Annotated in this window: 106 protein-coding genes (1 of these 106 only partly in view); 60 read left to right on the top strand and 46 right to left on the bottom strand. The window is 69.4% G+C overall.

The window, feature by feature from the left end; translation table 11 throughout:
• Nucleotides 1-208 carry the 5' portion of an HpcH/HpaI aldolase/citrate lyase family protein gene (locus tag IEY69_RS15925; protein ID WP_189074132.1) on the bottom strand. 638 nt of this gene lie to the left of the window's left edge, so only the first 208 of its 846 coding nucleotides appear in the window; its start codon is at nt 206-208; the stop codon falls past the left edge of the window.
• Nucleotides 209-270: 62 nt separating this feature from the next.
• Here IEY69_RS15925 and IEY69_RS15920 point away from each other — a divergent pair, with 62 nt between their 5' ends.
• Entirely contained in the window at nt 271-1,617 is a 1,347-nt protein-coding gene (locus IEY69_RS15920) for a glycoside hydrolase family 32 protein (protein ID WP_189074131.1), read from the top strand.
• A 12-nt stretch (nt 1,618-1,629) separates the two neighbouring features.
• Here the strand turns inward: IEY69_RS15920 and IEY69_RS15915 are convergent, their stop codons facing one another.
• From IEY69_RS15915 to IEY69_RS15905, 3 genes are all read right to left on the bottom strand, one after another.
• Nucleotides 1,630-2,013, bottom strand: coding sequence for a VOC family protein (locus IEY69_RS15915; RefSeq protein WP_189074130.1), 384 nt, complete (start codon nt 2,011-2,013; stop codon nt 1,630-1,632).
• Between the two features lie 286 nt (nt 2,014-2,299).
• On the bottom strand, nt 2,300-3,208 hold the full coding sequence (locus IEY69_RS15910; RefSeq protein WP_189074129.1) for an RIO1 family regulatory kinase/ATPase domain-containing protein: 909 nt from the start codon (nt 3,206-3,208) through the stop codon (nt 2,300-2,302).
• Between the two features lie 313 nt (nt 3,209-3,521).
• Nucleotides 3,522-4,469, bottom strand: a complete 948-nt coding sequence (locus IEY69_RS15905; protein ID WP_189074128.1) for an ABC transporter substrate-binding protein — start codon at nt 4,467-4,469, stop codon at nt 3,522-3,524.
• Nucleotides 4,470-4,616: 147 nt separating this feature from the next.
• Between IEY69_RS15905 and IEY69_RS15900 the strand changes: the two genes are divergently transcribed.
• On the top strand, nt 4,617-4,820 hold the full coding sequence (locus IEY69_RS15900) for a hypothetical protein (protein ID WP_189074127.1): 204 nt from the start codon (nt 4,617-4,619) through the stop codon (nt 4,818-4,820).
• 174 nt (nt 4,821-4,994) lie between these two features.
• Entirely contained in the window at nt 4,995-5,741 is a 747-nt protein-coding gene (locus IEY69_RS15895) for a hypothetical protein (protein WP_189074126.1), read from the top strand.
• Between the two features lie 97 nt (nt 5,742-5,838).
• Here the strand turns inward: IEY69_RS15895 and IEY69_RS15890 are convergent, their stop codons facing one another.
• Entirely contained in the window at nt 5,839-7,833 is a 1,995-nt protein-coding gene (locus IEY69_RS15890; protein ID WP_189074125.1) for a S9 family peptidase, read from the bottom strand.
• Nucleotides 7,834-8,231: 398 nt separating this feature from the next.
• Here IEY69_RS15890 and IEY69_RS15885 point away from each other — a divergent pair, with 398 nt between their 5' ends.
• Together IEY69_RS15885 and IEY69_RS15880 are read left to right on the top strand one after the other, a co-directional pair.
• Nucleotides 8,232-8,423 (top strand): hypothetical protein, encoded by a 192-nt coding sequence (locus tag IEY69_RS15885; RefSeq protein WP_189074124.1) that lies wholly within the window; start codon nt 8,232-8,234, stop codon nt 8,421-8,423.
• Between the two features lie 89 nt (nt 8,424-8,512).
• Nucleotides 8,513-9,628 (top strand): M20 family metallopeptidase, encoded by a 1,116-nt coding sequence (locus IEY69_RS15880; protein WP_189074123.1) that lies wholly within the window; start codon nt 8,513-8,515, stop codon nt 9,626-9,628.
• A 24-nt stretch (nt 9,629-9,652) separates the two neighbouring features.
• Here the strand turns inward: IEY69_RS15880 and IEY69_RS15875 are convergent, their stop codons facing one another.
• Complete coding sequence (locus tag IEY69_RS15875) at nt 9,653-11,557, bottom strand: putative bifunctional diguanylate cyclase/phosphodiesterase (RefSeq protein ID WP_189074122.1); 1,905 nt, start codon at nt 11,555-11,557, stop codon at nt 9,653-9,655.
• 164 nt (nt 11,558-11,721) lie between these two features.
• On the opposite strand from IEY69_RS15875, the gene IEY69_RS15870 reads away from it, so the two are divergent.
• A complete protein-coding gene (locus IEY69_RS15870; RefSeq protein WP_189074121.1) occupies nt 11,722-12,018 on the top strand; it encodes a hypothetical protein in 297 nt (98 codons plus the stop codon).
• Nucleotides 12,019-12,249: 231 nt separating this feature from the next.
• Here IEY69_RS15870 and IEY69_RS15865 read toward each other — a convergent pair whose 3' ends face one another.
• The gene (locus tag IEY69_RS15865) at nt 12,250-12,927 is read right to left on the bottom strand and encodes a PIG-L deacetylase family protein (protein ID WP_189074120.1); all 678 of its coding nucleotides are present in this window, start codon (nt 12,925-12,927) and stop codon (nt 12,250-12,252) included.
• Between the two features lie 81 nt (nt 12,928-13,008).
• On the opposite strand from IEY69_RS15865, the gene IEY69_RS15860 reads away from it, so the two are divergent.
• The 6 genes from IEY69_RS15860 to IEY69_RS15835 all read left to right on the top strand — a co-directional run bounded on the left by IEY69_RS15860 (nt 13,009) and on the right by IEY69_RS15835 (nt 18,288).
• Nucleotides 13,009-14,043, top strand: coding sequence for a GNAT family N-acetyltransferase (locus IEY69_RS15860; RefSeq protein WP_189074119.1), 1,035 nt, complete (start codon nt 13,009-13,011; stop codon nt 14,041-14,043).
• Complete coding sequence (locus tag IEY69_RS15855; protein WP_189074118.1) at nt 14,040-15,026, top strand: GNAT family N-acetyltransferase; 987 nt, start codon at nt 14,040-14,042, stop codon at nt 15,024-15,026. Before IEY69_RS15860 ends, IEY69_RS15855 begins: the two co-directional genes overlap by 4 nt.
• Nucleotides 15,023-15,982, top strand: coding sequence for a GNAT family N-acetyltransferase (locus IEY69_RS15850; protein ID WP_189074117.1), 960 nt, complete (start codon nt 15,023-15,025; stop codon nt 15,980-15,982). Before IEY69_RS15855 ends, IEY69_RS15850 begins: the two co-directional genes overlap by 4 nt.
• Nucleotides 15,983-16,093: 111 nt before the next feature.
• Complete coding sequence (locus tag IEY69_RS15845; RefSeq protein ID WP_189074116.1) at nt 16,094-16,780, top strand: arginase; 687 nt, start codon at nt 16,094-16,096, stop codon at nt 16,778-16,780.
• Between the two features lie 427 nt (nt 16,781-17,207).
• Nucleotides 17,208-17,711 carry a hypothetical protein gene (locus tag IEY69_RS15840; protein ID WP_189074115.1) on the top strand — a complete coding sequence of 168 codons (504 nt, stop codon included), beginning with the start codon at nt 17,208-17,210 and terminating at the stop codon, nt 17,709-17,711.
• 19 nt (nt 17,712-17,730) lie between these two features.
• Nucleotides 17,731-18,288 (top strand): VUT family protein, encoded by a 558-nt coding sequence (locus IEY69_RS15835; protein ID WP_189074114.1) that lies wholly within the window; start codon nt 17,731-17,733, stop codon nt 18,286-18,288.
• Between the two features lie 59 nt (nt 18,289-18,347).
• On the opposite strand, the gene IEY69_RS15830 is transcribed toward IEY69_RS15835, so the two are convergent.
• The 3 genes from IEY69_RS15830 to IEY69_RS15820 all read right to left on the bottom strand — a co-directional run bounded on the left by IEY69_RS15830 (nt 18,348) and on the right by IEY69_RS15820 (nt 21,973).
• Nucleotides 18,348-20,753: a glycoside hydrolase family 31 protein gene (locus IEY69_RS15830; RefSeq protein WP_189074113.1), complete on the bottom strand. Its 2,406-nt coding sequence runs from the start codon at nt 20,751-20,753 to the stop codon at nt 18,348-18,350.
• A gap of 99 nt (nt 20,754-20,852) precedes the next feature.
• A complete protein-coding gene (locus IEY69_RS15825) occupies nt 20,853-21,605 on the bottom strand; it encodes a ribonuclease H family protein (RefSeq protein WP_189074112.1) in 753 nt (250 codons plus the stop codon).
• A 164-nt stretch (nt 21,606-21,769) separates the two neighbouring features.
• The gene (locus IEY69_RS15820; RefSeq protein ID WP_189074111.1) at nt 21,770-21,973 is read right to left on the bottom strand and encodes an XRE family transcriptional regulator; all 204 of its coding nucleotides are present in this window, start codon (nt 21,971-21,973) and stop codon (nt 21,770-21,772) included.
• Nucleotides 21,974-22,020: 47 nt separating this feature from the next.
• On the opposite strand from IEY69_RS15820, the gene pyrE reads away from it, so the two are divergent.
• Complete coding sequence (gene pyrE / locus IEY69_RS15815; RefSeq protein WP_189074110.1) at nt 22,021-22,605, top strand: orotate phosphoribosyltransferase; 585 nt, start codon at nt 22,021-22,023, stop codon at nt 22,603-22,605.
• Nucleotides 22,606-22,962: 357 nt separating this feature from the next.
• On the opposite strand, the gene IEY69_RS15810 is transcribed toward pyrE, so the two are convergent.
• On the bottom strand, nt 22,963-25,218 hold the full coding sequence (locus tag IEY69_RS15810; RefSeq protein ID WP_189074109.1) for a sensor domain-containing diguanylate cyclase/phosphohydrolase: 2,256 nt from the start codon (nt 25,216-25,218) through the stop codon (nt 22,963-22,965).
• Between the two features lie 42 nt (nt 25,219-25,260).
• Complete coding sequence (locus tag IEY69_RS15805; RefSeq protein WP_189074108.1) at nt 25,261-26,193, bottom strand: RluA family pseudouridine synthase; 933 nt, start codon at nt 26,191-26,193, stop codon at nt 25,261-25,263.
• Between the two features lie 101 nt (nt 26,194-26,294).
• On the opposite strand from IEY69_RS15805, the gene IEY69_RS15800 reads away from it, so the two are divergent.
• From IEY69_RS15800 to IEY69_RS15790, 3 genes are read left to right on the top strand one after another with little or no spacing between them, the layout of a single operon-like run.
• Nucleotides 26,295-27,050, top strand: coding sequence for an FAD-dependent oxidoreductase (locus IEY69_RS15800; RefSeq protein WP_189074107.1), 756 nt, complete (start codon nt 26,295-26,297; stop codon nt 27,048-27,050).
• Nucleotides 27,047-28,042, top strand: coding sequence for a tRNA (guanine(46)-N(7))-methyltransferase TrmB (gene trmB / locus IEY69_RS15795; RefSeq protein WP_189074106.1), 996 nt, complete (start codon nt 27,047-27,049; stop codon nt 28,040-28,042). Before IEY69_RS15800 ends, trmB begins: the two co-directional genes overlap by 4 nt.
• A 28-nt stretch (nt 28,043-28,070) precedes the next feature.
• Nucleotides 28,071-28,955, top strand: a complete 885-nt coding sequence (locus tag IEY69_RS15790; RefSeq protein ID WP_189074105.1) for a class I SAM-dependent methyltransferase — start codon at nt 28,071-28,073, stop codon at nt 28,953-28,955.
• A gap of 54 nt (nt 28,956-29,009) precedes the next feature.
• Here IEY69_RS15790 and IEY69_RS15785 read toward each other — a convergent pair whose 3' ends face one another.
• On the bottom strand, nt 29,010-29,783 hold the full coding sequence (locus IEY69_RS15785; RefSeq protein WP_189074104.1) for a peptidylprolyl isomerase: 774 nt from the start codon (nt 29,781-29,783) through the stop codon (nt 29,010-29,012).
• A gap of 96 nt (nt 29,784-29,879) precedes the next feature.
• On the opposite strand from IEY69_RS15785, the gene cmk reads away from it, so the two are divergent.
• A complete protein-coding gene (cmk, locus tag IEY69_RS15780) occupies nt 29,880-30,491 on the top strand; it encodes a (d)CMP kinase (RefSeq protein ID WP_189074103.1) in 612 nt (203 codons plus the stop codon).
• Nucleotides 30,492-30,578: 87 nt separating this feature from the next.
• Here cmk and IEY69_RS15775 read toward each other — a convergent pair whose 3' ends face one another.
• Nucleotides 30,579-32,627 carry a S8 family serine peptidase gene (locus tag IEY69_RS15775; protein ID WP_229784033.1) on the bottom strand — a complete coding sequence of 683 codons (2,049 nt, stop codon included), beginning with the start codon at nt 32,625-32,627 and terminating at the stop codon, nt 30,579-30,581.
• A gap of 87 nt (nt 32,628-32,714) precedes the next feature.
• Nucleotides 32,715-35,285, bottom strand: coding sequence for an Ig-like domain-containing protein (locus tag IEY69_RS15770; protein WP_189074101.1), 2,571 nt, complete (start codon nt 35,283-35,285; stop codon nt 32,715-32,717).
• Nucleotides 35,286-35,659: 374 nt separating this feature from the next.
• Between IEY69_RS15770 and IEY69_RS15765 the strand changes: the two genes are divergently transcribed.
• Together IEY69_RS15765 and IEY69_RS15760 are read left to right on the top strand one after the other, a co-directional pair.
• Nucleotides 35,660-36,652, top strand: a complete 993-nt coding sequence (locus IEY69_RS15765; protein WP_373291069.1) for an alpha/beta hydrolase family protein — start codon at nt 35,660-35,662, stop codon at nt 36,650-36,652.
• A complete protein-coding gene (locus IEY69_RS15760) occupies nt 36,652-37,695 on the top strand; it encodes an alpha/beta hydrolase family protein (protein WP_189074100.1) in 1,044 nt (347 codons plus the stop codon). The genes IEY69_RS15765 and IEY69_RS15760 overlap by 1 nt, the downstream gene beginning before the upstream one ends.
• 15 nt (nt 37,696-37,710) lie before the next feature.
• Here the strand turns inward: IEY69_RS15760 and IEY69_RS15755 are convergent, their stop codons facing one another.
• From IEY69_RS15755 to IEY69_RS15720, 8 genes are read right to left on the bottom strand one after another with little or no spacing between them, the layout of a single operon-like run.
• A complete protein-coding gene (locus IEY69_RS15755; protein ID WP_189074099.1) occupies nt 37,711-38,307 on the bottom strand; it encodes a nitroreductase family protein in 597 nt (198 codons plus the stop codon).
• Nucleotides 38,308-38,325: 18 nt separating this feature from the next.
• Nucleotides 38,326-39,006 (bottom strand): hypothetical protein, encoded by a 681-nt coding sequence (locus tag IEY69_RS15750; protein ID WP_189074098.1) that lies wholly within the window; start codon nt 39,004-39,006, stop codon nt 38,326-38,328.
• Nucleotides 39,003-39,578, bottom strand: a complete 576-nt coding sequence (locus tag IEY69_RS15745; RefSeq protein WP_189074097.1) for an HAAS signaling domain-containing protein — start codon at nt 39,576-39,578, stop codon at nt 39,003-39,005. The genes IEY69_RS15750 and IEY69_RS15745 overlap by 4 nt, the downstream gene beginning before the upstream one ends.
• On the bottom strand, nt 39,575-40,183 hold the full coding sequence (locus IEY69_RS15740) for an HAAS signaling domain-containing protein (protein ID WP_189074096.1): 609 nt from the start codon (nt 40,181-40,183) through the stop codon (nt 39,575-39,577). Before IEY69_RS15740 ends, IEY69_RS15745 begins: the two co-directional genes overlap by 4 nt.
• Nucleotides 40,180-40,752 carry a hypothetical protein gene (locus IEY69_RS15735; RefSeq protein WP_189074095.1) on the bottom strand — a complete coding sequence of 191 codons (573 nt, stop codon included), beginning with the start codon at nt 40,750-40,752 and terminating at the stop codon, nt 40,180-40,182. Before IEY69_RS15735 ends, IEY69_RS15740 begins: the two co-directional genes overlap by 4 nt.
• Nucleotides 40,749-41,429 (bottom strand): hypothetical protein, encoded by a 681-nt coding sequence (locus tag IEY69_RS15730; RefSeq protein ID WP_189074094.1) that lies wholly within the window; start codon nt 41,427-41,429, stop codon nt 40,749-40,751. The genes IEY69_RS15735 and IEY69_RS15730 overlap by 4 nt, the downstream gene beginning before the upstream one ends.
• The gene (locus IEY69_RS15725; RefSeq protein ID WP_189074093.1) at nt 41,426-41,740 is read right to left on the bottom strand and encodes a PadR family transcriptional regulator; all 315 of its coding nucleotides are present in this window, start codon (nt 41,738-41,740) and stop codon (nt 41,426-41,428) included. Before IEY69_RS15725 ends, IEY69_RS15730 begins: the two co-directional genes overlap by 4 nt.
• Before the next feature lie 57 nt (nt 41,741-41,797).
• Nucleotides 41,798-42,568 carry a TatD family hydrolase gene (locus IEY69_RS15720; RefSeq protein ID WP_189074092.1) on the bottom strand — a complete coding sequence of 257 codons (771 nt, stop codon included), beginning with the start codon at nt 42,566-42,568 and terminating at the stop codon, nt 41,798-41,800.
• 84 nt (nt 42,569-42,652) lie between these two features.
• On the opposite strand from IEY69_RS15720, the gene IEY69_RS15715 reads away from it, so the two are divergent.
• Genes IEY69_RS15715 through IEY69_RS15705 form a run of 3 tightly spaced genes read left to right on the top strand, consistent with a single transcriptional unit; the run spans nt 42,653 to nt 45,242 of the window.
• Nucleotides 42,653-43,261: a hypothetical protein gene (locus IEY69_RS15715; protein WP_189074091.1), complete on the top strand. Its 609-nt coding sequence runs from the start codon at nt 42,653-42,655 to the stop codon at nt 43,259-43,261.
• A gap of 19 nt (nt 43,262-43,280) precedes the next feature.
• A complete protein-coding gene (locus IEY69_RS15710; protein WP_189074090.1) occupies nt 43,281-44,168 on the top strand; it encodes an LptA/OstA family protein in 888 nt (295 codons plus the stop codon).
• A 9-nt stretch (nt 44,169-44,177) separates the two neighbouring features.
• A complete protein-coding gene (locus tag IEY69_RS15705; RefSeq protein ID WP_229784031.1) occupies nt 44,178-45,242 on the top strand; it encodes an LptA/OstA family protein in 1,065 nt (354 codons plus the stop codon).
• 73 nt (nt 45,243-45,315) lie between these two features.
• Here the strand turns inward: IEY69_RS15705 and IEY69_RS15700 are convergent, their stop codons facing one another.
• The 3 genes from IEY69_RS15700 to IEY69_RS15690 all read right to left on the bottom strand — a co-directional run bounded on the left by IEY69_RS15700 (nt 45,316) and on the right by IEY69_RS15690 (nt 47,801).
• Entirely contained in the window at nt 45,316-46,230 is a 915-nt protein-coding gene (locus tag IEY69_RS15700) for a lactate/malate family dehydrogenase (RefSeq protein ID WP_189074089.1), read from the bottom strand.
• The gene (locus IEY69_RS15695) at nt 46,227-46,691 is read right to left on the bottom strand and encodes a universal stress protein (RefSeq protein ID WP_189074088.1); all 465 of its coding nucleotides are present in this window, start codon (nt 46,689-46,691) and stop codon (nt 46,227-46,229) included. The genes IEY69_RS15700 and IEY69_RS15695 overlap by 4 nt, the downstream gene beginning before the upstream one ends.
• A 63-nt stretch (nt 46,692-46,754) precedes the next feature.
• Nucleotides 46,755-47,801, bottom strand: coding sequence for a GGDEF domain-containing protein (locus IEY69_RS15690; protein WP_189074087.1), 1,047 nt, complete (start codon nt 47,799-47,801; stop codon nt 46,755-46,757).
• Nucleotides 47,802-47,925: 124 nt separating this feature from the next.
• On the opposite strand from IEY69_RS15690, the gene IEY69_RS15685 reads away from it, so the two are divergent.
• Together IEY69_RS15685 and IEY69_RS15680 are read left to right on the top strand one after the other, a co-directional pair.
• On the top strand, nt 47,926-49,386 hold the full coding sequence (locus IEY69_RS15685; RefSeq protein WP_189074086.1) for an MBL fold metallo-hydrolase RNA specificity domain-containing protein: 1,461 nt from the start codon (nt 47,926-47,928) through the stop codon (nt 49,384-49,386).
• A 43-nt stretch (nt 49,387-49,429) separates the two neighbouring features.
• Nucleotides 49,430-49,921: a thioredoxin-like domain-containing protein gene (locus IEY69_RS15680; protein ID WP_189074085.1), complete on the top strand. Its 492-nt coding sequence runs from the start codon at nt 49,430-49,432 to the stop codon at nt 49,919-49,921.
• Between the two features lie 67 nt (nt 49,922-49,988).
• On the opposite strand, the gene obgE is transcribed toward IEY69_RS15680, so the two are convergent.
• The 3 genes from obgE to rplU form a co-directional block, all read right to left on the bottom strand.
• Nucleotides 49,989-51,326, bottom strand: a complete 1,338-nt coding sequence (gene obgE, locus IEY69_RS15675; RefSeq protein WP_189074084.1) for a GTPase ObgE — start codon at nt 51,324-51,326, stop codon at nt 49,989-49,991.
• 159 nt (nt 51,327-51,485) lie between these two features.
• Complete coding sequence (gene rpmA, locus IEY69_RS15670; RefSeq protein ID WP_046843460.1) at nt 51,486-51,758, bottom strand: 50S ribosomal protein L27; 273 nt, start codon at nt 51,756-51,758, stop codon at nt 51,486-51,488.
• A gap of 14 nt (nt 51,759-51,772) precedes the next feature.
• On the bottom strand, nt 51,773-52,075 hold the full coding sequence (gene rplU / locus IEY69_RS15665; protein WP_189074083.1) for a 50S ribosomal protein L21: 303 nt from the start codon (nt 52,073-52,075) through the stop codon (nt 51,773-51,775).
• A gap of 365 nt (nt 52,076-52,440) precedes the next feature.
• Here rplU and IEY69_RS15660 point away from each other — a divergent pair, with 365 nt between their 5' ends.
• From IEY69_RS15660 to IEY69_RS15630, 7 genes are all read left to right on the top strand, one after another.
• Nucleotides 52,441-52,803, top strand: coding sequence for a YkvA family protein (locus tag IEY69_RS15660; RefSeq protein ID WP_189074082.1), 363 nt, complete (start codon nt 52,441-52,443; stop codon nt 52,801-52,803).
• 56 nt (nt 52,804-52,859) lie between these two features.
• Entirely contained in the window at nt 52,860-53,585 is a 726-nt protein-coding gene (locus IEY69_RS15655; RefSeq protein WP_189074081.1) for a hypothetical protein, read from the top strand.
• A gap of 81 nt (nt 53,586-53,666) precedes the next feature.
• On the top strand, nt 53,667-54,329 hold the full coding sequence (locus tag IEY69_RS15650) for a response regulator transcription factor (protein ID WP_189074080.1): 663 nt from the start codon (nt 53,667-53,669) through the stop codon (nt 54,327-54,329).
• A 183-nt stretch (nt 54,330-54,512) separates the two neighbouring features.
• On the top strand, nt 54,513-55,886 hold the full coding sequence (locus IEY69_RS15645; protein WP_189074079.1) for a sensor histidine kinase: 1,374 nt from the start codon (nt 54,513-54,515) through the stop codon (nt 55,884-55,886).
• 53 nt (nt 55,887-55,939) lie between these two features.
• Nucleotides 55,940-56,713, top strand: coding sequence for an NTP transferase domain-containing protein (locus IEY69_RS15640; protein ID WP_189074078.1), 774 nt, complete (start codon nt 55,940-55,942; stop codon nt 56,711-56,713).
• Between the two features lie 109 nt (nt 56,714-56,822).
• On the top strand, nt 56,823-57,059 hold the full coding sequence (locus IEY69_RS15635) for a ferredoxin (protein ID WP_046843451.1): 237 nt from the start codon (nt 56,823-56,825) through the stop codon (nt 57,057-57,059).
• Nucleotides 57,060-57,337: 278 nt separating this feature from the next.
• A complete protein-coding gene (locus tag IEY69_RS15630; RefSeq protein WP_189074077.1) occupies nt 57,338-58,273 on the top strand; it encodes a magnesium transporter CorA family protein in 936 nt (311 codons plus the stop codon).
• A gap of 69 nt (nt 58,274-58,342) precedes the next feature.
• On the opposite strand, the gene IEY69_RS15625 is transcribed toward IEY69_RS15630, so the two are convergent.
• The 4 genes from IEY69_RS15625 to IEY69_RS15610 form a co-directional block, all read right to left on the bottom strand.
• Entirely contained in the window at nt 58,343-58,699 is a 357-nt protein-coding gene (locus IEY69_RS15625) for a DoxX family protein (protein ID WP_189074076.1), read from the bottom strand.
• 98 nt (nt 58,700-58,797) lie between these two features.
• Complete coding sequence (rph, locus tag IEY69_RS15620; RefSeq protein ID WP_189074075.1) at nt 58,798-59,529, bottom strand: ribonuclease PH; 732 nt, start codon at nt 59,527-59,529, stop codon at nt 58,798-58,800.
• Nucleotides 59,526-60,371, bottom strand: coding sequence for a glutamate racemase (gene murI / locus IEY69_RS15615; protein ID WP_189074074.1), 846 nt, complete (start codon nt 60,369-60,371; stop codon nt 59,526-59,528). The genes rph and murI overlap by 4 nt, the downstream gene beginning before the upstream one ends.
• Before the next feature lie 22 nt (nt 60,372-60,393).
• Entirely contained in the window at nt 60,394-61,620 is a 1,227-nt protein-coding gene (locus IEY69_RS15610) for an aminotransferase-like domain-containing protein (RefSeq protein ID WP_229784030.1), read from the bottom strand.
• Nucleotides 61,621-61,730: 110 nt separating this feature from the next.
• On the opposite strand from IEY69_RS15610, the gene fba reads away from it, so the two are divergent.
• From fba to IEY69_RS15585, 5 genes are all read left to right on the top strand, one after another.
• Nucleotides 61,731-62,648 (top strand): class II fructose-1,6-bisphosphate aldolase, encoded by a 918-nt coding sequence (gene fba / locus IEY69_RS15605; RefSeq protein WP_189074073.1) that lies wholly within the window; start codon nt 61,731-61,733, stop codon nt 62,646-62,648.
• A gap of 168 nt (nt 62,649-62,816) precedes the next feature.
• Nucleotides 62,817-63,542, top strand: a complete 726-nt coding sequence (locus IEY69_RS15600; RefSeq protein ID WP_189074072.1) for a hypothetical protein — start codon at nt 62,817-62,819, stop codon at nt 63,540-63,542.
• A 96-nt stretch (nt 63,543-63,638) separates the two neighbouring features.
• Nucleotides 63,639-66,206: a S8 family peptidase gene (locus tag IEY69_RS15595; protein ID WP_189074071.1), complete on the top strand. Its 2,568-nt coding sequence runs from the start codon at nt 63,639-63,641 to the stop codon at nt 66,204-66,206.
• A gap of 122 nt (nt 66,207-66,328) precedes the next feature.
• Nucleotides 66,329-66,745, top strand: a complete 417-nt coding sequence (locus tag IEY69_RS15590) for a CBS domain-containing protein (RefSeq protein ID WP_189074070.1) — start codon at nt 66,329-66,331, stop codon at nt 66,743-66,745.
• A 114-nt stretch (nt 66,746-66,859) separates the two neighbouring features.
• Nucleotides 66,860-67,828, top strand: a complete 969-nt coding sequence (locus IEY69_RS15585; RefSeq protein WP_189074069.1) for an oxidoreductase — start codon at nt 66,860-66,862, stop codon at nt 67,826-67,828.
• Nucleotides 67,829-67,882: 54 nt separating this feature from the next.
• Here IEY69_RS15585 and IEY69_RS15580 read toward each other — a convergent pair whose 3' ends face one another.
• The 8 genes from IEY69_RS15580 to IEY69_RS15545 all read right to left on the bottom strand — a co-directional run bounded on the left by IEY69_RS15580 (nt 67,883) and on the right by IEY69_RS15545 (nt 78,620).
• Nucleotides 67,883-68,785, bottom strand: coding sequence for a DnaJ C-terminal domain-containing protein (locus IEY69_RS15580; RefSeq protein WP_189074068.1), 903 nt, complete (start codon nt 68,783-68,785; stop codon nt 67,883-67,885).
• Nucleotides 68,786-68,827: 42 nt separating this feature from the next.
• Entirely contained in the window at nt 68,828-69,562 is a 735-nt protein-coding gene (locus IEY69_RS15575; protein ID WP_189074067.1) for a VF530 family DNA-binding protein, read from the bottom strand.
• Between the two features lie 12 nt (nt 69,563-69,574).
• Entirely contained in the window at nt 69,575-70,228 is a 654-nt protein-coding gene (locus tag IEY69_RS15570; RefSeq protein ID WP_373291068.1) for a nucleotide exchange factor GrpE, read from the bottom strand.
• Nucleotides 70,229-70,372: 144 nt separating this feature from the next.
• Entirely contained in the window at nt 70,373-72,259 is a 1,887-nt protein-coding gene (dnaK, locus tag IEY69_RS15565) for a molecular chaperone DnaK (RefSeq protein ID WP_189074066.1), read from the bottom strand.
• A 184-nt stretch (nt 72,260-72,443) separates the two neighbouring features.
• Nucleotides 72,444-74,396, bottom strand: a complete 1,953-nt coding sequence (locus tag IEY69_RS15560; RefSeq protein ID WP_189074065.1) for an APC family permease — start codon at nt 74,394-74,396, stop codon at nt 72,444-72,446.
• 143 nt (nt 74,397-74,539) lie between these two features.
• The gene (locus tag IEY69_RS15555; protein ID WP_189074064.1) at nt 74,540-75,862 is read right to left on the bottom strand and encodes a Glu/Leu/Phe/Val family dehydrogenase; all 1,323 of its coding nucleotides are present in this window, start codon (nt 75,860-75,862) and stop codon (nt 74,540-74,542) included.
• Between the two features lie 106 nt (nt 75,863-75,968).
• Nucleotides 75,969-77,213 (bottom strand): Glu/Leu/Phe/Val family dehydrogenase, encoded by a 1,245-nt coding sequence (locus tag IEY69_RS15550; protein ID WP_189074063.1) that lies wholly within the window; start codon nt 77,211-77,213, stop codon nt 75,969-75,971.
• A gap of 432 nt (nt 77,214-77,645) precedes the next feature.
• Nucleotides 77,646-78,620 (bottom strand): polyprenyl synthetase family protein, encoded by a 975-nt coding sequence (locus tag IEY69_RS15545; protein ID WP_189074062.1) that lies wholly within the window; start codon nt 78,618-78,620, stop codon nt 77,646-77,648.
• Between the two features lie 136 nt (nt 78,621-78,756).
• On the opposite strand from IEY69_RS15545, the gene IEY69_RS15540 reads away from it, so the two are divergent.
• Both IEY69_RS15540 and IEY69_RS15535 read left to right on the top strand, forming a co-directional pair.
• Nucleotides 78,757-79,341 carry a general stress protein gene (locus IEY69_RS15540; RefSeq protein ID WP_189074061.1) on the top strand — a complete coding sequence of 195 codons (585 nt, stop codon included), beginning with the start codon at nt 78,757-78,759 and terminating at the stop codon, nt 79,339-79,341.
• 128 nt (nt 79,342-79,469) lie between these two features.
• Nucleotides 79,470-79,706 (top strand): hypothetical protein, encoded by a 237-nt coding sequence (locus IEY69_RS15535; RefSeq protein ID WP_189074060.1) that lies wholly within the window; start codon nt 79,470-79,472, stop codon nt 79,704-79,706.
• On the opposite strand, the gene IEY69_RS15530 is transcribed toward IEY69_RS15535, so the two are convergent.
• Nucleotides 79,699-80,298 carry a GNAT family N-acetyltransferase gene (locus IEY69_RS15530; protein WP_189074059.1) on the bottom strand — a complete coding sequence of 200 codons (600 nt, stop codon included), beginning with the start codon at nt 80,296-80,298 and terminating at the stop codon, nt 79,699-79,701. The genes IEY69_RS15535 and IEY69_RS15530 overlap by 8 nt on opposite strands.
• Nucleotides 80,295-80,702, bottom strand: a complete 408-nt coding sequence (locus IEY69_RS15525) for a ketosteroid isomerase-related protein (protein ID WP_189074058.1) — start codon at nt 80,700-80,702, stop codon at nt 80,295-80,297. The genes IEY69_RS15530 and IEY69_RS15525 overlap by 4 nt, the downstream gene beginning before the upstream one ends.
• A gap of 311 nt (nt 80,703-81,013) precedes the next feature.
• On the opposite strand from IEY69_RS15525, the gene IEY69_RS15520 reads away from it, so the two are divergent.
• From IEY69_RS15520 to IEY69_RS15480, 9 genes are all read left to right on the top strand, one after another.
• Entirely contained in the window at nt 81,014-82,366 is a 1,353-nt protein-coding gene (locus tag IEY69_RS15520; RefSeq protein ID WP_308425468.1) for a hypothetical protein, read from the top strand.
• A gap of 65 nt (nt 82,367-82,431) precedes the next feature.
• Nucleotides 82,432-83,493, top strand: coding sequence for an A/G-specific adenine glycosylase (mutY, locus tag IEY69_RS15515; protein ID WP_189074057.1), 1,062 nt, complete (start codon nt 82,432-82,434; stop codon nt 83,491-83,493).
• A 118-nt stretch (nt 83,494-83,611) separates the two neighbouring features.
• The gene (locus tag IEY69_RS15510) at nt 83,612-84,445 is read left to right on the top strand and encodes an isoprenyl transferase (RefSeq protein WP_189074056.1); all 834 of its coding nucleotides are present in this window, start codon (nt 83,612-83,614) and stop codon (nt 84,443-84,445) included.
• Nucleotides 84,446-84,757: 312 nt separating this feature from the next.
• On the top strand, nt 84,758-85,249 hold the full coding sequence (locus tag IEY69_RS15505; RefSeq protein WP_189074055.1) for a hypothetical protein: 492 nt from the start codon (nt 84,758-84,760) through the stop codon (nt 85,247-85,249).
• An 80-nt stretch (nt 85,250-85,329) separates the two neighbouring features.
• The gene (locus tag IEY69_RS15500) at nt 85,330-87,585 is read left to right on the top strand and encodes a hypothetical protein (protein WP_189074054.1); all 2,256 of its coding nucleotides are present in this window, start codon (nt 85,330-85,332) and stop codon (nt 87,583-87,585) included.
• Between the two features lie 136 nt (nt 87,586-87,721).
• On the top strand, nt 87,722-90,484 hold the full coding sequence (locus IEY69_RS15495; RefSeq protein ID WP_229784029.1) for a DUF11 domain-containing protein: 2,763 nt from the start codon (nt 87,722-87,724) through the stop codon (nt 90,482-90,484).
• Between the two features lie 3 nt (nt 90,485-90,487).
• The gene (locus IEY69_RS21985; protein ID WP_189074053.1) at nt 90,488-95,236 is read left to right on the top strand and encodes a DUF11 domain-containing protein; all 4,749 of its coding nucleotides are present in this window, start codon (nt 90,488-90,490) and stop codon (nt 95,234-95,236) included.
• A gap of 159 nt (nt 95,237-95,395) precedes the next feature.
• On the top strand, nt 95,396-98,701 hold the full coding sequence (locus IEY69_RS15485) for a DUF6923 family protein (protein WP_189074052.1): 3,306 nt from the start codon (nt 95,396-95,398) through the stop codon (nt 98,699-98,701).
• A gap of 128 nt (nt 98,702-98,829) precedes the next feature.
• The gene (locus IEY69_RS15480; protein ID WP_189074051.1) at nt 98,830-99,750 is read left to right on the top strand and encodes a DMT family transporter; all 921 of its coding nucleotides are present in this window, start codon (nt 98,830-98,832) and stop codon (nt 99,748-99,750) included.
• Between the two features lie 260 nt (nt 99,751-100,010).
• Here the strand turns inward: IEY69_RS15480 and IEY69_RS15475 are convergent, their stop codons facing one another.
• Complete coding sequence (locus tag IEY69_RS15475; RefSeq protein WP_229784028.1) at nt 100,011-100,490, bottom strand: hypothetical protein; 480 nt, start codon at nt 100,488-100,490, stop codon at nt 100,011-100,013.
• Nucleotides 100,491-100,586: 96 nt separating this feature from the next.
• On the opposite strand from IEY69_RS15475, the gene IEY69_RS15470 reads away from it, so the two are divergent.
• The 7 genes from IEY69_RS15470 (at nt 100,587) to IEY69_RS15440 (ending at nt 105,625) form a co-directional block, all read left to right on the top strand.
• Nucleotides 100,587-101,231, top strand: coding sequence for a response regulator (locus IEY69_RS15470; protein ID WP_046844034.1), 645 nt, complete (start codon nt 100,587-100,589; stop codon nt 101,229-101,231).
• Between the two features lie 37 nt (nt 101,232-101,268).
• Nucleotides 101,269-101,472 (top strand): hypothetical protein, encoded by a 204-nt coding sequence (locus IEY69_RS15465; RefSeq protein WP_371810056.1) that lies wholly within the window; start codon nt 101,269-101,271, stop codon nt 101,470-101,472.
• On the top strand, nt 101,469-102,335 hold the full coding sequence (locus IEY69_RS15460; protein ID WP_505705610.1) for a serine hydrolase: 867 nt from the start codon (nt 101,469-101,471) through the stop codon (nt 102,333-102,335). The genes IEY69_RS15465 and IEY69_RS15460 overlap by 4 nt, the downstream gene beginning before the upstream one ends.
• Nucleotides 102,336-102,533: 198 nt before the next feature.
• Nucleotides 102,534-103,367, top strand: a complete 834-nt coding sequence (locus IEY69_RS15455) for a c-type cytochrome (protein WP_229784025.1) — start codon at nt 102,534-102,536, stop codon at nt 103,365-103,367.
• A gap of 16 nt (nt 103,368-103,383) precedes the next feature.
• Nucleotides 103,384-104,043, top strand: a complete 660-nt coding sequence (locus tag IEY69_RS15450) for a QcrA and Rieske domain-containing protein (protein ID WP_189059018.1) — start codon at nt 103,384-103,386, stop codon at nt 104,041-104,043.
• Nucleotides 104,040-105,353, top strand: a complete 1,314-nt coding sequence (locus tag IEY69_RS15445; RefSeq protein WP_189074047.1) for a cytochrome b — start codon at nt 104,040-104,042, stop codon at nt 105,351-105,353. Before IEY69_RS15450 ends, IEY69_RS15445 begins: the two co-directional genes overlap by 4 nt.
• 74 nt (nt 105,354-105,427) lie before the next feature.
• On the top strand, nt 105,428-105,625 hold the full coding sequence (locus IEY69_RS15440; RefSeq protein WP_189074046.1) for a hypothetical protein: 198 nt from the start codon (nt 105,428-105,430) through the stop codon (nt 105,623-105,625).
• A 52-nt stretch (nt 105,626-105,677) separates the two neighbouring features.
• On the opposite strand, the gene IEY69_RS15435 is transcribed toward IEY69_RS15440, so the two are convergent.
• The gene (locus tag IEY69_RS15435) at nt 105,678-105,926 is read right to left on the bottom strand and encodes a DdrH (RefSeq protein WP_189074045.1); all 249 of its coding nucleotides are present in this window, start codon (nt 105,924-105,926) and stop codon (nt 105,678-105,680) included.
• A 128-nt stretch (nt 105,927-106,054) separates the two neighbouring features.
• Between IEY69_RS15435 and IEY69_RS15430 the strand changes: the two genes are divergently transcribed.
• From IEY69_RS15430 to IEY69_RS15405, 6 genes are all read left to right on the top strand, one after another.
• Nucleotides 106,055-106,477 carry a HesB/IscA family protein gene (locus IEY69_RS15430; protein WP_189074044.1) on the top strand — a complete coding sequence of 141 codons (423 nt, stop codon included), beginning with the start codon at nt 106,055-106,057 and terminating at the stop codon, nt 106,475-106,477.
• 307 nt (nt 106,478-106,784) lie between these two features.
• Nucleotides 106,785-108,542 carry a peptide ABC transporter substrate-binding protein gene (locus IEY69_RS15425; RefSeq protein ID WP_189074043.1) on the top strand — a complete coding sequence of 586 codons (1,758 nt, stop codon included), beginning with the start codon at nt 106,785-106,787 and terminating at the stop codon, nt 108,540-108,542.
• Between the two features lie 96 nt (nt 108,543-108,638).
• Entirely contained in the window at nt 108,639-109,634 is a 996-nt protein-coding gene (locus IEY69_RS15420; protein WP_189074042.1) for an ABC transporter permease, read from the top strand.
• Nucleotides 109,634-110,557, top strand: coding sequence for an ABC transporter permease (locus tag IEY69_RS15415; RefSeq protein WP_189074041.1), 924 nt, complete (start codon nt 109,634-109,636; stop codon nt 110,555-110,557). Before IEY69_RS15420 ends, IEY69_RS15415 begins: the two co-directional genes overlap by 1 nt.
• Nucleotides 110,558-110,771: 214 nt before the next feature.
• Nucleotides 110,772-111,272, top strand: coding sequence for a crossover junction endodeoxyribonuclease RuvC (ruvC, locus tag IEY69_RS15410; protein WP_058978195.1), 501 nt, complete (start codon nt 110,772-110,774; stop codon nt 111,270-111,272).
• 4 nt (nt 111,273-111,276) lie between these two features.
• Entirely contained in the window at nt 111,277-111,978 is a 702-nt protein-coding gene (locus tag IEY69_RS15405; RefSeq protein ID WP_189074040.1) for a PrsW family intramembrane metalloprotease, read from the top strand.
• A 147-nt stretch (nt 111,979-112,125) separates the two neighbouring features.
• Here the strand turns inward: IEY69_RS15405 and moaD are convergent, their stop codons facing one another.
• Entirely contained in the window at nt 112,126-112,812 is a 687-nt protein-coding gene (gene moaD / locus IEY69_RS15400) for a molybdopterin converting factor subunit 1 (protein ID WP_189074039.1), read from the bottom strand.
• Nucleotides 112,813-112,944 lie beyond the last annotated feature (132 nt).

Here is a 112,944-nt window from a genome sequence, read left to right as displayed (position 1 = left end):
CGTTGACGCGGATGAGGACGGGGATGGGCCAGGGGGTCTGGAGGGCGTGGCGGATGTGGTCGCGGGCGGCGGGTTTGTGTTCGGGGGCGACGGCGTCTTCGAGGTCGAGGATGATGGCGTCGGCGCTGAGGGTGCGGGCTTTGTCGATGGCGCGGGGTTTGTCGCCGGGGACGTACAGGACGGAGCGGAGGGGGTGGGTTGGGGGCATGTGTTCAGTATCGGGCTGTGCGGTGGGTGGTGGGGTGCGGTGACGGGGTGCATAGTGGCGGTATGGCTGTCCTGCGTCCGCGTGTGCATTTCACCGCCCGGCGGTTCTGGCTGAATGACCCGAACGGTCTGGTGTTCGTGGGGGGGCGGTATCACGTGTTCTTCCAGCACAATCCGCGCGCGGGGAATCACGGGTACATGAGCTGGGGGCACGCGTCGAGCGTGGACCTGCTGCGCTGGGTGGAGCATGAGGTGGCGCTGCCGTGGCGGGAGGGGCTGGACGTGTTCTCGGGGAGCGCGGTGGTGGACTGGCGGAACACGTCGGGCCTGGGGGAGGGGGGGCCGCCGGTGGTGGCGATGTTCACGGGGAACGGCTTCTACCATCAGGCGCAGTACCTCGCGGTCAGCCGGGATGGTGGGGAGAGCTGGGCGTTCGGGCCGCCGGAGCCGGTGCTGGATGAGGGGAAGCAGGATTTCCGGGATCCGAAGGTGTTCTGGCACGAGCCGTCGGGGGGGTGGGTGAGTGTGGTGGTGCACCCGGACGAGCGGCAGGTGGGGGTGTACACGTCGCCGGACCTGCGGGTGTGGTCGCGGGTGAGTGTGTTCGGTCCGGCGGGTGGCGTGGCGGGTATCTGGGAGGTGCCGGACCTGTTCCCGCTGGTGGTGGCGGGGCAGAAGCGGTGGGTGCTGAAGGTGGACGTGTTCGAGGGTGGGCCGCAGGGTGGGACGGGCGCGCAGTACTGGGTGGGGGACTTCGACGGGCGTGCGTTCACGCCGTCGCAGGGGGCGCGCTGGGCGGACGCGGGGAAGGACTTCTACGCGGCGATCACGTTCAGTGACCTGCCTCAGCCGGGGCGGCGGGTGTGGCTGGGGTGGCTGAACAACTGGGTGTACGCCAACCACCTGCCGACTCAGCCGTGGCAGGGCGTGCTGACCGTCCCGCGCGAACTGACGCTCGTCCCGGACGGCGCGGGGTGGGTGCTGGCGCAGGTGCCGGTGCGGGAACTGGACGCCCTGCGGCACGTGGCGCTGCGCCTGCCGGACGGGGAGGTGCTGAAGGTCGGGCCGGGCGTTCCGCTGGACCTGCGGCTGCCCGCGGCCCCCTGGACGCTGGAATTGCGGTCGAGTGGGGGAGAGGAGGCGCGCCTGTGGCTGGACGGCGCGGGCCTGCACCTGACGCGCGGGGCGCCGGAGGGCCTGGACGGGTTCGCCGGAACGTTCACGGCGGCCCTCCCGGACGCGGCGGGGGAAGTGCGGGTGCTGCTGGACGCCTGCACGCTGGAGGTGTTCGCGGCGGGTGGGCGCGTGGCGTTCACGCAGCTGCTGCTCCCGCTGGAGCCGATCTCGGCGCTGCGGCTGAGCGGGGCGGACGGGCGCGGCTGGACCCTGCGGGCCACCCAGGACCCCTAGGGTCTGTCTGGCTCAGCTCAGGCCCCAGATGCGCGGCGGGGCGAGTTCCAGCACGTTCCCGGCCGGGTCATGGAAGTACAGGCTCTCGCCCCGGTCACCCCACGCGTACCGGGTGACGGTCAGTCCGGCGGCGCGCAGCCTCGCCGCCCACTCGTCGGTCCGGGCGGGGTCGAGGGTCAGGCAGGCGTGCCCGCCGGGCCTCCCGGCGTGCGGGGGCACGTCGCCGGGCTGGGCGCTGGCGCGCGGGTCGAAGATCAGCAGCATGCTGCCGTCCAGCCGGTAGAACAGGTGCCGCCCGGCGACCTTCCCGTGCAGGGTCAGGCCCAACGTTCCGCTGTAGAACGCCTCGGCGCGGTCCAGATCATCGACGTACAGGCAGGTTTCCAGGACGCGCATGCCGTTCAGGGTACGGCAGTGCAGCGGCGCGCGCCCCGGCCGGAGCGGGGGCGCGCGTCGAGTGACGTTATTTCAGGCGGCAGATCTCGCCGGGGTGACAGGTCTGGATGGCGCCTCCCCCGGCGTTGGCGGTGCTGGCGAGGGTCAGGAGGGCGGCGGCGGTCACGAGCAGTCGTTTCATGGGAACTCCTTGCAGCGGTGCGCTGGGCCCGGTGGTCCGGGCGTTCCCCAGTTGTACGGCGTGGCTCGTGCGGGTGCCCCTCTTGTTTTGGTGGGGCGGGCATGGTTAGGGCAGCAGCAGGCGCGGTTCGGGTGCGGGGCCCTGCGCGCGGCGCTGCACGTCGCGCAGGACGCCGGGGCCGTCGGCGTGGATGCCGTGTTTGCGGAAGCTGGTGGCGAGGCTCTGGGCGTCCCGGGCGAGCAGGTCGCGGAAGTGCGGGTTCTGACGGGTTGAAAGTTGCGGGAAATCGATGATGGTCACGGTGTCCTCCCACCAGAGCAGGTTGTAGGTGCTGTAGTCGCCGTGCGCGTACCCGAGCCGGAGCAGGTCGGCCATGCCGTCCAGGCTCTGGTTCCAGGCGCTGCGGGCCTGTTCGGGGGTCAGGTGCGCGTCGCTGAGGCGCGGGGCGACGTGGTCTTCGGTGCCGATCAGGCGCATCAGGACGGCGGGGTACGTGGCGGTGTAGTCGTAGGGGTGCGGGCCGACGAGGGGTTCGGGGACGTTCAGTCCGGCGGTCCACAGTTCCCAGAGGTGGGCGTACTCGGCGGCGACCCAGCCCTGCTGGAGCATGTCCAGGCCGGCGCGGGTTCGGCCCTCTATGGCGCGGCGGTCGCGGTCTTTGATGATGACCTGCCCGGCGCGGTACAGGTGATCGTCCTTGAAGGAGCGGGCCTGCAGGTCGCGGTAGAGCTTCACGAGGACGCTGCCGCGCGGGCCGCGGGCGACGTACGCGGTGGCTTCCTTGCCGCTCTTGAGTTCCGCGACGATCTCGGTGACGTGCCCGAGGTCGCGCAGGCGGCGGATCACGTCGTCCTGTTCGCTGTCCTCGTCGGCGGTCAGCTGGGCCAGCTGTCGCCGTCCGACGGGTTTCTTCCTGCCGCGCCGCCGGGGTTCGGCAGCGTCGGTCCAGGGGTCATCCAGCCAGTCCTGGTCCGTCCAGTCGTGTTCGGATGGGTCGTGGGTGCGGGCGCTCATGGGCGCCGCCGATGGTCAGTGCAGGGTGTGGAGCCCGAAGGCAGAGGCGGCCAGTGGTGTTGCGTCAAAATCACTCCAGGTTGCATTGGCGAGGACTCCGTGTGCGGCGGTCTGGACTTCAGTGATGTTGGTCATAGCTGGCACCTCCTTTCGGTGATGGGGTCAGCGTAGCAGGGCCGCGCGGCGCCTGTCACGAGAACATGACGCTGCTAGGCCATCACGCCTAGCGCATCCGGCGGGTCCGGGCGGGTGGACGCAGCAGAGGCGGCACCCCCGTCCTGCTGCGCGCCGCCCCTGGTGTGCTGTCCCGCCGTTACTTCAGGGTTCTGCTGATGAACGCGTTCGTGTAGTAGTCGGTGGCTTTCGCCCCGGCGGGCAGTTTGCCCTGCTTCACGAGGGCCGCGACCGCTTTCGTCCACGCGCTGGGGTTCATGGCGCCCAGTCCGTTGGCCTGCGCGTAGGGGCCGGTCATCAGGGGCACGCTGGCCTTCAGGACGTCCAGGCTGCCGCTCGCGCCGAACACGGGCTGCGCCAGCTTGAACGCGCGGGCCGGGTCGGTGACCGTGAATTTCAGGCCGCGCTGGCTGGCGCGCACGACCTTGCGGGCCAGGTCGCCCGTGAGGCTCTTACCGGTGCCGATCAGGCCCACGCCAACCATCGGGTAGGCGTCCGTGACGTCCAGCGTGTACACCTTCTTCCCGCTGGTGCGGGCCAGCTGCAGCACGTCGTTGTTCGCGTAGCCCACGGCGGCGTCCACGCGTCCGGCGCGCACGGCGTCCACCTGCGTGAACCCGATGCTGTTCAGGCGCACGTCGCGCCCCTCGGTGAGGTTCGCGCTGTCCAGCACCGCCTGAATCGCGTGGTACGAACTGCCGAACGGCCCCGGGATGCCCACCGACTTGCCCTTCAGGCTCTCGGGGCTGTTCAGGGGCGAGAAGCTGAACACCGTCACCGGGTTCTTCTGGTACATCGTCATCACGTACCGCACGTCCGCGCCCTGATTGCGCGCGAAGATCGCGTCCTCCGGGTCGCCCACCACGAAGTCCAGCTTGCCCTGCAGCAGCAGCGGCAGCAGCTGCGACACGTACCCGTGCTGGTACTTCACGCTCAGGCCCTCGGCGCGGAAGTACCCGAGCTTGTCCGCCACGTAGAACGGCGTGAACTGCACGTCCGGGTTGTACCCCAGCCCGATGTTCACGGTGCGCTGCGCGGACGCGGTGGTGGCCAGCAGGCCCAGCAGGAGGAGAGCGGCACGCTTCATGAGAGGCAGTATAGGCGGGGCAGCTGACCGCGCCGTGACCTGCCTTCCCCTTGCCCGCCCCATCAGCCCGGCGGATGCCCCGCATTCAGAAGTCCGATAGTCGCGTGTGGGACACGAAGCGCGGGCCGCGCGTGTCACGCTGCGCGCATGGACCTGAACTCCTGGACGCCGGACGACAACGCCCGCCGCTTCGCCACGCTGATCGCCACGGCGTCTGCCGTGTTCACCTTCCTGGCCCTGTGGCTCGGTGCGGCATGGAACCCGCTGCTGGCCCTGCTGCTGGCGGCCGTGGACGCCGTGATCGTGTGGCTGGTGGTCCGCGCGGGCCTGCGCGCGTACTTCCGCCGCTGAGCGCCGCCCACCGGACGCCAGCAGCATGAACGCCCGCGCAACGCCCGGCCCGCGCTGACGGGTGGTACACTCGGGGGCACGCCCGCACACGCCCCGGCCTCCGGGAGCCCGTGCCCCGGCCGCGCAAACGCGCGCGCACAGGTGGCGGCGGCAGGAATCAAAGGAGAAAAACCCATGACTGACAACAACGAGCTGCGCCCCGGTGAGCAGACGCCAGAAGAACTGCGTGACCTGATCCCCCAGCTGGAAGGCGAACCCGACGAGGACCCCGTGCTTGACGCCGAGGAAGCCGCCGCTGAAACCAGCGTCAGTGCCGACGGCGCCGAAGGTGAGGACTTCGAGGAAGAATTCATCGACGCCGACGAACTGATGGCCGTCCTGGCCGAACTGAAGGAACTGCTCGAAGCGCAGGGCAAGGAAATCCGTGGCCTGCGCCGCGAGATGCGCGAAATGCGCGAAAGCCAGGGTCAGGGCGGCTTCCGCCCCCGCGAGGACCGTGGCGCCGAGCGCGGCGGCTTCCAGGGTGGCGACCGCGGCGGTGACCGTGGCGGCTTCCGTCCCCGTGAAGACCGCGGTGGCGACCGTGGTGGCTTCCGCCCCCGCGAGGACCGCGGCGGGTACCAGGGTGGCGGTGACCGTGGCGGCTTCCGTCCCCGTGAAGACCGTGGCGGCGAGCGCGGCGGCTTCCAGGGTGGCGACCGTGGTGGCTTCCGTCCCCGTGAAGACCGTGGCGGCGAGCGCGGCGGCTTCCAGGGTGGCGACCGCGGCGGTGACCGTGGCGGCTTCCGCCCCCGCGAGGACCGTGGCGGCGACCGCCCCGCGTTCCGTCCCCGCGAGGACCGTCCCGCCGAGCAGGGCGGCGAGTTCCGACCCCGCGCCCGCGCGGACCGCGGCTGGAACAACCGTCGCGACGACGAGTAACACCCGCTGAACGAGGGGCCGGACCACGTGTCCGGCCCCTTCTCGTCGGGCGGGGCGGAGGTTCACGGCGAACCTCCGCCCCGCTCTGCTGCCTGGGTCAGGCGGTGATGGTTTCGGCGGGTGCGGTGCTGGGCACGAGGTACCGGTCGAGCCAGTTCAGGTATTCGGTCAGGCGGGTGAGGCGGCGATCCGGTCGGCCGGAGCGGCTCAGTTCGTGGTCCTCGCCGGGGAAGCGCACGAAGCGCACCGGCACGCCGTGGAGGGTGAGGGCGGCGTACCACTGTTCGGCCTGTTCGATGGGGCAGCGGTGGTCGAGGACCGAGTGGACGATCAGGGTGGGCGTCCGGACGTTCTCGACGTACTGCAGGGGGCTCATGTCCCAGAGCTTGAGGGCGTCTGCGCGGCGGTGGAAGTTCAGACCGAGTTCGTCGTCCCAGAAGCGCAGGCCGATGTCGCTGGTCCCGCCGAAACTCAGGAGGTTGCAGATGCTGCGGTCGGTGATGGCCGCCTGGAAGCGGGTGGTGTGCGCGGTGATCCAGTTGGTCATGAAGCCGCCGTAACTGCCGCCCATCACGGCGGTGCGCGTGCGGTCCAGGCGGGGCTGGGTGTCCAGGCAGGCGTCGAAGAAGGTCAGGAGGTCGTCGGCGTCGACGGTGCCCCAGCGGCCGTGGATGGCGTCCACCCAGGCCTGTCCGTAGCCGAGGCTGCCGCGGGGGTTGCTGTAGCAGATGGCCTGTCCGCGCGCGGCGTACAGCTGGAATTCGTGCGTGAAGGCGTGCCCGTAGTCGGTGTGGGGGCCGCCGTGAATGCTGAGCAGGGCGGGGACGGGGTGGGTGCCGTCGGGGAGGATGATCCAGCCTTCGCCCTCGCCGAGTTCGGTGGGGAAGGGCACGCGCACGGGGGTGCGGGGCGGGAAGGGGAGGTTCGCGTGCAGGTCCGTGACCGGCTGACCGTTCAGGATGACTTCGGGGAACCGGTCGGCCCGTTCACGGATCAGGGCGAGGCCACCGCCGCGCGCCGTGAAGGCCGGGATGACGCCCTGCGGGTCGTGGGTGTGGGGCTGCACGGAGCCGGACTGGCCGTCGGCGGCCAGGGTGGCGGTGAACAGGCCGCAGCTGCCGCGCACGGTGCTGCTGAACAGCAGGGTGCGGTCGTCCAGCCATGCGGGTTTCTCGGGCATGGCGCCCACGTGGCAGTCGCCGCCCACGCCGTTCCCGACCGGGTGGTCGTGCCCGGCGTCCAGCCGCACCGGGGCGGCGTCGCCGGTCAGGGGCAGGAGGTACAGGTGGGTGTGCTCGGTGTTGCCCTGCCCGGCGGGGCGGCCCACCAGCGCGAACCGCTGCCCGTCCGGGTGGGGGATGACGGCGGTCACGGCGGACGCCCAGCGCGTGACCTGCCGGGGCGTGCCGTGCAGGGACAGGTGCCAGACCTCCTGCTGCCAGTGAGCGCCGCTCAGTTCGTCGGTCGCGGCGACGAACAGCACGCCGCTGCTGTCGGGCAGCCAGGTGACGCCGCCCAGCTCGACCTCCGGCGCGTGCCACTCGCGCAGCTCGCCGCTGGGAACGTGCAGGCGGTACAGACGCGCGGCGCGTTCCGGCAGCCAGTCGCGGCCGTTGAAGCGGTAGCGGGGTTTGGTGATGATGCGGGCCTCGCCGCGCTCGTCACGCTTGTCCTCGTCGTCGGCGGTCGTCATGAACGCCACGTACTGCCCGTCGGGGCTCCACTGCAGGTCCTGCACGCCGCCCCGGAAGCGGGTCATGACCTGCGCCTCGCCGCCTGCGAGGGGCAGCAGGTGCAGCTGCGCGCCGTCCCCGACCTTGCGGGTGAAGGCCAGGGTCTGACCGTCCGGGGACCAGCGGGGGCTGCCGTCACGGCCCTCACCGCGCGTCAGGACGCGGGCGCCCTGCGCGTCCGCGAGCCAGATCTGGGATTTGTAGCGGGGCTTCGCGAAGGCCGCGTCGGGCTTGTGGGGGTCTTCTTCCTCGGTGCGGGTGAGGACGAACGCGGCGCGCGTGCCGTCCGGGCTGACCTGAGGGTCGGACGGGAACACCAGCGCGAGCAGGCTCTCCGGGCCGGGGGTGGGTTGAGTCATGCTCTCCAGTCAAGCACAGGAGGGCCGGGCGCCGGTGGTCGCCGGACCGCAACCGTGGACGGAACAGTCAGGGAGCGCACGTGTCGGCGCTGACCAGCCCGCGTGACTGGACCGAAGCAGGAATTGGAATCGCTTCCGTCTGGATCGCTGAAAACCGCCACCCAGCCGCGCGGCCGGGTTCATGATCTCTCGCTAAAGGGAAAGTGGAACGGGTCTTTCTATTTCCAAACAGGGCTGGCTTACCCTGATCTTACCGGCCCATCCGGCTCTCCCTCCCTGACGCCAGCGGACGCTCCGCTGACGTCACCCACCTACCCTCACGCTGTTCACCCTCAGTCCTGCTGGGGCCGCCCAGGCGGTTCCTGGCCCTCAGCATCTCTTCTTTCCGGAGGTCTGTCATGCACGAACTGTCCTGCTCCTGGGTCCCCGGTACCTTCGACGTCGTCCGCCTCAAGGTCGCCGGCCGAACCATCGAAATGACCAGCGCTCACCTCGCACGCCTGTTCGGCAAGCAGGCCCTGCACGACCTGTACCTCAAGGGCAGCGCCAAACTGAAAATCGACGCCCAGCAGGTCGCCCTGCTCAGCTGAACCCCGCCCCTCACCGGCGCCGGCTCCACTTCACAGGGGTCGGCGCCATTTCTCGGCGGACCTTCACGCCCGAGCGGTAGCATCCACCCATGACCCACACCACCCCCAGCGTGGACCTGCAGGCGCTGATGGCCGACCTGAAGGTCCTGACCGACCTCGAATCGCCGTCCACCGACCCGGCCGCCATTCAGCACGTCATGGACGTCGTGGAGGGTTGGGCCCGCGACCTCGGCGCCGAAACGCACGCGCTGGGCGGCGGCACCCGCGTCTTCCACTTCGGCGTGCAGCCCGGCGCGACCGAGCGGCCCATCCTGGTCCTCACGCATGCCGACACCGTCTGGCCGCGCGGCACGCTGGACAGCATGCCCTGGCGCGTGGACGGGCAGCGGCTGCACGGTCCCGGCACGTACGACATGAAGGCCGGGATTGTCGGGCTGTTCCACGCGCTGCGCGCCCTGCAGGGCCAGTGGCCGCGCGGTGGCGTGACCGTGCTGCTGTCCCCCGACGAGGAGATCGGCAGCCCCAGCAGCCGCGACCACATCGAACGCGCCGCGCACGAGGCCCGCGTCGCCCTGGTCGTCGAGCCGCCCGTCGCGGACACCCACGCCCTCAAGACCGGCCGTAAGGGCACCGGGAGCTACCTGCTGACCTTCACGGGCGTCGCCAGCCACGCCGGGAACAAACCCGGCGAAGGGGCGAGCGCCATCACGGCCGCCGCGCACGCCACCCTGGAACTCCAGGCCCTCGCGCGGCCCGACGAGGGCACCACCGTCAGTGTCGGCCTGATTCGCGGCGGCAGCGCCGTGAACGTCATTCCCGCGCACGCCACCCTGGAGATCGACCTGCGCGTCAGCACCCTCGCGGAGGCCGACCGGGTGGACGCCGCCGTACGCGCCTGGACGCCCCGCGACCCCCGCGTGACCGTGCAGGTCGCCGGCGGCCTGAACCGACCCCCCTTCGAACAGGGAGCCGGCACCCTGGCCCTCTTCGAGCAGGCGCGCGAGGTGGCCCGGGAACTGGGCTTCGACCTGACCCACACCGTCGTGGGCGGCGGCAGCGACGGGAACTTCACTGCGCCCATCATTCCCACCCTGGACGGCCTCGGGGCTCCCGGCGACGGCGCGCACGCCCAGCACGAACACGTGCGCCTCGACCGCTGGCCGGACCACGTGCGGCTGCTGACCGAACTGCTCCGCCGCGTCTGACTTCCCGGCGCGACCCGGCCCCAGTCAGCTGGCGGCCGCGCCCACCGGCACCGCCGAGCGGGGCGGAGCCTGCAGCAGCGCCACGAAATCAGCAGGACTCAGCGGCCGGGACAGGCCGTGCCCCTGCCCCAGCGGGCAGTTCAGTTCACGCAGCACCGCCAGGTGCGCGGCGGATTCCACGCCCTCGGCCGTCAGGTCCAGCGGCAGGTGCTGCGTCAACCCCAGCACCGCACTGAGCAGCGCCCGCGAGAACGGACTGGACGGTCCCTCCGGCAGATCCACCGTACACGACCGGTCCAGCTTCACGCCCGTGATCGGCAGCGACCGCAGCCGCGCCAGATTCGAGTAGCCACTCCCGAAATCGTCAATGCTCAGGGACACCCCCAGGTCCCGCAGCAGCTGCATGGTCTGCGCCGCCCGGTCATCCTCGTACAGGGCGGCCGTCTCCGTCAGTTCCAGTTCCAGCCGCTGCGCCGGCAGGCCACTGTCCCGCAGGGCCTGCTGCACCACCTGCGGGAACTCGACCTGCAGCAGCTGCACAGCGCTGACATTCACACTGACCGTCACCTGCCCCCACGGCAGGGCCGCGCGGCACGCCTCACCCAGCACCCACGCGCCGATCGGAGCAATCAGCCCCACCCGCTCCGCCACCGGGATGAACTCGCCGGGCGATACGGCCCCCAGTTGCGGATGCGTCCAGCGCAGCAGCGCCTCAGCCTTCACGGGCTGCAGGTCCTCCAGGCGGAACACCGGCTGGAACTGCAGGCTGAGTTCCTGCCGGGCCAGCGCGAGGCTCAGGTCCCGCGCCAGCAGCTGAAAGCGCTCGGTGGCGGCGTCCTGCTGCGGCTGGTAGCGGCGCACCTGCCGCCGCCCGGCGCGTTTCACGGCCGCCATGGCGCTATCGGCGTGCCGCAGCAGTTCCTCCGCGTCCGTGGCGTCGTCCGGGTAGACGCTCACGCCGATGCTGAGCGTCACGTCCATCCCCACCCGCAGGCTGGGATGGGTGGGCGCCAGCTGCAGCAGCCGCCGCGCCTCCCACTGCGCTGCCTGATCGTCCGCGTCGGGCAGCAGTACCACGAACTCGTCGCCGCTCAGGCGGTACACGCCGCTGCCCTGCGGCGCAAGACGCTGCAACTCCCCCGCCACGCCGCGCAGCAGCTCATCCCCCACGTCGTGACCCAGCGTGTCGTTCACGACCTTGAAGGCGTCCACATCCACGACCAGCACCGCGAACGTCCCGCCCCGCCCGGTCAGGGCGCGCAGCTGCTCGGTCAGTCGCACCCGGCCCGGCAGGCCCGTCAGCAGGTCGGTGTACACCAGTTCCCGCCGCACCCGCCGTTCGCCCTGCGCGCGCCCCAGCAGGTCGTTGCGCCGCAGGAAATACGACGCGCCGTACAGGCTGACGACCGCCGCCAGGTTGATCTGCACCAGGGCGCGCAGCACCTCCACGTTCAGCGGGCGGCCCAGCAGCAGTGGCCACAGCACCAGCAGGGCACTCAGCGTGGCAATGCCGGCCACGCTGCAGTTCAGGAGACGCTGCACCACCCGGGACAGGTCAGTCAGCATCGTCCAGGTGATGATGGCCGGCAGCCACACCAGCGTCTCGAGCAGTTCCGGCAGCAGCGCCGGCGAGTCACTGAGCAGCAGACCGATCAGCAGCAGTTTCAGGCTCAGGAACAGCACGCTGCCCGCCGTGAGCAGCAGCGTCACCTGATCCAGGCGGCCCCAGCGGCGCAGCACCGCCACCCAGCTGAGCACCAGCACGCCACTCATCGCGAAGTACAGCCACGGATCGACCAGCCGGTCCCAGGGGTCAGGCCGCGCGAGCAGCAGCGCCACCCCGATCGACGCCAGCACCAGCGGCAGGCCGCACAGCAGCATGCGCCGCCAGGCAGTCAGCAGCTCACGTTGTTCGGCCCCGTCCCCCATGTCCTCCCGAGAGTAGTGAGGAATTCCACACAAATTTCATACCGGTGGGTCGGCCTTCCCCCAGCTGCGGCCCTCCAGTCGCGTTCCCTGCGTGCTGGACAGAAAAGACGACCCACGGACCCCCCTGTGGGGGGGCGCTATGCTGACGGCCGGAGGCCCACCCCGTGTTCAACCTGTTCCGCAAGAAAGCGCCCGCCAACCCGAACGTGAAGCAGGACGACGTGCAGACCTACCGCGTGCGTGTCCGCACCCGCCCGCACGGCGAGGTGGTCGAGTTCCGGTTCACCAAGGGCGCGCACATCGGCGTCGACGACGATGGCACGTACCTGTTCCGCAAGCCGGTCGTCAGCCCGCAGCACTTCGACCGCGGGGAACTCACCGTGCGGTTCGACCGCAGCTACCGCGTCACCAGCACCGACGGGGACAACGTGGAGTTCATTCCCGTCAGCGACTGGGACTGACAGCGGTGTTCAGGGAGACTGAGAAACCCCCTCAGTCTCCCTGAAACGAGCAGCGCGAGGACCCGCCGATATCAGCGGTTGGACGTGAAGTTGAAGGGCGTGCTGTTGGCCCTTCAATGGAACTGGAAACTGCTGTGACACGGACTCCGGCCTGAACGGCCCACAGAAACCCTTCAGGCCGGGCTGGCCCGCCGCAGAACGGGCGGGAAGCGAAACGCCCCACCGGCCCGCTCACCTCAGTTCGTGGAATGTCTCCTCGGTGATGCGCTGCGGGAACTTCCGGATGAAATCCACGGTACTCAGCGCCTGCGAGCGGTGACACGCGATCGCCTGCAGTTTGCGCTCGATGAACCGCGTCACGTCATGCCGCACGTTCGGCGGCAGCCACTCCGCGCGCAGCGCCTCGTTCTCCGGCGGCACGTCCGACGCGTAGTACCACAGCCGGGGCCTCTCCCCGTCCGGCAGCGCGTCCCACGCGGCCTTCACGGCCCGGTGCGTGGTCACGTGATCCGGGTGGCCGTTGCTGCCGTTCGGCGGGAACGTCAGCACCACCTCCGGCCGCAGGCGCACCATCGCCTCGCGCGCCACCTCCGTCAGCGCCGAGAGCGGCTGATCCTTCAGGTACTTGTCCGGGAAGCGGTGATGCTCGAACACGTTCCGGCCCGCCGGGCCCTCCGGGGTGGTCAGGCCGATCACCTGCAGGCACGCCGCGAGTTCCACCTCCCGCATCCGCGCCAGTTCCTCCGGCCCGTCGCACAGCCCCAGGGTGCGCCCCGCCTCACCGCGCGTCAGCGTCACCAGTCCGCAGGCCTCCCCGGCCTCCAGGTGGCCCATCAGCGTTCCGGACGCGCCGTACACCTCGTCGTCCGGGTGCGGCACGATCAAAAGAAGTTTCAGTCCGTCACTCATCCGCCCAGCATAGGCCCACCCGCCGCCGCGTAGGCGTGCTGGCGGATGCGATCAGGTGCGCGCGGCCCGCATGATGGGCGCATGACCACTGAACCCTTCACGCTGCGCGACATGCGGAAACCCGACGATTTCGCGGAGGTCGCGGCGTTGCTGAGCGCCGCCGATCCCGAGTGGCCCCTGACGGCCGAGATGCTCGCCACCTGGGACGAGGCGCACGACCCGAAGCTGTACCGCCGCGAGCGCGTGGCGGAGCAGGGCGGGCGGATCGTGGGCGTCAGTCACGTCGGGCATGACGACTTCGCGTTCGAGGAGTGGCGCTACTTCGGGCGGGTGGTCGTGCACCCGGACGCCCGGCGGCGCGGCGTGGGCACGGCCCTGTACGACGACGCGTTCGCCGCGCTGCGCGGGCTGAGCGCGCAGGATCTCCGCACCATGCTCAGCGATCAGGACGAGGACGCGCCGGGCCGGGCGTTCCTGGCCGCGCGGGGCTACGTGCGCACCTGGGACCGCTTCGAGTCCCGCATCCACACCGGGGACGTGGACCTGGGCGCCTTCGACGACCTGATGGCGGCCGTTGAGGCGGACGGCGTGCAGCTGCGGTCCGTCGCGGACCTCGCCGGGGACCCGGAGAGGGACCGGCGCCTGTGGGAACTCGACTGGCGCCTCTTCCAGGACGTCCCGATGGGGCAGGCGCTGACCCGCCGCTCCTTCGAGTCGTGGGTGAAGCAGGAACTGGACGACCCGACCTTCAGCCACGAGCTGTCCTTCGTGGCGGTCCGGCCGGGCGTGAACGACCCGGAGACCGGCCCGTACGTGGGGTACAGCACCCTGATGAGCAACCCGGCCGGTTTCTACATCATCGGGATGACCGGCGTGCGCCGCGAGGACCGCGGGCGCGGCGTCGCGAAGGCCCTGAAGGTCGCCGCGATGCGCGCCCTGGCGGCCGCCGGGGGCGGCGAGATCCGCACGTTCAACGACCCGCCCAACAAGGCCATGCTGGGCATGAACCGCGCGCTGGGCTTCCGGCGCGGCCCCACCCGCAGCCGCTACGAACTGCACCTGGACCCCGTGACCGGCGAGCACCGGCCCGTCGAACTGCCTGCGGAGATGGCGTGACCGTGCCCTCCGCCCTCACGGTGCGGCCCGCTACGGACGCCGACCTGGGCGAGCTGGCGGACCTGCTGACGGCCGTGAATCCCCGCCACCCCTGGACGGCCGAGTCCCTGGCGCACGACCTGCACTCGCTGCGGTCGCACCCGCTGGGGCTGCACGTCGAGCAGTGGGTGGCGCACGGGCCGGACGGGGCGCTGCTGGGGGCGGCGTCCGCGTTGCAGTTCGGCGGGATGTACCACCCGGACCGCTACCACGCCGAGGTGTCGGTGCACCCCGGCGCGCGCGGGCGGGGCGTGGGCACCCGGCTGGCGCAGCTGCTGGACGCGCACCTGCGCGAGCGGGGCGCCCGTGAGGTCCTGGCGGGCGCGTACGAGGACGAACCGCGCAGCCTGCACTTCCTGCACGCCCGCGGCTTCGAGGAGGTCATGCGCTTCTTCGACAACGTGCTGACGGTCGCGGACTTCGACCCGGACGCCTGGACGGATCAGGCGGCGCTGCCCGGCGGCCTGCGCGCCGTGTCCCTGGCCGACCTGAGTGCCGAACTGGGCGAGGACGCGGCCCGGCGCGCGTACTACGAGGGCTGGCTGGCCGCTCGCGAGGACGTGCCCCGCACCGGCGCGGCCACCCCGGTGGCCTACGAGGACTTCCTGACGCGCCTGGACCGCCCGGAGCACCTGCCCCACGGGACCCTGCTGGCCGTGACCCCGGCGGGTGAGGTGGCGGCCCTGTCGGAACTGTACCGGGACCTGCACGACCCGCAGCGGCTGAACACCGGCCTGACCGGCACCACCCGCGCGTGGCGCCGCCAGGGGCTGGCCCTGGCGCTGAAGGTCGCCGCGCTGAGACTCGCGCGGAACCTGGGTGCCCGCGAGGTCTGGACCGGGAACGCCACCACCAACGCGCCCATGCTGGCCCTGAACGACCGCCTGGGCTTCCGCCCGCGCGTCGCGTGGGTCGAACACTGCTGGGGAGGGCTGGACGCATGACGGTTCCCGTCCGCCCCATTGCCGAGCACGAGTGGGACGCCGCCGCCGCGATCCTCACGGCCACCAACCCGAACGACCCCCTGACCGGCGAGGAACTGCGCCGACAGATGCGTGAACAGCAGGACTGGGGTTACGGCTGGGCTGTGCTCGTCGCCCACGACGCCACCGATGTGGTGGGCGTGGCCCTGCACTACCAGAATCCCGGCGCGTTTCACCCGGACCGCTACACGCTGGACCTCGCCGTCGCGCCCGCCGCGCAGGGCCGCGGGGTGGGCGCGGCCCTGTGGACGGCGCTGGACGCGGCCCTGCGCGCCCGGAACGCCGAATCCGCCCGCATCCTGGCCCGCGAGGACCACCCGGTCGCCCCGGGCTTCCTGGCCCGACGGGGTTTCAGCGGCGACAAGCGGTACTTCATGTCCGCCCTGCACGTCCCGGGCTTCGACCCCGCGCCGTACGCCGCGCTGGAAGACCGCCTGCACGCCCGGGGCGTCCGCTTCCGCAGCCTCGCCCAGTTGCGCGCCGCAGGTACACCGGACCTCACGCGGCGGCTGCACGCCCTGATGAGCGACGTGCGCCAGGACGTGCCGCGCGCCGAACCCGCCACGCCCCTGAGCTTCGAGGTGTTCGAGGACGCCATCCTCGGCGACCCTGGACTCCTCCCGGACGCGTACCTGGTCGCCGAGGTGGACGGGCAGTGGGTGGGGCAGACCTCGCTCTTCCGCAGCGACGCCAGCCCCGACCTGCTGACCGGCCTGACCGGCGTCACCCGCGACTGGCGCGGCCAGGGGATCGCCACCGGCCTGAAACTCGCCGCGATCCGCGCCGCGCGCGCCCTGGACGCCACCACCATCCGCACCGACAACGCCAGCGACAACGCCCCCATGCTGGCCATCAACGACCGCCTCGGCTTCGTGCGCGACCCCGCCAGCGTGTCCCACGTGATCCAATTCAGGTGAGGGGGAGTGGGGTGTGGGCCGTGGGGAGTGGGTCGGTTTGACCTGGGCGGGCACGCCGCGCACACGCTGTTGACCATCACCCATCACCCATCACCCGCGTAAGCTGGACCTGTGCTGCTGAGTATCGACTGGGACGCCTTCTCCGGCACGCGGGAACTGGTGTTCGACGCGCCCATCTGGGGCACCCGCGACCGCGACGAGGACCGCCTGGACGCCTGGATGGCGCGGGTCCACAAACGCGGCGGGGACTCCTGGGCGGCGCTGGACGGGGATTTTCCGCTGTACCCCGGCTGGGAGGCCCTGCGCGTCTACACCGGCGTTCCGGCGTTCGTGACGCTCAGCCACGCCGACGCGTGGACCTGGCTGCACCGGTACCCGGGGCTGGACGTCCTGAACCTCGACTCGCACCATGACCTCGCCAGCCGCAGCGGCGACCCCACCCGCGTCCGCCCCGGGAACTGGGCCGGGCTGGGCGTGGCGCGCGGCCTGATCCGCACCGTCACCACCCTGTACCCCGACTGGCACGCCGCGCTGCCCGTCGCCGAGGGCTTCGACCTGGGCCGCACCCGCGCCGAGGTCTGGCCCCTGCTCTCCCCGGACGTGCAGGCCCGCGTGACCCTGACCCGGCAGGCCCACCCGGGAGACGGCCTGCCCGACCCGGCAGGGGTGACGTCCCTGCTGCTGGTGCAGTCCCCCGCCTGGACGAACCCTGCCCACGACGAGGCGTTCCAGGCGCTGGCCGACGCGCTGCGCGCGCACCCCATCGTGCCGCCCCACCCCAGAATCCAGAGGGCTTGAGGGACCTCTTCCTTCCCTCCGGATTCTGGGGACTCGAAGAGCCGCGCCGCAGAGCGAGCACCTGACAGCGTTTTCCAGTTCCACCCTGAGACCAACAGCACGCCCTTCAACTCCACTTCCAATCGCTGATGTCGGCGGGTCCTCGCGTTGCCCGTTTCGGGGAGACTGAGGGGTTTCTCGGTCTTCCTGAAAACCGCTGTGAGAAGGACAGCGGCTGGAAGCAGAGCCCCGGGGCGTGCGGTTGGTGCCAGGGTAGAACTGCATACCGCTGTCGGGCGCTGGTCTTCACCGCACCTGGGCCGGACCTGCCCGGTCAGGCGACAGGGAGACCACCAGTCGGGTGGGGTCCAACGTGGTCAGCGGGTCACGGGCGCCCCGCGTAGACTGAAGCTGAAAGCCCTTTCTGAAAAGGAGTGTTCCCTGACTCATGCCGCATACTGACGCCCCCCAGCCCATGACCTATCAGGTCGGCGCCTTCGCGCTGATCCAGCATCAGGGCGCGTACCTGATCACCCGGCCCCGCCAGCCCCTGCAGCCGGGCGCGCAGGGCCTGCCCGGCCTGATCCTGAACGCCGACCCCGGCCTGAATCCCGTGGAGGTCAACCTGAGACGCGTGGTCCGTGAACAGGTGAAGCTGGTCGTCAGTGACCTGCGGCTGGTCGGGTCGTACGTGGCGCGCGGCACGTCGGCTGGCCCCGCTGCCGCGCGGCTGCACCTGATCTTCGGCACGGAGTACAGCGCCGGGATTCTGGAACCCGACGCGGCGCAGATCACGGCCGCCGAGTGGATTCCCAGCGCGGAACTGCTCGCCCAGGGCGGCGCCCCCGAATGGCTTCAGGGTGCGGTCCGCGAGTACGAACTGGCCGTGCCGCCCACCCCCCCGACTCCCGACGCGCCCCGCCCCCGGCTGGGCTTCATGCGCCGCCGCTGACCCTCACCCCCGGAGCCCCATGACCCCCACCTCCCCCACACCCGCGCCCCGGCGGCTGGCCCTGCCCGCGCTGCTGATCGCCCTGTACGCCCTGAGCATCCTGCTGGCGAACCTGACGCTGAACACCTTCATTCCGCTGCCGGTGTACGGCCTGCTGAGCGTCGGCACGATCTTCTTCGCGGCCGTGTTCACGCTGCGCGACCGCATTCACCGCGCGGGCGGCCTGAACGCCGTGTACATCGCCATCGCGGCGGCGCTGATCGTGAACACCGCCGTCGCCCTGCTGACCGGCACGCCCTGGCGGTTCATCGGCGCGAGCTTCCTGGCGATCCTGGCCGGGGAACTCGCGGACACCGCCGTGTACCAGCGTCTCATCCAGCGCAGCTGGTGGACGCGGGTGCTGGCCAGCAACGCCGTGAGCGTCCCGCTGGACAGCGTGCTGTTCAACCTGCTGGCCTTCTGGGGCGACATGCCGCCCGCGCAGATCGCGCAGATCATCTTCGCGGACATCCTGATCAAGTACCTGATCGCCGCGCTGTTCGCCATCCGCGTCCGGCACGCCGCCCGCGCCACCTGACCGCCACACGACTGGGCCGCGCCAGGAGTTCTCCCGGCGCGGCTCAGTGCGGACCAGGGTCAGGGAGTCGTCCCGGCTCCGCCTAGGTGCAGCGTGACCGGCTGTCCATCTGCGGGCAGGGTCAGGCGCAGAGCGCTCCCGGCCCGGCCCAGCTCCGCGCCCTGCGCGTCCCGCGCGCCCTCCAGACCCAGGAGGTGCAGCGTGACCTCCCGCCCGGCCTCGCCCGCGTCGCCCGGCGCGCCCTGGCGGATGGTCAGGCGCGTGCCGTCCCGCTCGCCGGTCAGGCGGGTCAGGCGGCCCCCCACCGGACCGTCCCCGTCATCCTCGAACACCTCACCGGTGAAGCCCTGCGGACCCACGTGCACCAGCCACGACAGCGCCGCCCAGCGGGCCGAGGTGGTGTGTGGCGCGGCCTCCGTGACCGGCACGGCCGTCCCGGCCCGCAGGTACAGCGGCAGGGTGTCCAGCGGCGCGTCCGCCACGACGTGCTGCCCACCCGCCACCACCGGCCCCGACGGGGACAGGTTGAACACCGGCGCCCAGTCCCCCGCCGGGAGGTACACCAGCCGCCGCCGGTGCCCGGCCCGCAGGACCGGCGCGACCATCAGGCCCTCGCCCAGCAGGTACTGGGTGTCCTCGCGCGCGGCGTCCTCGTCGGCGGGCCAGTGTAGCGCCAGCGGGCGCATGACGGGCAGCGCCGTGCGGGTCGCCCCCTGCGACAGGGTGTACAGGTGCGGCAGCAGCCGGTAGCGCAGCTCCAGCGCGGCGCGGATCACGTCCGTGACGGCCTCCCCGAAGCGCCAGGGTTCCTGATCGGCGGTGCCCAGCGCGGCGTGGTTGCGCAGGAAGGCGTACCCGACCGCCGCCTGGTACCAGCGGGCCAGTAGCTCCCCGGTCGTGTCGCCCGCGAAGCCGCCCACGTCCGCCGCCGCGAACGGAATGCCGCTCAGGCCCAGACCCTGGATCATCGGGAGGCTCAGGGCCAGGTGCGACCACGTGGCGGTGTTGTCCCCGGTCCACACGGTCGCGTGCCGCTGGATGCCGGCGTACCCGGCGCGGGTCAGCACCCACGGGCGGATCTGCGGACTGAACTTCGCGTAGCCCAGGCGGCTGGCCTCGCTCATGCCGTTCGCATACGCGTTGTGGACCTCCAGGTGCGTGCGGGTGCCGTGCCGCGCGTCGTACGGCAGGGTCTTGCCTTCCGTCTCGCGCGGCTGGCGCAGGCTGAAGCACGCGGGTTCGTTCATGTCGTTCCACTGCCCCTGAATCCCGGCGTCCGCGAAGAACCTGTGCCGATCAGCCCACCACGCGACCACCTCGGGCCGCGTGAAGTCCGGGAACACCGCCGGGTCCGGCCAGACCTCCCCGACCAGCACGTCCCCGCGCGCCGTGCGGACCAGATGATCCCCCCGTGTGGCCTCCTCGTACACGTCGTACCCGGCCTCCAGCTTCACGCCGGGGTCCACGATCGGCACGAGCTTCACGCCCTGCGCGCCCGCCTCCTTCACGAACGCCCGCAGATCCGGGAAGTTTGCACCGCTGACCGTCCAGACCTTGTACGCGTCCATGTAGTCGATATCCACGTACACGCTGTCCAGCGGCAAATTCCGGTCCCGGTAGCCCTGGATGACGGCGCGCAGGTCGTCCGCCGTGCGGTACCCCCAGCGGCTCTGCGCGGAGCCCAGCGCCCACAGCGGCGGCATGGGCGCGTACCCGGTCAGGTCCGCGTAACGGCGCAGCACGTCCGCCGGGCCCGGCCCCGCCAGCACGAACACGTCCAGTTCCGGCCCGGACGACGCCCAGCGCAGCTCGTGCGGGTGGGCGCGCGCCACGTCCACCTCCATCCGCCAGGACTCGTCCACGAACACCCCGTGCGCCCGGCCCCCGCGCAGCACCGTCGTGAACGGCACCGACACGTACAGCGGGTCCGTCTCCGTGTGATGCGGGAAGCAGTCCGTATTCCAGAACGTCAGGTGCATCCCGCGCTTGTCCAGCGGCCCCACCCGCTCCCCGAAACCCAGGTACAGCGCGCCGTCCGGAGCGTCCAGATTCAGGCGGGTGCGGCGCAGATTGAACCGCTCCGCGTCCAGCGCGGGCCGCTGCGTGGGCGCCTCACCCGACCACGCCAGCGCCCGCTCCAGCACCTCACCCGCGGCGCCGAGCACCTCCCACGCGCCGGTCACGCGGTCCAGCCGCAGCGTCACCCCGTCCCCCTGCACCCGCAGGTCTGCGCCCTCCTCGGTCACCGTCAGGTCCAGACCCGCCGGGAGGTCCGGCCGCAGCGCGAAACTCCGCTTGACCCCCAGGCGCGGGAAGCCCAGCGAGTTCGCCCGCGCCTCCGGGAACAGCCGCACCCGCAGCACCCCCGGCAGCGGCGCGGACACCACCAGCGCGTCCGACTCGCCCCACACGCGCACCTCTGGCCCCAGCCCACCCGACTCCACCGCGAACGAAGAAAACCTCATGTGCCCACCAGCGTACCGCCCGTGGGGTCGATAGTTGAAGGTTGATAGTTGAAAGAGGCTGGGCTCCATCACCCATCAACTTTCGACCATCAACCCTCTTCACCCGGTGCCGAGGAATTCCACCTGCACGCCGTTCTCGTCCGCGGCGCGGCGGGCGCCCTGCAGCCGGGCCTGCGCGGCGGGCCGCAGGGCACGGTCGGGGCGCTGCCACAGGGCCTGCGCGACGCGGCTGGCGCGGCGGATCAGCAGCGCCTCGCCGGGCAGCGCGAGGCCCACGGCGGCCAGCAGGGCCTGCGCGCTGGGCGGCACGTCGGAACTCAGGTCCAGCGGGACGTGCGCGGTGATGCGCTCGCCGGGGCGGCGCAGGCTGACGCGCGCCTCGGGCTGCGCGGGCCGCTGCTCGATCAGCACGTCCGACTGCACGCCCAGCAGCCCGGCCGCGCCGGTGCCGCGTCGCGCGTCGTTCGCCAGATCGTGGGCGCTCTGCATGTGGCGGCGCGTGCGGGGCGCGTACACGACCCGCAGGGTCACGCCGCGCGCCAGGGCCTCGGCGTGCACCTCGCGGGCGTCCTCGTCCAGCAGGGCCGGGCCGCGCCCCCGACCGACCGACGCGATCACCGCCTGATTGTCCGTGTGCACGGTCAGTGCCTCCCCGGCGGGCGCGGCCCGCACGGCCTCCAGCACCGCGCGGACCTCGGCGGCGTTGTTGTCCGGCGCGAGCAGCTGCCCCTGGAAGCGCGCGGGGAGCGTGCCGGGGCGCAGCAGCACCAGCCCCCAGCCGCCCACGCCGCGCGCAAGCCCGTCGGGACCGGATTGTTCCTGCCAGCTGGCATCCACGAACGCCTGATTCACGCGGGGGTCCTCCGGGGGTGGGGGAGAGGTCGGGGGGCGGGCCTTCAGTCTGACCCGCCCGGCCGGGCGGCAGGGTGAGGGTTCCCTCAGAGGGACCCTGGGCAGAGTCAGCATGCCGCGCGGGCCGCGCCGGGCGGATCAGCCACCCGGCCTACGCGCACGGGTCAGTCCAGGGTGGTGTCCAGCGTGCGCGACAGCACCCGCCGCGCCAGGCGGTGCAGACTGCGCGGATCGAACTCCCCGGCCTCCAGGCGGCGCAGCAGCTCGGGCTGCAACGCGGCGTCCCGCGCCAGCTGCGCCAGCGGAATGCCCAGCAGGCGGCGGCGCACTCCCAGCTTCACTCCTCCCGGAAAGGTCACGGTGTCCATGCGCCATGATGCCCGGCCCCGCGCGCGAAGAATGGGATACTGACACCATGACCCACGCCGACCCCGCCGCACTCGACATTCTCGACCTGTACCGCCAGGCCGGCGCGTACCACGAGGGGCACTTCCTGCTCGCCTCGGGCCGCCACAGCCCCAAGTTCCTGCAGAGCACCACCGTCCTCCAGCACCCGCAGTACACCGAGCAGATCGGCCGCGCACTGGCCGGGGCGCTGCGCGGCGCGGGCATCGACGCGCAACTCGTGATCGGCCCGGCCATGGGCGGCGTCGTCCTCGCGTACGAAACGGCGCGGCACTACGGCACCCGCGCGATCTTCGCCGAGAAGGACGGCCACGGCGGCATGAAGATCCGCGAGGCCTTCACCCTCGCCCCCGGCGAGACCTTCGTCGCGGTCGAGGACGTCCTCACGACCGGCGGGAGCGTCCTGAAGGCCGTGCGCGCCGCCGAGGCCGCCGGGGCCCGCTGCGTGGGCATCGCCTGCATCGTGGACCGCCGCGCCGACGGCGGCGACCTCCAGGGCTACCCCCTCGTGTCCCTGACGCGACTGGTGTTCGACACCTACCCCCCGGACGAGGTCCCCGAATGGCTGGCCGCGCTGCCCCTGCAGGAGATCTGACCGCAGAGCTGCGCCGCAGAGTGCTCACGGCACGGGAAGAGGGGTAGAGCACTTACCGTAAAGATCTGCTCCCCAGGGCCGAACGGAGCGAGTGAATGTGGTTGAGCAGGACAGACTGGGACAGCTGCGAGGCAGAGAATGGAGGCATCGGACGTCTGTTGGTCTGACCGCGGTGTTCAGGGAGACTGAGGGGTTTTCTCAGTCTCCCTGAAACGAGCAGCGCAAGGACCCGCCGCCATCAGCGGTTGAAAGTGGAGTTGAAGGGCGTGCTGTTGGCCCTTCACTGGAGCTGGACACCGCTGTGATGCCTCCATTCGGAGAACTGCGCTGGGCGTGGACCGCCGGGACGGCGTGCCGTCAGGAGCGCAGGGCTCCCGATGGTGCGCCTGTCCGCTGAAGCCGCGCCACGCTGCCCGAATCCACCAGGGCGAGGAAGGCCTCCACGACCCGCGGGTCGAAATGCGATCCGCAGCGCGCCCGGATTTCCTCGATCGCCTGCTCGTGCGTCCACGCGGCCTTGTACGGTCGCGGGTGAGTCAGGGCGTCGTACACGTCACAGACCGCGAAGATCCGCGCCGCCAGCGGAATCTGCTCGCCGCTCAGGCCGTCCGGATAGCCGCTCCCGTCCCAGTGCTCGTGGTGGTGCCGGATCACGTTCAGCGTGGCCGGCATCAGCCCCTGCAGGCGGTGCGCGATCTCGAAACCGCGCGCCGCATGGTCCTGCATCACCGACCACTCGTGCTCATCCAGCGGACCCGGCTTGAGCAGGATCGCGTCCGGAATGGCCAGCTTTCCAATGTCATGCAGCGACGCGCCCTGCTGCAGCGCGTGCAGGTCCGTCTCCGCCAGCCCCAGGCGCGTGCCGAGCATCTCGGCGAGCGCCACCACCCGCTCGGTGTGCCCCGCCGTCTCCAAGTCGCGTTCCTCCAGCGCCGCGCCCAGCGCCAGCAGGCCCCCCTGCACCGCGCGCCGCAACTGCTCCAGCGCCGCCTGCTGCTCGAAGGTGTGCCCCAGCCGGGACGCCAGCGCCTCCGTCAGGCGCCGGGCCTGCGGGGTGATCACCCGCCACGTCCCGAAGTGCAGCAGGCTGATCACGCCCATCACCCGCCCCCCGTAACGCACCGGGACCAGCAGCACGCTCTTCAGGCCGGCTTCCAGCCAGCTGGTCAGCACGTACGGCTCCGCAGGGTAGTCGTTGCTCCAGCGGGTCACGCTGTGCGTCAGCACGTCAGTCATCAGGCCGCGCTCCCCCTGGACCGGCTGGTCACGCCGGACCAGCATCTCGGCCGGAATCTCGCCCTCCAGGCGGACCACCATGAACTGCTCGCCGCGCCGCTCCACGTAGGTGCTGCCGTGAAAGCCCAGCATGTCCCGCGCGAGCCGCAGCCCCTCGTCCAGCACGGCCTGCGGGGTTTCCAGCTGCTCGAGGCGACTGGTGAACTCCTCCACGCTGGGGCCCAGTCGGGTGCTGCCCAGATCCGCGCGCTGCTGCTCCTTGTGCTCGTACATGGCCGCGTCCGCCAGGGCCAGCACCCGGTCCAGCGACGTGACAGCCGTCACCTGCGTCACCCCGAACGCGAAGGGCGGCAGCGTGTCCCCGGACTGCTGCAGGTCCAGGGACAGCTGCTCCAGCAGGTGCAGGGCCTGCGCGTCACTGGACGCCGGCAGCAGCAGCGCGAACTCGTCACCCCCCACCCGCGCGGCCGTGCCGCCCTGCGCGGTCACGCCATGCAGGGCCCGCGCGACCCGCTGCAGGTACGCGTCGCCCGCCCCGTGCCCGCCCAGGTCATTGATGGCCTTCAGGCGGTTGAGATCCAGGACCGCCACGCTGAGCGGCCCGGCGGCCTGCGCCAGCGTGAAGCGGCGCTGCAGCCCCTGGCGGTTCCACAGGCCGGTCATGGAGTCGCGTTCCTCCCGTTCCCGCTGCCGCTGTGCCTCGGCGTGCCAGTCGCGGGTCTGCTGCAGGCTGCGGTGCAGGCGCGTGGAGAGCAGCGCGGCCGTCAGCAGCGCCCCCAGCGCACTCAGGGCGGTGAGCAGCAGAATCAGCCGCTGCCCGACGCTCACCGTGTCCGTCTCGACGGCCCGCAGGACGCGGACCTGTTCCCGCAGCGTCCAGAGGGTCGGGTCGACCTGCAGGACGTCCAGCTGCGCGGCCGCCTGAGTCTGCCCCCGCTCGATCAGCGTCAGGATCTGCTGCACGGCGCCCGTGTAGTCCGCGATGTGCTGCACCAGGTTCTCCTGCTGGCTCTCGTGCGGGTGCAGGTGACTGAGCAGCAGGTCCTCGCGGCTCAGGCGTTTGAGCTGCGCGGTGAAGCGGCTCAGTTCCTCCAGGCTGACGTTCGCCTCGCGGCGCAGGTCGGGGGTTACCGCCCCGCGCTGCCGCGCCTGCCATTCCACGGCGTTCAGGGCCAGCGCCGCCGTGCGGGTGTCGGCCAGGATCAGCAGCGCCTGCTGGTGCCGGGCGGCGTCCTGAATGACGATGGTGTTCAGCGCGGCTGACGGCAGCGTCAGCACGAACAGCGTGACCACCCACCCGGACGACCCGAGCAGACTGTCGCGCACCGCAGCCCGCCACACAGCCTGGCGGGTGGGAAGCTGAGGGTCGCGCGACATGGTGACATCATGCCCTGTCTGAACTCTCCCCGCTCTGACACGTCAGATCATTGACGGGCCACCCCGGGCGTCCCGTCCGGCGTCCAGTGCATCCGGCGGCGGGGCCTCCACCCGCACGGCCTCTCCCGTGACGGGGTGCGTGAAGTGCAGCGTCCAGGCGTGCAGCAGGTACCCCAGGTCGCCCGGCAGGCCCGGCAGATCGGGCAGTGGGAGGCCGCCCGGGCCGTACAGCGGGTCGCCCACCAGGGGGTGCCCGGCGGCGGCGAGGTGAATGCGGATCTGGTGGGGGCGGCCGGTGTGGATCGCCACGTCGAACAGCGTCTGCCCGGCGCGGCGTTCGCGCACCGTCGCCACGCTGCGCGACGCCTTCCCGTCCGCGCTGGCGGCGAACACCGTGCCCAGGCGCGGGTGCGGCACCGGCCCGATGGGCGTCTGAATGTCCAGCGTGTCCCAGTCCGGCGCGCCCGAGCCCAGCGCGCGGTACACCTTCCCCACCTCGTGCTCCCGCCACGCGCGGGACAGCGCCGCGCCCGCCGACCCGGTCCGGGCGAACAGCACCACGCCGCTCGTGCCGCGCCCCAGCCGGTGCAGCGGACTGGCCCCCGGATACCGCAGCCGCACCTGCGTGAGCAGCGTGTGCGTCAGGAACCCCGCGCCCGGCAGGGTCGGCAGCCCGGACGGCTTACTCACCGCGACCAGCGCGTCGTCCTCCAGCAGCACCGCGTAGTCCAGCGGGACCGCCTCCTCCCGCCACGGGGGGCGGTGCCACACGACCACGTCCCCGGCGCGCAGCACCTCATCCCCCCGCGCGGCGACGCCCCGCACCTCCACCTCACCCGCCGCCAGCCTCGCGGCCCACGTCGCCGCGTCCGAATGCCGGTACTCGCGCGACAGGAACGCCAGCACCCGCTCCCCACCCGCGCGCACCTGCGACCGGAACGCGAAACCACTGTTCGAGGGGACGTCGTCGGACATGCGCTCCAGGGTAAGGGGTGTGGGGTGTAGGACGTGGGTCAGGGCATTTCCTACAGCCCACAGCCCACGACCCATACCCCCGGAAGTTACACTGGAGGGTGATGTTTGGTTCGCCCTCTCCGAGAAGTCGCCCGCAACCGGGGCATCTGTATGACGTGGCCGTGGTCGGTGCCGGACTGGCGGGCACCGAGCTGGCGTGGCGCCTGGCCCGCGCGGGACTGGACGTGCTGCTGGTGTCTCAGGCGCTCGATCACCTGGGGAACCTGTACCAGCCGACCACGGCGGGCGTGACGTTCCCGGACGGCAGTCTGTTCGAGGAGGTGCGCGCCGCGCTGCACCCCGACACGGACGGCTGGACGTTCCACCGGCACCTGAAGGCCCGCGTGGAGGAGACGAGCGGCATTCACCTGTTGCAGAGCACCGTCACCGCGCTGGACGAGGAGGACACCCAGATCGTGCTGTCCACCTGGGAGGGCCCGAAACTGCACGCGCGGCTGGGCGTGCTGGCCGTCGGCGCGTTTCTGAAGGGCCGCCTGCTCGTGGGGGACACCATGGACGAGGCCGGGCGTCTCAGCGAGGTCGCGTACGACTTCCTCGCGGACGACCTGACCGCCAGCGGCATCTGGCTGATCGGGACGGAACGCCGCGCCGAGGGTGAAGGCGTCGAGCCGCCGTACGACGTGCGCTTCCTGACGCCCGCCCCCAGCGAACTCGACGGCTTCCGCGTGAACCGCCTGGACCGCGTGCGGATGCTGGGCCAGTGCACGCCCGGCGAGCACACCTACGGCAGCGTGCTGCGTGACGCGGCCTGCCTCGCCGACGACCTGCTGGCCGACCTGACCGGGGGGCGCGCATGATCGCCCGCCTCGGCGACTTCCAGTTCCCCGACAGCGCCGCGCGCCTGTACCCGGACACCCCGGACCGCCCCTGGGTGCTGGAGGTCGGCTTCGGCGACGGGCGCTTCTGGCCGCACTTCGCCGCGACCTTCCCCGAGGCGCCCAACTACCTCGGCGTGGAACTCTCCGGCGTGTCGCTCCTGAAGGCGCACCGCCGCCTGCGGGACGCGGGCCTGGACAACGCGATCCTCACGAAGATGCCCGCCGACGTCCTCGTGCGGTCCGTCATCCCGCACGCGGGCCTGGACCTGATCGTCGTGAACTTCCCCGACCCCTGGCCCAAGGCCGGACACACCGACCACCGTCTCCTGCGCGTCCCGTTCTTCCGCCTGGCCGCCAGCCGCCTGAAACCCGGCGGGATGATCCTCCTGACCACCGACCACGACGAGTACTTCGAGTTCGCGTGCGAGCAGGCCGGGGCCAGCGGCGTCATGCGCGTCGAACGCACCGATCCGCCCGCCGCCGCGCTGGAGACCAAGTACGCCCTGAAGTGGCGTGACCTCGGCCTGGGCGTCAACCACGCCCGTTTCATCCCCACCGCCCACCAGCCCGTCCCGCACGGGCCGACCACGCCCTACCCGGAGGACCCCACCACCGTGCCCCACGCCGTCCTGACCCTGCCCGACACCTTTGGCCCCCAGACCTTCGAGAAGGTCACCGAACGCAACCCCGGCAGCCGAGGCGCGGAGGAAGGCGGCGCGTGGACGGTCATCCTGCTCGACCTGTACGCCGGACTGCGCCGCGACGGCTGGGTCGTCCTGGCGCACGTCGTCGAGGGCGAACTGACCCAGGAGGTATTGATCGGCATCACCGCCCGCGAGGACGGCACGCACCTCGTGCGCCTCGCCAAGTTCGGCGGCCCGATCATCACGACCGGCGTGAAGGCCGCCGTGGGCGTCGTCACCCGCTGGCTGGAAGGACAGGGCGCGGTCGTCAAGCACCACGGGTACTGACGGGCCGGTGCGCTTCACGACCGAACCCATGAGCGTCCTCCTGCCCGCCGTGCGTGACCGGCTGCGCGCGGCGGGCGAGGTGACCTTCGAGGTGCCCGACCCCGACGCGGGCCTGGGTCGCTACGCGGGCGAGGGGACCCCGCACGGCACGCACCGCCCCTGGAGCACCTGGACGGACCTCGCGGACCTGCTCGGCGCGCACCTCCTGACCCCGGACCGGGCCGGGGAGGGTCGGGTGCGCCTGACCCTGCGCGCCCACGCCCCCGCCCGCGACCCGGATCACGCCGGGTACGGCCCGGACGGCGACTGGGCCCGCGTGAACAAGCTGGAGGACCCCGTCTTCCTGGCGACGTTCGTCGAGGCGCTGCGCCGCGTGAATCCCCCCCAGGGCGGGCGGGTGCTGGCGCTGGGCGTGAACGCCGGGCATGAACTGGACGCCCTGCCGCTGGCCTTCCCGGACCGCACCTTCGAGGTGGTGGGCGTGGACCTCGACCCGGCCGCCGCGCAGGCCGCCCGCGCCCGCCATCCCCAGGCGACCATCCATGCGGCGGACGTGAACGCCCTGCCCCCGGACCTGGGCCGCTTCGACCTGATCCTCGCCCTGAGCCTCCTCCAGAGCCCCGGCGTGCGGCAGGACGTGCTGCTCTCCACGCTGCGCCGCCACCACCTGACGCCCGGCGGCGGCCTGATCCTCGGGTACCCGAACGCCCGCTACCGGGACGGCACCCTCTCGTACGGCGCGCGGATGCGCAACTACGCCCGCCCGGACCTGAGCCTGCTCGCCGCCGACGTCACCAACGCCCGGCGCGGCCTCCAGAAGCACGACTTCAAGGTGTTCGTGACCGGCAAGTACGAGGTCCTGCTGACCGCCATTCCCGCGCACTCCACGACCCCCACGGATCTGGAACTGTAGACGTTGAAGCGGCGCGCCGCCCGCACGGGAAGCGCGCCGCCAGGAAACGGGACTTCAGCCCTTGGTCAGGATGCGCACGGTCAGGATCTGGTCGGCGACCGCGCCCGCCACTTCACTGTTGTTCTGGTCCATGGTGCGGGTCAGTTTCGGCAGCAGGTCGTCGCCGGTCACGACCTTCCCGAAAATGGTGTGCTTGCCGTTCAGGAAGTCGGTCGGTTCGAAGGTGATGAAGAACTGGCTGCCGTTCGTGGCGGGGCCGCTGTTGGCCATGGCGAGGATGCCGCCGCTGTTGAACGTCAGCTTCTGGCGGAACTCGTCCGCGAACTGGTAGCCGGGGCCGCCGGTGCCCCACTCGGCCTTCTTCGCCTCGTCCACGCTCTTGGGGTCGCCGGTCTGCGCCATGAACCCGTCGATCACGCGGTGGAAGCGGATGCCGTCGAAGTAGTGGTTGCGGGCCAGGAACACGAAGTTGTTCACCGTGACGGGCGTCTCCTGCTCGTACAGGTCCGCGAGGATCTGCCCCCTGCTCGTGTCGATCAGCGCGTAGTAGTCCTTGCCTTCGGTCAGGGCCATGTCCGGCTCGGCCTTGAATTCGCGCTTGGGTTCGGTGGTCAGGAACGGCACCTCGGTGTACCCGGCGGGGACCGCGCCGGGTTCTGTCACGGCGGGCGTGGTGTCGGCCTTGGTGTCCGTGGTGGGCGTCTCGGTGGCAGGGGTGGTGTCCGTCGCGGCCGTGTCCGTCTTCGTGTCGGTCGTGGTCGCGTCGTCCTTCTTCTGGCAGGCGGTCAGGGCCAGCAGGGCCGTGAGGATCAGAGCAGCATGTTTCATGGTCCGTGACAGTCTAGCGGTCCCCGTGCGCGGCGCGTCACCCGAAGGGTGCACCGCAGGCAGAAGCAGGGAGTGGCGCGGTAGACTGTCCAGTTGATGATCGTGACCATTGATGGCGTCGCCGCCAGCGGAAAATCCAGCGTGTCCTCCGGCGTCGCGCAGGCCCTCGGCGTGCCCTATGTCAGCAGCGGCCTGCTGTACCGCGCCGTGACCCTCCTCGGCCTGACCGCCGGGGTCGACCTCGCCGACGCCCCCGCCCTGCTGCCCCTGCTTGGCGAGGTGCGTCTGGAACCCCTCGCCAGCGGCAACCGCGTCTGGAACGCAGACACCGACCTGACCGCCGACCTGCACAGTACCCGCGTGGACACCGGCGTCAGCGTCGTGGCTGCCCTCCCGGAAATCCGTGAGTGGGTGGACGCCCAGCTGCGCGCCCTCCCCGCCCCCCTCGTCGCCGAGGGACGTGACATGGGCACCAACGTCTTCCCGCACGCGCCGCACAAGTTCTACCTGACCGCCAGCGCCCGCGTCCGCGCCGAGCGCCGCGCGCGTGAGCGCCCCGAGGACATCCCCGCCATCGAGGCCGCCCTGACCGAACGCGACCGCCTGGACACCACCCAGAGCGCCCCCGCCCCGGATGCCCGCGTCATCGACACCGGGCCTTTGACGCTACAGGGCGTGATCGACACCATTCTCACCGCCCTACACTGAAGTTGTAGGACCAGGGCGCTTCCCGGATGCACGCTAACCACAGTAGAAGGCCCCTGGTCGCTCCCAGGGGCCTTCTACTGCCGCAGCTTAGTTGGTCTTGCTGAGTTTCAGCTTGTACTTGTTGAAGGGGCTGTCGTCGTTCGCGTCGCTGGCAATCTCGTAGGAGGTCGCCACCAGGTAGTACGTACCGGCAGCCGGCAGCGTGAAGTTGATTTCAGAGTCGCTGTCGATGCGTGGATTGCCGCGGTCATCGTTCGAGGCGAGGACCTTGCCGGTGGAGTCGAGGAGGAACAGGAAGGCGTCAAGCTTGCCGCCGATCTGGCCAGCAGCCAGCATTTCGGCCTTGATCTGATCGCCGGTGGCGCCGGTGAACTTGAAGTAGTCGAAGTCCTGAGGCTGGCCGTAGATGTACGCCTGCTGGGTGGTCTGCCCGTAGGTGATCGTGGCGGCCTGGGCTTCCGAGTCGTTGGGTTCGTAGGGATCGGTGGGGTTCAGATCCACGAACGTGGCGGGCAGGATGATGCGCGTCTGGTCTGGGGTGTAGTACGTGCTGCCGCTGGTGGCGGTGACGGTACCGACGAAGGTGCCGCGCGTGTCGTTCGAGCCGCCGGTGACGCTCACGTCGGGTCCGGCGACGTACATGTCGTAGGTGCCGGGTTTGATCTCGCTGAAGCGGACGTCGCCGTTGTCGTCGGTGGGGCTCAGGTACAGCGGGGTGGCGTCATCGCTGGCACCGGCGCGCATGCCCTGGCCGCGCAGGATGACGTCACCCAGGATGCCCTTCTGCGTGCCCTGGCCGTTGGCATAGGAGATATTCACATGCACGTTGGCGCCCTTCTCAGGCAGCTTGGCGCAGTCGGTGAGCATCTCGGCCATCTTGCCGGCGTCCAGGCGGCCGTAGCCGGTCTCGCGGTCGAAGCCGTTGGGGTTGGTGCCGATGCTGCCGTCGGCGCTCATTTCCATGACGCGGCGCACCTGGTAGGGCGTGGCGGTCGAGCACTTCTGAAGGACCAGGGCGGCCAGAGCGGCGGTGTAGGGGCTGGAGAAGCTCGTGCCGGAGATCAGGGCGTACCCGCCGCCCAGCCAGGTGGGATTGGCGAGCATGGTGTCCTGGCCGGGGGCGGCGCTGGAGATGTGGCGGCCGCTGGTGGAGAAGGTCACCTTGCGGTTGCTGGCGTCCAGTGCACCGGAGGCGATCACGCCGGGCAGCGCGGCTGGGTACTGGAATTCGTCGTGGTAGCTGTTGCCCATGCTGGCCACGATGGTGGTGCCGCGTGACATGGCGTAGTCGAAAGCGTCCTTGACCGGACCGAAGCTGACGCCGCCGCCCCAGGAGTTGTTGATGACGCGCGCGCCGTTGTTGGTGGCCCAGATGGCGCCCAGCGCAATCTCGAAGCTGGAGTATCCACCGGGGTTGAACATCACGACCGGCATGAATTTCGCTTCGTAGGCGAGGCCCACGATGCCCTTGCCGTTCTTCGCGGCAATCATGCTGGAGGACACGAAGGTTCCGTGCGAGTTCTCGGGTTTCTTGAAGTAGTCACTCCAGGCCTTACCGTCGGTGTAGGTCTTCTCCTGGCGGGGATCGAAGGCCTTGCCGGCCCAGTTGGGTGCCAGATCTGGGTGGGTCACGTCGGCCGGGTCGTCGATCAGCGCGACCGTGACGCCCTTCCCGGTCAGGCCTTTGTCCCAGGCCACCTTGGCGTTCATGTGGCGGGGGTCCAGGGCGTACTGGGGCAGTTCGTCGAAGATCTGATCTGCGGCAGCTGCCTGCGCGCCCAGGGTGGCGGGCGTCACGACGGGGCTGCGTTCGGGGGTCATGACGGTGTTCACGGTCGCGTAGCGGATGCCACTGACCTTGGCGAGGCTGGTGGCTTTCATCGCGTCGCCGGACACGCGGATCAGCGCGGTGCGGATTTCGGGAATGCGGCGCACGACTTCACCGTTCAGGGCCTTGGCGGCTGCCTGCAGGGCACTGTCGTTCTCGTAACCGACGACGACTTCGTTGGCAACGTAGCGGGTGCCGGCGCTGGTCAACGTGGCGGGGTTGGCGTCCAGAACGGGGGTCTGGGCGGTGGGGGACGGTGTGGTGGAGCAGGCGGCCAGCATGGCGCTGATGGCAAGCAGGCCGGTCATGCGGAGGTGTCTGGGCATAGGAGTCCTCGGGGATGAACTGAGATGGGGTGGGGGAGGGGCCGCGCCGCGGGGTGGGCGCGGCGGGACTTACTGACCGGTGATGAAGTCCCAGTTGATGTTCACGGGGCGGGTCTGCAGAACGGGCGCGTCGGTGGAGGCGGGCCAGGTGAAGACGGAGTAGGCCGAGATGCGGTTGCCTTCGCTGGGCGCGTACTTGTAGGCCAGGCCCGAGTACAGTTCCCACTTGTAGGGACGCAGGGGCTGCAGGGGCGTGGCGACCAGCACGTTCCAGGGCATGCTGAAGGTGTGTGCGGTCGTGTTGACGGGCATCAGGTTGGGTTTGGCGGCCACGTAGGTGCCGCTGGTGTCGGTCAGGACGCTGGCGGCCGTGGTGGGCTTGCCGAATACGGAGCCAGTGCTGGTGAACACCAGGGACTGGCCGACGGGGATGCCGTTGCCGGTGGCGCCGGTGCCTTCTTCGACGCGCAGTAGGGCGTTCGAGGCGCTGCCGGGCAGGTTGTAGCCGCTGAGGGTCATCAGGTCACGTACGCGGATGTTGTACGCCGCGCCGTCCGCACCGATCGCGGTCTGGTTCTGGCCCAGCACGAAGGTGGGGTTGACCGAGACGCCGGTGCTTTCATCGGCTGGGGCGATGAAGGTGGGCGTGAACTGCGCCAGGGGCGTGGTCTGGGTGGTGTTGCTGGCGGCGGTGTTTGTGCCGCGGGCCACCACGCGGTACGTGAAGGTCTTGCCGGCGGCCAGTTCGGCGCTGGTATCACGGTACGCGAAGGGGCGGCTGGCCTGGTTGGTGGCCGAGCAGCTGGTGCTGGCGCCGCCGCCGACCGTGCCGATCTTGCTGAAGGTGGCGCCATCGCTGCTGCGCTCAACGTCGAACGCGAAGGGTTTGGCGGTGGCGGTGGTGTTGGTGTAGCACCAGCGGACTTCCACGAACACGCCCGAGCCGTTGGGCGCGGCGTCGGTGTCGTTTCCGGCGCCGTAGGGGGTCGTCCAGGATCCTTCCTGTTTCAGGGTGAAAGCGGTGGCGGCGGCGGCCGTGGGGGCGACGACGGTGTTCTGAGCGGCGGCGTCGGCGTTGATCAGTTTGACCGGGATGACGTGCCGGACGTAGTTGTAGTTGTAGTCCACCGCCATGATCTCGAGGTACACCTGCTCGCCGGCAGCGCTGCCGAATCCGGCGGTGAAGTTGCCGGTGGTGGTGACAGGCCCGCTGTCCACAACGCCCAGGGCGTCCTGCTTGGGCGAGTAGTTCCAGTTGGCGGCGGTGGGGCTGGCGGTGATGCCGCCGCTGCCCGGGGTGCGGCCCAGCTGGGCGTACACGATGCGGATCGGCCCAACGTGGTCAGAATCGGCGGCCGTCTTGATGCGGAAGTCCAGCTGACCGGTGAAGGTCGCGCCGGCCAGGGGGCTGCCGTCGGCGCGGGTGACGACCAACGTGGCGGGGTTGGTAGTGGCGCTGGTGTCGAACGCGGGGCGCTGCACCATCTGAACGCTGGGGGTCTGGGTGCCGACCATGACACCGTACAGGTCGGAGCCGGCCATGCCAGCCTTGCGGGCCTTGAGGTCGTAGCTGCCGGCCGGCAGGCCGCTGAGGTTCAGCTGGCCGCTGGCGTCGGTGGTAATGTTGCCGAGCAACTGACCGTTCTGGTAGACGCTGACGGTACTGCCGGTGACGGGCGCGCCGATGTTCTGATCGACGACCGTCACTTTCAGCGGCGCGGCGGCCGAGGTGATGTTGACCGTGACGACCGTATCGGCGCTGGTCTTGCGGCCGGCGGCGTCATAGGCGACCGCCGTGTAGGTGCGCTGACCGTTCATCAGGGCATTGACGCTCACGACCGCTTCGTACGGAGCCGTCATGTCCTCGGAGATCTTGGTGCTGCCGTTGTAGAACTCGACTTTGGTCACGCCAACGTCGTCCTGGGCGGACGCCGTGAGCTTGACGTCTCCGGCTGCCGTCACGGGGTTGGGGGTGGCGCTCAGGGTGACGGTGGGCGCAGCGGCGTCGATGCCGACTTTCAGCGTCGTGGTGGCGGTGGTGGCCTTCCCGGCACTGTTGGTGGCGGTCGCGGTGATGGTGCGCGTGCCGTTGTCCGCTGCCGTGTAGGCCTTGCTGGCACTGTAGGGCGCGGTGGTGTCCGTGCTGATCAGCGTGCCGTTGTCGTAGAAGTCGACTTTCGTCACGCCGGAGACGCTGGTGGCGGTCGCCGTGAAGGTCACGGTGCCGGCAGCGGTGAGCGTGGCGGGATCTGCGGTGACACTTACGGTGGGGGCAGTGACGTCAATGTTGACGGTCACGTTGGTGGTCGCTTCTGCCGTATTGCCGGCGGCGTCGCTGGCCACGGCGCGGTAGGTCAGCGTGCCGTTCTGCGCCGAAGTGATGTTGGCACTGGCGATGCTGTAAGGCTCGGTGGTGTCCGAGCCGATCAGGGTGGTGCCCTGGTAGAAGTCGACTTTGGTCACGCCGACGTTATCCGTGGCGGTGGCGGAGAGAGTTACGGTGCCTGCGCTGGTGACCGTGGTGGGCGCTGCGGTCAGGCTGATGGTGGGTTTGACCCCGTCGGGCACGGGTTGAGGTGCGCAGGCGCTGAGCAGCGAACCTGTGAGGGCCAGCAGGGCGAACGGAGTGGATCGCTTCATGTGATCTCCTTAAAGACCCAGACCACAGGATGCACGGTGACCCAGAGTGGACAGGGCACGTGAAACTGTTGTGTGGGTGCCTGATTTGACATCAGGTGTTGTGAGGCTATGCGCCAGATAATACGCGCCCCCCCGCTTGGGGGCAAGGTTCGTTCAGCACAATCTCAGATTCCACATGACGGCAGTCGGTGCCTGGAAGGCGCTAGAGACAGTTCGCGAACCGACGTCGAATCGGGGAGGGCAGAAGGTAAATGTCCCTATGAGGCGTCATTCCGGTCTCTGAGTGACCTGTGAAACTTCCGATGAGAAATTGTCAAGGCGCCAGCGTCAGCTGTCCTGCAGTTCTGGCCGTGCGGTCGCCGTACGGTGCAGACATGCGTTCACGTTGTGTTCTCTTTTTGCTGACCGGCACGCTGGTCTCGGCCGCCACTGCTCAGTCGCAGGCGGCCCTGGATGCAGTGGACGCCCGGAAGATGAGCATTCCCACCGCCAGAGCAGCCTTTCAGAAGGGTGGGTATCCCGGGAGCGCCCTGACCGTCCGGCAGACCCTGGCGCCAGGTAGCAATTACACCCGGCAGGTGGTCAGCTATCAGTCCGAGGGGCTGCGCATTGGCGCGCTGCTGACCGTCCCGCGCGGCACACCCCCGAAGGGTGGATGGCCCGCCATCGTGTTCAACCACGGGTACGTTCCTCCCAACGTCTACCGCACCACCGAACGGTATGTGGCCTACCAGGACGCCTTCGCGCGGGCGGGTTTCGTCACGCTGAAGAGCGACTACCGGGGGCACGGCAGCTCACAGGGCGAGGCACTGGGCGGGTACTACGCTCCCGGGTACACCACGGACGTCCTGAATGCCCTGAGCAGCCTGAAACGTGACCCGCGCGTGAACCGGGCCCGGATCGGCATGTGGGGGCACTCCATGGGCGGCTTCCTGAGCCTGCGCGCCATGGTCATCGACCCGACCGTGAAGGCCGGCGTGATCTGGGCGGGCGTTGTGGGCGACTACGACCAGCTGATGAACAGCTGGACGCGCCGGGCCCCCGTGCCGTCCAGCATCCCGCAGAGAGTGCTGAACCTGCGCAAACAGGCCGTTGCCCGGTACGGCACGCCCCGCGCCAACCCGGCCTTCTGGAACACCCTCAGTGCGAACACCTATCTGCGGGACCTGGGCGGCCCTGTTCAACTGCACATCGGGACCCGCGACGAGGACGTACCTGTCGCGTTCCACACGGCGCTGGCCGGGCAGCTGCGTCCCCTGGGCAAACTCGGCGGGAACTACGTGTACCCTGGTGACAACCACAACCTCTCCGGCAACCTGCGCACCGCATTGAACCGCAGCGTGCAGTTCTTCAAGGACCGCCTGTAGTGCGGGCCCTGCTGAATCTCACCCTGCTGGGCCTGCTGGCTGGCGCCGGGTACGTCGCTGTGACGCAATCTGACGCCCTTCCATTCCGCCTACCCTGGACCACGGCCGACACCACACCCAACGAACCGCCGACTTCCACCCCTGACACGGGCGGCCCCTTTCAGGACCTGAGCGACACGGCCCTGAAGGCCGCCGTGGCCCGCAACCCGGTCAGCATCCAGTCCCTGAAAGCTCGTGAGTACCCGGGCAGCACCCTGACGGTCCGGCAGACCCTGGCGCCGGGCAGCACCTACACCCGGCAGGTCGTGAGTTACCAGTCCGAGGGGCTGCGCATCAACGCGCTGCTGACCGTCCCACGTGGCACGCCTCCGCAGAGAGGCTGGCCCGCCATCGTGTTCAACCACGGGTACATCCCTCCCGACGAGTACCGCACCACCGAACGGTACGTGGCCTACCAGGACGCGTTCGCCCGCGCGGGCTTCGTTACGCTGAAAAGCGACTACCGTGGGCACGGCAGCAGTGAGGGACAGGCGCGCGGCGGGTACGACGACCCCGGCTACACCGTGGACGTCCTGAACGCCGCCGCCAGCCTCAGGCGCGACCCGCGCGTGAACCCCGCCCGGCTGGGCCTGTGGGGTCACAGCATGGGCGGGCATCTGAGTCTGAAAGCCATGATCGTGGACCCCAGCCTGAAAGCCGCGTCCCTGTGGGCGGGCGTGATCGCCAGTTACGACGTCCTGGCGACCGACTGGAACCCACCCCCCGGCGAGCCGCGCACGCTGGACGCCGTCAACCGCCGCTACCTGCGCCTCCTGAGCCCCAACGCGTACCTGCGGGAACTGAACGGGCGGCCCATCCAGCTGCACCACGGCACGAACGACAAGGACGTGCCGTACTCCTTCCAGAAGAACCTCGCGGACGACCTGAGAAACGCCGGGCAGGGCGTCGAGGCGTACCGCTACGACGGCGACAACCACAACCTCTCCGGGAACCTCCGCATGGCGCTGAACCGCAGCGTGCAGTTCTTCAGGGACAACCTGTAACCCGGACGCCGCCCGTCACTCCACCCAGGTGACCTTGTCCGCCAGCGGCGCGCGGGTCGCCGCATGCCGCTCGGCCGCCGGGTAGCCCAGCACCAGCAGGCCCAGCAGCTTCGGCGCGCCCAGCGCCTGCGCCGCCACCGGACTGACCATCACCGGGCCACTGACCCACTTCCCGACCAGCCCGAACGCCGTCGCCGCCAGCCACATGTTCTGCGCCGCGCACGCCAGGGCCGCCTGCTCCTCCCACTCGGGCATCTTCGGCTTCTCGGGCATGTGCAGTTCCAGGCTGATCCACAGCGGCGCCCGCCATGCCCGCGCCCGCTGCGCCTCCAGCGCCGACTCGCTGTCCCGGTCCGGCGCGGTGCCCGCCGCGTACGCCTGCGCGAACACCTCGGCCAGCCGCGCGCGGCCCGCACCCGTGAACACCGTGAAGCGCCACGGCTCGGTGCGCCCGTGATTCGGCGCCCAGATTCCCGCCTCCAGAATGGCTTCCACCACCGCACGCGGTACCGCGTCGGGTTTCAGCAGACCGATATCCACGGTGCGGCGCGCACGGATCACGTCCAGCACAGTCAGGGCAGCGGGGGGAAAAGCAGCGTCCAGCGTCGTCATGCCCCCACTATGCCGTCCTCACCGCGCGCCCCGCCACGCCTTCCCGGCCAGCGCCAGCGCCTCACGCGGACGCGTCTGGTACGCCCACAGCAGCGCCCCACCCAGCGCCGCCGCCAGCAACCCCGGTTCAGCCACCACGGCCGGCACGAACACCAGCAGGTTCACAGCGATTCCCAACGGAGCCAACAGCGTGCCATACATGCGGTGCAACACCGCTGCGGACCGTGCGGGCTGCCGCAGGATCAACCGCCGCACGGACTCCAACAGCACCAGTTCCAGCAGCAGTAGCGCAGGCACAGCCCACGTGAAGCTCCGTGACCCGATCAGCGCGGGGATTCCCGGCCAGCCGCAGATCAGCCACGTCAACAGGCCCACGCCGCATATCATCCCCAGGGCTGTCCGCCACAGCGGCCCGGAAGCCTTCACGCCATCCGTCAGCAGGCGGCGCATCTGCCCGTCCCGCTCCAGCCACGCCACGTCCGCCCGCGTGAAGAACTGCCCATCCAGCGCCGCCCGAACCTCGGCCGCCGGACCCAGGGCCGCCAGCGCCTCCTGCATCCCCACCCCGCCCGGCGCCGCCGCGTCCAGCACGTGCCCGGTCAGGTCCGCCCGGATGCGCGCCGCCGAATCCTCCGGGAACGGCGCCGTCACCTCATCCAGGTAGGCGGCCAGATCCGGGTTCAATGCGTCCACCGTCATGCCCGATCACCCAGCTTCAGGGTGCGTTGAATTCGCTGAATCCTGCGCCCAGCATCCAGCATCCAGACGAGCCACAGGACCGGGAAGAACCACAGAAGTCCCTGGGACGGAGGAGCGTCGCCCCGCCACAGCTGCAGCATCCAGTTCATCCACAGGCTGAAGTTGACTATCCAGTGCCCAGCCGTTGCCAGCAGGAAGTTCCGGACGGGTTGAGGTTCGCGTCGCACCAGCAGCCAGATCAGGGGTGCCAGCAGAAGGGCGACGAGAGGACCAGTAGCCGCTTCGGGTCGCACCAGCCACAGCGTGACGGCTGCGTAGCTGGTCACGACCAGCAGTGAGAACATCCACATCCAGGCTCCCTGACTGTTGCTCAGCTCCTCGTCCGTAGCGTACGTGCGTCGCAGCGCGCGGTTGACCTGCGCGGGGTCGCCCAGGGTGGCGACGGCTTCGGGTTCGGTCAGTCCGCTGTGCATGGCGTCCTGTACGTGAGCGTGGTACTCGGCGGTCATGCGGTCCCACGCGGCGGGGGCGAGGTCGCGCAGCGCGACGTCCAGCCAGTCGTTCAGGGTCATACCTGTCCACCCTTGAGTTTGTGCGGCAGTCTGGACAGTCGCCAGGAAGCCAGAGCGAGCAGTGCCAGCCCGCCCAGCAGGAACAACTGCACGCGAGGTGACAGGGGTGTGGGCCACGGGGCGACCAGCAACACGAGCAGTAGCCCCGCGAACAGGGTCATGCCACGCCAGGTCGAGCGGACAGCTGCGTGCAGGGTGTCGCCCGTGTGCAGGTCGGCGATCAGGGTCAGCGTGACTGTCCCAACGATCCCTGTTGCCGTCAGCCAAGCCCAGTGCGTATCCAACGCGAAGATCAGGTGCAGCAAGTACGCCCAGACGGGCAGGGCGAGCGGCAGTACCCAGAGAACCAGTCGTGATTCGCGCCGTGTTCGCGTTCCCGGCGAGGTCAGGTGACGCAACCACCGTTCGTCCTGCACGGTCAACTGGGTGCGCCGCAGCGCGCGGTTGACCTGCTCGGGGTCGCCCAGCGTGGCGACGGCTTCGGGTTCGGTCAGCCCGCTGTGCATGGCGTCCTGCACGTGCGCGTGGTACTCGGCGGTCATGCGGTCCCGCGCGGCGGGGGCGAGGTCGCGCAGGGCGACGTCCAGCCAGTCGTTCAGGGTCATGCGGTCTCCATCGGTAGGGTGCGGCGTATCCGGGCGTCCAGGTGCATCTGGGTGCTCAGGCGCAGGGAGATCAGCAGAGCCAGGGTCGAGGTGAGGGGCAGGGTGGGGACGCCAGCCAGCAGGTCATGACCCAGCATGAGTGGCACGGCGACGATCAGGCTCAGGGTCAGGTCGCGCCAGCGGTCGCGCCGCACCGGGTGCAGGCGCGCGGTGGCCAGCACGAGCAGCAGGACGCTGGCGCCGAACAGCACGCTCCAGACTCCCTGTCCGGCTAGCGGTGAGTGGGGTTCGAGCAGCAGGAACGCCGCCACAGCCAGCAGCGCGCCGACCCGCAGCCAGCCCGGCCAGGGGGATGGGAGCGTGCTCAGTCGGTGGGATTCGCGGACCGTGAGGTACAGGCGTTTCAGGTCGGCGTTGACCGCTTCCGGGTCGCCCAGCACGGTCGTCACGTCGGTGTGTTCTGGCCGGCCCGCGTCGTGCAGGTGGTTCAGCGTGTCTTGTCGCACGCGGGCGGTGACGCCTGTGGGGAGGTCCTGCGTCGCCCGCGTGAGCCAGAGCGTGGCGTTCATGCGGTCTCCGCGCCGAGTTTGCGGCTGGCGTTCACGGCGAGTGGAAGTCGCCAGAGGTGGAGGGTCACGACACTCAGGACGGCCCAGGAGGCGGGTTCGCGGGTCCAGGTGAGCAGTGGGTCGGGGGTCAGGGTGCCGGTATGCAGGAACCACAGCGCGGCCATCAGACCGGCCAGGAGGGCGCCGCTGAAGGGGGAGGTCAGCCAGTACGCGGTGGCGCGGCGGGTGGGAGTCAGCGGCCGGGAGAGGATCCACCAGCGCAGCAGGGCCAGTGTGGTCAGGGCACCCACGTACAGCAGCAAGGGGGTGACGGCTTCGCCGCGCCGCAGGTCCGGCAGTGCGGCGATCGTCAGGCCAGCCACCGGCGCGGACGCGGACCACAGGCTGCCGCCCAGGCTGAGGTGTCGGGGGGGCAGGCGGTGGGCGTCCCGGATGGTCAGGTGGGTGCGCCGCAGTTCGCGGTTGGCGGTGTGCGCGGAACCCCAGCGGCGCAGGATGTCCGTGGCGGTGAGGTGGGGCTGGTCGGCGAGGGTGTCCTGAAAGTGATTCAGGTAGTCGTGGCGGACGCGGCGGGCCGCTTCGAGGGTCAGGCCGTCGGTGGCGATGTCCAGCCACTTTGTCACGGTCCGGGGAGGCTGGAGGCGCGGGCTGAGCAGGCTACGGAGTTCGCCGGTCATGCGTTGCCGCCCAGCACCGCCTGTACGGCGCTGACCTGGGCCTGCCAGTCGCGGCGGGTGCGGGCCAGCGCGGCGCGGCCCCTGTCGGTCAGGCAGTATTCGCGGCGGGTGCGGCCCGCGACCTCGTGTTCGTGGCTCTCGATGAGCCCCTCGGCTTCGAGGGCGTGCAGGGCGGGGTAGAGGGTGCCTTCGCGGGCGCGCAGCAGACCTTCGCTGCGGGTGTTGATGGCCTGGGCGATGGCGTAGCCGTGTTCGGGCTGGCGGTCGAGGACGGCCAGGATGAGCAGGCGGAGTTGCTCGCGGGCGTTCATGTCTGCACGATACCTCTGGTTTGGATGCATCTCAAGTCGAGGTATCGCGCTGTTCGGTCAGGCTGTAGGAAGCCCGTACGCGCGGCGGGTGTTCGCGTCCGTCGCGGCCTCCAGTTCCTCCGGGCTCACGCCGCGCAGGGCCGCGATGAACTCCAGTGTGTGGCGCACGTAACCGGGCCGGTTGGGCTTGCCGCGCTTCGGGACGGGCGCCAGGAACGGCGCGTCCGTCTCCAGCAGCATCCGCGCCAGGGGCAGGTCGCGGGCCGCCGCCTGGATCTCCTGCGCGTTCTTATACGTCGTGTTCCCCGCGAAGCCGAAGTACGTGTGCTCACCCCGCTCCAGGCCGAACCGCAGCAACTCAGCGTGCCCGCTGAAGCAGTGCAGGATCACCGGCACGTCCGGCCAGGCGCGCAGCACGTCCATCACGCCCCGGTGCGCGCCGTCCTGCCCGGCCTTGTCCCGCGTGTGAATGACCAGCACCTTCCTGCTGCGCCGCGCGAGGTCCAGCTGCCACTCGAACGCCGACACCTGCGCGGCGCGCTTCGTGTCGTCCCAGTAATCATCCAGGCCGCTCTCACCGATCCCGACCACGCGCGGGTGCCCGGTCAAGGCCTCGATCTGCGCGCGGGCCTCCGGGCTGTCCTCGTCCGTGTCCGTCGGGTGAAGGCCCACCGTTGCGAACACGTCCCCGAACTGCTCGGCCAGCGCCACCGCGTTCCGCGCATGCTCCGGGCTGGCGCCGATGCAGACCATGGCACTCAGGCCCAGCTCGCCGCGCGCGCCCGCCGGATCGTCGATGTAGTCGAGGTGGGTGTGCGAATCGATCATGCCGCCCAGCCTAGCGCCGCGCCCCCAGGGCCTCCCACCCGCGCCCCATCACTCTCATGAGACCCGCGCGCTAGAGTGCGACCCGTGCAGAAAGTCGGACTCTACGCCCTGACGGGGATCATGGTCTTCGCCCTGATCTTCGCGCTGCTGCCCACCCCGGGCCTCGACGCCAGTCAGTCCGGCGCGCGGCTCAGCGGCGTGCAACTGCGCCTGTACCCGTCCGGCGACGCCGACGCCACCTGGAGTTTCAGGGCCGCCGAGGTCCGCAACGACCCCCTGAACGGCCTGACCACCCTGACCGGCATCACGGGCGGGCAACGCCTCGTGAAAGAACGCGTGGGCGACAAGCTGACCGGCCGCGAGACGCTGGACGCCACCCTGACCACCCCGGACCTGACCATCGACGATCAGGACACCATGACCACCCGTCAGGCCCGCATCACCCTGGTGCAGCAGTGTGCCGACATCGACCTGAAGGGCACCGAACAGGACCCCGTGAAGATCGAACAGGGCCAGGGCTTCAGCGCCCCCACCGCACGTATCAGCTCACCGAACACGAACGGCACGATCGGGAAACTGAAAATGACCTTCGGTTTCGTCATCGAGGACTCGGATCCGGCCAACTCGAAGTACACCGCTGAACTGGACGCCACTGAAACCTGCCGCGACGGCAAGCGCGTCCCCCTCACCTGATTCCATCAAGGAGACCCCCATGAAAAAAACGACCTCACTGCTGGCCCTCCTCGCCCTGACCACTCCTGTCCTCGCCCAGACGGACGCCGCCAAACGCCTGATCACCATCGAGGGCGGCCCCCGTGGCGACGTCCGCAACGGACCCCTCACCTTCATCGGCAGTCCCGTCAAGGCCAAGGTCAGCACCCTGAACATCGAGGCCTCCCAGGCCGTCCTGGCCGCCCCCAAGGGCACCGCGCTGATCGAGGCGAAAGGCAAGCGCACCGCGGACTTCACCGGGAACGTCAAGGTCACCCGTGGCCGCCTGACCGCCACCGGGAACGGGCTGGCGTACAGCGAGGCGACCGGGCAGGGCGTCCTGAACGGCAACGCCAGCGCCACCTTCACCCCAGACAAGAACGACGGGGATACCGTGACCATCAAGGCCGCGCAGATGAGTCTCGACGTGGACAACGACCGCTCCACCAGCACGGGCGGCGTGACCCTGTCCAACGGCGTGCAGAACGGCAAGGCCGACAAGCTCGTGTTCGACGAGCAGCGCGAACTGGCCCTCCTGACCGGCACGCCCAGCCTCACCCGCGCCGCGAAGGCCAACCAGAAGGAACTGATCATCACCGGGCAGGAAGTCCGCGCGCTGACCAAGACCAAGACACTGTACGTGCGCGGCGGCGTGAAACTCGTGCAGGGCACCACCACCACCACCGGGGACGCCGTGTACTACGACGACAAGAAGAACGTCGCGTACGTCGTCGGGAACGCCGTCAGCGTGGACAGCAAGAGCAAGGTGACCGTCAAGGCCCCCGCCAGCGGCTACCTGGAGCAGCGCACCGACCTGGCCCGCGTGCGCGCCCTGAACGCCGCGTACAAGATCCCCACCGATCAGTTCAAGCTCACCGGCGAGAAGTAAACTCACCGTATGACACGCTCCCGCCTGACTGCCGCGCTCCTGACCGCGTTGCTCTCCGGCGGGAGCGTCGTGATGGTCGCCCTGGCCCAACAGGACGGCACCCGGCCTGGCGGCACGATCAGCCCCAATCCGGTGCCCACGGAACCGGCCACGACGGACGCGGCCCCCACCGATGCGAACTCCGCCGACACGCCGCAGGACGCGCCGGAGGCCGGAGCGGAGCAGTCCAGTCTGACCCTGGTGCGGCGCAGCGAGAAGGACGGCAAGGACCGGCCGATCGTCATCGTGAAGTCCGGCACCAGCGATACGACCGGCGTGTTCACCATCTGCAGTCCGCAGGACGGCGAGCCGGAGGACGCCCCGAACATCGCCGTGTTCAGTGAGACCGGCGCGGGCGGCGTGCAGATCACCATCGACAAGAACGTGATCCGCGTGCCGCTGGCCGTCGTCACCCAGCTGCCCCCGAAGGCCGGTCAGGAGGGCAGCGACGGGCGCGTGGAGGCCAGCGCCGGGACCGCCCGGTTCCTGGAAGAAGCCCCGGAGGGCAAGACGGACCGCCTGAGTCGCTGCGCCGTCGAAGCCACCCCGAAACCCGCGCCGGACACCGTGATCGTCACGCAGGGACGCACGGAACTCAAGGGGCAGAAACTCGTGTACGACAGTGCCGACGGCATCGCCCGCATCGACGGACCCGTGACCTTCACCCGCAGCAGCGACAAAGACCCCCTGACCGGCAAGAGCGACCGCATTGAAGTCAGCGTGGACGACGAGAAGACCACCCTGGTCGGGAACGTCGAACTGAAATCCAGTGGGGGCCGCACCAGCCGAGCCGCGCGGGTCGAGTACGACGACACCCGCAACGTCGCGCGGCTGTACGGCACGACCGAGCAGCCCGCCGAGAGCGTCCAGGGGGGCGATACCCTGCGCGCCGGGGTGATCGTGTACGACCTCGACCGGAACGAGGTGTACGCCGAGAAGACCGAGGGGGGCACCATCACCGGCGAGTTCGTCGACGGGCAGGAGGGCAGTGGCGATGCCACACCCGCCGCGCCGACCCCCCCCAGGCGACCCTGACAGCGGTTGCTCGCTCTGCTCGTTTCAGAGACGTTGAGGGGTTGCCGCAACGCCTCTGAACACCGCCCAGAGGTTAGTCCCCGATGACCCGGCGGGCCTTCAGGAGCACCTCGGCGCTGCGGTGCAGGGCGTCCTGCTCATCAGGGGTCAGGGTGGGCAGCACGGTGTCCAGCACCCCGGCGCGGCCCAGGACGCGCGGCACGCTGAGGCTCACGCCGAACGCGGGCGTGGGCGCGCTGACGGTCAGCACGGCGCGGCGGTCGCCCAGGATGCGCTCGGTGATGCGGGCCAGGGCCGCGCCGATCCCGTAGTACGTGGCGCGTTTCCCGCCGATGATCTGCGCGGCGGCCTCACGGGTGTCCCGTTCGATCTGCGCGCGGATCTCCGGCGTCCACGGGAGGTCACGGGCGTCCATGAACGCCCAGGCGGGCAGCCCGGCGACGGTGACGGTACTCCAGGCGATGACCTCGCTGTCCCCGTGCTCGCCCAGCACGTACCCGTGGACGTGCGTGGCGTCTACCCCGGCCCGCTCGGCGATCAGGTGCCGCAGGCGCGCGGAGTCCAGCACGGTGCCGGACCCGATCACGGCGTGGTCCGGGGCCAGGGTGACGCTCAGGTCCGTCAGGAGGTCCATGGGGTTCGTGGCGATCAGCAGGGCGGCGCCGGGCGCGGCGGAGGCGACGCGGGGGATCAGGTCGCGGAAGATCGCGGCGTTCTTCTGCAGCAGGTCCAGGCGCGTCTCGCCGGGTTTCTGGTTGGCGCCTGCGGCGACGATGACGACGCCGCTGCCGTGCAGGTCCTCCAGCGGGCCGCTGCGGACGCGCGCACCGTGACTGACGGGCGAGGCGTGCGCGATGTCCTGCGCCTCCGCGCGGGCGCGGTCCCCGTCCAGGTCCGTCAGGAGCAGGTCGCTGCACGAGCCGCGCAGCGTCAGGGCGTACGCGGCGGTCGCGCCGACCAGCCCGGCGCCGACCACCCCGACCTTCACCGCGACCCTCCCCGCACCGTCAGGACCGGGATGGGACTGCGCGCCACGATCTTCTCGGCGGTGCTGCCCACGAAGAAATGCTCGATGGCGCCCTGCGCGTGCGTGCCCACCACGATCAGGTCCGCGCCCCACGCGCGCGCGGCGTCCAGCAGGCCCGTGACCGGATCGCCGACCATCAGTTCGTGCTCCTCGCCGACCATCAGGTCGCGGCTCAGGCGCTGCGCGTCCGCGTGTTCCAGGGTGTGCAGCAGCGTCGGGTCGGGCAGGGCAGGGGTCACGCCGCCCATCAGGTCCGGCGCGGCCGTTACGCGGGCGTCCGTGACGTGCACCAGCCGCAGGGTCGCGCCGGGAAAGCGGGCGCGGGCCAGGGCCAGGGCCGCCTGAGAGGAACTGGAGAAATCCACGCCGACCAGGACGCGCTGAAAACCGGCGGGAGCTTGGGCTGAGGTCACCTGGGTCATGTCCTGAACCTACACCCGCTCCCGACGGTCCGGCCAGACATCAAGGCATGGTGAAGAAACCGGTCAGTTCACCAGGGAAGACCCGCCCTGGGTGTCCCAGCGCAGCTGCCGCCGCCCGGCCCGCTTCGCGGCGTACAGGCGCCGGTCCGCGAGGTCCAGCAGGCCCGCCACGCTGTCGGCCTCGTGGGCCAGGACCGCCCCGGCGCTGAAGGTCACCTCGGGCAGCGGGTCAGGCAGGCGCAGCGGCACCCCGTTCAGGCGGCCCGTGATGGCCTGTGCCTGCTGGGCGGTGGTGCAGGTGATCAGCAGAAGGAATTCCTCACCGCCCCAGCGGCACAGCATCATGTCCGACCGCAGCAGCTGCCGCACGGCCGGACCGAGCGCGCGCAGCACAGCGTCGCCGACCATGTGCCCGCGCGTGTCGTTCACCAGCTTGAAGTGATCCAGGTCCAGCAGCACCAGCGTGAACCCCGGGTGTTCGCCCCGCAGCAGGCGGGCGTGGGTGGCGTGCAGGTACTCCAGCATGCCCCGGCGGTTGGGCAGGCCGGTCAGGGGGTCGGTCAGGGATTCCTGCTGGAACGTCATCGCCTCCTCCTGAACGGTGGTGATCTGCTGCCCGAAACTGCTGGCCATGGCGATCACGACGGTCGTGCACCCCAGGTACGCCAGCAGGTTCAGGTCGTGAACCGGGCGGGACGCGACCAGCAGCGCGAACCCCACGAACCCCATGACGGACGCGGGAACGGACAGCCTGAGCGGCAGCAGCCCGAACCACAGCGCGACCATGATCAGGAACGACAGGTACGACCCGGTCCGGACCTCCGGAACCTGCAGCAGGGCAATGAATTCGCCCAGCGTCGAGAGGGTCACCGCCACCACGATGGGCAGATTCAGGCGGGCGGTCGGCCAGCGCAGGGAGACGAGGGCAACGGGAATCCACACCGAGAGCAGCAGGCCGAGCAGGAACGACCCCACGTTCACCCACGCGCGGCTGGTCACGCTCTCGGTCAGGAGCACGACGTGGGCCGCGACCGACATGGAGGCGGCCGTCAGGTACGCCCTGCGCCGCACCTGTTCCACGCGCGACGGTGGCGCGGGTGGCCCGTTCATGTCCGTCATCATGACCGGTCCGGCCCACAGAACCCTGAATGCGACCTGGCTGAAGAGCCGCCGACCGTTCAGAAGACCTTGACGTCAACGGGCCGACCGCAGGGCAGCGGGTACACTCCGAGACATGCAACTCCAGAGCTTCGGCGCGGCCCTGACCGTCACCGGCAGCATGCACCTCCTGACGACCGGTGGTCGGCAGGTGCTGATCGACTGTGGCCTCTTCCAGGGGAACGATGACCTGGAAGCCCGCAACCGCGAACCCTTCCCGTTTGACGTGGCCGGACTCGACGCCGTGATCCTCACGCACGCCCACCTGGATCACGTGGGTCGCCTGCCGCTGCTGACGAAACTGGGGTTCCGCGGCCCGGTCTACTGCACCGCCCCCACGGCGGGCCTCGCGGAGACGGTGCTGCTCGACAGCGCCCGACTGCAGGTGGACGGTTACCGGCGCGACCTGCGTTACGCGCGCCGCCAGGGCGTGCCCGACGAGCAGGTCCCCCCGCCCCTGTACGAGGAGGAGGACGTGCACCGCGCGCTGGCCCTGCTGCGCCCCCACCTGACCTTCGGGGAAACCACCCGCGTGGCGGACCTGCGGGTCACGCCAGAGCGGGCCGGGCACATCCTGGGCAGCGCGTACCTGCTCATCGAGAGCACGGAGGGCCGCCTGATCATGAGCGGCGACCTCGGGAACCGCGAGAGCGGCCTGCAGCTGGACTTCACGCCCCCTCCGCACGCGGACGCCGTGGTGCTGGAAACCACGTACGCGAACCGCACGCACCGCGCCTGGCCCGCCACGCTGGCCGAGTTCCGCGACGCGCTGCGCGGCGCCGTGCGGCAGGGCGGGAAGATCCTGATTCCCAGTTTCGCCATCGAGCGCACGCAGACGATCCTGCACACCATCAAGAGCCTGATGGACGCCGGAGAGGTGCCGCGCATCCCGGTGTTCCTGGATTCCCCGATGGCGGCGCGCGCCACGCACGAGTACTTCGAGTTCGGCGACGAACTGATCCCCGAGGTCCGCGACGCCCTGCAGGCGGGCGAGGATCCCTTCCGGCCCAGCACGCTGCATGTCGTGCCGACCAGCGCGGAATCGCAGCGCATCAACAAGTACGACGGCCCGGCGATCATCCTGGCGGGGAACGGCATGATGACCGGCGGGCGCATCCAGCACCACCTCAAACATCACCTGTGGAAACCCACCACCAGCCTGATCAGCGTGTCGTACCAGTCGCCCAGCAGCCTGGGCGGGCGGATCGTCACGGGCGCCGACCACGTGCGCATCATGGGCGAGGAGATCGCCGTGAAAGCCCACGTGTACACCATCGGCGGCTTCTCCGCGCACGCCGACCAGGATGACCTGCTGGCCTTCCTGAGCACGGCGGGCACGCCCCACGTGTGGCTTGTGCACGGCGAACCCGAGGTCATGGCGTCGTTCCTGCCGGTCCTCGCGCAGCGCGGCCTGAAGGGCGACCTGGTCCCGGACCGGACGACCGTGGACCTGACCGGCGCCGGGTACGCCCAGGGCCTCCCCCCGGGATTCGAGGAAGCCCCCACCCGCGGCGCCCACGCCGAGGCGGGCGAGTAACGACCCTGGGCGTTTTCATGTGCAGCCGCTACTCTGAAGGTCCATGAAACCCGCCCTGCCTCTGCTCGTCCTGGCCCTCACCGCCTGTGGTTCAAAATCCATCGAGGGTGTCCAGACCTTCACGTACCCCGCCGGAGATCACCGCAGCGGCTCCCTGATCTACGCCGAGAACCCCCCGGCCGGCGGCCCACACAATGCCACGTGGCAGAACTGCGGCGTGTACGCGCAGCCCCTGTACAACGAGTACGCCGTGCACAGCCTGGAACACGGCGCCGTGTGGATCACGTACCGCCCTGACCTGGATCCCGCCCAGGTGGACACCCTGAAAAAACTCGTCGAGGGTCGCCCATACACCATCCTCAGCCCCTACGAGGGCCTGGACACCCCGGTCGCCGCGAGCGCCTGGGGCGCCCAGCTGAAGGTCGAGAAGGCCGATGACAGCCGCCTGAAGGCCTTCCTGGACAAGTACGAGCAGGGCGCCACCGCCCCGGAACGCGGCGCGTCGTGCAGCGGCGCGTACGGCGAGACCCGCTGACCGACCGGCAGGCAGCAAGACGAACGGCCCCGCATTCGCTGCGGGGCCGTATTCGTTCACGCGGTGGTCAGCGCTGTTCCTCGTCGTCGAAGTACTCGAAGCGGAACGTGCCGATCTCGACCGTGTCCCCCTCGCGCGCCCCGGCGCGTTTCAGGGCGTTGTACAGGCCCTGCCGCTTGAAGAGGTTGCCCAGGTACTCGGCCGCCTCGTCCATGAAGCGCGAGAAGCGCACGATGCGTTCCTCGAAACCGCCGCCGTGCACCGCCCAGACCCGTTCGGGTTGACCGTCGTTGATGATGCCCACGCCCTTCGCGGCCGGGTCGATGCGGAACTCGATGCGCAGCGGTTCCTCGCGCACGGTGTCCGGTTCGATCTCCAGCGCGTTGTTCTGCGCCCACAGTTCACGGTCGGGCAGCATCTGGAACACCGCCTCGCGCAGTTCCGGCAGGCCCTCGCCGCCCTTGGCGCTGACCTGGATGACCGGCAGGCCGAACTGCGCGAGTTCATCCACGACCATCGCCGCGAGGTCCTCGTCGGTCAGTTCCACCTTGTTCAGGGCGATCAGGGAGACCTGATCCAGCAGCGTCGGGTCGTAGGCGCGCAGCTCGGCCTGCAGCTGACGCAGCTCCCCCACCGGGTCACGGGTCACGTCCAGCACGTACACGAGCAGGCGCGTGCGGCTGATGTGCCGCAGGAACTCCAGGCCCAGGCCCTTGCCTTCGCTGGCGCCCTCGATGATGCCGGGGATGTCCGCCAGCGTGAAGCGCTCGTCCAGCGGGCTGCCGTTCGCGTCCACGCGGTCCACGACGCCCAGGATGGGCGACAGGGTCGTGAACGGGTAGTCCGCGATGGCCGGGTTCGCGCGGGACAGCGCCGCGAGCAGGCTGCTCTTCCCGGCGTTCGGGTAGCCGACCAGGCCCACGTCCGCGATCAGGCGCAGCTCCAGGCGCACGCGGCGCTTCTGCCCAGGCGTGCCCAGCTCCGCGAAGCGCGGCGCCTGACGGGTGCTGCTCACGAAGGTGCTGTTCCCGCGCCCGCCGAAACCGCCGCGCGCGATGACCTTCTCCTGCCCGACCCGCACGAGGTCCGCGATGACCTTCCCGGTCGTCTCGTCAAACGCGGTCGTGCCGACCGGCACGTCAATGAAGATGTCCTCGCCGTCGCCACCCTGACGCAGGCGACCCTCGCCGTACGCGCCGTTCGGGGCCTTGAACTTGCGGCGGCCCACCAGACGCTCCAGCGACTCGACGCCCTCGATGGCGCGCAGGATGATGCTGCCGCCCCGCCCGCCGTGCCCGCCGTCCGGGCCGCCTTTTTCCATGTACTTCGCGCGGTGGAAGGACATGCTGCCGTCCCCGCCGTTTCCGGCGGCCACCTCGATATTCAGGACGTCACGAAACGCCACTGGCCTCACCTCCCTTGGGGCAAGGCGCGTGTGCGTCCCCGCCCGGCACCACTGCTGGGTGCCACTGTACGACGCCGCCCCTCGTGGGGGCAGCAGCAAAGGAGCGCCCGACCCGTCAACCGGGCTGAGGCGCTCCCGCGAAAAAACCTGCCGCGCTGATCAGTCAGCGGCGGCGGCGGTGGGCACTTCGATGCTGATGAAGCGGCCCTTGTTGCCACGATTGCTGAACACGACCTTGCCGCTCTCCAGTGCGAAGAGGGTGTGGTCGCGGCCCATGCCCACGTTCGGGCCGGCCTTGAACTTGGTGCCGCGCTGACGGACGAGGATGTTCCCGGCCAGGACCTGCTCGCCGCCGAACTTCTTCACGCCCAGGTACTTGGGCTGGCTGTCACGTCCGTTCTTGGACGAACCTACGCCTTTCTTGTGTGCCATGTCGGTATCCTCCCTTAGCCCTTGATGCCCAGGATCTTGATCGCGGTGTAGTCCTGGCGGTGGCCCGTACGGCGGCGGTACTGGATGCCGCTCTTGTACTTGCGCACGTAGATCTTCTCGCCACGGCCGTGCTCGACGACTTCGGCGTTCACGGTGAACTTGCCTGCGGCGTCACCGAAGACGGTCTTGTCGCCGCCCACGAAGATGGGGGTCAGGTCGAGCTTGTCGCCCGCTTCGCCTTTCAGGCTCTCGACGCGGATGACGTCGCCTTCCTGCACGCGGTACTGCTTCCCGCCGGTCTGAATGATTGCAAACATGGTGTTTCCTCCTGCCGCGCGCCCGGGAACGCTGCCCTGGGCGGCCTTGGCCTGCTGCACCCGCTCGGCGGGTCACCAAGCAAGTACTGTAACACACCGTCAGGTCATAGGGAACCCGTCCGGGTCCGGCGGATCAGCGCAGACTCGGGGGTGGCAGGCAACGGCAGGCCCTCTGCGCGCGGGGCGGGGGTGGGCAGCTCTCAGGTTGCGTGCGGGTTCCCGTGTCTGGTGAACGTGTCCTCGCGGTACACGTGAGCTCGCGCGGAGCGAGCCGGGTTCTACTGATCCTCCGGAGCTGCCCTGGGGCAGCTGACCGGGAGAGGATAGCACGGAACCCCCGGGGCGCGCGGCGCGTACTGGGGCTCGTGATCACCCGAGTCCGAGCTGTGTGGCGCGACGCGCTGGCCCTGCTGTTCGCCCTGAACGACCGCCGCACGCCCGGCGGCGCGAAACTCATGGCGGCCCTGGCCCTCGCGTACGCCCTGCTGCCCGTGGACCTGCTCACCGACCTGACCCCCATCCTGGGCGTCGCGGACGACATCCTGATCGTCCCCACCCTGCTGGCCCTCGCCGCGCGCACCCTGCCCGCCCCCGTCCTGGCGCAGGCGCAGACCCGCAGTCTGGGCGTGCAGCGCCGCCTGCCGTGGCTGATCCCGGCCGCCGCGCTGACGGTCCTGACCCTGCTGAGCCTGCTGGGCTGGGCGATCTGGCGCACCCTGGGCAGCTGATTGTCAAGCGCATCTGACCGTCGAACCAGACCGGGAATCACTAGCATGAGCGCCGTATGAAGAAACTTGCTCCCCTGCTGCTCCTCGCGCCCCTCGCCCTGGGGTCCTGCGGCCTGTTCAACCGCGCCCCCAAACCCGTCACCACTGCGGGCGGCACCCTGATGGACGCCAAGGTGACCTACGACGCCAACGGCAACGCCACCACCACCTACACCGCCTGGAGCGGCGGCGCTGGCAAGGTCATACTCGACCTGTACGACTACACCGCCAAGACGACCGTCAAGGAGGGCGAGACCACCCTGGCCGCAGACGGCAAGTTCGGCTTCGCCAGCCTGCCCACTCCCAAGGACAGCGAACTGAGCGGCTTCACGGATGACACTCAGCCCACCGGCTGCACGGGTACCATCGCGCCGAGTGACAAGAGCATGCGCAGTGCCAGCGCCAGATTCCGCACGGACGCCACGAAGGATGTCAGTGTGGGTCTGATGAGCGCTGCCGGCAAGACCGAGATGATGGCCGAACTGATCTACGTGGACCGCGCCGTCAAGCTGAGCGGCAAGCAGACCTGTACCTTCCCCGGCCGGACGACCGTGTCTGAGGTGAACGTGAACTTCATCAAGGGCTGGAACTGGATGACCGTCAAGTTCACCGCCGGTACGAACGCCACAGATGCCTCGACCGTCACGGCCATCAGCGGCCTGGACAGCAGCCTGAAGTGGGCGCAGAGCGTCTCTTCGGCGCAGGCCCTGAGCCTGAACGCCCTGCCCTTCACTCTGCGCTGATCCTGACGCCTGCCTCCGCCCCTGCCCGTCCGGCAGGGGCGGTTTTACCTGCCGTTAACCGCCCCGCGTACACTGAGGTTCATGAGACTGCTGCTCGTGGAGGACGACGCCCGCATTGCGCAGCCGACCGCCGAGGCGCTGCGCGAGGCCGGGTACGCCGTCACGTGGGCGCAGAACGGCCCCGAGGGCCTGGAGCAGGGCGCGCTGGGCGAGTACCCGCTGATCATCCTGGATGTCATGCTGCCCGGCCTGGACGGCTTCGAGGTCGCCCGTGAACTGCGCGGTCAGGGCGTGGACTCCGCGATCCTGTTCCTCACGGCGCGCGGGGAACTGAGCGACCGGGTCGAGGGTCTGGACTTGGGCGGCGACGCGTATCTGGTCAAGCCGTTCGCGGTGCCGGAACTCCTCGCGACCTTGCGGGCCCTGTCGCGCCGCGAGCGCGGGTCCGGCGCGCCACGCGTGACGTTCGCCGGGGGTCGCGGCACGCTGGACACCGTGGCCCGCACCGTCACCTGGGACGGCGCGGAGGTCGCCGTCACGGGCCGCGAGTACGCGCTGCTGGAGGTCCTGTCGCAGGCACCGGAACGCTGGTTCACCCGCGAGGACCTGATCGACCGCGTGTGGGGCCCCGAGTTCGACGGCGAGGCGCGGATCGTGGACGTGTACGTACGGTACGTTCGGCGCAAGCTGGCCCCGGAAGCCATCACGTCCGAGCGGGGGCGCGGGTACCGCGTGGAACGCTGAGCGGGGCAGGGGAGAGCCAATGCGACCCATACGGATTCCGTCTGTTCCGTTGACAACCCGGTGTTCTTCCGGGTTGTCAACTCCACGCCCGGAACCCGCTCGGCTCCTCCTCTGCGGGGCAGCTCTACGAGTCGCGTCCGCTCGGACCCAGCGGTCTTTCCAGCCCATTCAATCGGAGTCCGTATGACCTTGCGGGCGCGGCTGGCGTTGTGGGCGGCCCTGGCGACCGGCGTGGCGGTGCTGCTGGTCGCGGGGGGCCTGTACTGGTCCGTGAACGGGTTCCTGCTGCAGGCGCAGGAGCAGCGGGTCATGAGCGTGCTGGGTACCGTGCAGGGCCGCGTGGAGGGGCTGCTGCGGCCGCGCCCGTCGGACGACCTGCTGGGATCGGTGCTGGGTGTCCAGCAGATCAGCGTCTCGCAGGCGGACCTGGAGCGCATCGCGGACGACGTGGACCGCCGCGGCGTGGACCTGCGCGTGATCGCCCGGCAGGCGGGCGGGCTCGCGTCGGTCGGCACGCCCAGCTTCCCGTCCGGGGTGCCCGTGACCCTGGGGCCGGGGCTGCACCTGACGGGCACGCACCTGATCCTGGAGCGGCCCCTGCGCGGCGCGTCGTTGCAGATCGCCGTGGACGCCCGTTCGCTGCGCGAGGCGCGTGAGGCGTTCCTGCGGGCGCTGGTCGCGCTGGTGCCGCTGGCGCTGCTGCTGTCCCTGCTGGTCGGCTGGGTGGTCGCGGGGCGGCTGCTGCGGCCCGTCCGGGCGCTGGAGGGCGCGGCCCACGCGATCGGGCAGGGCGGGGACCTGCGCCGTCCGCTGCCCGGCGCGGGCGACGGGGATGAACTGGCGCGGCTGGCCCTGACGCTGCAGCGCAGCTTCGCGCACCTCGCCGACGCCCGCGACCGCGAGCAGGGGTTCCTGCGCGCCGCTGCGCACGACCTGCGCTCCCCGCTGGCGGCGCTGACCGCGCGGGTCGAGGGGACCCTGGCCCGCGACCGGGACGCGGAACGGTACCGCGCGGACCTGCGGGAGATCGGCACGGACATCACGCGGCTGTCCACCCTGGCCAACCACCTGCTGCTGCTGGCGCGGGACCCGGCGGCGGTGCAGCGCGCCCCGGTGCCGCTGCGGGACCTCGCGGCGGACGCCGTGGACCGCGCCCGTGAACTCGACCCGCTGGCCGACGTGGACCTGGACGGCGCCGGGGCCGTCACGGTGCCGGGCGACCGGGTGCTGCTGGGGCAGGCGATCTGGAACCTCACCACGAATGCCGTGCGGCACGCGCCGGGCGCGACCGTGCTGGTGCAGGTCCGCGCGGTGCCCGGTGGGGCCACCGTGACCGTGCAGGACGACGGCCCCGGCGTGGACGCCGGCACCCTGGCCCGCCTGGGTGAGGCGTTCTACCGACCTGACGCCAGCCGTACCGCCGACGCGTCCGGCGCGGGGGGGCACGGGCTGGGGCTGGCGCTCGCGCGGCACGTCGCGGGGCTGCATGGCGGCACGCTGGAGATCGGCAGTGCCCCCGGCGCGGGGTTCCGCGTCACGCTGCACCTGCCGGGATAGGCGGCCCGGCAGAGCGGGGAGGCGGCCGGGGTGGTCTGCTACTCTGTGCGGCAATGAACAGTTCAGTGCCGCGCTGGAGTGCCGTCGTGCTGGGAGGCGGGGACCCCGGCGACCCCTTCGCCGCCGCGCACGGCGTGAACGTCAAACCGCTGATTCCCGTGGCGGGCGCTCCCATGGCCCTGCACGTCCTGCGGGCCCTGCGCGGCAGCGACCGGGTGGGGCGTGTGGCGTACGTGGGGCCCACCACGCCCGACCTCGATCCGCTGATCGACATCCGCGTGACCGACCACGGCACCCTGCTGAGCAACCTCGAAGCCGGGGTGGAGGCCCTGCGCGGTCTGGGCCTCACCCCCGGCGAGCGGGTGCTGGTCGTCACCGCCGACGTGCCCATGCTGCGCCCCGAGGAGGTCCGGGACGTGCTCGAGAGCGCCCCCGACGCCGGGCTGGTGTACCCCGTCGTGCGGCGCGAGGTCTGCGAGGCCGCGTACCCCGGCGTGAAACGCACCTACGCCCGCCTGAAGGACGGCACGTTCACCGGCGGGAACCTCTTCCTGCTGGACCCGGCATTGATCGGACAGTTCCTGCCGCGCCTGCGCGAGGTCCTCGCCGCGCGCAAGGCCCCCCTGAAACTCGCGGGGCTGATCGGCTGGGACGTGCTGCTGCGCCTCCTCACGGGCCGCCTGAGCGTGCAGCGGCTGGAGGAGAAGGTGTCCGGGCTGCTGGGCGTGAAGGCCCGCGCGCTGATCACCCCGCACGCCGCCGTCGGCACCGACGTGGACAAGGACGCCGACCTGACGCTGGCCGAGGCGCAGCTGCGCGGGAACTGAACCGCGTGCCAATTCCGAGGGGAATACTCGGTTTTGGCGAGCTGAACGATAAAAATCCTGTCCAGTTTCGGCCTTGCGCGCGTGGCGCGCGGTGTGCATACTGTCCCTCATGCCTCACGTGATCGTTAGCCCCTGCATCGGCGTCAAGGACCAGGCCTGCACGGAAGTCTGCCCGGTGGAATGCATCTACGACGGCGGCGACCAGTTCCTGATCCACCCCGACGAGTGCATCGACTGCGGCGCGTGCGTCCCCGCCTGCCCCGTCAGCGCCATCTTCCCCGAAGAGGACGTCCCCGGCGGCGAGGAAAGCTTCATCGAGAAGAACCGCGTCCACTTCGGCCTCTGAACCCCACCTGCGTGCGCCTCCCCCTCCCGAATGCCCGGTGAGAGGGAGGCGCGCTCCATGCAGACGGGCGCCGCCTGCGGCCCGGCGTCCCTTGCAGCGCCGTGCCCGGCGGGGCTAGCATGACTCCCGCTGCGCCCCCCACACGGGCGCGAGGCCCCCGAGGAGGTGATGACGTGACCCCAGACCCCCACACCCTGGACGGCGAACCGCCCAGTCGACCTCTGACCACGCCCCACCCACCCCGGAGGTCGCCCCATGCTCCACCCTGAAGGCCGCGCATGCTGACGTACTACCGCAGCGTCGGCGGCAAACTGAACACCATTGACGGGTATATTGACGGCTGCTGGATCAACGCCGCCGACCCCAGCCCGGAAGAACTCGCCCGCGTCGCCCGCGAGACCGGACTGGACCTCGACTACCTGTCGTACCCGCTCGACCCGGACGAACGCTCCCGCTTCGAACGCGAGGACGGGCAGCTGCTGATCATCATGCAGACCAGCTACCGCCTGCCCGAGGACAGCGACATCCCCTACGACACCGTCCCGCTGGGCATCCTGCACACCGATCACTGCCTCGTGACCGTGTGCGCCCTGCCGGAAAACCCCGTGGTCAAGGACGTGCTGGGCGGCCTGGTGCGCCGCGTCAGCACCGTCAAGAAGAACCGCCTGACGCTGCAACTGTTCCTGCGCAACGCCCAGCGCTTCCTGATCGACGTGCGTCAGATCAACAAACGCGTGGACGCCATCGAGGACAAACTGGAGAACAGCCAGCAGAACCGCGAACTGCTGAACCTCCTGAAACTCGAAAAGAGCCTCGTGTACTTCCTGACCGGCCTGAAGGCGAACGAGGCCATGATGGAACGCGTCAAACGCGACCGCATCTTCGAGATGTACGAGGAGGACAGCGACCTGCTCGACGACGTCCTGATCGAGAACCTGCAGGCCATCGAGATGGCGTCCATCGCCAGCAACATCCTCACCAGCATGGCGGGCGCGTTCGCCAGCGTCATCAGCAACAACGTCAATCAGGTCGTGAAGGTCCTGACCGTGACCACCATCCTGGTCGCCATCCCGACCCTGGTGACCAGCATCTTCGGCATGAACGTCCCCATTCCCTTCCATGACAACCCGGAAGGCATCTGGATCGTGCTGGGCCTGGCCGTGGCGCTCGCCGTGGCGGTCGCCGGGGTGTTCTACCGCCTCCGCGTGCTGTAGAGGTTGATGGGGAACAAATGATGGTTGATAGGCGGGGAGACCCTCTATCAACCATCACCTTTCAACCTTCTACTCCTTACTGACGATCAGGAGCGCGCCGAACAGCGCGAGGTTCTTCAGGAACTGCGCCTGCTGCTGCTGCCGCTCCTTGCCCTGCTTGTCCCAGAAGGGATGGCCGATCACGGTGGTGGGAATCAGGCTGGTCGCCAGGGCGAGGCTGGCGGCGCGGGGCATCAGCCCGGCTGCCATCAGGGCGCCCGCGCCGACCATCACGCCACTGTTGACCTTCACGGCCAGTTCGGGTTCCGGGACTTCCGCGCCGCGCGCCGCGCGCACGATGGGTTCGGGGTTCTGCAGGTGATCCAGGCCATTCCTGATGAAGATGCTCGCGAGCAGCGCCCGCCCGATGAATCTCGTCACGCTCATGCCTTGCCCTCCTTGAACTGCCCCGGAGTCTACCGCAGGCACGCCCGGCCCTCATGCAGCCACCGATTGGGCGTCCCTTCAGTCAATGGAACCGGCACTCACATGCCCTGAATGACCGACAGCTGCCGCGTCAGGTCCGCCATGATGTCCTGCACGGCGCGCGTGCCGGTGGCGAGCATGCCCACGTACTCGTCGTGCGTCAGCACGCCTTCCTCGGCGCCGCCCTGCACTTCGACGATCAGGCCGTCGCTCGTGGCGACCACGTTCAGGTCCGCGCGGGCGACCTTGTCCTCGGCGTAATCGAGGTCCACGCGGATCTCGCTGCCGACCAGTCCGACGCTGACCGCGCCGATGTTGCGCGAGATGGGCCAGTCGGTCAGGCGGCCTTTCTGGATCAGGCGGTCGCAGAAGTCGTGCAGCGCCGCGTGCCCCGCTAGGATGCTCGCCACGCGCGTCCCGCCGTCCGCGACCAGCACGTCGCAGTCCACGTACAGCGTCTGGTTCCGGAAGTGACGCAGGTCCATCCCGGCGCGCAGCGCGCGGCCCAGCAGCCGCTGGATCTCGTGACGGCGGCCGTTCTGCAGGTTCCGTTCGCGGGCCTGCCGGTCGTTCGTGGCGCGGGGCAGCATGGAGTACTCGGCGGTCAGCCAGCCTTCCTTGCTGCCGCGCATGTGCGGCGCGGCCTTCTCTTCCAGGGTCACGGTCGCGAGGATCTCGGTGCGGCCCATGATCAGGTGCGCGCTGCCGGGCGCGTGCGGGTTCACGCCCCGCTTGACGGTGATGGGACGGGGCGTGAGGAGGTCGCGGCCTTCGCGGATGGGCTGGGTCATGTCTGTATGCGCTCGATTCTGGGCGGAGCCCGGTGAATTTCCCCCTCATTCTGCACGTTCGCGGCTCCCAGCGCACGGGACAGCAACTCCCGGACGACCGGCGCGGCCCGCGCGGGATCACCCGTCACGAGGAACGCCTCGGTCCCGCCCGAGATCCGCGCACTCAGCAGGCCGCGCTCCTCCAGCACCCGCCGCGTGTGCCGCGCGACCGCCGCGCCACTGTCCAGCAGCGTGAACGTGTCCCCGAACTCCGCGCGGATGCTGCCCGCCAGGAACGGGTAGTGCGTGCAGCCCAGCACCAGCCCGTCCGCCCCGGCCTCCGCCAGCGGCGTCAGGATCTCGCGCAGCACCTCACGCGCCCGCGCGGACTCCGCCTGCCCGGCCTCCACCAGCGGCACCAGTTCGGTGCTCACGGCTTTCAGCACCTGGACGCCCGCCGGGTCCGCGAACTCCCGGATCACGTCCGCCAGTAGCGTCCCCCGCATCGTGCCCGGCGTCGCCAGCACCCCCACCACCCCGGACCGGGACGCCAGGACCGCCGGTTTCACCGCCGGGACCAGCCCGATCACCGGCATGTCGAAGCGCGAACGCAGGTCGCCCAGGCTGAACGCCGACGCCGTGTTGCACGCCACCACCACGCCCTTCACGCCCCGTGCGTGCAGCGCCGACACGGCCCGCGCCGTCAGGTCACGGATCTCCCCGTCGGGCCGCGCGCCGTACGGGACGTGCGCCGTGTCCGCCAGGTACAGCAGGTCCTCGCCCGGCAGCGCCCGCCGCAGGTCCCCCAGGACACTCAGGCCGCCCACGCCACTGTCGAACACGCCAAGCGGTGCGTCACTCATCGCGCCTGATGATACGGGACGCTCAGCTCCCGGCCAGAGCCTCGCGCAGCGTGTCGCCCAGCGCCCGGATGCCCCGCGTGATCTGATCCGGCGTGGCATTGCTGTAGCTGAGGCGCATGGTGTTCTCGCCGCCGCCCAGGGCGTAGAAGGGACTGCCGGGCACGTACGCGACCTTGCGCGCGACGGCGCGGGGCAGCAGCGCCTGGGTGTCCACGCCCTGCGGGAGGGTCAGCCACAGGAACATGCCGCCCTCGGGCGTGGTGGACTGCACCCCGGCCGGGAAGTCCGCGTGGATGCGCTCGAGCATCAGGCGGGCGCGTTCGCCGTACGCCTGCCGCACCCGTTCGATCTGGCGGGGCAGGACGGTGTCCACGAGTTCCGCGATGATCATCTGGTTGAAGGTGGGCGTGTGCAGGTCCGCGCCCTGCTTCGCCTGGATCAATTTATTGATGATCGGCGCGGCGGCCTGCACCCACGCGTCGCGCAGGCCCGGCACCAGCGTCTTGGAAAAGGAACTGGAGTAGATGACGTGGTTGCGGTCCGCGTCGCCGTGCAGGTCCAGGCCCAGGCTGTAGAGGCTGGGGGCGGCCTCGCCCGTGAAGCGCAGCTGCCCGTACGGGTCGTCCTCGATCAGCAGGACGCCGTGCTGCGCCGTGAGTTCCACCAGTCGGCGGCGGCGCTCGGCGCTCAGGGTGCGGCCGGTGGGGTTCTGGAAGTTCGGCACGGCGTACAGCAGCTTCGCGCGCGTGGTCTTCAACACCTCCTCCAGCGCGTCCACGTCGATGCCGCCGTCATCGGTGGGCACCTGCACGTACCTGGGCAGGTACGGCTGGAAGGACTGCAGCGCGCCCAGATACGTGGGGGCCTCCACGAGCACCACGTCCCCCTCGTCGATCAGCACCTTGCCGAGCAGGTCTAGGCCCTGCTGACTGCCGGTCACGATCTGCACGTTCCGCGCCGGAATGCCCGCCTGCGCGCCGATCCACTCGCGCAGCGGCGCGTGCCCCTCGGTCGTCGAGTACTGCAGCGCCGCCGGACCGTACACGTCCAGCACGCGGTTGCTCGCGGCGCGCACCTCGTCCAGCGGGAACAGCTCCGGCGCGGGCAGACCCCCGGCGAAACTGATCACGTCCGGCTGCTGCGTGACCTTCAGGATCTCGCGGATGGCGCTGGCCGTCATGCTCTGCGCGCGGCGCGACAGCGTGCCGTCCAGATCGAAGGCCAGCGGGGCGGGAGAGGGGGTGGTCATGCCCGCATGGTAGTCCCCTGTCTACCCCGCGCGGCCCAGTCATGTGGACGGCCCCCGAGTGTGATCACGGTCACTCCGGGTAGAGTGGGGACGCTCAAGGAGGTATTCACATGCTCGTCACCGGTAACGACATCCTGATTCCCGCCCGCGCCGGCCACTACGGCGTCGGCTCGTTCAACACCAACAACATGGAGATCACTCAGGCGATCATCCACACCGCCGAGCGGCTGCGCAGCCCCGTCATGGTCCAGATGAGCGAGGGCGCCATCAAGTACGGCGGCCAAGACCTCGCCAACATCGTCATCGACCTCGCCAAGCGGGCCACCGTGCCCGTCGCGCTGCACCTCGACCACGGCAGCTCGTACGAGAGCGCGCTGAAGGCCATCAAGATGGGCTTCACGAGCATCATGATCGACGCCTCCCACCACTCCTTCGACGAGAACGTCAAGGAAACGAAACGCGTCGTGGAAGCCGCGCACGCCATGGGCATCAGCGTGGAAAGCGAACTCGGGCGCCTGGGCGGCATCGAGGAGCACATCGTCGTGGACGAGAAGGACGCCTTCCTGACCGACCCCGAGGAAGCCGTGCAGTTCATTGAGCAGACCGGCACCGACTACCTCGCCATCGCCATCGGCACCAGCCACGGCGCGTTCAAGGGCAAGGGCCGCCCCTACATCGACCACGCGCGCATCGAGAAGATCGCCAGCCTGACCGGCATTCCCCTCGTCGCGCACGGCAGCAGCGGCGTGCCGCAGGAGATCGTCGAACGCTTCCGCGCCGCCGGCGGGCAGATCGGCGAGGCCGCCGGGATCGCCGACGAGGACCTGCAGCGCGCCACGCAGTTCGGGATCGCCAAGGTGAACGTGGACACCGACCTGCGCCTGGCCAGCACCGTCGGCATCCGCGAGGCCCTCATGGCCAACCCCAAGGAATTCGACCCCCGCAAGATCTTCGGACCCGCAAGAGACGTCATGAGTCAAGTCATCGAGCACAAGATGCGCGTGCTCGGCAGCGTCGGCAAGGCCTGACCCACCATCCCCGGAGGGCCGGACGCCGTGTGCTCCGGCCCCTCTGTCTTTCCACCGACGACACCGCGCGCCGGATCAGATCCAGCTGATCCGGCGCTGATGGCCCATTCATCTTCGGACCGCCCCGCAACGGGAAATTCTCACCCTGCCCCTCTATTCTCACGGTGAATGAGACCGGCGGGATTCACATCATGGGTTGCGGTCACGCTGGGCGCACTGAGCGCCGCCCTCGCCGCTACACCGGCCAGTCTGCCCGCCCTGCCCAGCGGCTGGCAGGCCCGGGTGGCCGCCCTGTTGCCGCAGACCGGACAGACCGTGACCCTGCTGGAACGCCGACCCAGCATTTCCACCGTCGAACTGGAACTCGTGGTCGCCAGTGCCGGAGGCGACCGGGAAGTCCTGCGTCAGGTCACCGCCTCGGCCGCCCGGGGCGTGGCGCCGGTGTATGACAAACGGCTGAACATCACCCCCGAGGATTTCAAGCGGTACCTCGTCTTCCAGAACACTCTGGCGTCCACCGGGAAATCCTTCCGGCTGAATGTCACCCGGGACAGCAACCGCGTGACGTTCGGTGACAGCGCTGCCATGAACGGGGTGCTGCGCGGCGTCAGCATCGACCTGAAAACCGGGGAGATGCGCGGACCGGAAGGCTTCACCGCCCGGCCCGTCGCGGTCCCCGCCAACGACAACCCAGACCGGGGCCTGCTCGTCCGCAGCGGATTCCAGTGGCGCATGATCGGCAACAACGCCCAGATCGGCACGGGCGTGCGAGGCACGCTGAACCTCCTGCAACTCGCCAGTGGGCGCGTCCTGCTCAGCTACTCGCGCAAGAGCATGATTGACCGCAAGGTCGACGAGTTCGACCGAGAACTGATCGTCGAGTACGCCCGGTAACTCGCCTGGGCCCGCTGACGCCCGCCTGACCAGACGTCAAGGTCTCCTCACGTTCCCTTCAGGGGCCGTCACACCCTACCCCCTAGTCTGGGCCTCATGAAGAAGCGAAACCTCTTGATGCTCGGCGCGGCCCTGACCCTGGGCGGCCTGAGTCAGGCTGAAGCAGGCCGGATCTCCCCGACCCTGCTGCAACGCGCGCAGAAGGGCGACCAGACACAGGTGGGCGTCATCGTACGGTTCCAGTTCGCCAACGACGAACGCGGCCGCGCCCAGTTCAAGAACCTGCGCGGCCAGCTGAACAGCAAGCTGGCCGCACTGGGCCCCATGGCCGGGTTCGTCCGGCAGGCCGTGAACTCTGGCAAGGCCACGCAGCTGTGGCTGGACCAGAGCATCTACCTGCCCATGACCCCGGTGCAGGCCCGCGCCCTGGCCCTGCTCCCCTTCGTCAGTGATGTATTCGAGAACTTCAAGGTGCAGATTCCCAAACCGCAGCGCGCCGTGGCGCTCAGCGCCGCCGCCGCCGCTCCCGGCGAGGCCTGGCACCTCGCCAAGATCGGCGCGCCGCAGGCCTGGGCCGCCGGGTTCAAGGGGCAGGGCATCAAGATCGGCCACCTCGACAGCGGGATTGACGCCAGCCACCCGCAGCTGAACGGTAAGGTCGCCGCGTTCGCCGAGTTCAACGCCGATGGCGACCGGGTGGCGAACGCCGCCGCACGGGACACGACCAACCACGGCACGCATACGGCAGGCCTGCTGGTTGGAGATACCGTGGGGGTCGCGCCCAGCGCCAAGGTCATCAGCGCCCTGGTCCTCCCCAACAACGAGGGGACCTTCGCGCAGGTCATCGCCGGGATGCAGTACGTCCTCGACCCTGACAACAATGCCGACACCGACGACGGCGCGGACATCGTGAACATGAGCCTGGGCATTCCCGGCACGTTCGACGAATTCATCGTGCCCGTGCAGAACATGCTCAAGGCGGGCGTGGTCCCGGTGTTCGCCATCGGGAACTTCGGCCCGGCGTCCGCCAGCACCGGCAGCCCCGGCAACCTGCCCGACGCGGTCGGGGTCGGCGCAGTCGACAGGAACGGTCAGGTGGCGAGCTTCAGCAGCCGCGGCCCCGTGAACTGGAACAGCACCATCAAGGGTGTGTTCGTGAAACCCGACATCGCCGCGCCCGGCGTGGAAATTACCAGCGCCTTCCCGAACGGGCAGTACGGCGCCCTGAGCGGGTCCTCGCAGGCCAGCCCCATCGCGGCCGGTGCTGTGGCGCTGCTGCTCTCCGCGAAACCTGGAACGAGCGTGGATGCCATCAAGAACGCGCTCTATACCAGTGCCAGTAATGCGGGCAGCAAGAACAACAACGTGGGCTACGGACTGATCAGTGTCCCCGGCGCGCTGGGAAAACTGGGTGTGAATGCCGGTGGGACGCCAGCCCCAACGCCCACGCCTACCCCGACACCTACGCCAGCCCCAACGCCCACGCCTACCCCGACACCCACCCCGACGCCGACTCCCACTCCTACGCCGACACCCACGCCAGCGCCCGCTCCGGCACCCACCGGCCCGGCCGGTTACAGCCTCTGCGCGCTGGAAGGCAGCAAGTGCGACTTCAGCGGACAGAAGGACGCCGCGTTCGGCACCGCCGGCAAATACCTGACCGGCGTCGGAACCGACGGGTTCAACTGCACGGTCGCCGAGTGGGGCCGCGACCCCGCCCCCGGCCTGCGCAAGGGCTGCTTCATCAAGGACCGACCCGGCACACCCGCCCCGGCGCCGGCACCCACGCCCGCCCCGGCACCCACGCCCGCCCCGGCACCCAGCACCGGTAAGAAACCCACCGTCATGCTCGTGGATGACGACATGGGCCAGGGGGCTGACGTCACGGCCGCGCTGCGCGACGCCATCAAGGCCAACGCGGCCAGCGGCGGGGCGTTCGTGTGGAACACCCAGAGTCAGGGTGCCGTGCCCCTGAGCGAACTCAAACGCGCCGACATCGTCGTGTGGGCCACCGGCGAGCAGTACCAGAACACCATCACGCCCGCCGACCAGAACACCCTGCAGCAGTACGTGGCGGGCGGCGGCAACCTCCTGATCACCGGGCAGGACATCGGCTACGACATCGGCACCAGCGCCTTCTACACCGGCATCCTGAAGACGCGCTTCGTGGCGGACAGCAGCGGCCAGGCGAAATTCGTGACGCGCGGCGCGTTCGGCAGCACCGCCTTCACCCTGAACGCCCAGGGCAGCGCCGCCAACCAGTTCTACCCCGACGTGATCGCCGACCAGGGCGGCAGCAGCGTCGTCGCCTCGTGGGGCACCGCGAACGCGATCGCAGGGACGATCACTGCGCAGAGCATCCGCGTGGATCCGAACAAGAACCGCGCCGCGCAGAAGGTCAAGGAACCCCGCGGACTGGTCGAGCAGCTGGCCGCCAGCGTCGTGAACACCGTCCTGGGGCAGATCTTCGGTGGGAACACCCAGGCGCAGGGGCAGAACCGTCCGCGCGTCAGCGCCCAGTCCGCCGGTGAGAACGCCGGAGCGATCGTCGCGAACGACGCCGGGAAGTACCGCACGGTCACGATGGGCTTCGGCCTGGAGGGCCTGACGCCCAACAGCCGCAACCTCCTGATGAAGACCTCCTTCGACTGGCTGATGAAATAACCGCACCCGCCGGGCCGCCCGCGTTCACGCGTGGGCGGCCTGTTCCGTTGCCTCAAGGTTCTCCCGGCCCGGCTTGGGCAAGCTCCCATGCCGCCCGGAAGGTCAGGCGGTACGGTCAGGGCATGACCACCCTGCGCGACATCATGACCACCGACCTGACCACCACCGACCCCCGCGCCACCCTGAAGGAGGTCGCCACGCTGATGCGCGAACAGGACATCGGCAACGTGCTGATCATGGACGGCGACCGGCTGAGCGGCATCATCACCGACCGGGACATCGTCATTCGCGCCGTGGCATACGGGCACGACCTGGGCAGCGCCGCGACCGACTACGCCACCGGCAGCGTGTTCACCATGGATGCGGGCGCCAGCGTGCAGGAGGCCGCGAAGGCCATGGCGGACCGTCAGCTGCGCCGCCTGCCCGTCACGGACGGCGCGAAGGTCGTCGGGATCGTAAGCCTCGCGGACCTCGCCACGCGGGCCAGTGGCGGCGCGGACGAACAGGCCCTGCAGGGCATCAGCCAGCCCACGATCTGAACTGGGGCAGAGGGGGCGGCCTGGGCATCCCCCGGGTCGCCCCCTCTTGAGCGTTCCTCCATCCTGTGACCCCGGCGTTGACTTCGAGCGCACTCGAAGGACTACGGTGTCCGCATGACCCCTATCAAGAGCCCCCTGGCCCCCCGCGCTGACGCTGCCGACCTCGTGAAAGACATTGACCTGAAAGGGCAGACCGCCGTCGTGACCGGAGGGGCCTCCGGACTGGGCATCGAGACCGTTCGCGCCCTGCTGGGCGCCGGGGCGCGCGTGATCATGCCCGTCCGCGACACCGCGCGCGGCGAGCAGGTCGCCCGTGACCTCGCCCAGGCCACCGGGAACAGCGACGTGCACGTCCTGCATCTGGACCTGTCCTCGCTCGCGTCGGTGCGGCAGGCCGCCCGCGAGATCCTGGCCCTCGCCCCGCAGATCAGGATGCTCATCAACAACGCGGGCGTCATGGCTACACCGCAGGGCCAGACCGCCGACGGCTTCGAGACGCAGTTCGGCACGAACCACCTGGGGCACTTTCAGCTGACCCGCCTGCTGCTGCCCGCGCTGATGGCCGCCGCGCCCGCCCGCGTCGTGTCACTGAGCAGCAGCGCCCACCGCCTCAGCGACATCCACTGGGACGACCCGAACTTCCGGGCGACCCCCTACGACCCCTGGCAGGCGTACGGGCAGAGCAAGACCGCCAACGCCCTGTTCGCCGCCGAACTCAACCGCCGCTACGCCGACCAGGGCGTCACCGCGAACGCCGTCCACCCCGGCGGGATCATGACCGGGCTGCAGAAGCACATGCCCGAAGGCGAGGCGCAGCGGCGCGGCTGGATCGACGAGAACGGCGCGCCCCACCCCGCCTTCAAGACTCCCGCGCAGGGCGCGAGCACCAGCATCTGGGCGGCCACCGCGCCCGAACTGGACGGCGTGGGCGGCCTGTTCCTCGAGGACCTCCAGCAGAGCACCCCGCTGGACGAGACCAACCCCAACCCGATGTTCGGGTACAAACTCCACGCCCTGGACGCGGACAGCGCCCGCCGCCTCTGGACGCTCAGCGAGGACCTGATCGACCAGACCGGGAAATAAAGCCGCGACAGAAACGCCCCCGACCAGACCGGCGGGGGCGTTTTACTGGTGGCGTTACCCGAGGTCGCGCAGCCTGCGGTACAGCTCCTTCTGCTCGTCGCTCAGGGTGGCGGGCACTGTGACGTTCAGGCGGACGTACAGGTCGCCGCGCGTGCCGTCCTTCTTCGGCCAGCCCTGCCCGCGCAGACGCATACGCCGCCCGCCACTGCTGCCCGGTGGGACGCTCAGGTTTCCCTTGCCGCTCAGGGTCTGCACGGTCACGTCCCCGCCCAGCGCCGCGACGGGCGCGGGCACGTCCACGCTGGTGGTCAGGTGGTCGCCGTCCAGGTCGAAGCGGGCGTCCTCCAGCACGCGGATGGTCAGCAGCACGTCCCCGCCGCCCGGGCCCTGCCCGGCCAGTCGCAGGCGCGCGCCGTCGCGCGTGCCCGCCGGGACGCGCAGGCTCAGGCGTTTGCCGTCCACGTTGATGACCTCGTCCGAGCCGTTGAAGGCTTCCTCCAGCGTGACCTGCAGCTCGCCCTCCACGTTCTGCACGAAGCGGCGACTCTGCCCCGCGCCGCCCAGACCGCCGCCGAGGAGATCCTCGAGGTTCACCTGCGCGCCCCCCTGGAAGCCCGCGCCACCCCGCCGGCCGGCCCCGCCGAACAGGCCCTGGAAGAAGTCACTGAACTGCGACCCGTCGAAACCCGCGAAGTCCCCACCCTGGAACCCGCCGCCCTGGTAGCCGGGGGGCACCTGCCCGGTGTGGCCGAACTGGTCGAACACCTTGCGTTTTTCCGGGTCGCTGAGGACCGCGTAGGCCTCGCCGATCTCCTTGAACCGCTCGGCGGCCTTCTCGTCCCCGGCGTTCTTGTCCGGGTGGTACTGCTTGGCCAGTTTGCGGTACGCGCTCTTGATGTCCGCGTCGGACGCGCCGCGCGACACGCCCAGCACGTCGTAGTAGTCCTTGTACGCCATGACTCCCCTCCGTTCCCCGTTACGTCCCTGATCGTTACGTCTCTAGGCGCCCAGCTGTTCCAGGCGGTTGAGCACCACCCGCAGCCCGTACGACGTGGCGATCTCGCGGGCGGTCACGCCACGCCGGTCCGCCTGCCCCGGTTTCGCGCCGCGTGCCACGAGCAGGTCCAGCACGTCCGTACGCGGCGCGCGGCGACCCTCCCTGTACGCCTGTCCTTCCACGTCCACGCTGTGCAGCAGCGGCAACCAGTAGCGCGGGTCGTCTGGCAGCGCCCCCGCCTGCAGCAGCGCCCGGACGAACGTGGGCGGCGCGTCCCGGTCGATGGCGAGGTTCAGCAGCGGCAGCGTCGACGTGCCGGGCCAGAAGTTCACGTCGTGAATGCGGCCCAGCAGGGCCAGCAGGTCCGCCTCCGCCGCGCCGTGCCGCAGCGCCCAGCCGAGCGCCTCGTGTGTCTTCGTCTGACTTGGGGCCTGCACCTCGTCCGTCACGGTGCCGGTCTTGAGCGCCTCGATCAGCGGGTTGGCGTTCTCGCGCTGCACGAGCCGCACGTACTCGCCCTCCACCTGCTCGCGCGCCCAGCCTTCCTTGCGCAGCAGCTTCAGACTGCTCGTCACGCTCGGGTTGCTCTGAAAGCACTTCACCGGAATGCGCCGCGCCAGCTCGTCCCAGCCGTACTCGGCCTGGAGGTGCGTCACGACGCGTTCCAGCGTCACGCCATGCAGCGGATCGCGGGCCGTTGATGGCTGACGCGGCAGGCCTTTCTCTCCATCAACCATCAACGTTCCCCCTCAACCCTTCCGGCTGACGACGACGCGCGCGGGGCGCACGAGGCGGTCGCCCATGCGGAAGCCCAGCTGGTACACCTGAACGATCACGTCGTCCTCGTCGCCGGGCACGACCTGCAGCGCCTCATGCCACTGCGGGTCGAACGCCTCGCCTTCCTTGCCGGTCGCTTCCAGGCCCAGGCCCGCGAACACGCCCAGGATCTTGCCCTGCACGGCCTGCATGCCGGGGATCAGCTTGGCGGGGTCGGCGGCGCCCATGGTCACGGCGCGGTCCATGTCGTCGTACACGGGCATCAGCGCCTCGGCGGCCTTGCTGACGCCCTGGCCCTGCGCGGCGTTCACGTCCTCCTGGGTGCGGCGGCGGTAGCTGTCGAAGTCGGTCGCCAGACGCGCCAGGCGGCCTTTCAGGTCGGCGTTCTCCTTCTCCAGTTCGTCGGCGCGTTCCAGTTTCGCCATCATCTCCTGCACCTGCCCGAGCATGCCCTCGTCCAGGCCGTCCATGCCGGGGAAGGCGGTCTCGGCGTCCTCAGCCATGTTGTCGGCCTCGGTGTCGGGCACGTCCAGGCCGTCCTCGTTGACGGTTTTTGCGGTGGCTTCAGCGGTGTCGGTGGGTTTGTGCTGGTCGTCGGTCATCTTGGGGCCTCTCTTGCGGAACATTCGTTCCAGCTTAGTCTCACGGCGGGTGAAGGTTGGGAGAACCGCTCAGCCCGGGTGGATGTGGGACGTGCTCGTGGGGCAGGGGAGAGGCGGCGCGCTGGCCGTCCTCTCCCCTGGGGTGTGCTGTTCGTGGAGGACGCGCGCTTATTCGGCGGGTTTGAAGTCCGCGTCGATCACGTCGTCATCCTGCTTGTCCTTGCCAAGGTTGACGGTCCCGTCGTCCTGCTGACCCTGCGCCTGCGCGGCGGTCATGAAGGTGCGGAGTTCCTCTTCCAGCTTCTTCTGCGCGGCGTCGATGCGGGCGTCGTCGTCGCTGCGGACGGCTTCCTCGGCCTCGTCGGCGGCGGCCTTCAGCTTGTCCTTGGCATCCTGCGTGGCAGAGCCGTTTTCCTCGATCTGGCCGAGGGCCTGGACGCGCAGGCTGTCGAGGTTGTTGCGCTTCTCGACCTTCTCGCGGCGCTGCTTGTCGGCGGCGGCGTTCTGCTCGGCTTCCTGCACCATGCGTTCCACGTCGCTCTTGTCGAGGGTGGTGGTGTTCTCGATGCGGATGCTGGCTTCCTTGCCGCTGGTCTTCTCCTTGGCGGTGACGTGCAGGATGCCGTTGGCGTCGATGTCGAAGGTCACCTCGATCTGGGGCTGACCGGCGCGCATGGGCGGGATGCCTTCCAGTTTGAAGCGGCCCAGGCTCTTGTTGTCGTTCGCCATGGGGCGTTCACCCTGCAGGACGTTGATCTCCACGCCGGGCTGGTTGTTCTCGGCGGTGGTGTAGATCTCGGTCTTCTTGGCGGGCACCGTGGTGTTGCGGGTGATCATCGGGGCGATCATGCCGCCCTTGACTTCCACGCCCAGCGTCAGCGGGGTCACGTCGACCAGCACGATGTCGCCCAGGCTGGAGTCGCCCTGGATGATCCCGGCCTGCACGGCGGCGCCGAGCGCGACGGCCTCGTCGGGGTTCACGGACTCGTTGGGGGTCTTGCCGATGATGTCCTGCACGATGCGCTTCACGGCGGGGATGCGGGTGCTGCCGCCCACCAGGATCACTTCGTCGATCTTGCTGGCGTCCAGCTTGGCGTCGGCGAGGGCCTGCTCGACGGGCTTGCGCACGCGGCGCAGCAGGTCGCTCGTGAGTTCCTCGAACTTTGCGCGGCTCAGGGTGCGCTCGAGGTGCATGGGGGTGCGGGTTTCGGGGTCGAAGGTGATGAACGGCAGGCTGATCGAGGTCTCGGAGGCGTTGCTGAGTTCGATCTTGGCCTTCTCGGCCGCTTCGATCAGGCGCTGCAGGGCCTGCTTGTCCTTGCGCAGGTCGAAGTTGTTGTCCTTCTGGAATTCGCCCGCGAGCCAGTCGACGATGCGCTGGTCGAAGTCCGCGCCGCCCAGGTGAGTGTCGCCGCTGGTGGATTTCACTTCGAACACGCCGTCGCCCAGTTCGAGGATGGTCACGTCGAAGGTGCCGCCCCCCAGGTCGAAGACCAGGACGGTCTCGTTGCCTTTGCGTTCCAGGCCGTAGGCGAGCGCAGCGGCGGTGGGTTCGTTGATGACGCGCAGGACGTTCAGGCCCGCGATCTCACCGGCCTGCTTGGTGGCCTCGCGCTGGCTGTTGTCGAAGTACGCGGGCACGGTGATGACCACGTCGCGGATCTTCTCGCCCAGCTTGGCGCTGGCGTCGTTCACGAGTTTGCGCAGCACCTCGGCGCTGACCTGCTCGGGCGCGAGGTCCTGACCGTTCACTTCGATGCGGACGCTGCCACCGGGGCCTTCTTTCACGGTGAAGGGGCTGCGTTCGGCTTCCATCTTCACTTCGTCCCAGCGGCGGCCGATGAAGCGCTTGACTTCGAACAGCGTGGCGGCGGGGTTCAGGGCAGCCTGACGGCGGGCGATCTGCCCGACGAGGCGCTCGTCGCCCTTGTACGCGACGACGCTGGGGGTGGTGCGGGCGCCTTCGGCGTTCACGATCACTTCGGGGCGGCCGCCTTCCATGACGGAGATCACAGAGTTGGTGGTACCGAGGTCAATTCCGACTGCTTTGGGCATGTTGACTCCTGTGGGGATGGGGATTTGCTGCCGCGCGGGCAGCAGTTCTGATCGCCATACAGCATAGGCCCACAGTTTCTGGGTGTCAATAGACTTGAGTGCTATACGCTCAAGTCTAAGATTGGCTCAAGGTCACACGGATTCCGGTTGAAAGGTTTGCAAAAACGTTCAACCCGCTCCGGCCTCAGCCTCCCACATGCACGATGGGCCGCCGGTCGCGGTCCGGCTCGGCGCGGCGCAGGATCTCGCGGGTCAGCGGCGGCACGTCCCCGCGCCCCCCGATCACGAAATCCAGCGCCAGCTGCAGCGGGCTCTCCTCGGTCCAGCGCATGTACACCTGCGGCGGCGCGCCCTTCTTCCGCAGCGTCAGCATCACGGCCGCGATCGTGTTCGGGATGCTCGACCCGCGCGCCTTCAGGATCGAGTACGGCCCCACGCGCAGCCCTGTGACCTCCACCACGTCCGTGAACTCGCTCGCGTCATCCACCTCCACCTCCAGGAACAGGAACGGCTCGTCCTCGGGCAGGTGCACCATCTGCCGCACCCGCAGCTCCTGCTTGCTGTACTCGGCTTCCGACGCCCGGCCCGGGTGGTGCGACACGAAGCGCAGCGGGCGGATCGGGTGGGTCTTCAGGACCTCGATCGCCGCCTCGTCGAACTGCACCTGGCTGACCCGCAGCTCGAACGACCTCGACACGCGCGAACTGACCCCCACCGCGAGGATCAACACGATGAACAGCAGCGCGATCAAGAGGCCCTGCGGGTTGCTGAAGATCGTCACGGCGCTCGTGTACACGAAGATGGCGCTGATCACCCCGAACGCCCACGCCCGCCGGGGCTGGCGGCGCCGCACGGCCGTCAGGCACACCGCGACCGCCGCGGAGGTCATCATGGCCAGCACCCCGGTCGCGTACGCCGCCGCCTGCGCGTCCACGTTCGCGCGGAACGCGGCCGTCACCACGCACGCGATCAGCAGGTAGATCAGCACCAGCGGACGGTGCAGCCGCGTCCACTCGGGCGCCATGCCGTAGCGGGGCAGGTAGCGCGGCACGATGTTCAGCAGGCCCGCCATGGCGCTGGCCCCCGCGAACCACAGGATCAGGATGGTGCTGATGTCGTACGCCGTGCCGAACCACTCGCCCAGGTACTCGTGCGCCAGGAACGCCAGTGCCCGCCCGTTCGCCTCGCCGCCCGGCTGGAACGCTGCGGCCGGGATCAGCAGGGTGGTGACCAGACTACTCGTGATCAGGAACGCACTCATCAGCAGGGCCGCCGTGGTCAGCAGTTTCTTCCCGTTGCGGATGCGTCCGGTGGGCCGCTCCTCGGTGTCTCCCGCATCGCCCTTGATCAGCGGCATGACGACCACGCCCGTCTCGAAGCCCGACAGGCCCAGCGCCAGCTTCGGGAACACCAGCAGCGCCGCGCCGATCAGCGCCAGCGGCGAGCCGAAGCCCACGTTCAGCGTGCCCAGCCACGCCTGCACCAGCTCCGGCTGGCCCAGGATGACCTGCGCGCCCCTGCCGATCACCACGGCGCTCAGGCTCAGGTACGCGACGACGAGCACCACCGCGATCCCGATGGCCTCCTTGAAGCCCTTGAGGAACACCGCGCCCAGCAGCAGCAGTAGCACCAGTGTCACGCCCACCTGATGCCCCTCGAGCGTCTCCTTCAGGAACGGGTTCTCGATCAGGTGCGCCGAGGCGTCTGCCGCCGATAGCGTGATCGTGATGATGAATCCGGTCGCCACGAACCCGATCAGCGACAGCACCAGGAACTTACTGGGCCAGTACGACAGCAGCCGCTCCAGCATGCTGATCGAGCCGTCCCCGTGTGGGCTGTCCTCCGCCACGCGGCGGTACATGGGCAGCGCCCCGAACAGCGTCACGAGGACCAGCACCAGCGTCGCGAACGGCGACACCGCCCCCGCCGCCAGCGCCGCGATCCCCGGCTGGTAGCCCAGCGTGCTGAAGTAATCCACCCCGGTCAGGCACATGACCTTCCACCAGGGATGCTGACGCTCGTGCGCCTGCACCTGCGGCTCGGCCTCGTAGAAGCCCTCCTGCTGCGGGTGATCCTCCTGCTGCAGCACCCAGCGGGAAACTTTCTGTGACAGGGGCCTCAGCGGCGAGGAGGGCATGACTCGCGGAGTATCCGCCTTTCAGGAGCGGAATGAAAGGTGCCCCGCCTCACGCTTCAGGGGCGCCTCCAGAAGAAGATGGGCGCGGAGGTTCCCCCCAGCACCCATCCTCCATCACCTATCGACCTTCAACCACCCACTGCTTACGGGTACAGGCCGCGGAGGGCGCGGGCTTCGAGCACACGGGTGCAGGCGACGATGTACACGGCGGTGCGCAGGGTCACGCCGTGGCGTTCCTTGACGTCCCACAGGCTCCCGAACGCCTCGCTCATGATGCGGTCGAGGCGCTTGTTGATCTCGTCTTCCGTCCAGAAGAACGAGCTGAAGTCCTGCACCCACTCGAAGTACGACACGGTCACGCCGCCCGCGTTCGCGAGGACGTCCGGCACGACGGTCACGCCGCGTTCGGCGAGCAGGTCGTCCGCGGCGGGAATGGTGGGGCCGTTGGCGCCCTCGACGATCAGTTTCGCCTTGATCTGCCCGGCGTTCGCCAGGGTGATCTGTTTTTCCAGCGCGGCGGGGATCATCACGTCGCAGTCCACGCCCCAGAACTCGTCCCGCTTGATCTCCTCGGTGCCGGGCATCTCGGTGATCTTGCCGGTGCGGCGCAGGTGTTCCAGCGCGGCCTTCGGGTCGATCCCCGCGTCGCTGTGGATCGTGCCGGTCACGTCCTGAATGGCGACGATCTTCGCGCCGTGCTCGTGGAAGATGCGCGCGGCGGCCTCACCCACGTTCCCGAAGCCCTGCACGGCCACCCTGGCGCCCTGCATGGGCATCCCGAGTTTCTTCATGGCCTCGGCGCCGGTCACGAACACGCCGCGCCCGGTGGCGTCGCCGCGGCCCAGGCTGCCGCCCAGGGACACGGGCTTGCCGGTCACGACGCCGGTCGCGGTGCGGCCCACGTTCATGGAGTACGTGTCCATCATCCACGCCATGGTCTGCGGGTTGGTGTTCACGTCCGGCGCGGGGATGTCCTTTTCCGGCCCGATGATCAGGCCGATCTCGGTGGTGTAGCGGCGGGTCAGGCGCTCCAGTTCCCCCGTGCTGTACTGGCGGGGGTCGATGCGGATGCCGCCCTTGCCGCCCCCGTACGGGAGGTTCACGGCGGCGTTCTTCACGGTCATCCACGCCGACAGCGCCATGACCTCGCTGAGCGTCACGTCCTGGTGGTAGCGCACGCCGCCCTTGGCGGGCCCGCGCGACGTGTTGTGCTGCACGCGGTAGCCCTCGAAGTGCGCGACGGTGCCGTCATCCAGGTGGATGGGCACGTCCACGACCAGGATGCGCTTGGGCCGCTTGAGGGTCTCGGCCCAGTAGGCGAGCTTGCCGAGGTACGGCGTGACGCGCTCGACCTGCTCGAGGTAGATCTCGTACGGCCCGATGTTGTTCGGGTCGAGGTAGCTGGGAATGGCGTGCGCGCCGGATTTGGGGCCAGCGTTGTTGGTCGGATCTTGCGTGGCGGTCATGGCAGTGCCTCCAGGGAAGGAGAGGGGGTATGGGTGGTGGTTCGTCTTCGCCGCGCGGGGCGGCCCGCGCGTTGCCGCTGGTGAATTCAGCGCGCCGGGAAGGCGGTTATGGGTACACGCCACGCATCACGGTGGCGTTGTGCAGGCGGTTCAGGGCCAGGGCGTACGCAGCGGTCCGCAGGTCGGTCTGGCGCGTGCGGGCCACCCCCATGACGTCACTCACGGCGACGTTCACGCGCTGGTCAATCGCGGCCTCGATCTCCTCCTCGGTCCAGAAGAAGTTGCTGGCGTCCTGCACCCATTCCAGGTAGTTCACGACCACGCCGCCGATGCTGGCGATCAGGTCCGGGATGACCTGCACGCCGGCCTCCGTCAGGAAGCGTTCGGCCTCGGGCAGCACGGCGCGGTTGGTGGCCTCCACGACGTAGCGGGCGCGTACGGCGTGGGCGTTCCCGGCGTTGAGGGTGCCGTAGTCGTACGCGAGCATCAGGACGTCCACGTCCAGCTCGGTGACCTCGGCGGGCGTAATGTCGGTCGCGAAGCCCGCCACGCTGCCGTGCTGCTCGCGGTACGCGGACAGCGCGTCGAGGTCCAGGCCGGCGCTGGCGAAGGTCGCGCCGTCCTGGTCGGACACGGCGATGACCAGCGCGCCCTGCGCGGCGAGGGTCTGCGCGGCGCGGCGGCCCACGTCCCCGAAACCGTACACGGCGACCTTGGCGCGCTCCAGGCTCTCGCCACGGTCTTCCAGCACGCGCGCGGCGACCAGCGCGGCGCTGCGGCCCCGGGCGTCCTTGCTGCCGTAGCTGCCGCCCAGCGGGATGGGTTTGCCCACCACGACGCCGTTGCTGGTCGTGCCGGTGTTCTCGTTGTACGTGTCGAGCATCCAGGCCATGGCCTGCGCGTCGCTGCCCACGTCGGGCGCGAGGATGTCCTCGTTGTGGCCGATCAGTTCCACCAGTTCGCTGGTGTAGCGGCGCACCACGCCCTCCAGTTCGTGGGGGCTGAGGGTGGCGGGATCGACGTCCACGCCGCCCTTGGCGCCGCCCAGCGGCAGGTCGGCCACGGCGGCCTTGAGGGTCATGATCGCGGCGAGGACCTCGCACTCGTGGGCGTTGACGCCTTCACGCAGGCGCACGCCGCCCATGCTGGGCCCGCGTGAGGTGCTGTGCACGGTGCGGTAGCCGCGGAACACGCGGATGCTGCCGTCGTCCATGCGCACCGGGAGGTTCACGCTGACGGTGCGTTTGGGGTACTTGAAGTACGCGAGGGACTGGTCGGTGACCTCGCAGTGGGGCAGTGCCAGCCGGAGTTGCTCCATGAGGCCCTGCCAGTTGAGTCCTGATGCCCGCATTTGACGCTCTCCTTCCCTTCGGTGGGAACTGTGGTGGGTGTGGTCGGTTCAGGCGCAGCATACACGCGCCCGGTGAGACGCATAGACAGGTGCGGGCCGGGGCGCGTCCCACGATGACGAGCGTGGACTGAGGCGTGAACCTCCGAAGTTGTATCCAGTATCCACGGAGGCGTCAACCCCACTTTCTCACGCTGAACACGCGTAAAACCTGAACCGATTCCACCTCGGGCCTGCGTGGCCTGGCCGCCTGTAACCTGCCGAACGGCAATCACCCCTCCGGGTGCCCTTTGACACCGGCTGCCGGATGGCGTCCCACGCGCCGGGACGAGCGTCAGGCTGAACCGGGTACAGACAGGACCGCTCCGTCAGAGCGCCACGGAAAGAGGGGAGCCGCACTGGCCCCCCTCTGCTGCCTTCTTCTGCCGTCTCCGCTCAGCGGCTGCGTTCGATCTCACGCACCGCCAGCCGCTCCAGCGCGTCCCGCGCGTCCCCGGCGGGCAGGGCGCGCAGGGCGTCCACCGCCAGCCACGCGCGGCGGCGCACCTCGGCGCGGGTCGCCTCGAAGGCCCCCTCCTGCGCCGCCAGCGCCTGCACGCGCGCCACGTCCCCCTCGTGCGACGCGCGGCGCTCCAGCACGTCCCGCACCTCGTCCCCATGCGGCCCCTTAAGCAGGTGCAGCAGCGGGAACGTCGCCTTGCCCTCGCGCAGGTCGCCACCCACCGGTTTGCCCAGCGTCGCCTCGTCCGCCGCGAGATCCAGCAGGTCGTCCTGCATCTGGAACGCCATGCCGTACTCCAGGCCGAATGTCGCCAGCGCCTCCCGCTGCGCCGCCGTCGCGCCCAGCAGCACCGCCGGGGCCTCGGCCGCCAGCTGCGTCAGCGCCGCCGTCTTCCCGTGAATCACCGTCAGGTAGTGCTCCAGGGCGTACTCCTGGTACGCCGCCACCTGGAACTGCAGCACCTCGCCCTCGCAGATCACGCTGGCGGTCTCACCGAACATGCGGGTCAGGGCCGCGCCGCCTGGCATGCCCGCGAGCAGCCCCAGCAGGCGCGCCAGCATGAAATCCCCACTCATGACGCTCACGACGTTCCCGAAGCGTCGGAACGCCGCCTGCTGACCCCGGCGCGTATCCGCGTCGTCGATCAGGTCGTCGTGCAGCAGCGACGCCGAGTGCAGCAGCTCCACGCACACCCCCAGGTCCCGCACACCGGCCCAGTCCGCGCGGGCCGGACTCGCGCCCAGCACCTGCGCCGCGAGCAGCGCGATCATCGGCCGGACCCGCTTCCCGCCCGCCGCGACCAGATCGTCGCCGATCAGCTCAATGAACTCCACCCGCGAGCGCAGCACCTCGCGCAGCCGCGCTTCGAACGCCGCATCCGGCAGGCCGAGGGTGAGAAGGCCAGTCATGCGCGCAGTATAGGGAGGCGGGGGGTAGCCAAACGTACCACCCCCCCCACCTTCCGCCCGGGCATGAAGGCACACGCAGCGCCCCGAGCGCTTTGTCCCTCGCAGGTCACGCGCTTCTCATGCTACAAAGCAGGGTATGGAAAGTGTCGTTGCTCTCTTCCGCGAACCCCAGCAGGCGCAGGGGGCGCTGCAGACCCTGCTGCAGCGTGGCTTTGACCGTGACCACCTCGGCTTTGCCCTGACGGACGTCGTCGCGCAGGAGGACATCGCCCAGCAGACCGGCGTCAGCCCCGAAGCCGGACAGCCCGCCGGGTCCGCCGCCGTCCTCAAGGGCGCTTGGCTGGGCATCGTGGGCGGCCTCCTGCTGACCGTGCCCATCTGGCTGCTGCTGCTGATCATCCCCGTCACCCGCGTCTACGCCGACGGCGGCGTGCTGGGCATCCTGTTCGGCGTGATCGGCGGCGGCGCCCTGGGCGGTCTGTTCGGCGCGCTGGCCGGCAGCGACCATGGTGACTTCGTGAACCTGCTGCGCCGCATGGGCGTGCCCGCACCCCAGGCCGAGAAGTTCTACGGCGGCATGAAGGACGGGCACGTGATGGTCATCGCCCGCGACCCCAGCGGTCAGCGTGCCGACGAGGCCCTGAGCGTCATGCGCAAGCATGGCGCCGTGAAACTCGAGGACGCCGTGGGCGGCGGTCAGTTGCAGAGCGAACGTCACTAGACCTGCCTGACGTCGCGCGGCCCGCCCTCTGAACTCCGGAGGGCGGGCCGCGCGCTCTGTCCGGAACGGGGGAGAGGTGACCAGGAGCCGGAAGAGCACGGTCAGGTGTGGCTGGCTACACTGACGGTATGTTCGGTCGCCGCGTTCCGCCTCACCTCGTGTTCGCCTTCAGCCTGCTCCTCGCGGCCCTGTGCGCCTGGGCGGCGTTCGCCGCGCTGACCAGCAACCGGGTCGTCTGGGGTGTCCTGGCCGCCGTGTTCGCGGTGTGGTTCACCGTGGACGCGTTCCGCTCCTACGGCTGGGCTCAGGCGAAGAAACGCGAGGAAGCCGAGAAGCGCGCCCACAACCACCCTGACCTCAAGTGACCCCGTCGGCGCGGCGCACCCAGAAGCGCATGGGCTTCGGCGTCTCCTGCCCGCCATTCAGATCCGGCCAGGACAGCGTCGTGTGCAGGTCCGGGCGTTCCACGTACCCGCGCGCCGCCCAGAAGGCGTCATGCGCGCGGTACGGCCGCGGGCGCAGCGGGTGATCTTCCGGACGCTGCACCGCGCAGAACGCCGTGACCCCCAGGCCCAGTGCGCGGGCGTGTGCCTCCCGCCCATCGAAGAACGCGTGCCCCAGGCCGCGCCCCCGGTATTCGGGCAGCAGGACGCTCTCGCCCAGGTACAGCACGTCCCGCTCGTCGAACTCGGACGTCCGGAACGGCGCGCGGATCTCATCCGTCTCCTGCGTCAACGGGAGGGCGCTGCTGGCCCCCACCACCCGCTCCCCGTCCCGCGCGAGGATCACCACGGCGTCCAGCGCGTCCAGGTACGTGCGCAGGTACGTCTCCTCGTACGCGGCGCTGCCGCCATACAGGTACGGGAATTCACGGAACACGCTGATCCGCAGCCGCGCCAGATCTGCGATGAACGGCGCCAGCTCCGCGCCGCCCACCGCCTGAACGGTCAGGCTCAAGCACCCACCTGCCGGGACCAGTCCGCCAGGTTGTAGTAGTTCGTGACCCGCGCGATTTTCCCGCCGCGCACCTCGAAGAACGCCCCCACGGGCAGCACGTACCGCTGCCCGCTCGCCTCCGGCAGGCCCGGATCGGTCCGCAGGTACTCGCCGTGAATCACGAACTCCGCGCTGGCCCGCGCGCCGTCCGGGGTGCTCATGACCACCAGATCCCGCGCCTGCTCGCGGTAATGGGCGTCCATCTTCGCCAGGAACGCCCGGAAGGCCTCCACGCCCACCTGGGTGCCGCCCTCGTTGATGTCGTGCCGCACGTCGTCGGTCATCAGGGCCAGCATGCCCGCGAAATCGGCGGCGTTGAACGCGGCGTAGTACTGCTCGATCAGGGTCCGGGTGGCGTCGTGCATGCCTGCACCATAAAGCAGCCGGGCGCCCCTCCGGGCCGAGATCAGCCCAAGGTGTCAGGCCATCAGGTCGGTTGAGGCCCCCATTCGGGTCCACCCGTCATGAAGCGCGTCACTCACCACCTTCACAGGAAACAGGGGGTGCAGTTCATGCGCAGAGCGTACGATCTCAGAGCAGGTCAGGCGCGCCTGACGGATGGGGCTGGATTCCTGCGCTTGACAGGACGAAATCTGCTACTTTAGAAACACTTTAATTCAGCAGTGAATCGTTTCACCCGCCCGCCGGGGAACGGCCCAACTGGAGGAACCCACGAGTGAAAGCTCTGCGCTACATCATCACCCGACCCTGCCTGCAGGAAGGCAGCCTGCGTCTCCTCAAGTACCTGGAGGGCACCTTCCCCAGCGCCGGCGCCATCACGCTGATCGATGACCACAGCTGCGAGCACCACGCCCAGGTGGACCTCCAGGCCCGGCGCGTCACCGGACTGGGCAGCCTGTACCACGCCCAGAACCTCGGCGTGAACGACGTCCTGATGATCACCCCGCTGGCTGCCGGTCGCTACCAGGTCGAATCGATCGTCAAACCCCACGCGCCGCCTCCCGCTCCCCGCCGCGAAACTCCGAAAGCCCCGGAAACGCGCCGCGTCGTGGTCTCCACCACCCCACACGTGCGGGAGGTCCGGATGCAGGAGGTCCGTGCCCCGCTGGCCATCAGCAGCGAACCGGCCGTCACCGGCGCGGCCAGCGTCAAGGTTGGCGCGTCCGCCGAAGCGCCCCGCGTCACCGCCGAACCCACCCGCGCCGCCCCCCAGCCCGAACCGGTCACGGCCCGCGCGACCACCCCCACCCGCACAGCTGCCCGCACCGACAGCGCCCCTGAAGGTCCGACGGCCCGGCCCGTACCCGCCAGCTCCGCCGCCGTGCGACCCCTGGACGTCCGGTTCGACGCGCCCGCCCCCCGCACGGTCACGCTGACCACGCCGCCCGCCGCGCCACTGAATCTGCGCGACGACGCCGGACAGCTGGCCGAACTGGCCCGCCTGACCGGCTACCGCCTGGAGGACCTGGGCAGCGGCGTCCTGCGCCTGAACGCCGAACTGGGCGCCCACAGCTACGCGGTTCTGGTCGCCACGAGTGAAGCCGCCGTACGCGCCGAAGCCTGGAAGGAACGCGCCGACTACTGCGTCCTGCTGACCGCCGAGGGCGACCGCCCGGTGAACACGCCCCGCCTGACCCGCGAGGCGCTGGAAGCCCTGATCGACCACGCCCAGCTGGCGCCGCTGTCCCCCGTGGACCTGCGCGGCTACTGGAAGGCCGGCAGCGTGGACCTGGAAGCCGCCGCGAGCGTCGCCGAGCTGGTCGGCGCGTACCTCGCGCAGCGCGGCGCGTTCAGCGCGGTGCTGCTGACCCTGGCGCAGCAGCCTGCGCACTCGCTGGTCAGCGTGCAGCGCCTCGCCGAGCGGCTGGGCAGCGGCGTGAACTACGCCGAACTGGGCAGCATCCTCGACACGCTGACCCGCGCGCCCTTCCTGGCCCTGACTCCCCTGCCCGGTGGGCAGTACCTGCTGCGCAGCTGCGTGAACGACATGCTCACGGAACTCGCCGAGTACGCCGAGGGACTGCGGCGCCGCACCCGGGTCCCCACCCGCGAGGCCGTCCCCGCCTGATCCGCCCCGGCCCAACCTGAACGCCGGACACGATCCGCCCCGCACCGCGCCCCTACACTGGCGCGGTGCCCGCGTTCACCCCCACCCCGTTCACGCCCGCCCAGCTGACCGAACTGCGCGCCGCGCTGCTGAACTGGTTCGACCGGCAGGGCCGCGACCTGCCCTGGCGGCAGGGACAGGAAGGCCGGCGGGACCCCTACCGCGCCTGGGTGGCCGAGGTGCTCCTCCAGCAGACGCAGGTCGCCCGTGGCCTGACCTACTACCAGCGGTTCCTGGACACCTTCCCCACCGTGCAGGCCCTGGCCGCCGCGCCCGAAAGCGAGGTGTTGAAAGCCTGGGAAGGCTGCGGCTACTACGCCCGCGCCCGCAACCTGCACCGCGCCGCGCAGCACGTCGCCACCCACGGCTTCCCGCAGGACTTCGTCGGCTGGCTGGCCCTGCCGGGCGTCGGGCCGTACACCGCCGCCGCCCTGAGCAGCCTGACCGGCAACGAGGCTCGCGCCGTGAACGACGGCAACGTCCGCCGCGTGCTGGCGCGCCTGCACGCCCAGACGCATCCCACACCCGCCTGGGTGCAGGGCCACGCGGACGCTCTGCTGGACCCGGCGCGTCCCGGCGCCTGGAACGAGGCTGTCATGGACCTGGGCGCCACCCTCTGCACGCCCAGAACCCCGCAGTGCCCGGCGTGCCCGTTGCGGCCCTGGTGTCAGGCGCACGTGCTCGGCACGCCCACGGCGTACCCTGCCCCGAAAGCGCGGCCCGCCGCGCAGGAGGTGCACGCCGTCGCCGTCCTGATCGGCACGCCGGTGTGCGCCGTGCTGGAACGCCGGGCGGGCCCGCTGCTGGGCGGCCTCATGGGACTCCCCACGCAGCCCTTCGAACCCGGGGCGCCCGGCGCGCAGACCGGCGCACTCGCCGACCTCTGCACGCGCCTGCACGCCACGCCCGGCCCGGCCCTGGGGCAGGTGACGCACACCATGACCCACCGCCGCATCACCCTGCACCTGTACCGCGCGGACGGCGGTCCGGACCCGCAGGACGTGAGGACCGCCGCCCTGTCCCGTCTGGACCACAAGGCCCTGCACCTCGCCCAGGCGCACGCCGCGCCGCTCTTCGGCCCGGAATAGGCGGCTCCGGGTCCGCACCACCCGGGGCTGGCGTCAGCTCCTGACGGCGCTGACCGACCTGGCTGCCCGTGGTCCTTTCCGCGGATGCGCGCTGCGGCGCAGACGGTAAACTGACAGCGTGAAGTCTCCTGCCGCCGCCCAACTGCTCGTCCGGACCGTTCAGACCCTCAGGAACTCGGTCCGGAATGCCCTGGTCTGGGGGTACGAACAGCGCCTCGCCCGCGAGGTCCGCGAGCACGGAAGGCTGCCGCAGCACCTGGGTCTGATTCTGGACGGCAACCGCCGCTTCGCCCGGGCCAGCGGCCTGCAGCGCGAACTGGGCCACTCCATCGGCGCGGACAAAGCCCATGAGGTCCTTCAGTGGTGTCTGGAACTCGGCATTCCCGCCGCCACCATCTGGGTCCTGTCCACCGACAACAAGAGCCGCGACCCGCAGGAACTCGCGCACATCCTGTCCCTGCTGGAAAAAGAAGCGCGCGCCCTGGCCACCGACCCCCGCATTCACGCCAACCGCGTGCGCGTGCGCGCCATCGGCCAGCACGCGGGCTTCCCCGCGCAGGTGCTCGCGGCACTGAACGATCTGGAAGCCAAGACCGCCCATTACGACGGCATGCGCCTGAACATCGCCGTCGGCTACGGCGGCCGCGAGGAGATCGTGGACGCCGTCAAGGCGCACCTGAACACGCAGGTCAGCGCCGGACTGACCCTGGCCCAGGCGGCGCAGGCCCTCAGCCCGGACGACATCAGCGCGCACCTGTACGCCGCCGACACACCCGACCCGGATTTCATCATCCGCACCAGCGGCGAGATCCGCCTGTCGGGCTTCATGCTGTGGCAGAGCGTGTACTCCGAGTACTACTTCTGCGACGTGTACTGGCCCGGGTTCCGCCGCGTGGACTTCCTGAGGGCCCTACGCGACTACCAGGGCCGCGACCGCCGCTTCGGCCGCTGACCTGCCCAGCCGACCTGCCCGCCGCGCCGGGGTCAGCCACGGGTGCCCCCGGCGGGGGTACGTCAGCTTCGCTTGACCCTACGGCCTCGGCCACCACAGCACCGGGGCAATGTGAATTTTGCCGTATCTGACGGGAAATCAGACAGAAACCTCACGGCCGTCCAGATGAGAACCGTGCGCCCCGTCTGTCACGCGCCACGGCGCCCGCACCCGCGTGTAAGCAGCACGTAAGACCCCCCTTCTTAATCTTCCCTCAGTTCTGGTGCAACGGAACGCGGCGTCCCATCACGACCCGACTGGAAGGAGAATCACATGAAGCTGAAGTTCACCCTGATACTTGGCATCGCAGGCATGACCGCCGCGCAGACCGCCAGCCCGGTCAGCCTGAACCTCGTCATGTCACTGGTCAAGACGATCAAGGTGAACGGCAAGGACACGGAACAGCTCACCCCCAACCCCAAAAATGTCCTGCCCGGCGACGTGATCAGCCAAGTGGTGACCGTCCGCAACACCAGCGGCAAAACCGTCCGCCAGCTCCCACTGACCCTGCCCGTCCCCAAAGACACCCGCTACCTGGCCCCGGAAAGCGGCCTGAACGACGCCACCGTCCAGTACTCGATCGACGGCGGCAAGACCTTCGCGTCCGCCCCGCTCAAGAAGACCGTGACCGTCACCGAAAACGGCCGCAGCGTCACCCGCGAGGTCACCGTCAACCCCAGCGAGTACACCACCGTCCGCTGGACCATCGCGGAACTCGGCGTGAACGACACCCTGAAACTCGGCTACCGCATCCAGGTCAGATAACCCCGCACCCACCGGACCGTCCAGGTGCACGCGCGCCTGAACGCCCCCACCCTGCTGCTCAAACGTCCACGGAGGACCGCATGAAAAAGACCCACCTGTTCACCCTGATGGCCGCCCTGGCGGTCGGCTCCGCCACCGCGCAGACGGCGTCGGTCAGCCGTACCGGTAACCTCACCAACGCGGGCCTGACCATCACCAACACCGCCACGGCCAGCTTCCAGGACCCTTCCAACACCGCGTCCACGATGACCAGCTCCTCCAACACGGTGAGCACCACCGTGCTGCCCAAGTACGGCTTCAACATCACCTATCCGGCCGGTGGCGACAGTGACACGACCGACCTCGTGACCGGCGCCCCCGCCACCCACCAGCGGACGAACGTCGTGCCGGGCACCAGCGTGGCCTTCGCCTACGTGGCCGTCAACAACGGCAACGCGGCGCAGACCATCACCCTGACGAACAACGCCACCACGGGCGTCAGCAACGTCCGCTACTACCTGAGCAACCCCGACACCAACGGCGACGGCATCATCACCGCCAGCGACACCGCCACCCCGATCGCGGCGGACGGCAGCGGCAACATCAACCTCACGCTGCCCGTCCAGGGTGATGATCCCGGTACCCCCGCCGTCGAGACCAGCACCGGCATGGTGACGTTCTACATGGCGTACGCCGCCACCGGAGTGGGCGACGCCGTGGTCGGCGCCACCCCCATCGGCACCGGTCAGGTCTGGAGCGGCACCGCCAACGTGAGCGCCATCGAACAGAAGGACCCGGGCACCCCCAGCTACGACGACCTGTGGTGGCAGTACAGCAGCGCCAAGATCGTCAAGGCGCAGCTGACCAACGATCCGCAGAACCCCGGCACCGGTACGGTCACCCCGCCCCCCACCGGCAGCACCACCACGCCCGGCTACACCTCGCCCACCGGCCCCACGGGATCCACCCCGATCGCGGTCTCTGGCGATGAGCAGATCGCCTACCCCAAAGCCGACGCCGACGCCCTCAACGACTCGGTGACCTTCACCAACACCGTCAAGAACGGCGCCGCCATCGCCGATACCGTCGCCCTGAGCGTCGTGCCCCGCACGACCTTCCCCGCCACCGGCTACAGCCAGGTGGTGGCCACGACAGGCACCGCCGGTGTCTACACGGTCACGCAGACCAACCCGGACGGCAGCACCACGGTCGCCACCGTGACCCTGAGCACCACCAGCCTTACCGTGGCCGCCACCGGCAGCAGTACTTACGACGTGACCGTGTCCTACCCCGATCAGGACTCCGGTACGCCCTACCCGGTGTACGTCGCCGTCGGCGCCGAATCCGGCAACGACACCGACACCACGGTCGACGACACCACCTACGACACGATCTACCCACCGGCCATGCAGTTCAAGGATCAGGTCACCGACCTGAACACCCAGGCCGGTACCGCCGGGAACACCGTGTCCTTCCCGATGACGGTCGTCAACCCCGGCGAATACGCCGACACGTACACCCTGTCCGGATACACCGTCGTCACGCTGCTTGACGGCAGCAAGCAACTGGTCGGCATCGTATACAGCAGCGCGACTGCCGGTGACGTCACGCTGACCGGCACCCGGTCGGTCACCGACGCGGCCTCCGGCCAGACGGCCACGATCAACGTCTACACCACCAGGAGTGTCAGCGCCAACGGCAGCCTGAACGTGAGTGCCGGCGTGGCCCTGCCCGGCGGGACCAACCCGGTCGCCTACACCACCAGCACGACCGCCTACACGGTCAACCAGACGGCCACTGCGGTGTACAGCGGCATCACGGCCAGCGACACCAACGACAAGATCACGGTGGCCCTGAACGGCGCCCTGGCGGTCGCCAAGTTCACCCAGACCGCCACCACCTACGCCGCCAACAGCGAATACGTGCTCGGCACGACGGCCACGAGCGGCACCAGCACCGATGCCAAGGCCATCGCCAACCCGGCCGACTACAGCGCGATGAACACGCTGGGCCGCACCTCGTACGCGCCGGGCGTGAACTACAGCTACAGGATCATCGCGAAGAACACCTACAACACCCGCGTCGAGCGCTTCTTCCTCAGCGACAGCCTGAATGCCAACCTGACGCTCGTCTCGGTGACCGGCTCCGTCAGCGGCAACACCATCGTCGGCTCCACGGATACCAGCGGGGCCACCATCATCTACAGCACCGACAACGTCACGTGGACCACCACGGCTCCCACCACCGGCAGCGCCTTGTACGTCGCCGTGGATGACCCCGCCCAGACCGGCAACCAGCCCGGCAGCCTGGACCCCAGCGCTACGCTGGAGATGACCATCACCGTCAACATCAAGTAAGTTCTGCTTGGGCGTGCCCTGCGCTGGCGTGGGGCGCGCCCTTCTCCAAACTGAGACGACTTTTTGAAGTTTCGCACAGTTGAGTGCGTCGCCCTTTTCTCACCGCACTGCTGGTGCGCCCACCGAGGAGCTCACCGTGAACCTGTCCACGTCACTGGCCCTGACCGCCCTGCTACTCGCGTCTGCCGCGCAGGCGTTGACGCCCGCCGGGACCGTGATCCTGAACCAGGCGCAGGCGGAATTCATCCCGCCTGACGGGGTCACCCCAGTGCAGGTCCGGTCCAACGAGGTGCAGACGGTCGTGCAGGCAGTCTGCTCGGTCAGCGTCACGCCGAACGGAACGGTGATCCAGCCCGGTCAAAGCGCCGCCGTGCTGCCGGGCGAACGGGCGGTGTTCACATACTCGGTCGTGAACACCGGCAACAGCCGCTTCACCCTGCCGCTGATGGCCCGCACCGAGGCCGAGAGTACCGTGACGCCCAGCGTGCAGGTGATCCACGACCTGAACGGCAACGGGCAGCCCGACCCACAGGAACCTGACGTGACCAACGTGACCCTGGATCCGGACGCGCAGACCCAGGTGCTGCTGGTCGCGCAGGCCGGAGCGGCCGGGAACGCGTTCGTGAACCTGACCGCCTCGTGCGCGGGCGGCGGGTCACCGGACGTGGACAACGTGAGCGTGCTGCGGGTCGGGCCGCCGCCCGCGCTGAACGTGCAGAAGACGTTCAGTCCGGCGGTGGTTCGCCCGGGGACCGAGACGACCGTGACCGTCACCACCCGCAACTCCGGTCAGGGTGAAAGCCGCGAGGTGATCCTGACCGACCTGCTGGCCGAGCAGGTGGCGCGTGGCCTGACCTTCGTGCCGGGCAGCGCCCAGGCCAGTGCCGGCACCCTGGAGTACACCCAGGACGGCCGCACGTGGACCTCCGCCGAGGTGACGCCCGTGCGCGGCGTGCGGGTCCGCGTGCCAGCGCTGGCGCCGGGCGCCGAGGTGACGCTGACCTTCCGGATGCTGGCGAGCGCGGCCGCCGAGGGCCAGCAGGTCGAGAACACCGCCACCGCCCAGACCGGGCAGGATCAGAGCAGCGGCCGCGCCACCGCGGACGTCCGCTACCAGCCGGGCGTGGCGATCGGCCCGGTCGGGCAGCCGGAAGCGGCAGAAGGTACGGCCGCCGACACGCAGAGCCGGCCCTTCGCCGTGACCGGGCAGCTCGTGTGCTTCGACCACACGGCGAAGAACACCGGGGACGTGCAGGACTCGTACCGGGTCACGGTCACGTACCCGCAGGGAGAGGCGGCCGCCACCCTGTTCGGAGAGAACGGGCAGCCGCTCGTGCAGCCCCTGGCGCTCCGGCCCGGGCAGACGGCGTTCGTCCGCGTGTGCTACGACGCGCAGCCCGGCGGACTGAGCGCCCTGGTCACCATTGCCGGAGAGCGCGGCACCACGAACGCCACGCGCGACCTGGTCGGGGACGTGCAGAGCGGCCTGCCGGACCTGCGCAAGACGTACGCGGCGGTCAGCGGCGCGTCGGGGCAGCCCATCCCGGTGGGCGGCACGGTGGCCGTCGGCGATCAGATCACGTACACCCTGACGGTCCGTAACCCGTTCAGTCAGCCCCTCACGAACGTCGTCCTGACCGACCCGATTCCGGCGCATGTGGACGCCGTGCAGGCCAGTGGCGGCGGCGTGATCGGCGGGCAGCCCGGCGCGCAGACCGTGCAGTGGACCGTCGGTACCCTCGCCGCCGGAGAGAGCCGCGCCGTGACGGTCACCACCCGGGTCTCCACCCGCGCCCTGGACGGCGAGGCGCTGCTGAACACCTTCAGCATGGCCAGCACGGAACTGCCGCTGGCCATGGCCAGCAACGAGGTGCAGACCCCCGTCTGGAGTGCCCGCCTGCTGATCCGCAAGGTGGTCAGCGCGACCGAAGCCACGTACGGCGACAAGCTCACGTACACCCTGACCATCACCAACGAGTCCGCCACGACCAGCATCGACGACGCCGTGATATCCGACACGCCCGCCACCGGTCTGGAGTACGTGCCCGGCACCAGCACCCTGGACGGCCAGCCCATCCCCGACCCCACCATTGTGGACGGCACCCTGCAGTGGACGGTCGCCGCGATCCCCGCGGGCGGCAACGTCAGCATCGGCTACCAGACCCGCGTGACCCCGGCCGCCAGTGGCGAACTGGTGAACACGGCCGTCGTGACCGGCCAGGGCGCCGGCGGGCGCGCGCAGGCCATCGCCAGTAACGTCGCGACCGCCACCACGAAACTCAACCCGTTGAAGTTCGCGCCGCTGGCCGACATCGTCGGGACGGTCTTCGTGGACCGCAACCGCAACGGCCTGTACGACCCGCTGCTGGACCTGCCGCTCGCCCGCGCCCGCATCCTGCTGGCCGGAGGCCGCGAGGCGCTGACCGACGCGCGCGGCCGGTACTCGCTCCCGAACGTGGCGCTGGGCAGCCAGGCGCTGCGCCTCGACCCCAACACCACCCCCTACCCGCCCCTGAACACCCCCCAGGACGGCGGGCTGAGCGGCACCCGGACCGTGTTCGTGCGCGGCCTGACCAGCGTGGACTTCCCACTCGCGCCGCTGGGCGGGCAGGTGGACGCGCTGCGCCGCACCACTCTGACCATGGGCGACGTGACACTTGAAAAAGCCGTGTACGCCGCAGACGGCGGGTACGTGGTGACGCTGCGGCTGACCACACCGCGCCGCCTGGAGGACGTGAACCTCACCGATCCCCTGCCGGCCGGCGCCATCCTGAAAGAAGGTAGAAATATTCACTTCGGTACCGTGGAGGCAGGTGAACTGAACCTCACCTACCGCTTCGACTGGACGGGCGAGCCACGCGCCGCCACCACCGACCCAGATCTGAGCTGGAGGTACTGACACGTGCAACCGGACTTCAAGCGTTTCGCCACGACCCTCTCGGCCCTGCTGGCCGCGAGCGTCCCGGCGGGCGCGCAGGACATCAGCACCAGCCTGCCCCTGACCTCCGTCGGGGACCGGCTGATGTGGACGGTCGGGGACCAGGACCTGCTCCTGGACGTCCCTCTGGCCGGTCCCGTCCGGTTGGAACTGTACAGCCCCCGCCTGGACCCCGCCGACTACCGCGCCGACACCTACTACGGAGACGAGCAGTACGACGCCGGCCGCAGCCCCGTGACCACCACCTTCAGCGTGCTGCGCGAGGACGGCAGCACCCTGCTGACCCGCACCTTCACGCCCGGTGACCACGACTGGGCCACCCTGCTCAACCAGGACCTGCCCGCCGGACGCTACCGCCTGCGCGCCGCCACCAGCGGCAACGGCAAGAACACCTTCGCCATCCGCCTGGCGGGCGTCAGTGCTGAAGTGAACGCCGATCAGCTGAGCGTGAACGTGCACTCCCGCGACTGGGTGGCGGCCGTGAACGTCCACACCGACGGCCACGCCCACATGCTGCGCCTGTACGACGGCGACGGCCCCAAGGAACTCGAAGCCCGCCTGCGCGACGCCGAAGGCAACCTGTACCCCCTGACCGTCAGCGCCGACCTGCAGGCCACCGATCTGCCCCTGCCCGCCCGCCCCGGCCGCTACACGGTCGAACTGCGCCAGCCGGCCACCGCGCGGCAGTTCAGCAACACGGTCGGCTTCAGCCTGCTGCGCGACGGCGCGCCGTCCCCTATCACGGTGGCCCGCGTCGACCAGACCGGCACGCTGGGCGTCCGCGCCGAACTGGTCCTGCCGGGCGAACGCCGCCCCACCCGCGCGCAGGTCACGGCCGGACCCACCCCGCTGGACGTCGACGGGCAACTGGACCAGCGGGTCGCGCCGGGCACGTACACCGTGACGGCCGCCCCCGTCCCCGGCGCGCAGGTCAGCGTCAGCGGTCCCGTCACGGTGCCCGCCCTGGGCCGCGCCGACGCCGTCGTGCAGGTCCGGCCCAGCGTGGACCTGACCCTGAGCGCCGACAAGCTGGACGTCTGCCAGGGCGACACCGTCACCCTGCGCGCCCAGGCCAGCACCGCCTTCACCGGCGAGCTGCCCCTGAACCTCACGCTCAGCGGCGCGAACCAGACCGATCCGCTCGACCTGACCGGCACGCTCAGCGCCGCCACGCCCGGCGAACTAACCCTCACCACCACGGCCACGCAACCCGGCCCGCTGACCTTCACCGCGCGCCTGGCCCCCTGGGACATGGAACGGCAGGTGCAGGTCAACGTCCGGCCCGAACGGACCACGCTGCACCTGCAGCGCGACATGCCCGGCAGCGCCACACTCGGCGAGACCGTCACGGTCGCTCTGCGCGTCACGAACACCGGCCCCGACGCGCAGGACTTCGACCTGACCGAACAGGTCCCCGCCGGCCTGCAGGTCACCGACCCCACCCACCTCAGCGGCACCCTCGCGCCCGGCGAGACCCGCACCCTCAGCTACCGCGCGACCGTCCAGACCCCCGGCCCGCTGACCGCGACCGCCCAGCTGCAGGCGCAGGGCTGCGAAGCCCCGCAGAGCAGCGCCGGCACGCTGACCGCCCAGGCCCCCACCCCCGCCACCCCCCCGCAGCAGCAGCGCAGCAGCAACGTCTCGCTGCCCTTCGACGCGCCCGGTCAGGCCAGCGAGATCGTCATCGCGCACACCCCGCCCACCGGCGCCGAGTACGTGCCCGGCAGCGCCCGCCTGAACGGCGCGCCCCTGCCCGACCCCCGCCGGGGCGCCAGCGGCACCCTGTACTGGACCCTGCCCGGCCCCGCCCGCCTGACCGGCGCGGCCCTGCGCGGCACCGTCACCTACGACCTGACCCACAGCGGCCCGCTGGCCGAACTGCCCGCCCCGGCCCTGCTGGCGCGCTTCACCGGCGACCGCAGTGAGGTTCTGCAGGGCCGCCTGAACGACGCGGACCTGAACGCCGCCCGCACCCTGACCAGTGACCAGGCCGCCCCGACCGAAAACGCCGGCGCCATCAAATTCCCCCTGCAGGGCACCCTGATCCGCATCCGCGACCGCATCAACGTCACCGTGGAAGTCCCACTCGACGGTCCCGTGAACCTGCTGGTGAACGGACAGCCCGTCGGCGAGGACCGCATCGGCGAGACCACCACCGACCCCGGCCAGGGCATCCGCCGCCTGACCTTCATCGGCGTGCCCCTGAAACCCGGCGCGAACACCCTGCACCTCGGCCCCGACACCGTCACCGTGCACCTCGTCGGCGCGACCACCCGCATCGAGATCACGCCCATCAACCTGACCGCCGACGGCGCCAGCCCCCTGCGCCTGAAGGTCCGCACGCTCGACGCCAGCGGCAACCTGACCACCCAGGACAGCGTCACCCTCCGCAGCACCATCGACCCCATCCAGGGCGGTGCCAACAGCGCCACCGGCACCTACACCCTGCCCCTGCAGAACGGCGAAGGCGAACTGACCCTGCAGCCCCAGTCCACGCCTACCACCCTGAAACTTCAGATCATCCAGGGACAGGACGTCAGGCCCTACACCTTCGACGTGACCCCCGGTAGCAGCCGCGTCGGCGTGGGCCTGCTCAGCGCCACCCTGGCCCTCGACGGACAGCTGAACGTTGCCGACGACCTGACCTGGCAGGCCCGCGCCACCTACGAAGGCCCCCTGGCCGGCGGCAAACTGTACGTCGCGGCCGACAGAAACGGCCTGCCCACCGAGCAGGACACCCTGCGCCGCTTCTCCACCTTCGGAGACGCCAGCACCCAGACCACCCCCCTGCAGGGCATCGACCCGGTCGCCATCCGCTACGACCACCCCAGCTTCCGCGCCGAGTACCGCACCAGCAGCCTCCCCATCGACGTCCTGCCCGTCGGCGAGCAGCTCACCGCACTGACCGTCACCAGCAAGAGCACCCCCCAGGTCAGCGGCTTCGTCGCCCTCGTCCCCGAAGACCGCGCCCAGGACACCCTGACCCCCGAACGCACCCGTCTGCTGCGCCTCACCCGCGGCGACATCGCCCCCGGCAGCGACACCCTGATCGTCACCACCCTGGAACGCGACACCGGAAAGGTCCTGCGTCAGGTCACCCTGCAGCGCAACGTCGACTACATCCTCGACCACCGCACCGGCATCATCACCCTCGCCCGCGCCCTCGACGACCTCGACCCCGCAGGCAACGACATCCGCGTGCAGGCCACCTACCGCCTCAACAACCCCCTCGCGCAGCGCACCCTCGCCTACGGCGCCCAGGTCAAATACCAGACCGAACAGGTCAGCGTCGGCGTGGCCGCCGTCAGCCTGGACGGCACCGTCACCACTGGCGCCCGCGCCACCTACGACAACGGCACCACCCGCACCGACGGCCTCCTCGCCTACGCCGGCGGCCTGCAGGCCAGCGCCGACTTCAGCACCAAACTCGGCAGCAGCGCCATCCAGGCCCGCGTCCGCTACCAGGACGGCCACTACCAGGGCCTGGCGCCCATCACCCCCGGCCTGACCGCCAGCGCCACCCTCAGCACCCAGCACACCACCCAGCTCAGCAACAGCGTCCAGGCCGACTACCACAACACCCTGGGCACCGCCCCCACCGACACGCAGGGCGGCAGCGTCACCGCCCGCGCCGACTACCGCGCCGCCCCCTTCAGCGTCGGCGCCGGCCTGAAATACGCCTACGGCGACCAGTACGGCCTCGGCGCCGTCCTCAGCGCCGGGTACCACAAGGCCCCCTTCGACGTGGACCTCACCCACACCCAACCCCTCACCGGCAGCGCCGGAGGGAACCTCGACCCCATCACCACCATCAGCACCCGCTACGCCGTCACCGACGCCATCACCCTCGGCCTGACCGACGAGATCAACTGGAAAACCGGCCAGCGCGCCACCCTCACCCTCGACACCCGCGTCGGCAGCGCCAACTACCAGGTCGCCTACGACCTGCCCACCGCCAGCGGCCAGGGCAACCGCGCCCGTTTCGGCGTCACCACCACCGTCCCCCTCACCACCCAGCTCACCGCCGGCGTCCGCGCCAGCGCCACCTACGACCTCCAGACCCGCACCCCCGAACTCGGCGCCGGCCTCGACCTGAACTACAAAACCCAGACCCTCAGCGCCACCACCGGCGCCGACCTCACCTACACCAACAAGGGATTCGGCGTCGTCCTGCGCGGCGGCATCAGCGGCAGCCTCAGCGACCACCTCACCCTGACCGCCGACGGCCTCGTCGAATTCGGCGCCGGCAAGAACGGCCAGCGCGCCGCGCTGGGCTTCGCCTACCGCAACCGCACCGTCAACGCCCTGGGCAGCGTCCGCTACGTCAACGGCACCCTCGCCGGCAACCAACCCGAACTGAGCAGCAACCTCGCCGCCGAATACCGACAGCCCACCTGGGCCGTCCGCGCCGCCCTCGACACCCGCACCCTCCTGAACGACACCGGCAGCTTCACCGCGCAACTCGGCCTGAACGGCACCTACTACGTCACCGACCGCGTCAGCGTCGGCGCCTGGGGCCGCGTCATCACCCAGCCCGGCAGCCAGACCACCCAGCTCGGCTACGGCCTGGAAGCCAGCTACCGCGCCCTGCCCGGCACTTGGATCACCGCCGGGTACAACCCCCAGGGCTTCACCGGCCTGGGCGGACCCGACACCCGCCGGGGCGCCTACATCCGACTCGACCTGACCCTCGACGAGACCCTGGGCAAGTGAGGCGCCCTCCACGGGAGAGTCGGCTCAGCCTGAGCCGCACTCTCCCGTTTTCGCACGTCCACAGGCGGATGTCCCACCGCCCTGTAAGGCCCGCGCAAGACCGCGCCCGCCACCATGAAATGTCAAGCCCAGCCCTTCACACACCAAGCGAGGCCGCCCATGAGTTCACCCCGATCCCGCTCAGCCCGTTCCCTGCCCCGACTGCTGACGGCCCTGACTGCGCTGGGCGTCAGTGTGGCAGGGGCGCAGGTCACTTTTCCGGTTCAGCAGAACTTCAAGACCAACACCGCGCCCGGCTGGACGTTGGGCGGTAACGCCACCCTGACAAGTGGTGGCGCCGACGCCAGCGGCGACGGCTGGCTCCGCCTGACCACCAACGGCAACAACCAGACCGGGTACGCCCTGCTGAACAATGCGTTTTCGGCCACCCAGGGTGTCGTGGTGGATTTCGACTTCGCGTCCTGGGGTGGCAGCGGTGCAGACGGCATCAGCTTCTTCCTGTTCGACGGCGCGACCATCACGCCACGCATCGGGGCGTTCGGCGGTTCGCTCGGGTACGCGCAGAAGACCGCAGCGTCCGGCGCCGTACCCAGCGACATTCCCGGAGTGGCCAACGGATTTATCGGCATTGGCATCGACGAGTACGGCAACTACTCAAACCCGACCGAAGGCCGCTCCCTGGGGCCCGGCTTCGTCCAGGACGCCGTCGCTATCCGCGGACCAGGCAACGGCGCCGCGACCACCGATTACCAGTACGTGACCGGCGCCGCGGTTCCATTCACGCTGGACATCACCGGTACCACGACTCGGCCGTTGCAGACTGGCTCTAATTTCCGGCACGCCCGCCTGATCATCCAGCCCAACCGCAGCACCACGGTGCAGATCACGAACGGCCAGAATGCACCGACCACCATCATCAACAATTACGCGTACGCGTACGCGGCGCCCAGCACCCTGAAGCTGGGGTTCGGTGCGTCCACGGGCGGCCTGACCAACTTTCACGAGATTCGCAACGTCAGCATCACGCAACCCACGGACCTGAAGATCACCAAGACCGATAACTCCGCCACGGCCTACGCCGGCGGGCCCATCGCCTACACGATCACGGTGACGAATGCCGGGCAGAACACGGTCCCCGGGGCTGTCCTGACCGATGTCGTTCCCGCCACGATCACGGGCGTGACCTGGACCTGCGCGGCCTCCAGCGGGAGCAGTTGCGCCGCTGCTTCGGGCAGTGGCAACAACATCACCACCACCTCCACCCTGACCGCCGGAGGCACCGCCACGTACACCGTTCAGGGCACCGTGTCGGCCTCCGCCAGCGGCACGCTGTCCAACACGGCGACAGTCACGGCCCCAAATTCCCACACGGATTTGGATGCAGGCAACAACTCCGCCACGGACACGAGCGCCGTCACTTCGGCTGGAACGCCCTACAGTTGCGACGCCCGCTTCTACCAGCTGCGGGTGGACGCCAGCGGAACCACCTCCAACCTGTACCTGCTGGACCGGCGCAACCTGTCGTCCGGAGGGACCTCCCAGTGGACGACTGGATTCGGCACTCCCCTGAATGCGCTGGGATTCAATGATGCGGACGGCTACTTCTATGCCCTGAACATTACTCCATTTACCTCTGGCGCCCCCTACCGGCTATACCGTCTGGGCCGCAACGGTGCGGTCGAATTCTACTCGACCACCTTGCCTGCCGGCGGCAACATCGCGGCCGCGACCGTGGACGCTGCCGGCGTGATGTACATCCACAAGCAAGGGGCAGAGACAGCGCTGTACCGCATTCAGCTGCCCACCAGTGTGGGCGGTGCAGCCAACATGATGGCCCCGCTGACGCTCACTCAGTCAACTGCGATCTTTGACCTGGCCTTCAACCCGGTGGATGGTTTCCTGTATGGCGTCCTGTCGCCGGGTGGTGCCCTGAAGATCAACGTAGCGAACGGTCAAACCACCACCCTGGGAAGCTTCGCCGCCGTGAACGCCACCAACGCCATAGGCAGTGCCTTCTTCGACGTCAGCGGCGCCCTGTACGCCTACCAGAACGGGGGAACCTACGGTCTGATCAACACCAGCAACGGGACCTTCACTGCCTTGGCGACAGCCATTCAGGCCAGTCAGTCCGATGGAGCGTCGTGCGTCTTTCCGGACAACCGGATGGACGTGGTGAAATCCGCAGGGACTGTCACGGCGATCAGTACCAGAACCTTCGACGTGCCCTACACCGTCACGGTCAAGAACACGGGCCCGGTCACCAACCCGAATGTGCAGGTCACGGAGAACCTCAGGGCCACCTTCAGCGCGGGCACCCCTGCCCTGAGCCTTGTGGCCGGGCCGACCGTGACCAGCGGAACGCTCACGGCGCAGTCAGCGTTCGACGGCACATCCAATTTCGCCCTGTTCAACGGCTCCGGCTCACTGGCGCCGGGAGCCAGCGCCACCGTGACCTTCACCGTCCGGGTTGCCTACCCCGACACGGCCAGCGTGCCTGCCAGTACCGCCCAGCAGAACAACACGGTGTACGCCAGCACGGCCGGTACGGCCAATGCCGGGCACACCTTCGTCAGTGGAACGCCGGTTCCACCGGTCGACCTGCTCGCCACGGACACCTCCACCAACAGCAGCGCGGTCCCCACCACGGCCAACAGTGATACCCCCTCCGCGACGCCCGTCACGCTCCCTGACGTGACTGACCTCAGCATTGACAAGGCGGGCGCCGCCTTCGCAAAAAGCGGCGATGCCATCGTGTATACCCTGACCGTCACCAACAGCGGACCCAGAGGAGCAACCGCCGTGTCCGTCACCGATGCGCTTCCGGTGGGACTCACGTACGTCAGTAGCAGTCCCGCGGCCACAGTCAGTGGTCAGACGCTGACGTGGACGCTCGGTACCCTGGCGGTCAGTGACACGCGGACGATCACCGTGACGGCCAGTGCCCCCAACGAGACCACACTGGTCAGCACGGCGGCAGCGCGGAATCTGACCAACACCGCCACGGTCAGCACCATGACCGCAGAGCCCAACACCAGCAACAATACCGACGCAGTGACCACACAGATGATCGCGGCGAAGCTGACCAAATCGGTGCAGAACGTGACCCAGAAGTCAGCGGTTGGGACGGCTGTTGGGGGCCTACCCGGTGACGTTCTGGAGTACTGCATCGCCTTCCAGAACATCGGTGGGGTGGCCCTGCCGAACTTCCTGCTGACGGATGACGTACCGGGGAACACCGCCGCGCAGACGAACGGATACGACCAGGAACCGACCGCCGTCCCCGGCAGTGGCGTGAAGTTGACGCGCAGTGCGACGACGTACCTGACGAGCAGCGCGGCGGACACCGATGCCGGTAGTCTGAGCACCACCGCGGGACAGTACGGGCAGGGCACCTTGCGGGTGACGCTGGGTTCACTGGCCGTCGGAGAGCAGGGCAGTGCGTGTTTCCGCACCGTGATCCGCTGACCGACTGAACCAGCACGATCCCTCTGCAATACCGGGTCCGGGGGGATCGCGGTGCGGGCTGGAGGGCCGACCGGGCGGCCGTGGGCAGCGGCGGGTGGCCCGAAGGGCTCCGCTCTAGAATCGCGGGCATGTCTGCCCGTACTCGTGGTGTGCTCCTGCTGATCGTGGTGACCTGCCTGTGGGGCAGTACGTTCGCGGTGGTCAAGACGCTGGGGCAGCTGCTGCCCGCGGCGGATCTGATCTTCTGGCGGTTCCTGATCGCGTCAGTGGCGCTGCTGCCCCTGGTGGTGTGGACGCGCCGACTGCGGCCTGCGGGTGACGGCGCGGCGCGTCGGCCGGACGGGTGGCGGCAGAGGGAGCTGTGGCGGGACGGTTTTCTGCTGGGCGCGTGGTTGATCGCGGGGTACGGCACGCAGACGATTGCGCTGCAGTCCACGTCCGCGAACCGCGCGGCGTTCTTCACGGCGCTGAGTGTGGTGCTGGTGCCGCTGTGGCTGGTCGTCGCGCAGCGTCGCCGCATGCCGCCCATGCTGTGGGGGGCGCTGCCGCTGGCGGTGGCGGGCCTGGCGCTGCTGTCGTGGGAGGGCGGGGCGCTGGTGGGGGGGGACGCGTGGGCGCTGGCGTGCGCCGTGACGTACGCGGGCTTCATCGTGACGCTGGAACGCATGGCGGACCGGCACGCGGCGTTGCCGTTCACGGCCGCGCAGGTCCTGAGCGTGACGGTCCTGGCGCTGGTGTGGATGCTGCTGAGCGGTCCCGTGGCCCTGCCCCCGGCGGCGGCGTGGGGGCCGCTGCTGTACCTCGGGGTGGCGGCCACGGCGGCGACGACGCTGCTGCAGACGATCGGTCAGCGGAGCGTGAGCGCGGCCGAGGCGAGCCTGATCTACGCGCTGGAGCCCGTGACGGCCACGGCGTTCAGTTTCGTGATGATTGGCGAGCAGGTGGGATGGCGGGGTGCGCTGGGTGGGGCGCTGGTGGTGGTGGCGACCGTCCTGAGCCAGCGGGCCGACGCGCCACATGCCGAGACGCCGTCGGTGCAGGTCGAGTGACCCCAGGCACTTTCGGGGCGGGGGGCAGTCCGGCTGAGGCTGCCCCCTATCGCCCCGCTCGTTTCGGTGGGGGTGCGTGGTGGCCTCATAGCAGAGTGGAGAGGTCACGAGGGCTACCCTCACGACCTCATCCACCTGACAACAACAGCGGTTGGAGGTGGAATTGAAAGGTGTGGTGTTGGCCCCAGGCTGGAACTGGGCACTGCTGTCAGTGCCCCTGAAAGCCGCTGTGCGAGGAGCCCGTGCGTTTCAGGTTGCGTTCAGCGGGTCTGGTCGGGGATCACCAGGGTTTTCAGGGCGGAGTTGCTGGCCCACACGCCGCGCAGGCCGTTCTGAAGGGCGCTGCCGCGCACGGCGGTGTACAGGGCGGGCGGCAGGCTCTCGGAGGGGTACACGCCGCGGGAGCCTTTGGCGTCCACGCGCAGGTCCAGCGGGAAGTTCAGGGCGAGGGTGGCGATCAGCACGCCGCCGAATGCGAAGCCGCCGAGCGCGCCGACCCCCAGGTGCCAGGGTTGATCCAGCGGGTTCTGAATGCGTTGAGTGATGGCGATACCGGCCCCGACGCCCAGCAGGACGCTGATGATCAGGGCGATCAGGGCGTTGCCGCTCAGTGAGTTGGCCAGGAAGCAGGCGGCGACGCCGCCCAGGCCCCAGGCGAGTCCGCTCAGGCCGCGCCGGGCGCCCAGGGCGGTCACGGCGGCCCAGAGGGTCACGAGCAGCGCATCGAACCAGGTGATCACGCCTCGCAGTGTACAGGGCTGACCTGACAAATCTCATGCGGGGGGATGGGGGCTTTCCTCCCGGTGTGGGGGGCGCGGCTGGCCTAGACTGGGGGCATGATTCGCGTCTTGCTCGTTGATGACCACGCGCTGTTCCGTCAGGGGCTGCGCAGCCTGCTGGAGTCCGAGGGGATGCGCGTGATCGGCGAGGCCGCCAATGGCCGCGAGGCGATCCGGTACGCGGCGGACACGCATCCGGACGTGATCCTGATGGACATCCAGATGCCGGACCTGGACGGCGTGAAGGCCACGCAGAGCATCCTGGAGATCGACCCGAATGCCCGCGTGATCATGATCACGATGTACCGTCAGGACCGGTACGTGTTCGAGGCGGTGAAGGCCGGGGCGCGCGGGTACGTCCTGAAGGACGCGGACGCGGCGACGCTGCTGGACGTGATCCGCCGCGTGGCGGCCGGTGAGGCGCTCCTGGACCCGGAGATGGCGCAGAACGTGCTGGATGACTTCCGCGACAAGCGCGAGGAGCTGCCCAGCGAGAAGCACGCGGACCTGAACGAGCGCGAGACGATGATCTTGAAGCTGCTGGCGCAGGGGTTCTCGAATCAGGACATCGCGTTGCGGCTGGATATCAGTGAAAAGACGGTCCGCAACCGCCTGTCGGAGATTTTCACGAAGCTGCAGCTGAACAACCGCACGCAGGCGGCGCTGTACGCGATCCGCGAGGGCATCGCGAACCTTGAGTAAGAACCGCCGGGTTGGGCCGGGGGCTTCCTTGAAGCCCGTGACGTTCCGTGCCGGGTGTGGCCGCGAGTGGAGCCTGCCGAGTGCCGAGGCGGATCTGGCCTACACCGAGCAGGCGTTCCCGGAATGCCCCACCTGCGAGCACCGCGTCGAGCCGGATGGCGGGCCGCCCTTCTGCACGTTGCGGCCGGTGGGGACGGCGCATCCGTTCGCGGCGCTGGCCGGGCTGGACCTGCCGGAGTGACCGGCGGGGGAGGGGAGAGGCTGGCGACCTTTCACGCTGCTCTGACGGGCGCTGGGTTCGGGGGTGTGGTGGGGCTGCGGGTCACGGCGCTGGATGGCGCGGAACTGGTCGCCTGGAACGCCGACCGGGTGTTTCCGGCGGCCAGCACCATCAAGGTGCCGCTGCTGGTGCTCGCCCTGCAGGAGGCGCAGGCGGGACGGCTGGACCTCTCGGGCCGGGTGGTCATGCAGGCCGGGGACCGAGTGCCGGGCGCGGGTGTCCTCCACGAACTGGACGGTGGGCTGTCCCTGTCGTGGCGGGACTTGCTGACCCTGATGATCGTTGTGAGTGACAACACCGCGACGAATCTCGTGATCGGGCGGCTGGGCGTGGAGGACGTGAACGCGTGGCTGGTGGCCCAGGGCCTGACCGGGACGCGGCTGGTCGGGAAATTGCAGCTGCCTCCCGAGCAGCGCAACGAGGCGCAGCGGCGCGGCGAGCGCAACGCGACCACCGCGCGGGACCAGACGGCGCTGCTGCGCGCCCTGGTCGCCGGGGAACTGCTGGACGGGGCGCACACGGCGCTGGCGCTGGACATCCTGGGGCGGCAGCAGTATCGCGACCTGATCGCCCGGCACGTCCCCTGCGGTCCGGACGGCGAGCGGCTGTACCGCAGTGGCACCAAGAGTGGCGAGCTGCTGGGCGTGCACCATGATGTGGGGGTGCTGTTCACGCCCCGCCCGCTGCTGGTGGCGCTGCTGTCGGAGGGGGGGGTGGACCCGCGTGAGCATCCGGAGAACCGGGACGTGTCGGCGCTGGCCGGGGCGCTGTGGCCTCTGCTGGCCGCACTGGGTGAGGTTCCGGTGAGCAGCGGGGACATTTAACCGCTCGGTAAGGACAAGAATAAACGGTGCCGAAGTCTGGCGGGCAGCCTGAGAAGCGCGGCTGGGCGCATGTTCGGCGCGTGGTATGCTGACCCGTATTAGGCCACCTGAGAGCAGGGTTTCCATCCGCGAGCCGGCGGGAAATGACTGGCCACTTCACGCTTAGGGAGAGGGAAAGTGGAAAGAAACGACGCTGTCATGCCCTGGGTCGCCATCGTATGCGCGGCCATCATGTGGATCATCCTGCTGTTCCTGTTCAACAAGGAGACGGCACCGGAACCTGTGGTGGTGGACCCGGCGGTCGTGGCGACCATCAACAAGGAATGGCCGACGGTCGGCAAGCAGGCCTTCGCCAGCTGCGCCGGTTGCCACGGCGCGGAAGGTCAGGGCGGCATCGGCCCGAAACTGGCCGGCAACGAGAAGATCCTCAAGGATCCCGTCTACGTGCACACCATCATCGTTAAGGGCAAGGGCGGGATGCCCGCGCAGACCCAGCTGTCCGAGACGCAGGTGTACGCCGTGGCGAACTACGTCCTGAACTCCTGGGGCAACAAGATCGAGGAACCCCTGACGCCCGCCACGGTCGCCGAAGGGCAGACCAAGATCGACCCCGCCGTTCTGAAGAACCGCAGCCGCTTCGTCCCCGAGGACATCAAGCTGCCCGAGATCTTCCTGGCGACGTTCGTCATGGTGCTGCTCACCTACGGCCTGATCGGCCTGTACAGCGTATGGGCGGAAGGCATGGAACTCCACCCCGGCATCCACAAGGTGCGCTCCACGCCGCTGGCGACCCTGGGCATCCTCACGACCCTGGGCCTGACCGTCCTGTTCAGCGTGCTGTTCGTCCGGCAGATGGTCACCGACTTCGCCGGGTGGGCCGCGAAGGAACCCGTAGCCCCCAACGTGACCGCCGAGGGCTTCTACGCCGCGATGATCCTGCTGATGCTGGCCGCCAGCATCGCGCTGTACAAGAAGTTCTTCATGGACGGCGAGGTCCTCGTCGAAGACGCCAGCGGCGAATTCCCCTGGTGATCAGGAGAGGTTTGACATGACCCGGTACAAGAAACAAGATCCTGAAATCACGCGCCGCAAGTTCATCAACGTGGCCATGGGCACCGGCGCCGGCGTCGGCGTGCTGAGCCTCGTGAGTGCGCTCGGCAGCGCCAAGCCCGCCTTCCGCCTGACCGCTGAGAAGGCCCCACCCCTGAAGGGCGACGTGCTCGTTCACGCTGATCCAGCCAAATACGGTCAGCCGATTAAGCCGTCCGAGTTGACTGAGCTCGCCATTGTCGCGTACCCCATGGGTAAAGCGAAGGACGGCACGCCAGTCATCCGTTCAGCGGAACCCAACAACCAGATTGGGGTCTACAAGTTCGATCCTGCGCAGCTCAAGGCACCAACGAAGATTGAGGACACTGACAACGGCATCGTGGCCTACTCGAACACCTGCACGCACGCCGGGTGCTTCCCGAAGTCCGTGCAGGGCAGCGCCATCGTGAACTGCCCCTGCCACTCCGGGCAGTACGAACCCAAGGAAGGCTGCCGCGTGCTGGGCGGACCGCCCAACAAGCCCATGCCCCAGCTGGGCGTGAAGGCTCAGGGCGATCAGCTGGTGCTGACGTCCTCGTTCCTGACCTCCCCATATGGGTACAAGAGTGACGAGGAGTGGGAAGCCTACCTGAAGCAGGCTGAGGAGTTGCTCGCATGAACCAGTGGCTCGACGACCGCCTTCACCTCTCGCGCCTGAACGACAAGTTCCTGCGCAAGGCCTTCCCCGTGCACCACTCCTTCTTCCTGGGTGAGATCACGCTGTTCAGCCTGATCGTGCTGATCATCACCGGGATCCTGCTGGCGCTGGCTTACGAACCCAGCAACAGCATGGTCCTGAACTCCTTCGATCCGGGCACTGCCGACAAGCCCAACATGCTGCCCGCCGCGTACCACTCGACCCTGAAGATCAACGCCATGCCCTTCGGGGACATGCTGCGCCGCATCCACCACTGGATGGCGAACATCATGATCGCGGCTGCCGTGCTGCACATGATGCGCATCTACTTCACGGGCGCGTTCAAGAAACCCCGTGAAATCAACTGGTGGATCGGCATGCTGCTGCTGATCTTCGCGGGCCTGACCGCCGTGACCGGCTACATCCTGCCGTACGACAACTACGCGTACAGCACCGTGAAGGTCATCTACGCGATCACCGCGTCCGTGCCCTGGGTGGGCGACTGGCTGGCGCAGGCCGCCTTCGCGGGCCGCTTCCCCGGTGACGGCATCATTCCGCGCATCTACGGCTACCACATCATGCTGCTGCCCGGCATCCTGCTGGCCCTGACCGGCGCGCATATGCTGATCATGATCAAGCAGAAGCACACCCAGCCGCAGTACGCCAAGCGACTGGCGTACAAGAAGATCGTGGGCGTGCCGCTCATGACCCAGCAGACCCCCATCATGCTGCTGCTGGCGCTGCTGTTCACCGGTCTGGTCGTGCTGTTCGCGGCGTTCATCCCGGTGCATCCCATCGAGTACTTCGGGCCGCCCAGTGCGTCCGGCGTGGACAACATCAAGCCCGACTGGTACCTGCTGTGGGTCTTCGGTGCCCTGGCCATCATTCCCGGTTTCGAATGGGAAGTGCTGGGCGGCGTGATCAACGCCGAGTTCGTCGGCGCGATGGTCTTCCCCGGTATCGTCATCGGCGCGATGTTCGCCGTGCCCATGCTGGACCGCAGCAAGGACAACCAGTACTACGCTGAGAACCCGACGAACCACCCCGTTCGACTGGCGGCCGGTGTGGCCTTCATGGCCATGATGATCGTCATGTCCGTTGCGGGCTACAAGCCCGAACTGATCGCCGGTGGCCTGCTCACCACCCAGAATGCCAACACGATCCTGTGGATCCTGACGTTCCTGGTGCCCGCGATCAGCTACTTCGCGACGATCGGCATCGTGCGGATGATCCGCGCGCTGCGTGAAGCGGACGAACGCGATTCGCTGGCACACGCCCACGCGGACGACTGAATCCCCCACCCCTGAAGCCCCGGCCACCGCGCCGGGGTTTTTCTTTGCGCCCCGCGTGTGCTTGACTGCGCGTCATGGATGACCTGACCCGGAGACTGACGCGGGCGGCGCGTGACCTGCGTCTGGACGGTCAGGTGCCCAGCGACGCCGATCCAGACGCGTTGGCCACCCTGGCCCGCGTGGTCCTGGAGGAACTGATCGCTCGTGGGGTGCTGCCCGACCCCCAGCCGCAGGTCGGGTGCTGGAGCACCCCCCGCTCTGGGCTGCACTGATCACAAGAGGGAACGCCGCCCCCGGAGTGGAGGCGGCGCCGGGGTGGCCCGTTCAGGCCTGGACGCGGGTGCTGGGGATGTTCGCGGCGGGCGTGTCGCCCTGACGGCTGCCTGCGGCGTAGCCGACCTGCGCGCCGAACTGCCACGCGAGCTTGATCATGAACTGGATGGCGTCCTCGTCATGCTGGTCGATGAGGCTGCGCAGGTGTTCGGGGAGCCCGTCGGGCAGCGGCATGGCGCGGAGCTGCTCCCCGTATTCGCTGCGGAGCTGCTCGAACCACTCGGCGTAGGGGTTCGTCATGCCCACCATCTTAACAGTGTGGCACTCAAGGAATGTAAGCCCGGGCCCCGCGCGCCTGCGCCGGGATGGGCTGGACACTTTGCTTTCCAGGCACCTTTTTCTTTCCCGAATGGTAGTACGCTTCACTCATGACCGCGACCACCACCCACGAGACGTCCGGCGGCGTGCCCGCCCCTGAAATCACCATCAGCGAATTCGGCGCCCAGAAGGCCCTCGGTATCCTCGCCAACAGCGGCAAGGAAAACGCCGGGGTGCGCGTGTTCATCAAGAGCGGCGGTTGCAGCGGTTACCAGTACGGCATGGCCATCGACGACCGCGAACTCGAAGGCGACCTGATCGTCGTGGACCGCGGCGTGAAACTGCTGGTGGACCGCATGAGCCTGCCCCTGCTGCGCGGCAGTGAGGTGGACTTCGTCGAGAACATGATGGGCGGCGGCTTCACCGTCCACAACCCCAACGCCACCTCCGCGTGCGGCTGCGGGTCCTCCTTCCGCACGGACGGCGCCCAGTCCCCCGACGGCGAGGGTGCGGGCGGCTGCGGCAGCCACTAGAGCATTTGCCATAAAGATGCAGTCTTTGTGGCCGAGCGGAGCGAGTGAATGTTGCTGAGCACGACGGAGAATGGAGGCATCAGGAGGCTCTTTTCCTGATGCCGTAATTCGGAGAACTGCTCTAACAGCCAGAAAGATGAAGAGGCCGGTCACCCCAGGGGTGGCCGGTTTTTTGCTGTGTCAATCCCCCATTACGTCGTGTGAGTCACCCCGCGCTGGTCTTGACTCTCTTCATGTGACCCTTATACTGCCTGCATCACCAACAACACGGGCTGCAGGACCTGCCCAGTCAGTACACGGAGGCTCCATGAAGAAGACCCTTGCCCTTACTGCATTCCTGCTCGGCGCGGCACTCGCCGGGCCCGCCAACAACAGCCTGGTCGTCGGCACCTCGCAGGAACCGCCGAACATCTACGACCCCTGGAACACCAACAACCTCGCCATCACCAGCGAGATCAACGGCTACATGGGTGCGGGCCTGACCTACCAGGACGACGACGGCACCACCAAGGCCGACATCGCCACCCGTGTCCCCACTCTCGGCAACGGCGACTACAAGGTCGTCAAGGACAGCAAGGGCGACGTGATCCGCAACAGCGTCACGTACACCATCCGCAAGGACGCCAAGTGGAGTGACGGCACGCCCATCAAGGTCGCGGACTTCCAGTTCTGGCTGAAACTGGAGAACGACGACCGCGTGCCCGTGCCCGACCGTGACCCCTGGGACCGCGCGAAGATCACCGTGAACGACGCCGACACCTTCACGATCACCTTCGAGCCGCCCTACCTGTTCGCGGATCAGGTCAGCCCCGGCCTGGCACCCAGCCACATCATGAGCGCCGCCTGGAACGCCTTCGACGCCAAGACGAAGAACGAGAAGGACGCCAAGGTCACCAACGAGGAATGGAAGAAGTTCATCTCCTCGTTCACCACCGCCCGCAACCTGCCCAAGGTCGTGGCCGGGCCGTTCAAACCCACCGCGTGGCGCACCGGCAACAGCCTGACCATGACCCGCAACGCCGCGTACTGGAACCAGCCGAAGAACCCCGAGAACTACGTGCAAACCGTCACGTACCGCTTCATCCCGAACACCAACACCCTGAAGGTCAACATCCTGTCCGGGCAGCTGGACGCCGTGAGTGCCGTGGGCCTCACCTTCGACCAGGGCGTGGACCTGTCCCGCAACGAACGCAACAAGTACAAGACGTACTTCGTGCCCGGCGCCGTCTGGGAGCACATCGACATCAACGCCCGCGGCCAGCGCGCCAAGGACCTCGACCTCGACGACCCCCGCATGCGTCAGGCGCTGCTGTACGCCATCGACCGAGACGCGCTGACCAAGGCGCTGTTCCAGGGCAAGCAGGCCGTGTCCAACAGCTGGATCGGCCCGGTCAGCAAGCTGTACAAGAAGGACGTCAACGACTACAACCTGAACGTCGCCCGCGCCCGGCAGCTGTTCGCCGCGCTCGGCTGGACGCCCGGCAGCGACGGCGTCCTGCAGAAGGCCGGGAAGAAACTCACCCTGAACTTCTCCACCACCGCCGGGAACAGCACCCGCGAACGCGTGCAGCAGATCCTCCAGGCGCAGTGGAAGGCCGTGGGCGTGCAGGTGAACATCCAGAACTACCCCGCCAGCGTCATCTTCGGGCCGGACTTCCTGAGCAAGGGCGAGAGCGGCAAGTGGGACATGGCCATGTACGCCTGGTCGAACAACCCCGTGTTCGAGGAAGGCAACCTCTGGAAGAGCGAGGGCATTCCCACCGCCGCCAACGGCTACTCCGGCCAGAACAACCCCGGCTGGAAGAACACCGAGTACGACAAGCTGTACAACCAGGCGAAGGTCGAGTTCAACCAGGCCGACCGCATCAAACTGTTCGACCGCATGCAGGCCATCTGGAACACCGAGGTGCCCGCCCTGCCCCTGTACTTCCGCGTGAACGTGTACACCAAGGTCCCCGGCCTCGTGAACTACACCTTCAGTGCCATCACGCAGTACCCCAGCTGGAACGCCGCGAACATCGGCTGGGCCAGCAAGGGCGCCGTCGAGGAGTACAAGCAGAAGTAACCGCCCCACCGCGCGCTGCCCCCGGGGCGCGCGTGACGGGCAGGGGGGAGGGACGGCCCAGCGCCGCCTTCCCCCTGCCCCTTGCAGGAGTTCGACATGGGAACCTACGCATTACGCCGCGTCATCCAGATGATCCCGCTGCTGCTGGTGATCAGCCTGCTGATCTTCGCGCTGACCGCCCTGCAACCCGGCGACCCGGTCGATCAGCTGGTATTCGGCAACAGCAACATCACGCCAGATGACATCGCCCGCCTGAAAGCCGCGTACGGCCTGGACCAGCCGTGGTTCACGCGGTACTTCTTCTGGCTCAAGCAGGCCATCACCGGGAACTTCGGGTACTCGCAGGACTTCGGGATTCCCGCGCTGGAATTCGTGTTCCAGAGCCGCCTGCCCAACACGCTGCTGCTGACCGTCCCGGCCCTGATCATCAGCACCCTCATTGCCGTGCCGCTGGGCATCTTCAGCGCCGTGCGGCAGTACTCGCCGCTGGATTACATCCTGACGTTCTTCGCGTTCCTGGCCGTCAGCGCCCCGGTGTTCTGGGTGGGTGCCCTGGCCCTGTACTTCTTCGCCATCTACCTGCCGCAGATCACTGGTGGGGCGCTGTCCCTGCCGCCCGGCGGACTGGGCGGCGACGTCCCGCCGGAAGCCGGATGGTGGGCGGTCTTCGCCGACAAACTGAAGTACCTGCTGCTGCCCCTGATGATCCTGATGCTGCGCGAGATCGCCGTGACGCTGCGCTTCATGCGCGCGAACATGCTCGAGACGCTCACGCAGGACTACGTGCGCACCGCGCGCGCCAAGGGCCTCGCCGACCGCCGGGTGCTGTACAAGCACGCGCTGCGCAACGCCGTGACGCCCATCGTGACCCTGCTGGGCCTGAGCATCCCCGGCCTGTTCGGCGGGGCCGTCATCACCGAGACGGTGTTCTCCTGGCCCGGCATGGGCAAGGCCATTCTGGACGCGCTGGTCAGCAAGGACTTCAACGTGGTCATGGTGTGCCTGATGATGCTGGCCATCCTGACCGTCGTGTTCCAGCTGCTGACCGACCTCGCCTACGCCGTCATTGACCCCCGGATCCGGTACTCCTGATGACCACCCTGCCCGCCACCGCTGCCCCGGCCAAGAGCCGCTCGACCATGCAGATCGCCCTGCGGCGCCTGCGCAAACACAAGGCCGCCATGATCAGCCTCGTCGTGATCGCCGCGCTGATCCTGATCGCGATCTTCGCGCCCCTGATCGCCCCCTACGACCCGAACGAGCAGGACCTCGCGGGCATCTACGCGCCGCCCAGCGCGCAGCACGTCATCGGTCAGGACAGCCTGGGCCGCGACCTGCTGTCCCGCATCATCTATGGCAGCCGCGTCAGCCTGATCGTGGGCTTCACCGTCGCGCTGTTCAGCGTCGCCCTCGGCACCCTGATGGGCCTCCTGGCGGGCTTTCTGGGCCGCTGGGTGGACACCGCCATCAGCCGCTTCATCGAGATCATGCTCTCCATTCCCGAACTGCCCCTGCAGCTGACCATCAGCGGCCTGTTCGCCGTGAGTGACGTCCCCGCCATCGCGGCGCTGCGGCAGAACCCGAATTCCAGCGTGTTCATCATCGTCGGGATCTTCACCTTCTTCGGCTGGATGGGCACCGCCCGCCTCGTGCGCGGCGAGGTCCTGAAACTGAAGAACCTGGAGTACGTGGACGCCGCCCGCGCCCTGGGCGCGAACAGCAGCCGCATCATGTTCCGCCACCTCGTCCCGAACGTCGTCGCGGTGATCATCGTGAACGGCACCCTGGCCGTCGGCGGCGCGATCCTCGGCGAGGCCGCCCTGTCCTTCCTGGGCTTCGGCATCCAGCCGCCCGTCAGCACCTGGGGCAACATGCTCTCGAACGCGAACGAGGTCGTGCTGGAACACCCCTTCATCGCGGTGTACCCGGGCCTGGCGATCCTGATCACCGTGCTGGCCTTCAACTTCCTGGGTGACGGCCTGCGCGACGCCTTCGACCCCAAGAGCCGCCTGTAACCCACCCGTTCGCTCCTCGCCCCCGCTCCGGCGGGGGTTTTTCGTTCCTGGGCATCCGGAGCGCGTATCCTACGGGCGTGATACGGCTTCCGTCTGTTCCGTCAGCACCCCGGAACAACACCGGGGTGCTCACTCCACGCCCGGAACCCGCTCGCCTCCTTCTCGCATCCGCTCGGGCCCAGCGGTTTGAACAGATCGCCGGGCCGGAGTCTGCATGATCGTGCTCGGGATTGACCCTGGACTTGCGAATCTCGGCCTGGGGCTGGTGGAGGGCGACGTGCGCAAGGCCCGCCACCTGTACCACGTGTGCCTGACCACCGAGAGCGCCTGGATCATGCCGCGCCGCCTCCAGTACATCCACGAGGAGGTCACCCGCCTGATCGCCGAGTACCGCCCGGACGCCGTGGCGATCGAGGATCAGATCCTGCGCAAGCAGGCGGACGTGGCGTTCAAGGTCGGGCAGGCGTTCGGCGTGGTGCAGCTGGCCTGCGCGCAGGCGGGCGTGCCCGTGCACCACTACGGTCCCATGCAGGTCAAGCGGTCCCTGGTCGGCACGGGCCGCGCCGAGAAGGAACAGGTGATCTACATGGTCAAGGCCAGCCTGGGCATCCGGGAACTGTTCAACAACCACGCGGCGGATGCGCTGGCGCTGGCGTTGACGCACCTGGCGAGCGCGCCCATGCAGGCCCGCGCGGCCGGACTGGCGCTGCGCTGACCGTATGACCCTGGTCCTCGCGCTGCTGCTGTCGGTCACGTTGACGTTCGCGTGGCTGTGGTTCTTCGTGCGGCGCGACCGGCACCCGGAGCCGCTGTGGCTGCTGGCCCGCACGTTCGCTTGGGGCATGCTCGCGTGGGTGATCGCGGCGGCGCTGGAGGCCAGCCTGGGGCACCTGAACGTGTCGCCGCTGCCGCTGGTGGCGGCGCTGATGGTGCTGCTGCACGCCCTGATCGAGGAGGGATTCAAGTTCGTGGCCGCCACGACCGCCATCACGGAACTGTCCTTCGACGAACCCATGGACGGCCTGATCTACGCCGTGACGGCCGCGCTGGGCTTCGCGTTCATGGAGAACGTCACGTACACCCTGGGCTTCGGTACGGGCGCCGGCGCGTGGCACGCGGTGCTGGCGACGCTGGCGCACGCGCTGTTCAGTGCGCCGCAGGGTTACGCGCTGGGGGGCCTGCACTGGCAGCAGGGCCGCGGCTGGGTGGTGCGCGGCCTGCTGATCAGCGTGGTGCTGCACGCGGTGTTCAACGGGCTGCTGGCAGGGGCGGGCGGCTGGCCGCAACTGCTGGCGCTGGGCGGCACGGTGGCGCTGATGGTCGGGCTGGCCACCCGGTACTACCAGGCGTTCGAGGCGCACGCCCGCGAACACGGCCCCAGCGAGTACTTCCTGTTCGAGCAGGCGCAGCGCCGCCGCTGAGTCATACGGACTCCGGTTGAAAGGTCTGCAAAAACTTTCAACCCGAGCGGAGCGAGCAGGATAAAAACGGGTTCCGGGCGTGGAGTTGGCAACCCGGTGCAGTTCCGGGTTGTGAACGAAACAGACGGAATCCGTATCAGGCCCCCCTTACAGGGTGTCGTGCCCGGTCTGCCCCGGCACCCAGTGCTGCCCATCCTCGTCGCCCTCGTGCTTCCAGACGGGGACGTGCACCTTCAGGTACTCGATGATGTCGTCACAGGCTTCCAGCGCGGCGCGGCGGTGCGGGCTGGCCACGCCGATCAGGATGCTCGCCTCGCCCGGCCGCAGGCGCCCCACCCGGTGCTGGATGTACACGCGCAGCTCTCCGTGCTTCTCGCGGGCGGCGTCGGCGGCGCCGTGCATCACCTTGCGGGCCAGGGCGTCGTATCCCTCGTACTCGATGAACTCCACGTCCTTGCCCTGGTTGGGGCTGCGGACGGTGCCCACGAAGTACGCCTGCGCCCCGTACTGCGGTTTCACCAGGTAGAGGTCGGCCGCCGCGAGGCTCAGCGGTTCAGGCGTCATCTCGCAGAGGGTGCCCGGATCGTCCGTTTCGTCGCTGCCTCCGGCGACAGGGGGGAGGAACGCGACCTCGTCGCCGTCCTTCAGGACGTCATCGGGGGAGGCGTACGTGTCGTTGATGGCGACCATGCAGCCGCGCAGGCTCACGCCGTAGCGCGCCTCGACCAGTTCGGCGGCCGCGCGGACCGTGCTGCCGTCCGGCACGTCCACCGTGCCCTGCTCCACGCCCGTTTCCCGCTTCAGGCGCGCGAAAAACACCACCTTGAGTTGCATGCGCGGAGCGTAGCACGCACGGGCCTGGAGGCTCCCGGCTGACGCCGCAAGGCCAGCATCTTCAGAAGGTGTTGACAGATTCACGCATGACCTGTATCTTTTCTGAGCCTCAAGCGAGGCGGGAAGCATGAC

The organism is Deinococcus sedimenti (genome assembly GCF_014648135.1).
In the GTDB taxonomy this organism is placed as follows: domain Bacteria; phylum Deinococcota; class Deinococci; order Deinococcales; family Deinococcaceae; genus Deinococcus; species Deinococcus sedimenti.
Note: the sequence above shows the minus strand (reverse complement) of the source record. Positions and strands in the feature narration are given on the sequence as shown.

What these genes read in the sequence shown, in the direction of transcription:
- IEY69_RS15920 (WP_189074131.1), top strand. Translation starts at nt 271, where the DNA reads ATGGCTGTCCTGCGTCCGCGTGTGCATTTCACCGCCCGGCGGTTCTGG.
- IEY69_RS15915 (WP_189074130.1), bottom strand. Translation starts at nt 2,013, where the DNA reads ATGCGCGTCCTGGAAACCTGCCTGTACGTCGATGATCTGGACCGCGCC.
- IEY69_RS15910 (WP_189074129.1), bottom strand. Translation starts at nt 3,208, where the DNA reads ATGAGCGCCCGCACCCACGACCCATCCGAACACGACTGGACGGACCAG.
- IEY69_RS15905 (WP_189074128.1), bottom strand. Translation starts at nt 4,469, where the DNA reads ATGAAGCGTGCCGCTCTCCTCCTGCTGGGCCTGCTGGCCACCACCGCG.
- IEY69_RS15900 (WP_189074127.1), top strand. Translation starts at nt 4,617, where the DNA reads ATGGACCTGAACTCCTGGACGCCGGACGACAACGCCCGCCGCTTCGCC.
- IEY69_RS15895 (WP_189074126.1), top strand. Translation starts at nt 4,995, where the DNA reads ATGACTGACAACAACGAGCTGCGCCCCGGTGAGCAGACGCCAGAAGAA.
- IEY69_RS15890 (WP_189074125.1), bottom strand. Translation starts at nt 7,833, where the DNA reads ATGACTCAACCCACCCCCGGCCCGGAGAGCCTGCTCGCGCTGGTGTTC.
- IEY69_RS15885 (WP_189074124.1), top strand. Translation starts at nt 8,232, where the DNA reads ATGCACGAACTGTCCTGCTCCTGGGTCCCCGGTACCTTCGACGTCGTC.
- IEY69_RS15880 (WP_189074123.1), top strand. Translation starts at nt 8,513, where the DNA reads ATGACCCACACCACCCCCAGCGTGGACCTGCAGGCGCTGATGGCCGAC.
- IEY69_RS15875 (WP_189074122.1), bottom strand. Translation starts at nt 11,557, where the DNA reads ATGGGGGACGGGGCCGAACAACGTGAGCTGCTGACTGCCTGGCGGCGC.
- IEY69_RS15865 (WP_189074120.1), bottom strand. Translation starts at nt 12,927, where the DNA reads ATGAGTGACGGACTGAAACTTCTTTTGATCGTGCCGCACCCGGACGAC.
- IEY69_RS15860 (WP_189074119.1), top strand. Translation starts at nt 13,009, where the DNA reads ATGACCACTGAACCCTTCACGCTGCGCGACATGCGGAAACCCGACGAT.
- IEY69_RS15850 (WP_189074117.1), top strand. Translation starts at nt 15,023, where the DNA reads ATGACGGTTCCCGTCCGCCCCATTGCCGAGCACGAGTGGGACGCCGCC.
- IEY69_RS15840 (WP_189074115.1), top strand. Translation starts at nt 17,208, where the DNA reads ATGCCGCATACTGACGCCCCCCAGCCCATGACCTATCAGGTCGGCGCC.
- IEY69_RS15835 (WP_189074114.1), top strand. Translation starts at nt 17,731, where the DNA reads ATGACCCCCACCTCCCCCACACCCGCGCCCCGGCGGCTGGCCCTGCCC.
- IEY69_RS15830 (WP_189074113.1), bottom strand. Translation starts at nt 20,753, where the DNA reads ATGAGGTTTTCTTCGTTCGCGGTGGAGTCGGGTGGGCTGGGGCCAGAG.
- IEY69_RS15820 (WP_189074111.1), bottom strand. Translation starts at nt 21,973, where the DNA reads ATGGACACCGTGACCTTTCCGGGAGGAGTGAAGCTGGGAGTGCGCCGC.
- pyrE (WP_189074110.1), top strand. Translation starts at nt 22,021, where the DNA reads ATGACCCACGCCGACCCCGCCGCACTCGACATTCTCGACCTGTACCGC.
- IEY69_RS15810 (WP_189074109.1), bottom strand. Translation starts at nt 25,218, where the DNA reads ATGTCGCGCGACCCTCAGCTTCCCACCCGCCAGGCTGTGTGGCGGGCT.
- IEY69_RS15805 (WP_189074108.1), bottom strand. Translation starts at nt 26,193, where the DNA reads ATGTCCGACGACGTCCCCTCGAACAGTGGTTTCGCGTTCCGGTCGCAG.
- IEY69_RS15800 (WP_189074107.1), top strand. Translation starts at nt 26,295, where the DNA reads ATGTTTGGTTCGCCCTCTCCGAGAAGTCGCCCGCAACCGGGGCATCTG.
- trmB (WP_189074106.1), top strand. Translation starts at nt 27,047, where the DNA reads ATGATCGCCCGCCTCGGCGACTTCCAGTTCCCCGACAGCGCCGCGCGC.
- IEY69_RS15790 (WP_189074105.1), top strand. Translation starts at nt 28,071, where the DNA reads ATGAGCGTCCTCCTGCCCGCCGTGCGTGACCGGCTGCGCGCGGCGGGC.
- IEY69_RS15785 (WP_189074104.1), bottom strand. Translation starts at nt 29,783, where the DNA reads ATGAAACATGCTGCTCTGATCCTCACGGCCCTGCTGGCCCTGACCGCC.
- cmk (WP_189074103.1), top strand. Translation starts at nt 29,880, where the DNA reads ATGATCGTGACCATTGATGGCGTCGCCGCCAGCGGAAAATCCAGCGTG.
- IEY69_RS15775 (WP_229784033.1), bottom strand. Translation starts at nt 32,627, where the DNA reads ATGACCGGCCTGCTTGCCATCAGCGCCATGCTGGCCGCCTGCTCCACC.
- IEY69_RS15770 (WP_189074101.1), bottom strand. Translation starts at nt 35,285, where the DNA reads ATGAAGCGATCCACTCCGTTCGCCCTGCTGGCCCTCACAGGTTCGCTG.
- IEY69_RS15765 (WP_373291069.1), top strand. Translation starts at nt 35,660, where the DNA reads ATGCGTTCACGTTGTGTTCTCTTTTTGCTGACCGGCACGCTGGTCTCG.
- IEY69_RS15755 (WP_189074099.1), bottom strand. Translation starts at nt 38,307, where the DNA reads ATGACGACGCTGGACGCTGCTTTTCCCCCCGCTGCCCTGACTGTGCTG.
- IEY69_RS15750 (WP_189074098.1), bottom strand. Translation starts at nt 39,006, where the DNA reads ATGACGGTGGACGCATTGAACCCGGATCTGGCCGCCTACCTGGATGAG.
- IEY69_RS15745 (WP_189074097.1), bottom strand. Translation starts at nt 39,578, where the DNA reads ATGACCCTGAACGACTGGCTGGACGTCGCGCTGCGCGACCTCGCCCCC.
- IEY69_RS15740 (WP_189074096.1), bottom strand. Translation starts at nt 40,183, where the DNA reads ATGACCCTGAACGACTGGCTGGACGTCGCCCTGCGCGACCTCGCCCCC.
- IEY69_RS15735 (WP_189074095.1), bottom strand. Translation starts at nt 40,752, where the DNA reads ATGAACGCCACGCTCTGGCTCACGCGGGCGACGCAGGACCTCCCCACA.
- IEY69_RS15730 (WP_189074094.1), bottom strand. Translation starts at nt 41,429, where the DNA reads ATGACCGGCGAACTCCGTAGCCTGCTCAGCCCGCGCCTCCAGCCTCCC.
- IEY69_RS15725 (WP_189074093.1), bottom strand. Translation starts at nt 41,740, where the DNA reads ATGAACGCCCGCGAGCAACTCCGCCTGCTCATCCTGGCCGTCCTCGAC.
- IEY69_RS15720 (WP_189074092.1), bottom strand. Translation starts at nt 42,568, where the DNA reads ATGATCGATTCGCACACCCACCTCGACTACATCGACGATCCGGCGGGC.
- IEY69_RS15710 (WP_189074090.1), top strand. Translation starts at nt 43,281, where the DNA reads ATGAAAAAAACGACCTCACTGCTGGCCCTCCTCGCCCTGACCACTCCT.
- IEY69_RS15705 (WP_229784031.1), top strand. Translation starts at nt 44,178, where the DNA reads ATGACACGCTCCCGCCTGACTGCCGCGCTCCTGACCGCGTTGCTCTCC.
- IEY69_RS15695 (WP_189074088.1), bottom strand. Translation starts at nt 46,691, where the DNA reads ATGACCCAGGTGACCTCAGCCCAAGCTCCCGCCGGTTTTCAGCGCGTC.
- IEY69_RS15690 (WP_189074087.1), bottom strand. Translation starts at nt 47,801, where the DNA reads ATGAACGGGCCACCCGCGCCACCGTCGCGCGTGGAACAGGTGCGGCGC.
- IEY69_RS15685 (WP_189074086.1), top strand. Translation starts at nt 47,926, where the DNA reads ATGCAACTCCAGAGCTTCGGCGCGGCCCTGACCGTCACCGGCAGCATG.
- IEY69_RS15680 (WP_189074085.1), top strand. Translation starts at nt 49,430, where the DNA reads ATGAAACCCGCCCTGCCTCTGCTCGTCCTGGCCCTCACCGCCTGTGGT.
- rpmA (WP_046843460.1), bottom strand. Translation starts at nt 51,758, where the DNA reads ATGGCACACAAGAAAGGCGTAGGTTCGTCCAAGAACGGACGTGACAGC.
- rplU (WP_189074083.1), bottom strand. Translation starts at nt 52,075, where the DNA reads ATGTTTGCAATCATTCAGACCGGCGGGAAGCAGTACCGCGTGCAGGAA.
- IEY69_RS15655 (WP_189074081.1), top strand. Translation starts at nt 52,860, where the DNA reads ATGAAGAAACTTGCTCCCCTGCTGCTCCTCGCGCCCCTCGCCCTGGGG.
- IEY69_RS15650 (WP_189074080.1), top strand. Translation starts at nt 53,667, where the DNA reads ATGAGACTGCTGCTCGTGGAGGACGACGCCCGCATTGCGCAGCCGACC.
- IEY69_RS15645 (WP_189074079.1), top strand. Translation starts at nt 54,513, where the DNA reads ATGACCTTGCGGGCGCGGCTGGCGTTGTGGGCGGCCCTGGCGACCGGC.
- IEY69_RS15640 (WP_189074078.1), top strand. Translation starts at nt 55,940, where the DNA reads ATGAACAGTTCAGTGCCGCGCTGGAGTGCCGTCGTGCTGGGAGGCGGG.
- IEY69_RS15635 (WP_046843451.1), top strand. Translation starts at nt 56,823, where the DNA reads ATGCCTCACGTGATCGTTAGCCCCTGCATCGGCGTCAAGGACCAGGCC.
- IEY69_RS15630 (WP_189074077.1), top strand. Translation starts at nt 57,338, where the DNA reads ATGCTGACGTACTACCGCAGCGTCGGCGGCAAACTGAACACCATTGAC.
- IEY69_RS15625 (WP_189074076.1), bottom strand. Translation starts at nt 58,699, where the DNA reads ATGAGCGTGACGAGATTCATCGGGCGGGCGCTGCTCGCGAGCATCTTC.
- rph (WP_189074075.1), bottom strand. Translation starts at nt 59,529, where the DNA reads ATGACCCAGCCCATCCGCGAAGGCCGCGACCTCCTCACGCCCCGTCCC.
- murI (WP_189074074.1), bottom strand. Translation starts at nt 60,371, where the DNA reads ATGAGTGACGCACCGCTTGGCGTGTTCGACAGTGGCGTGGGCGGCCTG.
- IEY69_RS15610 (WP_229784030.1), bottom strand. Translation starts at nt 61,620, where the DNA reads ATGACCACCCCCTCTCCCGCCCCGCTGGCCTTCGATCTGGACGGCACG.
- fba (WP_189074073.1), top strand. Translation starts at nt 61,731, where the DNA reads ATGCTCGTCACCGGTAACGACATCCTGATTCCCGCCCGCGCCGGCCAC.
- IEY69_RS15600 (WP_189074072.1), top strand. Translation starts at nt 62,817, where the DNA reads ATGAGACCGGCGGGATTCACATCATGGGTTGCGGTCACGCTGGGCGCA.
- IEY69_RS15595 (WP_189074071.1), top strand. Translation starts at nt 63,639, where the DNA reads ATGAAGAAGCGAAACCTCTTGATGCTCGGCGCGGCCCTGACCCTGGGC.
- IEY69_RS15590 (WP_189074070.1), top strand. Translation starts at nt 66,329, where the DNA reads ATGACCACCCTGCGCGACATCATGACCACCGACCTGACCACCACCGAC.
- IEY69_RS15585 (WP_189074069.1), top strand. Translation starts at nt 66,860, where the DNA reads ATGACCCCTATCAAGAGCCCCCTGGCCCCCCGCGCTGACGCTGCCGAC.
- IEY69_RS15580 (WP_189074068.1), bottom strand. Translation starts at nt 68,785, where the DNA reads ATGGCGTACAAGGACTACTACGACGTGCTGGGCGTGTCGCGCGGCGCG.
- IEY69_RS15575 (WP_189074067.1), bottom strand. Translation starts at nt 69,562, where the DNA reads ATGGTTGATGGAGAGAAAGGCCTGCCGCGTCAGCCATCAACGGCCCGC.
- IEY69_RS15570 (WP_373291068.1), bottom strand. Translation starts at nt 70,228, where the DNA reads ATGTTCCGCAAGAGAGGCCCCAAGATGACCGACGACCAGCACAAACCC.
- dnaK (WP_189074066.1), bottom strand. Translation starts at nt 72,259, where the DNA reads ATGCCCAAAGCAGTCGGAATTGACCTCGGTACCACCAACTCTGTGATC.
- IEY69_RS15560 (WP_189074065.1), bottom strand. Translation starts at nt 74,396, where the DNA reads ATGCCCTCCTCGCCGCTGAGGCCCCTGTCACAGAAAGTTTCCCGCTGG.
- IEY69_RS15555 (WP_189074064.1), bottom strand. Translation starts at nt 75,862, where the DNA reads ATGACCGCCACGCAAGATCCGACCAACAACGCTGGCCCCAAATCCGGC.
- IEY69_RS15550 (WP_189074063.1), bottom strand. Translation starts at nt 77,213, where the DNA reads ATGCGGGCATCAGGACTCAACTGGCAGGGCCTCATGGAGCAACTCCGG.
- IEY69_RS15545 (WP_189074062.1), bottom strand. Translation starts at nt 78,620, where the DNA reads ATGACTGGCCTTCTCACCCTCGGCCTGCCGGATGCGGCGTTCGAAGCG.
- IEY69_RS15540 (WP_189074061.1), top strand. Translation starts at nt 78,757, where the DNA reads ATGGAAAGTGTCGTTGCTCTCTTCCGCGAACCCCAGCAGGCGCAGGGG.
- IEY69_RS15535 (WP_189074060.1), top strand. Translation starts at nt 79,470, where the DNA reads ATGTTCGGTCGCCGCGTTCCGCCTCACCTCGTGTTCGCCTTCAGCCTG.
- IEY69_RS15525 (WP_189074058.1), bottom strand. Translation starts at nt 80,702, where the DNA reads ATGCACGACGCCACCCGGACCCTGATCGAGCAGTACTACGCCGCGTTC.
- IEY69_RS15505 (WP_189074055.1), top strand. Translation starts at nt 84,758, where the DNA reads ATGAAGCTGAAGTTCACCCTGATACTTGGCATCGCAGGCATGACCGCC.
- IEY69_RS15500 (WP_189074054.1), top strand. Translation starts at nt 85,330, where the DNA reads ATGAAAAAGACCCACCTGTTCACCCTGATGGCCGCCCTGGCGGTCGGC.
- IEY69_RS15485 (WP_189074052.1), top strand. Translation starts at nt 95,396, where the DNA reads ATGAGTTCACCCCGATCCCGCTCAGCCCGTTCCCTGCCCCGACTGCTG.
- IEY69_RS15480 (WP_189074051.1), top strand. Translation starts at nt 98,830, where the DNA reads ATGTCTGCCCGTACTCGTGGTGTGCTCCTGCTGATCGTGGTGACCTGC.
- IEY69_RS15470 (WP_046844034.1), top strand. Translation starts at nt 100,587, where the DNA reads ATGATTCGCGTCTTGCTCGTTGATGACCACGCGCTGTTCCGTCAGGGG.
- IEY69_RS15455 (WP_229784025.1), top strand. Translation starts at nt 102,534, where the DNA reads ATGCCCTGGGTCGCCATCGTATGCGCGGCCATCATGTGGATCATCCTG.
- IEY69_RS15450 (WP_189059018.1), top strand. Translation starts at nt 103,384, where the DNA reads ATGACCCGGTACAAGAAACAAGATCCTGAAATCACGCGCCGCAAGTTC.
- IEY69_RS15445 (WP_189074047.1), top strand. Translation starts at nt 104,040, where the DNA reads ATGAACCAGTGGCTCGACGACCGCCTTCACCTCTCGCGCCTGAACGAC.
- IEY69_RS15440 (WP_189074046.1), top strand. Translation starts at nt 105,428, where the DNA reads ATGGATGACCTGACCCGGAGACTGACGCGGGCGGCGCGTGACCTGCGT.
- IEY69_RS15435 (WP_189074045.1), bottom strand. Translation starts at nt 105,926, where the DNA reads ATGACGAACCCCTACGCCGAGTGGTTCGAGCAGCTCCGCAGCGAATAC.
- IEY69_RS15430 (WP_189074044.1), top strand. Translation starts at nt 106,055, where the DNA reads ATGACCGCGACCACCACCCACGAGACGTCCGGCGGCGTGCCCGCCCCT.
- IEY69_RS15425 (WP_189074043.1), top strand. Translation starts at nt 106,785, where the DNA reads ATGAAGAAGACCCTTGCCCTTACTGCATTCCTGCTCGGCGCGGCACTC.
- IEY69_RS15420 (WP_189074042.1), top strand. Translation starts at nt 108,639, where the DNA reads ATGGGAACCTACGCATTACGCCGCGTCATCCAGATGATCCCGCTGCTG.
- IEY69_RS15415 (WP_189074041.1), top strand. Translation starts at nt 109,634, where the DNA reads ATGACCACCCTGCCCGCCACCGCTGCCCCGGCCAAGAGCCGCTCGACC.
- ruvC (WP_058978195.1), top strand. Translation starts at nt 110,772, where the DNA reads ATGATCGTGCTCGGGATTGACCCTGGACTTGCGAATCTCGGCCTGGGG.
- IEY69_RS15405 (WP_189074040.1), top strand. Translation starts at nt 111,277, where the DNA reads ATGACCCTGGTCCTCGCGCTGCTGCTGTCGGTCACGTTGACGTTCGCG.
- moaD (WP_189074039.1), bottom strand. Translation starts at nt 112,812, where the DNA reads ATGCAACTCAAGGTGGTGTTTTTCGCGCGCCTGAAGCGGGAAACGGGC.